General features: G+C 40.4%; 94 protein-coding genes (1 of these 94 cut by a window edge). 47 read left to right on the plus strand and 47 right to left on the minus strand.

Translation table 11 applies throughout. The annotated features are described in order from the left end of the window. From CLV99_RS23200 to CLV99_RS08775, 3 genes are all read left to right on the plus strand, one after another. On the plus strand, window positions 1–2,569 hold a 2,569-nt coding region (locus CLV99_RS23200; RefSeq protein WP_162850072.1), incomplete at its 5' end, for an Ig-like domain-containing protein. A 25-nt stretch (window positions 2,570–2,594) separates the two neighbouring features. Next, window positions 2,595–3,605, plus strand: a complete 1,011-nt coding sequence (locus CLV99_RS08770) for a PorP/SprF family type IX secretion system membrane protein (RefSeq protein ID WP_133584134.1) — start codon at window positions 2,595–2,597, stop codon at window positions 3,603–3,605. A gap of 18 nt (window positions 3,606–3,623) precedes the next feature. Continuing rightward, on the plus strand, window positions 3,624–5,573 hold the full coding sequence (locus tag CLV99_RS08775; protein ID WP_133584135.1) for an OmpA family protein: 1,950 nt from the start codon (window positions 3,624–3,626) through the stop codon (window positions 5,571–5,573). Between the two features lie 93 nt (window positions 5,574–5,666). Here the strand turns inward: CLV99_RS08775 and CLV99_RS08780 are convergent, their stop codons facing one another. Both CLV99_RS08780 and CLV99_RS08785 read right to left on the minus strand, forming a co-directional pair. Next, window positions 5,667–6,320 carry a sigma-70 family RNA polymerase sigma factor gene (locus CLV99_RS08780; protein WP_133584136.1) on the minus strand — a complete coding sequence of 218 codons (654 nt, stop codon included), beginning with the start codon at window positions 6,318–6,320 and terminating at the stop codon, window positions 5,667–5,669. 101 nt (window positions 6,321–6,421) lie between these two features. Beyond that, on the minus strand, window positions 6,422–6,838 hold the full coding sequence (locus CLV99_RS08785; protein WP_133584137.1) for a hypothetical protein: 417 nt from the start codon (window positions 6,836–6,838) through the stop codon (window positions 6,422–6,424). Window positions 6,839–7,106: 268 nt separating this feature from the next. On the opposite strand from CLV99_RS08785, the gene CLV99_RS08790 reads away from it, so the two are divergent. Continuing rightward, complete coding sequence (locus CLV99_RS08790) at window positions 7,107–7,847, plus strand: AAA family ATPase (RefSeq protein ID WP_133584138.1); 741 nt, start codon at window positions 7,107–7,109, stop codon at window positions 7,845–7,847. A gap of 165 nt (window positions 7,848–8,012) precedes the next feature. Here CLV99_RS08790 and CLV99_RS08795 read toward each other — a convergent pair whose 3' ends face one another. From CLV99_RS08795 to CLV99_RS08845, 11 genes are all read right to left on the minus strand, one after another. After that, on the minus strand, window positions 8,013–10,706 hold the full coding sequence (locus CLV99_RS08795; RefSeq protein ID WP_133584139.1) for a M14 family metallopeptidase: 2,694 nt from the start codon (window positions 10,704–10,706) through the stop codon (window positions 8,013–8,015). Then, window positions 10,706–13,138 (minus strand): alpha/beta hydrolase family protein, encoded by a 2,433-nt coding sequence (locus tag CLV99_RS08800; RefSeq protein ID WP_133584140.1) that lies wholly within the window; start codon window positions 13,136–13,138, stop codon window positions 10,706–10,708. Before CLV99_RS08800 ends, CLV99_RS08795 begins: the two co-directional genes overlap by 1 nt. Further along, entirely contained in the window at window positions 13,116–14,672 is a 1,557-nt protein-coding gene (locus tag CLV99_RS08805; protein ID WP_133584141.1) for a S10 family peptidase, read from the minus strand. Before CLV99_RS08805 ends, CLV99_RS08800 begins: the two co-directional genes overlap by 23 nt. A 2-nt stretch (window positions 14,673–14,674) precedes the next feature. Continuing rightward, a complete protein-coding gene (locus CLV99_RS08810; protein ID WP_133584142.1) occupies window positions 14,675–16,165 on the minus strand; it encodes a RagB/SusD family nutrient uptake outer membrane protein in 1,491 nt (496 codons plus the stop codon). Window positions 16,166–16,197: 32 nt separating this feature from the next. Further along, window positions 16,198–19,659 (minus strand): TonB-dependent receptor, encoded by a 3,462-nt coding sequence (locus tag CLV99_RS08815; protein ID WP_162850073.1) that lies wholly within the window; start codon window positions 19,657–19,659, stop codon window positions 16,198–16,200. A gap of 159 nt (window positions 19,660–19,818) precedes the next feature. Beyond that, window positions 19,819–20,958: a FecR family protein gene (locus CLV99_RS08820; protein ID WP_133584144.1), complete on the minus strand. Its 1,140-nt coding sequence runs from the start codon at window positions 20,956–20,958 to the stop codon at window positions 19,819–19,821. Between the two features lie 73 nt (window positions 20,959–21,031). After that, window positions 21,032–21,586, minus strand: coding sequence for an RNA polymerase sigma factor (locus CLV99_RS08825; protein ID WP_133584145.1), 555 nt, complete (start codon window positions 21,584–21,586; stop codon window positions 21,032–21,034). A 270-nt stretch (window positions 21,587–21,856) separates the two neighbouring features. Then, window positions 21,857–22,882, minus strand: coding sequence for an ACR3 family arsenite efflux transporter (gene arsB / locus CLV99_RS08830; protein ID WP_133584146.1), 1,026 nt, complete (start codon window positions 22,880–22,882; stop codon window positions 21,857–21,859). 8 nt (window positions 22,883–22,890) lie between these two features. Continuing rightward, window positions 22,891–23,499 (minus strand): arsenate-mycothiol transferase ArsC, encoded by a 609-nt coding sequence (locus CLV99_RS08835; protein ID WP_133584147.1) that lies wholly within the window; start codon window positions 23,497–23,499, stop codon window positions 22,891–22,893. Between the two features lie 11 nt (window positions 23,500–23,510). Further along, window positions 23,511–23,966 (minus strand): DUF6428 family protein, encoded by a 456-nt coding sequence (locus CLV99_RS08840; RefSeq protein WP_133584148.1) that lies wholly within the window; start codon window positions 23,964–23,966, stop codon window positions 23,511–23,513. Between the two features lie 69 nt (window positions 23,967–24,035). Continuing rightward, the gene (locus tag CLV99_RS08845; protein ID WP_133584149.1) at window positions 24,036–24,362 is read right to left on the minus strand and encodes an ArsR/SmtB family transcription factor; all 327 of its coding nucleotides are present in this window, start codon (window positions 24,360–24,362) and stop codon (window positions 24,036–24,038) included. 416 nt (window positions 24,363–24,778) lie between these two features. Here CLV99_RS08845 and CLV99_RS23205 point away from each other — a divergent pair, with 416 nt between their 5' ends. The 5 genes from CLV99_RS23205 to CLV99_RS08865 all read left to right on the plus strand — a co-directional run bounded on the left by CLV99_RS23205 (window position 24,779) and on the right by CLV99_RS08865 (window position 29,301). Beyond that, window positions 24,779–24,937 (plus strand): hypothetical protein, encoded by a 159-nt coding sequence (locus CLV99_RS23205; protein ID WP_162850074.1) that lies wholly within the window; start codon window positions 24,779–24,781, stop codon window positions 24,935–24,937. 9 nt (window positions 24,938–24,946) lie between these two features. Further along, complete coding sequence (locus CLV99_RS08850) at window positions 24,947–26,905, plus strand: fimbrillin family protein (RefSeq protein WP_133584150.1); 1,959 nt, start codon at window positions 24,947–24,949, stop codon at window positions 26,903–26,905. A 517-nt stretch (window positions 26,906–27,422) separates the two neighbouring features. Next, a complete protein-coding gene (locus CLV99_RS08855; RefSeq protein ID WP_211348475.1) occupies window positions 27,423–28,274 on the plus strand; it encodes a tRNA ligase subunit PheS family protein in 852 nt (283 codons plus the stop codon). Window positions 28,275–28,286: 12 nt separating this feature from the next. Further along, window positions 28,287–28,457, plus strand: coding sequence for a phenylalanine--tRNA ligase subunit beta-related protein (locus CLV99_RS08860; RefSeq protein ID WP_133584152.1), 171 nt, complete (start codon window positions 28,287–28,289; stop codon window positions 28,455–28,457). Window positions 28,458–28,569: 112 nt separating this feature from the next. Further along, window positions 28,570–29,301 (plus strand): GNAT family N-acetyltransferase, encoded by a 732-nt coding sequence (locus tag CLV99_RS08865; protein ID WP_133584153.1) that lies wholly within the window; start codon window positions 28,570–28,572, stop codon window positions 29,299–29,301. A gap of 6 nt (window positions 29,302–29,307) precedes the next feature. Here the strand turns inward: CLV99_RS08865 and CLV99_RS08870 are convergent, their stop codons facing one another. Together CLV99_RS08870 and CLV99_RS08875 are read right to left on the minus strand one after the other, a co-directional pair. Continuing rightward, a complete protein-coding gene (locus tag CLV99_RS08870) occupies window positions 29,308–30,216 on the minus strand; it encodes an arsenic resistance protein (RefSeq protein WP_211348477.1) in 909 nt (302 codons plus the stop codon). 202 nt (window positions 30,217–30,418) lie between these two features. Next, window positions 30,419–31,180, minus strand: a complete 762-nt coding sequence (locus CLV99_RS08875; RefSeq protein WP_133584155.1) for a class I SAM-dependent methyltransferase — start codon at window positions 31,178–31,180, stop codon at window positions 30,419–30,421. A gap of 305 nt (window positions 31,181–31,485) precedes the next feature. On the opposite strand from CLV99_RS08875, the gene CLV99_RS08880 reads away from it, so the two are divergent. Beyond that, window positions 31,486–31,944 (plus strand): hypothetical protein, encoded by a 459-nt coding sequence (locus CLV99_RS08880; protein ID WP_133584156.1) that lies wholly within the window; start codon window positions 31,486–31,488, stop codon window positions 31,942–31,944. An 84-nt stretch (window positions 31,945–32,028) separates the two neighbouring features. Here the strand turns inward: CLV99_RS08880 and CLV99_RS08885 are convergent, their stop codons facing one another. The 3 genes from CLV99_RS08885 to CLV99_RS08895 all read right to left on the minus strand — a co-directional run bounded on the left by CLV99_RS08885 (window position 32,029) and on the right by CLV99_RS08895 (window position 33,598). Next, complete coding sequence (locus tag CLV99_RS08885; protein ID WP_211348480.1) at window positions 32,029–32,406, minus strand: GNAT family N-acetyltransferase; 378 nt, start codon at window positions 32,404–32,406, stop codon at window positions 32,029–32,031. 120 nt (window positions 32,407–32,526) lie between these two features. After that, window positions 32,527–32,976 carry a GNAT family N-acetyltransferase gene (locus tag CLV99_RS08890; RefSeq protein WP_133584158.1) on the minus strand — a complete coding sequence of 150 codons (450 nt, stop codon included), beginning with the start codon at window positions 32,974–32,976 and terminating at the stop codon, window positions 32,527–32,529. A gap of 175 nt (window positions 32,977–33,151) precedes the next feature. Further along, on the minus strand, window positions 33,152–33,598 hold the full coding sequence (locus CLV99_RS08895; RefSeq protein ID WP_133584159.1) for a DUF695 domain-containing protein: 447 nt from the start codon (window positions 33,596–33,598) through the stop codon (window positions 33,152–33,154). A 347-nt stretch (window positions 33,599–33,945) separates the two neighbouring features. Here CLV99_RS08895 and CLV99_RS08900 point away from each other — a divergent pair, with 347 nt between their 5' ends. Beyond that, the gene (locus CLV99_RS08900) at window positions 33,946–34,509 is read left to right on the plus strand and encodes an SMI1/KNR4 family protein (protein WP_133584160.1); all 564 of its coding nucleotides are present in this window, start codon (window positions 33,946–33,948) and stop codon (window positions 34,507–34,509) included. A gap of 231 nt (window positions 34,510–34,740) precedes the next feature. On the opposite strand, the gene CLV99_RS08905 is transcribed toward CLV99_RS08900, so the two are convergent. After that, on the minus strand, window positions 34,741–35,283 hold the full coding sequence (locus CLV99_RS08905; protein ID WP_133584161.1) for a hypothetical protein: 543 nt from the start codon (window positions 35,281–35,283) through the stop codon (window positions 34,741–34,743). Window positions 35,284–35,440: 157 nt separating this feature from the next. Between CLV99_RS08905 and CLV99_RS08910 the strand changes: the two genes are divergently transcribed. The 3 genes from CLV99_RS08910 to CLV99_RS08920 are packed head-to-tail and all read left to right on the plus strand — an operon-like array spanning window position 35,441 to window position 37,011. Further along, window positions 35,441–35,932, plus strand: coding sequence for a GNAT family N-acetyltransferase (locus tag CLV99_RS08910; RefSeq protein ID WP_133584162.1), 492 nt, complete (start codon window positions 35,441–35,443; stop codon window positions 35,930–35,932). A gap of 2 nt (window positions 35,933–35,934) precedes the next feature. Further along, window positions 35,935–36,414 carry a MarR family winged helix-turn-helix transcriptional regulator gene (locus CLV99_RS08915; protein ID WP_133584163.1) on the plus strand — a complete coding sequence of 160 codons (480 nt, stop codon included), beginning with the start codon at window positions 35,935–35,937 and terminating at the stop codon, window positions 36,412–36,414. Window positions 36,415–36,468: 54 nt separating this feature from the next. Beyond that, window positions 36,469–37,011 (plus strand): YfiT family bacillithiol transferase, encoded by a 543-nt coding sequence (locus CLV99_RS08920; RefSeq protein ID WP_133584164.1) that lies wholly within the window; start codon window positions 36,469–36,471, stop codon window positions 37,009–37,011. A 118-nt stretch (window positions 37,012–37,129) separates the two neighbouring features. Here CLV99_RS08920 and CLV99_RS08925 read toward each other — a convergent pair whose 3' ends face one another. Further along, on the minus strand, window positions 37,130–37,717 hold the full coding sequence (locus CLV99_RS08925; protein WP_133584165.1) for a pyridoxine/pyridoxamine 5'-phosphate oxidase: 588 nt from the start codon (window positions 37,715–37,717) through the stop codon (window positions 37,130–37,132). Window positions 37,718–38,121: 404 nt separating this feature from the next. Further along, window positions 38,122–38,472 (minus strand): DUF6799 domain-containing protein, encoded by a 351-nt coding sequence (locus tag CLV99_RS08930; protein WP_133584166.1) that lies wholly within the window; start codon window positions 38,470–38,472, stop codon window positions 38,122–38,124. A gap of 418 nt (window positions 38,473–38,890) precedes the next feature. Between CLV99_RS08930 and CLV99_RS08935 the strand changes: the two genes are divergently transcribed. The 4 genes from CLV99_RS08935 (at window position 38,891) to CLV99_RS08945 (ending at window position 41,661) form a co-directional block, all read left to right on the plus strand. After that, complete coding sequence (locus CLV99_RS08935; protein ID WP_133584167.1) at window positions 38,891–39,466, plus strand: zeta toxin family protein; 576 nt, start codon at window positions 38,891–38,893, stop codon at window positions 39,464–39,466. After that, complete coding sequence (locus CLV99_RS08940) at window positions 39,456–39,638, plus strand: hypothetical protein (protein ID WP_133584168.1); 183 nt, start codon at window positions 39,456–39,458, stop codon at window positions 39,636–39,638. Before CLV99_RS08935 ends, CLV99_RS08940 begins: the two co-directional genes overlap by 11 nt. A gap of 378 nt (window positions 39,639–40,016) precedes the next feature. After that, window positions 40,017–40,193 (plus strand): hypothetical protein, encoded by a 177-nt coding sequence (locus CLV99_RS23210; protein ID WP_162850076.1) that lies wholly within the window; start codon window positions 40,017–40,019, stop codon window positions 40,191–40,193. Between the two features lie 13 nt (window positions 40,194–40,206). Continuing rightward, window positions 40,207–41,661, plus strand: a complete 1,455-nt coding sequence (locus CLV99_RS08945; RefSeq protein ID WP_133584169.1) for a sulfatase — start codon at window positions 40,207–40,209, stop codon at window positions 41,659–41,661. A 68-nt stretch (window positions 41,662–41,729) separates the two neighbouring features. Here the strand turns inward: CLV99_RS08945 and CLV99_RS08950 are convergent, their stop codons facing one another. Then, entirely contained in the window at window positions 41,730–42,227 is a 498-nt protein-coding gene (locus CLV99_RS08950) for an ORF6N domain-containing protein (RefSeq protein WP_133584170.1), read from the minus strand. Between the two features lie 152 nt (window positions 42,228–42,379). Between CLV99_RS08950 and CLV99_RS08955 the strand changes: the two genes are divergently transcribed. The 7 genes from CLV99_RS08955 to CLV99_RS08985 all read left to right on the plus strand — a co-directional run bounded on the left by CLV99_RS08955 (window position 42,380) and on the right by CLV99_RS08985 (window position 52,571). Further along, window positions 42,380–42,988: an RNA polymerase sigma factor gene (locus CLV99_RS08955; protein WP_133584171.1), complete on the plus strand. Its 609-nt coding sequence runs from the start codon at window positions 42,380–42,382 to the stop codon at window positions 42,986–42,988. 88 nt (window positions 42,989–43,076) lie between these two features. Beyond that, the gene (locus CLV99_RS08960; RefSeq protein ID WP_133584172.1) at window positions 43,077–44,219 is read left to right on the plus strand and encodes a FecR family protein; all 1,143 of its coding nucleotides are present in this window, start codon (window positions 43,077–43,079) and stop codon (window positions 44,217–44,219) included. Between the two features lie 234 nt (window positions 44,220–44,453). Beyond that, window positions 44,454–47,825 (plus strand): SusC/RagA family TonB-linked outer membrane protein, encoded by a 3,372-nt coding sequence (locus CLV99_RS08965; protein WP_162850077.1) that lies wholly within the window; start codon window positions 44,454–44,456, stop codon window positions 47,823–47,825. A 12-nt stretch (window positions 47,826–47,837) separates the two neighbouring features. After that, entirely contained in the window at window positions 47,838–49,499 is a 1,662-nt protein-coding gene (locus CLV99_RS08970) for a RagB/SusD family nutrient uptake outer membrane protein (protein WP_133584174.1), read from the plus strand. Window positions 49,500–49,523: 24 nt separating this feature from the next. Then, window positions 49,524–50,444: a peroxiredoxin family protein gene (locus CLV99_RS08975; RefSeq protein ID WP_133584175.1), complete on the plus strand. Its 921-nt coding sequence runs from the start codon at window positions 49,524–49,526 to the stop codon at window positions 50,442–50,444. Between the two features lie 3 nt (window positions 50,445–50,447). Next, on the plus strand, window positions 50,448–51,329 hold the full coding sequence (locus CLV99_RS08980) for a TlpA family protein disulfide reductase (protein ID WP_133584176.1): 882 nt from the start codon (window positions 50,448–50,450) through the stop codon (window positions 51,327–51,329). Between the two features lie 12 nt (window positions 51,330–51,341). Next, on the plus strand, window positions 51,342–52,571 hold the full coding sequence (locus tag CLV99_RS08985) for a thioredoxin family protein (RefSeq protein ID WP_133584177.1): 1,230 nt from the start codon (window positions 51,342–51,344) through the stop codon (window positions 52,569–52,571). A 71-nt stretch (window positions 52,572–52,642) separates the two neighbouring features. Here the strand turns inward: CLV99_RS08985 and CLV99_RS08990 are convergent, their stop codons facing one another. The 7 genes from CLV99_RS08990 to CLV99_RS09020 all read right to left on the minus strand — a co-directional run bounded on the left by CLV99_RS08990 (window position 52,643) and on the right by CLV99_RS09020 (window position 63,806). Next, window positions 52,643–53,866, minus strand: coding sequence for a thioredoxin family protein (locus CLV99_RS08990; protein WP_133584178.1), 1,224 nt, complete (start codon window positions 53,864–53,866; stop codon window positions 52,643–52,645). Between the two features lie 64 nt (window positions 53,867–53,930). Continuing rightward, window positions 53,931–55,247 (minus strand): DUF4302 domain-containing protein, encoded by a 1,317-nt coding sequence (locus CLV99_RS08995; RefSeq protein ID WP_133584179.1) that lies wholly within the window; start codon window positions 55,245–55,247, stop codon window positions 53,931–53,933. Between the two features lie 35 nt (window positions 55,248–55,282). Then, a complete protein-coding gene (locus CLV99_RS09000) occupies window positions 55,283–56,668 on the minus strand; it encodes a substrate import-associated zinc metallohydrolase lipoprotein (RefSeq protein WP_162850078.1) in 1,386 nt (461 codons plus the stop codon). An 89-nt stretch (window positions 56,669–56,757) separates the two neighbouring features. After that, window positions 56,758–58,209, minus strand: a complete 1,452-nt coding sequence (locus CLV99_RS09005; RefSeq protein ID WP_133584181.1) for a RagB/SusD family nutrient uptake outer membrane protein — start codon at window positions 58,207–58,209, stop codon at window positions 56,758–56,760. A gap of 18 nt (window positions 58,210–58,227) precedes the next feature. Continuing rightward, the gene (locus CLV99_RS09010) at window positions 58,228–61,854 is read right to left on the minus strand and encodes a SusC/RagA family TonB-linked outer membrane protein (protein WP_162850079.1); all 3,627 of its coding nucleotides are present in this window, start codon (window positions 61,852–61,854) and stop codon (window positions 58,228–58,230) included. Between the two features lie 197 nt (window positions 61,855–62,051). After that, the gene (locus tag CLV99_RS09015; protein WP_133584183.1) at window positions 62,052–63,224 is read right to left on the minus strand and encodes a FecR family protein; all 1,173 of its coding nucleotides are present in this window, start codon (window positions 63,222–63,224) and stop codon (window positions 62,052–62,054) included. Between the two features lie 48 nt (window positions 63,225–63,272). Next, window positions 63,273–63,806, minus strand: coding sequence for an RNA polymerase sigma-70 factor (locus CLV99_RS09020; RefSeq protein ID WP_133584184.1), 534 nt, complete (start codon window positions 63,804–63,806; stop codon window positions 63,273–63,275). 157 nt (window positions 63,807–63,963) lie between these two features. Between CLV99_RS09020 and CLV99_RS09025 the strand changes: the two genes are divergently transcribed. From CLV99_RS09025 to CLV99_RS09060, 8 genes are all read left to right on the plus strand, one after another. Continuing rightward, window positions 63,964–64,569: an RNA polymerase sigma factor gene (locus tag CLV99_RS09025; RefSeq protein ID WP_133584185.1), complete on the plus strand. Its 606-nt coding sequence runs from the start codon at window positions 63,964–63,966 to the stop codon at window positions 64,567–64,569. Window positions 64,570–64,673: 104 nt separating this feature from the next. Beyond that, window positions 64,674–65,834, plus strand: coding sequence for a FecR family protein (locus CLV99_RS09030; RefSeq protein ID WP_133584186.1), 1,161 nt, complete (start codon window positions 64,674–64,676; stop codon window positions 65,832–65,834). A gap of 124 nt (window positions 65,835–65,958) precedes the next feature. Beyond that, window positions 65,959–69,393, plus strand: coding sequence for a SusC/RagA family TonB-linked outer membrane protein (locus CLV99_RS09035; protein WP_133584187.1), 3,435 nt, complete (start codon window positions 65,959–65,961; stop codon window positions 69,391–69,393). 9 nt (window positions 69,394–69,402) lie between these two features. Beyond that, the gene (locus CLV99_RS09040; RefSeq protein WP_133584188.1) at window positions 69,403–70,809 is read left to right on the plus strand and encodes a RagB/SusD family nutrient uptake outer membrane protein; all 1,407 of its coding nucleotides are present in this window, start codon (window positions 69,403–69,405) and stop codon (window positions 70,807–70,809) included. A gap of 60 nt (window positions 70,810–70,869) precedes the next feature. Beyond that, entirely contained in the window at window positions 70,870–71,796 is a 927-nt protein-coding gene (locus CLV99_RS09045) for an ABC transporter ATP-binding protein (protein ID WP_133584189.1), read from the plus strand. A gap of 4 nt (window positions 71,797–71,800) precedes the next feature. Continuing rightward, window positions 71,801–74,098: a Gldg family protein gene (locus tag CLV99_RS09050; RefSeq protein WP_162850080.1), complete on the plus strand. Its 2,298-nt coding sequence runs from the start codon at window positions 71,801–71,803 to the stop codon at window positions 74,096–74,098. Window positions 74,099–74,105: 7 nt separating this feature from the next. Next, window positions 74,106–75,467: a MutS-related protein gene (locus CLV99_RS09055; RefSeq protein ID WP_133584191.1), complete on the plus strand. Its 1,362-nt coding sequence runs from the start codon at window positions 74,106–74,108 to the stop codon at window positions 75,465–75,467. Beyond that, window positions 75,464–76,807, plus strand: coding sequence for a MutS-related protein (locus CLV99_RS09060; protein ID WP_133584192.1), 1,344 nt, complete (start codon window positions 75,464–75,466; stop codon window positions 76,805–76,807). The genes CLV99_RS09055 and CLV99_RS09060 overlap by 4 nt, the downstream gene beginning before the upstream one ends. A gap of 197 nt (window positions 76,808–77,004) precedes the next feature. Here the strand turns inward: CLV99_RS09060 and CLV99_RS09065 are convergent, their stop codons facing one another. Genes CLV99_RS09065 through CLV99_RS09095 form a run of 7 tightly spaced genes read right to left on the minus strand, consistent with a single transcriptional unit; the run spans window position 77,005 to window position 87,957 of the window. Next, window positions 77,005–77,541: an RNA polymerase sigma-70 factor gene (locus CLV99_RS09065; protein ID WP_133584193.1), complete on the minus strand. Its 537-nt coding sequence runs from the start codon at window positions 77,539–77,541 to the stop codon at window positions 77,005–77,007. A 36-nt stretch (window positions 77,542–77,577) separates the two neighbouring features. Further along, window positions 77,578–79,608, minus strand: coding sequence for a thioredoxin family protein (locus CLV99_RS09070; protein WP_133584194.1), 2,031 nt, complete (start codon window positions 79,606–79,608; stop codon window positions 77,578–77,580). Between the two features lie 10 nt (window positions 79,609–79,618). Continuing rightward, window positions 79,619–81,172 carry a hypothetical protein gene (locus tag CLV99_RS09075; protein WP_133584195.1) on the minus strand — a complete coding sequence of 518 codons (1,554 nt, stop codon included), beginning with the start codon at window positions 81,170–81,172 and terminating at the stop codon, window positions 79,619–79,621. A 23-nt stretch (window positions 81,173–81,195) separates the two neighbouring features. Continuing rightward, complete coding sequence (locus CLV99_RS09080) at window positions 81,196–81,924, minus strand: DUF4843 domain-containing protein (protein WP_133584196.1); 729 nt, start codon at window positions 81,922–81,924, stop codon at window positions 81,196–81,198. A gap of 19 nt (window positions 81,925–81,943) precedes the next feature. Next, entirely contained in the window at window positions 81,944–83,383 is a 1,440-nt protein-coding gene (locus tag CLV99_RS09085; RefSeq protein WP_133584197.1) for a RagB/SusD family nutrient uptake outer membrane protein, read from the minus strand. Window positions 83,384–83,396: 13 nt separating this feature from the next. Then, a complete protein-coding gene (locus CLV99_RS09090) occupies window positions 83,397–86,840 on the minus strand; it encodes a SusC/RagA family TonB-linked outer membrane protein (RefSeq protein WP_133584198.1) in 3,444 nt (1,147 codons plus the stop codon). 22 nt (window positions 86,841–86,862) lie between these two features. After that, the gene (locus tag CLV99_RS09095) at window positions 86,863–87,957 is read right to left on the minus strand and encodes a FecR family protein (RefSeq protein ID WP_133584199.1); all 1,095 of its coding nucleotides are present in this window, start codon (window positions 87,955–87,957) and stop codon (window positions 86,863–86,865) included. A 519-nt stretch (window positions 87,958–88,476) separates the two neighbouring features. On the opposite strand from CLV99_RS09095, the gene CLV99_RS09100 reads away from it, so the two are divergent. The 6 genes from CLV99_RS09100 (at window position 88,477) to CLV99_RS09125 (ending at window position 98,242) form a co-directional block, all read left to right on the plus strand. Next, entirely contained in the window at window positions 88,477–89,025 is a 549-nt protein-coding gene (locus CLV99_RS09100; protein WP_133584200.1) for an RNA polymerase sigma factor, read from the plus strand. Window positions 89,026–89,084: 59 nt separating this feature from the next. Then, window positions 89,085–90,158 carry a FecR family protein gene (locus CLV99_RS09105; protein WP_133584201.1) on the plus strand — a complete coding sequence of 358 codons (1,074 nt, stop codon included), beginning with the start codon at window positions 89,085–89,087 and terminating at the stop codon, window positions 90,156–90,158. 216 nt (window positions 90,159–90,374) lie between these two features. Further along, window positions 90,375–93,647, plus strand: a complete 3,273-nt coding sequence (locus tag CLV99_RS09110; RefSeq protein WP_211348482.1) for a SusC/RagA family TonB-linked outer membrane protein — start codon at window positions 90,375–90,377, stop codon at window positions 93,645–93,647. A gap of 15 nt (window positions 93,648–93,662) precedes the next feature. After that, window positions 93,663–95,309, plus strand: a complete 1,647-nt coding sequence (locus tag CLV99_RS09115) for a RagB/SusD family nutrient uptake outer membrane protein (protein WP_133584202.1) — start codon at window positions 93,663–93,665, stop codon at window positions 95,307–95,309. A 1-nt stretch (window position 95,310) separates the two neighbouring features. Next, window positions 95,311–96,831, plus strand: a complete 1,521-nt coding sequence (locus tag CLV99_RS09120; protein ID WP_133584203.1) for a hypothetical protein — start codon at window positions 95,311–95,313, stop codon at window positions 96,829–96,831. A gap of 259 nt (window positions 96,832–97,090) precedes the next feature. Continuing rightward, the gene (locus CLV99_RS09125) at window positions 97,091–98,242 is read left to right on the plus strand and encodes a TlpA family protein disulfide reductase (RefSeq protein WP_133584204.1); all 1,152 of its coding nucleotides are present in this window, start codon (window positions 97,091–97,093) and stop codon (window positions 98,240–98,242) included. 142 nt (window positions 98,243–98,384) lie between these two features. Here CLV99_RS09125 and CLV99_RS09130 read toward each other — a convergent pair whose 3' ends face one another. From CLV99_RS09130 to CLV99_RS23395, 3 genes are all read right to left on the minus strand, one after another. After that, entirely contained in the window at window positions 98,385–98,618 is a 234-nt protein-coding gene (locus CLV99_RS09130; RefSeq protein WP_133584205.1) for a DUF1456 family protein, read from the minus strand. Between the two features lie 325 nt (window positions 98,619–98,943). After that, complete coding sequence (locus CLV99_RS23390; RefSeq protein ID WP_246032722.1) at window positions 98,944–99,270, minus strand: hypothetical protein; 327 nt, start codon at window positions 99,268–99,270, stop codon at window positions 98,944–98,946. A gap of 27 nt (window positions 99,271–99,297) precedes the next feature. Further along, the gene (locus CLV99_RS23395) at window positions 99,298–99,648 is read right to left on the minus strand and encodes a zinc-dependent metalloprotease (protein WP_246032723.1); all 351 of its coding nucleotides are present in this window, start codon (window positions 99,646–99,648) and stop codon (window positions 99,298–99,300) included. Window positions 99,649–99,829: 181 nt separating this feature from the next. Between CLV99_RS23395 and CLV99_RS09140 the strand changes: the two genes are divergently transcribed. Together CLV99_RS09140 and CLV99_RS09145 are read left to right on the plus strand one after the other, a co-directional pair. Next, complete coding sequence (locus CLV99_RS09140) at window positions 99,830–100,111, plus strand: helix-turn-helix domain-containing protein (protein ID WP_133584206.1); 282 nt, start codon at window positions 99,830–99,832, stop codon at window positions 100,109–100,111. Between the two features lies 1 nt (window position 100,112). Continuing rightward, window positions 100,113–101,369 carry a type II toxin-antitoxin system HipA family toxin gene (locus CLV99_RS09145; RefSeq protein WP_133584207.1) on the plus strand — a complete coding sequence of 419 codons (1,257 nt, stop codon included), beginning with the start codon at window positions 100,113–100,115 and terminating at the stop codon, window positions 101,367–101,369. 515 nt (window positions 101,370–101,884) lie between these two features. Here CLV99_RS09145 and CLV99_RS09150 read toward each other — a convergent pair. Next, window positions 101,885–103,285 carry a TlpA family protein disulfide reductase gene (locus CLV99_RS09150; protein ID WP_133584208.1) on the minus strand — a complete coding sequence of 467 codons (1,401 nt, stop codon included), beginning with the start codon at window positions 103,283–103,285 and terminating at the stop codon, window positions 101,885–101,887. Between the two features lie 171 nt (window positions 103,286–103,456). Beyond that, complete coding sequence (locus CLV99_RS09155; RefSeq protein WP_133584209.1) at window positions 103,457–103,858, minus strand: ORF6N domain-containing protein; 402 nt, start codon at window positions 103,856–103,858, stop codon at window positions 103,457–103,459. A gap of 274 nt (window positions 103,859–104,132) precedes the next feature. On the opposite strand from CLV99_RS09155, the gene CLV99_RS09160 reads away from it, so the two are divergent. After that, on the plus strand, window positions 104,133–105,314 hold the full coding sequence (locus tag CLV99_RS09160; protein WP_133584210.1) for a hypothetical protein: 1,182 nt from the start codon (window positions 104,133–104,135) through the stop codon (window positions 105,312–105,314). A 285-nt stretch (window positions 105,315–105,599) separates the two neighbouring features. After that, a complete protein-coding gene (locus CLV99_RS09165; RefSeq protein WP_133584211.1) occupies window positions 105,600–106,043 on the plus strand; it encodes a hypothetical protein in 444 nt (147 codons plus the stop codon). Between the two features lie 11 nt (window positions 106,044–106,054). On the opposite strand, the gene CLV99_RS23315 is transcribed toward CLV99_RS09165, so the two are convergent. From CLV99_RS23315 to CLV99_RS09195, 6 genes are all read right to left on the minus strand, one after another. Further along, window positions 106,055–106,696 carry a DUF1016 N-terminal domain-containing protein gene (locus CLV99_RS23315; protein WP_211348484.1) on the minus strand — a complete coding sequence of 214 codons (642 nt, stop codon included), beginning with the start codon at window positions 106,694–106,696 and terminating at the stop codon, window positions 106,055–106,057. Between the two features lie 509 nt (window positions 106,697–107,205). After that, window positions 107,206–107,721, minus strand: coding sequence for a GNAT family N-acetyltransferase (locus CLV99_RS09175; RefSeq protein WP_211348486.1), 516 nt, complete (start codon window positions 107,719–107,721; stop codon window positions 107,206–107,208). A gap of 4 nt (window positions 107,722–107,725) precedes the next feature. After that, window positions 107,726–108,493, minus strand: a complete 768-nt coding sequence (locus CLV99_RS09180) for an MBL fold metallo-hydrolase (RefSeq protein WP_133584212.1) — start codon at window positions 108,491–108,493, stop codon at window positions 107,726–107,728. Window positions 108,494–108,815: 322 nt separating this feature from the next. Further along, complete coding sequence (locus CLV99_RS09185; protein ID WP_133584213.1) at window positions 108,816–109,826, minus strand: ABC transporter permease; 1,011 nt, start codon at window positions 109,824–109,826, stop codon at window positions 108,816–108,818. Beyond that, the gene (locus CLV99_RS09190) at window positions 109,777–110,787 is read right to left on the minus strand and encodes an ABC transporter ATP-binding protein (protein WP_133584214.1); all 1,011 of its coding nucleotides are present in this window, start codon (window positions 110,785–110,787) and stop codon (window positions 109,777–109,779) included. Before CLV99_RS09190 ends, CLV99_RS09185 begins: the two co-directional genes overlap by 50 nt. A gap of 209 nt (window positions 110,788–110,996) precedes the next feature. Then, window positions 110,997–111,854, minus strand: coding sequence for a COG1470 family protein (locus CLV99_RS09195; RefSeq protein ID WP_133584215.1), 858 nt, complete (start codon window positions 111,852–111,854; stop codon window positions 110,997–110,999). A 221-nt stretch (window positions 111,855–112,075) separates the two neighbouring features. Here CLV99_RS09195 and CLV99_RS09200 point away from each other — a divergent pair, with 221 nt between their 5' ends. The 4 genes from CLV99_RS09200 to CLV99_RS09215 form a co-directional block, all read left to right on the plus strand. Further along, window positions 112,076–112,540 carry an SRPBCC family protein gene (locus CLV99_RS09200; RefSeq protein WP_133584216.1) on the plus strand — a complete coding sequence of 155 codons (465 nt, stop codon included), beginning with the start codon at window positions 112,076–112,078 and terminating at the stop codon, window positions 112,538–112,540. Between the two features lie 10 nt (window positions 112,541–112,550). After that, on the plus strand, window positions 112,551–113,228 hold the full coding sequence (locus CLV99_RS09205) for a MarR family winged helix-turn-helix transcriptional regulator (protein WP_133584217.1): 678 nt from the start codon (window positions 112,551–112,553) through the stop codon (window positions 113,226–113,228). A 123-nt stretch (window positions 113,229–113,351) separates the two neighbouring features. Then, complete coding sequence (locus tag CLV99_RS09210; protein ID WP_133584218.1) at window positions 113,352–114,842, plus strand: phytoene desaturase family protein; 1,491 nt, start codon at window positions 113,352–113,354, stop codon at window positions 114,840–114,842. A 3-nt stretch (window positions 114,843–114,845) separates the two neighbouring features. Then, on the plus strand, window positions 114,846–115,343 hold the 5' portion of the coding sequence (locus CLV99_RS09215; protein ID WP_133584219.1) for a phytoene/squalene synthase family protein. Its footprint extends 339 nt past the window's final position; only the first 498 of its 837 coding nucleotides appear in the window; its start codon is at window positions 114,846–114,848; its stop codon lies beyond the right edge, outside the window.

Here is a 115,343-nt window from a genome sequence, read left to right on the forward strand (position 1 = left end):
TAGTAATCCGGTTGCTAATGCTTCTGTGGAGTACACCGTTTCAGGTTTGACAGGCGTTCAGACATCTACATTAATTGGTACTTCAGATGCTAATGGGCAGTTTGAACTAACGTTGACCAGTGAGAAGATCGGTACAGCTAGTATCACAGCTACTGCTAGTGGTAGAGCGATCACGGTAGGAAGCCCTGCATTGGTTACGTTTGTTGCCGGTGCTATTGATTTCAGCCTATCTAATATTGAGGTTATTGATAATAACGCAACTGCAGATGGTGTTGAAGAGAATAAAGTACGAGTCAACTTATTGGATGCTTTTAGTAATCCGGTTGCTAATGCTTCTGTGGAGTACACCGTTTCAGGTTTGACAGGCGTTCAGACATCTACATTAATTGGTACTTCAGATGCTAATGGGCAGTTTGAACTAACGTTGACCAGTGAGAAGATCGGTACAGCAAGCATCACGGCTACGGCTAATGGTACTACTATCACATTAGGTAGTCCAGCTGAAGTGACGTTCGTTGCAGGAGCTATTGACTATACAAAATCGAATCTTAAGGTTACAAAAGACAATGCTGTTGCAGACGGTGTAGACTACAATGAGTTCACGGCTACAATCATGGATGCGTTTGAGAATCCTATTGCGAATAAGGATGTAGTATTCAGTATTACTAACCCTGATGGTACTAAGGACACAAGAACAGTCAAAACAGATGCAGCTGGTGTGGCAGTGATCGAGACTAGATCGACAAAACCAGGGACAGTTACGGTAGACGCTCAAGTAGATGCTAAGTCTATCAACGGTAGCCCGGCTACAGCGAAATTTGTTATTGCGAATAATTTATTGATAGCAAAAGTAGCTGATCAAACACGTGTCAAAGCAGGTACAAATACAAGCTTTACAGTTACGATCACCAATAACGGCCCTGCTAAGATTGAGGTGGGTAAAGTTATCACCCTTGGCGAGATACCAAGTACAGGATTAACAATCACTGGATACGCTGTAACTTCAGGTAATGCTATCGCAGCGGGTACTGGAAATACAGCTACCGTAACTACCAATAGTGAGATTACAGTAGGAGGTACAATAATTGTAAAAGTAACAGCAGCGGTAGGAGCGGATGCACCATCGACTATCACCAACGGTATCAAAGTATGGGGACCAGATAAGGATCCTGGTACTGACCCAGAGGATGATAAGGATGATACCCCTGAGGTGCCGGTAGATCGAGAGTCGAATCTGAGTATTGTGAAAAAGGCAGATCAGACACGAGTAAAAGCCGGAGAAAATACTACCTTTACGTTGACTATTACAAATGATGGTCCATCTACTATCGATGTAGGCAAAAAAATCCAGTTGACAGAGCGTCCTGGTGAAGGTGTAACCATCGATAAATATGAAATAGTAGGTGCCAACGCAATTGTTAGTGGAACAGCTAATAATGCAGTGGTTACTACAACAGCGAAGATTGCAAAAGGACAGACTATAGTGGTAAAAGTAACCGCTAAAATAGATGCAGATGCACCTTCGACGATTACCAATGGTATCACGGTATGGGGACCAGATAAGGACCCAGGTACAGATCCTGAGGATGACACGGATGACACACCTCCGATTCCTGTAGATCGTGATTACAAATTGACCATAGAAAAAGTAGCAGATGAGAGCAAGGTAAAAGCCGGAGAGTCTACGACATTCACAGTGACGATAACCAACAACGGACCGTCGGTAATGGAGATAGGCAAAGATATCAAATTGGTAGAACGTCCTGGCGCTGGTGTGAGCATAGAGAAGTATGAGATAGTTGGTAATAACGCGACAATATCAAGTACAGGTAATAATGCCACGGTAAAAACTACAGCTAAATTAACAGTTGGCGGTACAATTATCGTGAAGATCACAGCTAAGGTGGATGATGAGGCTCCTGAGAAAATTACTAACGGTATCTCCGTGTGGGGACCAGGTAAAGAACCGGGAACAGATCCTGAAGATGATAAAGATGATACACCGGAGATCCCAGTGGTTTATCCATTGATCCAAGCGGTAGATGATGTTGCTGAAACAAAAACTGCTGTAGCTGTAGAGATTGATGTATTAGCGAATGATATCGTAACCAAATGGGATATTAATCCGACTTCTCTTGAGGTGGTATCTTCTTCGGTAGGAGCGACTGCAACTGTAGGAATAGATGGTAAAGTTACCTATATCTCTTCTCGTGAAATGATTGGTGAAGATACCTTTACTTATCGTGTGAAAGATATTAAAGGTCGATGGAGTAATACGGCGACAGTGCGTGTAGCTGTTATGAACAATGATCTGGATATTCCAAATATCATCACGCCGAATGGCGATGGTAAGAATGATGAGTTCCGGATCAAAGGCCTAGAGCTTTATGACAGAGTAGTACTGACTATCGTCAACCGTTGGGGGAATGAGGTGTATAAGAGCAATAAGTACAATAATGACTGGTCTGGAGCTGGATTGAGTGAAGGTACATACTTCTATGTACTGGAGCTAGTGAAAGGCGGTAAGTCAGAAGTACAAAAGGGATGGGTGACGATCAAGTCAAATTAATTGAAATAATTAAGAAATACGTGTTATGAAACGATACGGAATAAAAAGTGCATTAGTGTTGACCATGGCTCTTCTAGGAATGAAGAGCTACGGCCAACAGAATATTCAGTTTACACAATATATATTCAATTCGATCAGCGTAAACCCAGCCTATACCGGGTATAAAGAAGAGTGGTTCGGACAGATGGGCCTTCGCAGTCAATGGTCCGGATGGGATGGCGCACCGAAGACAGGAACGATATCTATAGACGGGGTAGTTGATCAGGATAAGCGGCATGGTGTGGGCTTACAGATAACCGGAGACCAACTCGGAGCGCAAGGAGCGATGAGTGCCTATGCTAACTATGCTCTTCGCCTACAATTGGACCGTGCAGACGAGCATCGCCTGGCATTAGGGATTGCAGCGGGAGCAACACAATATAGTTTGGACGGAAATAAATTAAAATTCCACGATCAAGGTGATCAAGCTGTGCCTGAAGGTAAGATTTCGACCTGGCGGCCAGATGTGCGACTAGGAGTGTACTATAGCAACCCCAAGTGGTATGCTGGTGTGGCGGTACACGATTTGTTTACCAATAGCAAGAGTGGAGAGGATTTTCAATTCAACCTAAACTCTTTAGAGAGTCTCTATAGAAGTATACACGGTTATTTCATAGCCGGGATGTTGGTCGAGTTGGATCGGGGATTGATGTTGCGCCCAAGTATCCTTATCAAGGATGATTTTAAGGGGCCGACGTCTATGGATGTCAATGCTATGTTTATCTTTAATGAAAAGTTTTGGATAGGTGCTAGTTATAGAACAAGAGCGAAAATATTCGATAGGGACTATGTTTCAAAATCTGCAGCGAAGCTCAGTGCGTTAAACTCGATGAGTGGTATTGCGCAGTTTTATGTTTCACCGAAATTCAGAATAGGCTATTCTTATGATCACATGCTTAATAGAATGAGTGGTATGCAGAATGGAACACATGAAGTGACATTAGGTGTTACATTTGGAAGAACAGGAAGACAAGTGATGAGCCCTCGATATTTCTAACTATTAATTGTGAGCTATATGGAAAGAAAATATTATAAAGGAATAGGTGCTTTAGCAATGCTTTTAGCACTCAATTTTCAACATATTCAGGCACAGGAGCAACCAGGTAGAAGAGCTAGGGCAGAGCAGGAGTTCTTGAGAATGGAATACGCGAATGCCGCGCAATCCTACGAACAGTTGGTACTGGATAAAAAGAAACCAAAAACGGAAGATTTAGAGCGGTTGGCAGAAAGCTATTATTATATTAAGCGTTACGACCTTGCCGAAAATTGGTTCTCACGTGTGGTAGCACTTCAAGATGCTAGCCAAGAGGCGCATCTAAAGTATGCTGAAGTATTGAAGCAACAAGGGAAATATCCCGAAGCGAAAGAGCAGTACGCAAAATATATAAGTAAGTATGGGGCTAGCCCCGAAGTAGAACGGGCTATCGTCGGAGCAGATTCTGCTGCTTACTGGATGCAACATCCTACCAAGCACCAGATCAATAACGAGCAGGCTATCAATACCGCTTTGGCTGAGTTTGGATTGACACCTACCGCTAATGGAGCACTGTATGCTACAGAGCCGAATAGCCTATTACAGGACAAAAGTGGTATGACCGGACAGTCTTACCTTAGAGTGTATTCGGCGGAACGCCGTATTGACGGTTCGTTGCATTATCCTAATATAATGACCGAGTCATTCAATAACTCCCCTTTTCATGTGGGACCGGTAGCGGTCAATCTGGCAAATGATATGTTATTCCTAACACGTACTTACGCTGGTAAGGACGCACAGAAATACAAAGCACATTCGCAACGCTGGAAGAAGCAAAACCTAGAGCTCAAAATCTATAGAAAGAATGGTGAGTCGTGGACAGAAGAAGATTTTCCGTATAATAATGTAAAGGCGTATTCTTTGGGCCATGCAACATTGAATAAAGACGAAAATATTCTTTACTTTGCATCAGATATGCCTGGTGGACAGGGAGGTGTTGATATTTGGTATTGTGAATTACAGCAGGATGGTTCCTGGGCTGCTCCCAAGAATGCCGGAAGCCAGATCAATACGAGTGGAGACGAAATGTTTCCTTCGGTAGAAGGTGATGATTTTTATTTTTCGAGTACCGGACATATCGGAATGGGAGGTTTGGATATTTTTAAAGCAACAGGCGCGAAGTCTACATTTACCGTTCCCGTCAATATGGGATATCCGGTCAACTCTGCTTCGGACGATTTTGCCTTTGTGACCAGTATGGATGATGCCATGCATACGATGGGATATCTCTCTTCAAATCGTACGGGAGGAGTAGGATCTGACGATATTTATTCCTTTTCTTTGACAAAACCTAGGTTAAATATTGAACTTCTTACTGTCGTGAAGGATAAAAAGACCGGAGAAATTCTAGATCGGGCGGTTGTAATGCTATATGAAGAAAATAAAGTAATAGCCCGAGGAAGTACAGATAACAAAGGTGAAATTAATTTTGATATTGGTAAAGGGTTGTCTTACAGGGTTTACGGAGAGCGTGAAGGGTATATGGCAGATAGTGCCTCCTTCAATGCGGTGTATCCTCGACAAGATACCACCATATATTTAACACTTAATTTGCAACCTGTAAATAAAGTTGGCGAAAAATTTGTGTTAGAAAATATATATTACGATTTTGACCAATCTAAAATCCGTCCAGATGCGGCACTGATTTTAGACAAGTTAGTAGCGACGATGCGGAATAACCCGACACTGAAAATTGAGCTTTCAAGTCATACGGATAGCCGCGGAGCGAAGAAATACAATGAGAAATTGTCCCAAAGACGTGCACAGGCAGCTGTGGATTATATTGTGGCTAAAGGGATCGAACGCGATCGATTAGTAGCTAAAGGCTATGGCGAATCGAGATTGGTCAACAAATGTGCGGATGGCGTAGATTGTACACCGGACGAACACCAAGCAAACAGAAGGACGGAAGTCGAGGTGCTTGCTTATTAAAATGCTCAGTTTTTTTATCATACATTCCGTATGATTTTATAATGGTAGATGCGGAATGCGGTATTCTCTCCCCGATTATACCGCTTCCATTTTTTAATTGGATAAGCTACCAATAGCAACAAATACCTTATCAACCACATTATTGCAATAGATAAGATTAAATTCGAATAAATCAGAAGGGCTATAGCTTTTCTCTATTTCTCTGCGAAGTTTATCCTTTGCCCGATTGAGTCTGACTTTAACATTACTTTCGCTGATATCCAGTATATTGGCCGTCTCGGCAACATCGAGACCGTTGATTTCGCGTAAGGAGAAAACCATGCGATATTCAAGAGGGAGTCGGGATAAGGCATCCTCGATTACACGGCGAAGTTCGCGGCGCTGCAAGATAGCATGCGAGTCTGGATTGGAATGACTGAACATTGGTTGCGTGGCATCATTGATTTCCATGCTTGTCTCGTTTTTGAAGCTCCACTTTTCTCGCCTCCGATAGCAGTTGTTCAGCATGATGCGCATAATCCAGGATTTAAATTGAGCGCGACCTTCAAAAGTGTCAAGCCCTTTAAAAGCGTCGACAAAACTATCTTGCATCAGGTCTTGAGTATCCTCATGATTGTAATTGTAAGATCTTCCAATTTTATAAAGATAGGGGTTGAATCGTCTTACAATCAGTTCGTAGAGTCTGGTGTCGCCCGCTAATATACGGTCGATAAGTTCAACCTCGGGGAGGTCATTGAATTGTTCCATAGTGTATTTTATGTAGATTTTGTGTCCTTCAAACCTACATAAAATTGCAAGAAATACAGAGCTAAATACCTACATATTTAGCCTGAAAACTAATATAAATCCTAAGGCATTCGCCAGGCGAACAGCTCAGGCTGTAGTTGTTTGATAAAACCCAATAGTGTTGGGGATTCAATTACTTTAGATTCCTCGATAATGACCTTATTAAAGGTGATTATATTTAAATCTATTCTGTTCAATCTAGATTCGAGCTGCTTTAGTTTCTTTGACAGCCCGGACTGAGAAAGACCGGTGTGAAGCAGCAAAGCCGCACTCAAGGAGTGGTTCAATGCTTTCAGCTTTAAGGAAGAGGTCTGGATGAAATCCGTATTTCTTGCCGTTTTTCCTAGATGTTGAAAATATGTCAAGATTTCTTTGATACTGACCTCCGAGGAGATACCAGTTCCCAGAGATATCAACACGGTATTGTGCAGTGGTGCGGTAGGTCGCTCCTTTGATAAATCGTTACTGATCTGTAGCATAATTCTGTTCCTCTTCTTTTTAGAATGTCTCTAGTATAATCTATAGTTGTATTCTCAAATACCTATCCCATGCAACAAGAAGTTATTATGGCGGTATCTATTGACATAGAGTAGGTGAAAGGCTAAAAGGTTACAATTTTTTTTCTGGACCAGTAAATTAAATCCGATACTGGAGTAGCAACTGGTTAGAACTATTCTTCAACTTTGCGGATGCTGTACAAACTTCATAAAGTTCGTACCTTTGCAACGGAAAATTAGTTATTGTATAATGAATATCGCGGATTTATTAATTACCAAAAAAGAAGCCATTGCGTTAGATGATATGATTCTTGCTGACGAAAGCCGGGGACAGCTAGATCATCTGTTGAAAGAACATAAGTACTTAGATGTGCTCCAAGGCTATGGCTTGCCAGTAAATAATAAAATTCTTTTATACGGAGCTTCCGGTTGTGGAAAGACTAGCACCGCTAAGGCGTTGGCAAATGCATTGAATAAGCCCATTTATATTCTTAATTTAAGCAATGTGATCAGCGCCAAGATCGGAGAGACCTCCCAACACCTTAAACAGATATTTGACAAAGCAGGTCGGGACCAGGCAGTTCTTTTCCTAGACGAATTTGACCAGATAGGGAAGTCCCGGATGAGTGAAGATAAAGATGTCGGAGAGATACGCCGCCTCGTCAATACATTGATACAACTCATCGATTACTACCCGGAAAAAGCATTACTTATTTGTGCGACCAATCATATTGAAGTTATTGATGCAGCTATCCTTAGACGTTTTCAACTACAGATTGAATACATTCTACCATCTAGCCCAGTACTCGATAGATACTACGATTCTTTATTAGCGAAGCTACCTGCGCAAATCGCCGAAGGCGTCCAGCGTAAATATAATATATCATTTGCTGAGGCCAAGGATTATGCGTTTACACAAGCGAAGTATAATGTCATCACGCAGTTGGAAAGTGGAGAATCTATCCTACAGGATGAGGTTTTGGAGGTCTAGTGAGGTGCAAATCTACAAGAACACAATATTCGCAGAGAGAAAGAAATAGTACCCCAACTGTCTCAATTATTTTCTGAGGCGACAGATCAAACACGATGAAGTGTATACAAAAAAGCCTCAATATCTTTTAAGATATTGAGGCTTTTATTAAAAGTAAATAACCTTTTAGTCGTACAGTTGATTGAACAACAATTTGAAGGTAGCATGACTCTGTGCTCTGTTTGTTATCTCCGGACCAAAGGCGATAAGCTTTCCTTTGCCCATTATTGCGGCAAGCCCGATCTGGGTTCCATCTAAGTACTGTTGGCCATGTGCCCAACCGCTCAGAAGCGGAGTTTTATTACTAAAATGACCTAGAGAATAAAGTGTGGAGCTATTTTCAAATTGAAATACAGGACTATTATTGAAGACAATATTAACGTTCTCGTCCAATCCCGCATTTTCTGCACGGGACACATCCAGACTCGCGCGTAAGATACTTGTCGGGATATAGTATTCTGAACTGGATAGGCGAGCAGGTTTGTTGTCCTTCCCGGCCTTTGTCAAAGGATCCGTTACGGGTAGATTAAAGTGGTAAACCAAGTCTGCCGAGCTCCCTATAGTCAGAATCCGCCCTCCATTCTCAATATATTGTTTCAATTGAGGAATAGATTTTTCGAGACTGACCTGTCCCATCAAATGATTTAACTCCTGAGGAACCAGATTCGCTTCCGGAAGTCTGAACTTGGTACTTTGCTCATTGCGTGCTGGAATACCCTGTCCTACAAAAAGTACAATGTCATATTTTTTTAGATCACCATTATCTATATTCTGCGGATAGAACAATTCATAGTTGAAGCCATATTGTTCCAATATCCAGCGTGCCCATCCCGATGGCATTGATCCACCGTAGTGATCAAACAGACCTATCTTCAAGGCTTTTACGGGAGCCAGATGATTAGGCTTTTTATCTATAGCCTCTACCCGTAGGCCTAGGTCTTGGATGTTCTGCTGTAGTAATTTTTGCTGTTTAGCATCAATATAAAAATCTTTAGAATCCAGATCGCGCTGTGGTTTTAAACCGGCAGCAATTAATTTATTGATCACTAGAAAAGCGTCATTGGCTTTGCCGTTTATCAGATAGCCGCCTTTACTGCTAGGGAGTTGTTCGGTGGTCGCAACCAATGCGGCACCGTGTGGTTTACGTTCGAATGGTCCAGTTATCTCTTCATAAAAGCGATCATATTGCACCCCCATCTGTAGGCCTAGCGTCCAACCCGCAGCATCGTAGGGGCGTATAGGAGGACCACCTTCATACTCCGTGTCATGTGGATGATCCTGTGGTTCAAACATATCGATAACTTGTGGACGGAATGCTTGATTTGTCTTTACAATTATGGAATGTTTGGGGTATTGTTTGCCTTGTACGCTAAACGGGGCTGTGGCCTGATAGACATACACGCCAGATTTGATCAGTGCATTGACAAATTTGACTGCAGTACCAAAATCTGCCTGATCTGCAGATAGGATGTACACCCTCGGATCCCGATGTTCTGGAGTACGGTACAGGCTATCGAAATAAGAAGCCGGAATACGTTTCGAACGGTAGAAGGACGTCGCGTCTTCTACGATCTTACCTGCTTTAAGATCTTTTTCATAGGCCGTTTTCAGTAGATCGATATAACGCGGGTAGGCCGTCCAATGATCGGTATTACCCCGGTCTATAGAGTTTTTTCCCATTTTATAAAAGTTGTAGAGCAACTTGTCTCCATTCCGTGCAGCATAGTCTAATATGGCCATATTCATCGATACCGAATAATCAATAGATTGTTTGAAATGCCATTTCTGCGGAGCTATTGGATTAGGTAGTCCATTCCTTGGGATCTGACGCTCCGCTACCAGTGGTATGGTAGAAGGAGTGGGACTACCAGTTGTTTCTGTCAATATACCAATCATGTTATGAAAGTACGGAGCAGTGCGCAATCCTCCATTCCACCAAGTAGAAAACGTCGATTGATCCATACGTACATACCCAGGTTTATCTTCTTCATTCAATCGATTGATCATCGCAAAGCCCACACCATCAATTCCTGTTACCAACAGCGGATCATATACATGGTTGAAAGGATCGCGGTAAGGAGGGCCAGCCACTACGGTTCCATCGGGCGAAGTCTGGTGGTGGTTGTAGACAATCTGTGGCAACCAGTCTACATACATGACCTTCGCCAGGTTACTGGCTTCCTTCATATTGTACATGAAGAAATCCCGGTTGTTATCATGGCCTACATACTTTTGGTATAAGGTAGGGATTGACATATTCCTATCCTTAGGATTCTCATATTGCATGTACCAATCAGCCAGTAGGTCCTGCCCATCAGGATTGACATGCCACATCAGGATAACAACTTTATCCAGATAGTTCAATATATCAGCCTCATTGCTTGAAGCCAACTGATATAATGTTTCAATCATTTGGTGCGACCCCACAGTTTCATTAGAGTGCATCCCTCCATCGATCCAAACGATAGGCTTGCCTTCTACCGATAGTTGTCTGGCCTGTTGTTCATTTATGCCTTCAGCACGGCCGAGTGACTGGGATATTTTTCGGTATTTCTCAACATTGGCAAGGTTTTCCGGGGAAGAAATAACCAAGAGATACTGTTGACGCCCTTCTTCGGACAACCCAGCTTTCTCGATTAATACCCGGTTGGATTCTGCGGCAACTTTCAGGAAATAGCTTTCCATCATTTTGTAGTTCGCTATTTGATAATCGTCGCCTATGTTAAACCCAAAATGAGATTTTGGAGTACTTATTTGCTGCGCCTGCACAGCTCCTATGCTGAGCGCTAAAAACCAAATTAAAATAGTTCTAACTGCCATTATTTCGTGTCCTTTCTGTTTTTAACATAGTTCTCTAACCATTGATCTTGCTCCCAAAAGGTATGCAACACACCTTCTCTGCTACGGTAGCCATGAAATTCTTTAGGTAGTAGTACCAGGCGTACAATACCGCCATGCCCCTTGATCGCTGCATAAAGACGTTCACTCTGTATCGGGAAAGTACCTGAGTTTTCATCATCCATACCATGTGTCATCAGCAATGGACGTTTTATATTTGGCGCATAGGTAAAAGGAGACATCTTATCATAGACATCTTTGGCCTGCCAGTAGGTACGGGCCTCGCCTTGAAATCCAAAGGGAGTCAGCGTACGGTTGTAGGCACCACTTCGGGCGATACCTGCTGCAAAGAGATCTGTATGAGCCAATAGATTGGCGGTCATAAATGCACCGTACGAATGCCCTCCTACACCTATACGATTTCTATCGGCTACTCCTAGATCCACGACGTAGTCGATCAGTGCTTTTGCATTGTCCTCAATCTGTTGGATAAATGTGTCATTAGGTTCATTGCTTCCCTCACCGACGATGGGCATATCAGCTTGGTCGAGTACAGCGTAACCTCTGGTCACCCAGAATACAGGCGATCGGAATGCCAGTCTTGGGTATCGGTGTGGCGAACCTTTGACCTGTCCCGCAGCAGCTCTAGTTTTAAATTCTCGTGGGTACGCCCATATCAATACGGGTAGGGGGGCATCGCCTTTTTTGAAACCTTCGGGTAGATATAGGGTCGCTGATAGGTTCAAGCCATCTTTACGGGGATATGATAAAAGTCTTTTCTCTACATTTTGAAGACTTGGATAAGGATCTGAGAAATGTGTCAACTGATCCTCCGCTTTTGATTTTAACGTAATAGCGTATACGTTGGGCGAAGCCGTTGATGATTCTCTGAAAACATAGACAATTCCCTTGTCGTCATAATGCAGAGGTTCTTCGTAATAGTTTCGTTTAGATTTGTATAAGGTGTCCTGTTTGCTCGTATGTACATTCCATCGCATTACAAAGGGACGATCTCCTTCTTTTGATGCACCAGTTCCTTGAGTGTAAATATTTCCTTTGTTATCACCACGTAACATTCCTTTGCCATTAAGAAGAAATTTTCCTGGATCACTATACGTATCTTCCGATTTACGATTGGCCAATACACGAAGTACTTTGTTAGTTTTGGAATCCATTACCGTCAATTGCGAAGTACGGTCTTTGCGCCAATTTTCTTCTATGATACCAAAGCCTGTGCTCCATGAAACCTGACGGATCCTATATTTACTGATATAGAGCTTTGTCGCTTGATTGATTTCAAAAGGTGCATTAGTCTGGAGTAGCTCATCGCGGAACTCTCTGTTTTGATTTGGGTCACCAGCGTCCTGCGCTACCGTCCATAACAAGGTAGCATCTTTATCCTTACGCCAGGAGAAATTGCGCGGCCCCGCAATCACTGCATCAAAGCTGATAGGAAGGTTGTCCCCTAAAGGAATGGTGTGTATGGTTTTACTGCTATTGTCGCTTAGGTTTACCACAGCGACTTCAACAGGAAACAGTTGAATGGGTACGAGATAAGAATAAGGCTTCACGATTTTTTCGACCAAGATGTACTTGCTATCTGGCGAATAGCTTGCATCATTTAAGATTCCCGAAATCCCCGTTTCCCTAATCTGTCCATTACGATCGATTTCGACTAATGAGGAACTTAGATAATAGCTCATCAGGTCTTCATCATGCGCATTGCCCAATAGGTTTTGATAGGTACGGGAAGGAGTGATTCCACCTAGGTTTTGTTGGACAATTGGTCCGATTGGAACCGGATTCGCTTCGGGAGCCTTCTGGTCGGCAAAGGCAACCCGTTGTACCAGTAAGGTGTTTTCATCTTTCCATTGAAAAGTTTTACCGAAACTATCGTTGACCTGGTCCATCAGCTTACGGGCTTTTTGCGTAGTCAGATCCGCTATCCAAAGTTCGGTATGCTTTATAGTTTTATTAAGAAACGCAAAAGAGTTATTAGAGGGAGACCAGTTGATATCTGCCAGTTGTAGGTCTTTTGGGAGACCGTCCAGCGAGAATTCTTTTCCTGTTTTAATATCCCGTATCCGTATCGATTTATACTTACCCGAGTTTTCGCCCACAGTAGTGTAGGTTATGGGATTGATACGCAATCCCGCAATCCCTAATACGGGTTGTGATGCCTCTATAATGGTTTCAAAGCCTGGGGCTTCGAGGATGAGCATCCATACGCCATCACTACTTATTTTTATATCCGGTATTTGTGGAGCATCGACCAGATCCACGATGCTTTGTGGAGGTAGTTTATAAGGAATCTGTTCCTGGGCAAGTGCAGTGGTCGCTATTAACCAGGAGCTCGTAATGAGGGTCAGCCGCGTAGCTAACGTCACCCACTTAGTTCTTCTTGTAAAATTCATCAGCATCATTATTTAGTTGTATCATACATTCTTTTGGCATATAGACCATATGGCCTGCCTCATAATAAGTAAAGGAAGTCTTGGCTTGCTGTTCGGGGCGCAGGTTCATATGCTTGACGACATACTCTGCTGCATGATAGGGGGTAGCCAGATCATAATAGCCAGCGATAACCCATACCTTGAGGTCCGGATTTTTGGACATTGCCTGCCTTAACAATTCCGAGCTGTTAAGATACTTATTTTGCACGTTATCATAGTTCCAAGGATGGACTGCACCCGAAAAATCGTAAGGTAGGTTATTCTTAAAACCTAGTTCAGTCCGTATATGGTTATTAATGGTGGCCGAGAATGTGCCCGCTGTATTGCCTGCCGGGTCGAACTCGACCTGTTGTCCGCTATCATCATAGTCTCTCCCTATGGCACGGCTATCCAGCCGCCCTACAGTAAGGCCCTCATCCCTGCGTAACTCTTTACAGAATTTATGGATGTTGATACGGAGATTGGTCGATCGGATATACGGAATCGACAAGCCTGTGTAGTAGGCCAGTTTGTTCGCGATATGTTCATATTCTGTAGTGCTCAGGTCAGAGCCTTTATTCAGCGCGAGTAGGTACTCCGTATTGGCAAATTTTTCTACTTCATCCAATGTCTTTCTCAGGTTCTGCTGGAGTTCTGGAGCAAGCTTTTTATGGTAAAATGCTGTAGCGGTATAAGTCGGTAGAAATAAGGGGTAAGGCACATCATTGCCTATTTCAAAACGTGCTGTCTGCATATTCAATATAGAGCTTAGCATAATGACCCCATCAAAAAACAGGGTGTAGCGCGATTGTAGGTATTGCACCAATCCGGCTGCACGTGGTGTACCATAGCTTTCGCCCATAATGTATTTTTTTGAAGACCAACGCTCGTTTTTAGTAACATACAGTCGGATGAAATCCGCTACCGATTGTACGTCCTCCACGAAGCCGTGAAACTGTTTGGGGTCTTCACCCGTTACAGCCCTACTGTACCCTGTCGATATAGGGTCGATAAATACAAGGTCTGTTTTATCGAGCCATGTTTCCGGATTATCGGTGTAGCTATAAGGGTAGACGGCGTCTCCAGCATCATTTAGTACAGGACGCTTTGGCCCCATAAAACCGAGATTGACCCATACCGAGGCCGATCCTGGTCCTCCATTGAAGGCAAATGTTAGTGGACGGTCCGCCGCTTTTTTGCCTGTGGCGATATAGGCGATAAAAAAGACATTTCCTTTTGCATTACCGTCTTCATCCTTCAGTTGGACATAACCTGCTTGGGCGGTATAATCTAATGTGCCACTTCTCAGTCTAGCACGGTGCTTGGTTTCGACGATATTCGGAATAATAGAAGAATTAGATTCGATCACCGAGGTATCAATAGATAGCGGTGTTGCTTTTGCAGATTTGTGGTATGCTGGTCCTCTAGGAATAGAGGGAGCCAGGCTCCCTGCCTGCGCCCATATACTGATGGGCGCAAGTAGAAAGGCTACTATATAATACAATTGTTTTACCATTATCAGTCATTTTTGATGAGGTTATTCAAAGTCAATTCACTGTTCGGTATCGGAAATATATAGTTAGGCTCCGTAGGTGCGACAGCAGGGATAGACTGTTTTACTTTTGATGGTATAGTCTGCCCTAGACGCATGATGTCACCATTCCGGATGCCCTCTCCCAAGAATTCAATCCTTCTTTCTTCTATAATTCGGTCGAGATAGGTGTCCAGCGTCCCGAAGTCGCTAGAGGCGTATGTTTTCCCTTGGTTAGAACGAGAATAGATCGCATTAAACAAGGCGAGCGAGCGGCTGTCAATAGATTTTTTACTCCTTGCCAATGCTTCCGAAAGATTCAGGACGACCTCAGCATAACGGATTACAGGGATGTAGTCTAAATAAGGTGAGGCCTGATAAAATTTGAAAAGCCAAGGGCGGCCGCTTTGTTTGCCGACCTTCACAAACGAAGTCCGTCTATCATCATCTGCAGCCCAAGTGTTCGAAGCAAAGATTCCTTCAACCACATTCAGGGAGTACTCTCCGGCCCCATTGCTCGTTGGTGTCCCTCCATCCGTAAGCCCTGGCATATAATACCGCGGTAGCGATGATCCCGGTGCATCGTTGGAACTGAAAGGCATGGAGAAAATAGATTCATCTGAGGTATATGGAGCTTTAAATACTTCAGTAACACTGCCCATTAATTTATTGGCTACGCCCGTGGGGGCTACGAATGGTGCTGCAGCAGGGACAATCTTATCCGCCTCTGTGATCACTTTGTCGTACTCGCCCATACTCAGGTATACCCGGGTTTTTAAAGCGATAGCTGTGTTTTTGTGAGCACGTGTCGTGTTCAGTGCAGCAGAGCTATAATTCGATGGCAGGTTCTTCTCGGCAAAATCTAAATCATCTAAGATCTGCTTATACGTCTCCGCTACAGAGCTCCTTTTGAGGTCGTAGTTCCCGGGACCGACATTTCCTTTTAGTCGTAGAGGTAGACCAGGCATACTGCCTTTGCCATCCCAGAAAGGACGGGCATAGAGCTGCAGAAGCAGGTAGTAGCTCGTGGCACGTATCAGTCGGGCTTCCGCATTGTACTGGTTGAACTGCTCTTCGCTCAGTACTGCTTTCCCTTTGCTCTCGAGGCCTTCGAGAAATACATTCACCTTATTTATGGCGAGGTAACCTGCCGCCCAGACATCTTCTACATCCGAGGTCGTGGCCTGTGTTAGCATCGAGAATACAATGGCCCCTGTAGCACCATTCATATTGGAAGAATGAAATTCGCCGGTGCGGACATCACTCAATAGTACTCCCCAGCTACCGTACAGGTTAGTTGCTTTAAGATTTACATATAGACCGTTCACCTGGTTGCCTATCCGTTCTGCGCTACCGAAAGCAGTCTCATCAGTGATTAGAGTCAGTGGATTTGGATTTAGCCATTCGTTTTTCTTGCAGCTCGCTAGGGATAGTACAAGTAGCGAAGAGCATAGTATATATTTTAGATTATTCTTCATGATATAAATTCCTAAATAGTGATCAATAATGATTAAAAACCAACAGATAAGCCAACCGTATACGTACGCGCATTTGGCGCCTGGTTCTTATCGATACCCTGTTGTATGGCTGCATTACCAAAAGTCGTTACCTCTGGGTCGAATCCGGTGTATTTGGTCCACATTGCCAGGTTCTGTCCACTTACATAGGCACGTAGGTTTCCGACTCCTATTCTTTTGGCTATAGTGCTAGAGAAGTTATAGGCTATCATGACATTTTTAAGTCGGATAAAATCCGTCGAACTTACATTCTTGGACAGTGGAAGGGTATTGCCATTAGAAACATTGTCATTATTTACCAGACGGGGAATGTCTGTGTTGTCCCCTGGTTTTTGCCATCTATCCAACATGTCTACCGAATTGTTCCAGAAGCGCATATCACGCATGCTGCCCTGTGTTCCGTTCATCATATGTCCACCGAATTGATAGGTAATCAATGCCGATAGCTCTATGCCTTTATAGTTGAACGAGTTAGACCAACCTCCGAATACCTTAGGTGCTACGTTGCGGTAAGGCTTAGCGTCTTCAGCAGGCGTGATTGCACGTGCACGGCTTCCATCCTCATATTCCCATTGATATTTGACACCATTCCCTCCGTTCAAGCTCTGCTGATAAAGCACTTTATTGCCATTACCATCCAAGAAAATCTGACGGCCCGTAGCTGGGTCGACACCCGCAGTTTCAATTACATAGAGCATACCTGCACTTTGTCCCGGCATTGTGATGGTCAGACCATCGTTAGAGCCCAATATGATACTGGATACTCCATTGGCCAGATTTTTAACTTCATTCTTATTGGTCGTGAAGTTGAAAGAAGTATTCCAGGTGAAATTGTCATTCGTTATTGGCGATGTATTTAATGTTAGTTCTATGCCTTGATTATACATTTCACCTACGTTTTGCAGGATACGGTTGTTAGTCGCATTCGGAATTCCAGCGGAAGGAGGAAGAGGAACAGCGATGATCAAGCCATCGACGGTATTACGGTAGTATCCGATTTCCCCTGTTATTTTGCCGAATAAGCCAAAATCAAGACCGATATCTAATTTTTTACTGGTTTCCCATTTGAGATCCGGGTTACCTGTTATGGAGTAGGTCAATCCCGGCTGGCCACCATATAGATTCGCGCTATAGGTATTGATGGCACCAAAGTCTGTAAGGCCGCCTACATTTCCAACTTTACCGTAACTTCCGCGCAGCTTAAGGTTTGTGAGCGTGCTGGCGATAGAAGCGTCTTTCCAGAAATCTTCTTTTGTAATATCCCATCCTGCAGATACGCCCCAGAATACCCCTTTTTTATTGTTTAATCCCAATGCTGAATATTCATCCTGGCGTAGGTTTGCAGTTATGTAGTACTTCTTCATATAGTCGTACTGTACCCTAGAGAATAAGGAGAATAGGTAGTTGTTGATTTCGGGATTACCAGTAGCATAAGCCACTACATTCTGCCATCCCCCTTGTATCGTCGTGTAGTATGGATCACTTTGTCCAGTGCGTTGCAGACCGAACTGATTTCCTGTAGTGCGTTGCTGTTCTTGGCCCAGTAATACACCTAAGCTGTGCACATCAGCAAATTTTTTATCAATATTTAGTGTATTGGTCCATACCCAGCGCTCCTTGTTGGCTTGGAGATTAAATGTAGAGCCGTTGGTCGATATTGCTTCACCCGAGAGTGGCGACAGGTAATGATCGTATTTTGCAAGGCGGTAGTCTATACCATAAATACTCTTGAAGGAAATCCATGGTAATGGATTAATCTGTATAAAAGCATTAGACTGTATATTATTGACATGATTGTTCGATCGGTTGTGGTCCAAAGAGATCACAGGGTTGTAAAAACCAAAACGGGATTGGTTAAGGTGGCCTTCATTATCCATTAGTCCGATGAAACCACTTGCTGTCGTATTGTAGCTGCCATCATTATTGTAGGGAGCTGCGACTGGAGCCGATATCAGGGCTATCCGGGACATGGCACCCGAAGAAGATGAAGATTGAAAAGCACCCGTAGAACCTGTACCCGTAGACATCGCTGCGAGGTTGTTTTCGTTAGAGAAATTTAGTTTAGCGCCTACCTTCATCCAATTGGTGGTCTTGTTGTCAATGTTGAACATTGCTGACTTACGTTCGAAACCACTGCGTTGAAAAATACCTTCTTGGTTCGCGTAGGATATCGACCCGTAATAGTTAGTCTTATCCGTCGCTCCTGATATATTCAGTGCGTGGCTATGTGACTGCCCCGTGCGGTAGATATAGTCATTCCAATCCGTGTCGATAAAATTTCCGTCTTTATCCTTGTTTAGCGAGAAATAGTTTGTTTTATCGTTGTAAGAGCCGTCGTTTCGTATTCCTTCATTTTTTATTTCCACATACTGGGCTGCATTCAGCATCTTGGGTAATCTGTTTGCTTTATTGATGCCATACCAGCCTTCGTAGTTGACACGTGTCGATCCTCTTTTACCTTTTTTTGTAGTGATGAATACAACACCATTTGCAGCTCTACTACCGTATATACTCGTGGCAGCAGCATCCTTTGCGATATCAATACTCTCGATATCAGCAGGATTGATTGCCGATAGCGGGTTGTTAGAAGCATAGCTCGGTCCAGAGTCATCGTTGGTGTCAAATGCAGGTACACCATCAATGACTACGAGTGGATAGGTGCTGAGCGATAGCGAGTTTGTGCCTCTGATCTTGAATACAGGAGCCTGGTTCGGTACCCCTGCATTGGCACTTACCTGTACTCCTGAAGAACGGCCTCCCAGTGCCGCATCAAAACTCTGCACCGGAAGACTATTGATGTCATCTCCTTTCACGGAGGTCAGGCTTCCCGTACTTTCTTTGCGCGATTGGGTACCGTATCCGATTACGACCACCTCATCCAGCTGTTCTTCTGACGATTGCAAAATAATTTCTATAGGGCTGGCATCTGTAATTAGCTTCTCTTGCGGTAGATAGCCGATGTATTTTATGACAAGTACACTGTTGCGCGGTACATTGAAAGAAAAATGCCCCTTATTATTGGTCGAAGTAGCGAGACTGCTTCCTTTTATGCTCAATGATACACCCGCGATAGGTTGACGGTTGGCATCGAGGACCCGGCCACTTATTGCTAACTCTTGCTGATTATGCCTAGGCTCTGTCGGTGTGCTGACCTCGTTTACGTCCGGTTTTTGGATCAGTACCGTATTGTCGTTGATTTTGTACTGAAGTTTCTGCTTGGACAGTAGCTCTTCTAGCGCGGTAGTCCAACGCATATTTTCACAGCGTAGATTTACATTTTCATATTCATTCACATTCCTTGTGTTGTATATAAAGTCTATGCCCGTTTGATTTCTGATTTCAGCCAGAACAGCTTTAAACGGCTTGTTTCGAGCTTCTATAGTGACATATTGACCATAACTATTTGCACTGACCTGTACGCAAGCGATGGTTAGCAACAAGATGATGAGTTTCATGTGCATCAAAATTTTGACGGTCCTGTTCCCTACAGGTTGCCGCCATGAGTGAGAAGTTTTGTACATTTGAATAGGATAAAATGATTTATAATTTTCGTAGTGAATCGTTATCTCATACGGAGGTGTTGCCGCACCTCCGTATATTGTTTTTCATAGGTGTTATTTTTTCAATACATAGACTCCTCCTTCTTTAACTTTAAATCTAATTGATGAGACTTCCTGTAAGTTCTTTAATAATTCTTCTAGGCTATTGGTGCGTTTGAATGAACCGGAAAAACGGTCATCACTTTCATAGTCATAACTGACAAATTCCAGGTTATACCATTCGTTGATCGAATTCATCAATTCCCGGATAGTTAGGTTGTCAAAGTAAAGGTATCCTTGTTGCCAGGCAGTCACTTTCTTTAGGTCTGCTTTTCGCTTTTGAAGAGCATTGTTCCCAAATGCCTGTTCGCCAGGTTTCAATAATATACTGTTCTCCTTGTTGTAGATCTTTACAGCACCTTCGAGTAGCGTTATTTCCTCTTCTTTACCCACGGTAGCATTTACGTTAAAATTTGTCCCCAGCACCCTGGTTACGTTATGTGGCGTCTTTACATGAAAAGGCCATTCTTTATTCCCCATAACATCAAAGTAAGCGTTGCCGATTAGCGAAAGGCTGCGCACATGCTTATCAAACACCAACGGTACGTTTATTTCCGAGTTACCACTTAATAAAACCTCGCTTCCATCAGGGAGAAAAACCCGGTGCAGCTGTCCTTTTTTGGTGTTTATTTTTAATTCGAGATTATTAGCCAGCATAGAATCCTCCTTTGCATTGGTAAAAGTAGTGCCGCTGGCATGTACAAATATTCCATAGCGCTGTAGTTCATATTCATTTAATAAACGGAAATTTTGCCCCGGTTCGCGAAGGGAGAGCAGGGGGGCTCTATTGTCAAAAGAGAAGTGTTCCAAAGTTGTATACCCGAAACTATTTTCTGTTTTATAGAATGATCTGAACAGGCTGATAGTACCTATCAGTAGTACTATCGCAACACTGGCATATTTTAGGATAGCGCGCCAGCGATAGGCGAGACCGTTATCCTTCTGTTGGCGTAGGATATTTTCCCACACTTGATTCTGCTGGTGGTCCAAAAAGGGGACAGCTTTGCCATATTGTTTATAGTATTCATCAAATTGTGTTAGGATATCTTCAGAAGGGTTATTGGTCAATAACTCAAGAAGCAGCTTTTCTTCGTCAGGGGTTAGTCCCCCTTCAAAATAGCACTTTAATAAATATGGTAATTTATGTTTATTCATGGTTGGTTACTGAGCTGTTTATAGATATAACAATTCTCAGAACCACGAAGTACTATCTGTGAAAAAATAAATATTAAATAGTGAAGTTTTTGTTATCCTTTTGCAGCTCGTCACGTATGAACTTGAGGGCGGTGGCCATCTGGTTTTTTACAGTCTGTACTGAGATATCGAGATCTAGGGCAATCTCTTTGTGTGAAAAACCTTCCAGTCTACTGCGACGGAAAATCAGTTGGCGGCGGTCAGGGAGCTTTTGGATAATTATTTCGAGCTGTTCACGCAGTTCACTTTCTTTACGGTTATTTTCTTCGGCATCGCTGCTCGGATTATTACATTCCTGTAGCGGTGCAAATAGTGCTTGTTCTCTTTTTATCTGTTTCAGTTTATTGAAGCTTTTATTGCGACATATGACATAGAGATAAGCCTCGATATTGGCATCACAGTCAATATTCTGCCTTCCGTTCCATACTTCTAAAAACGTGTCCTGTACGATTTCTTCCGCATATATCACTTCCCGAAGGATATTGAAAGCAAGTTGGTAAATCTGTGCACTGAAATTGCTATAAAGCTCCCTAAAAGCGAGTTGATTGCCTTTTTGCAACTGTTTTAATATGAAAAAAGCGCTTTTCAAGTGTTTATAAGTTCGGTCGTAGAGCCAAGTAGCTCAACGTCTTTGTTAGTTTAAGTAAACATAATGTATTTTTATTAAATTATAATAGTTTATTTTCCAAACTCTTTGAACCTGATCTTCCTTTCTTAGATATGAACTGGAAAATGGAGCATAAATGTGATGTTTCGGGATGAATACATTATGCTTTCCGTACGCGAGAATGCTATAGGCTAGAGACAATGCTTTAATACCAACACTTTTGGATGGTATTAAAGCGTCTAGCTTGGATGGTTAATATTTCTTTTTAAGCCATAGGCTTATTTTTACGAGGGCGATCAGTACGGGTACTTCGATCAATGGTCCGATTACGCCTACAAATGCCTGTGGAGAATGTATTCCAAATACTGCAATAGCTACAGCTATCGCAAGCTCAAAATTGTTTCCTGTGGCTGTAAAGGAAATTGCCGCATTTCTGTCATAGTCCACATGCATTGCTTTGTTGATGAAAAAACTTATAAAGAACATGAGAACGAAATAAATCAACAATGGAATCGCTACTTTTAAGACCTGCATAGGCAGCAGAACGATCTGCTCTCCTTTTAGGCTAAACATCAGTACAATCGTGAATAGCAAGGCGTATAAGGTGAATGGTGATATAAAAGGGATAAATTTACGATTGTACCAATTCTCACCTTTCCATTTCGTAAGCAATCGTTGGCTTAGAAATCCCGCTAGAAATGGAAGTCCGAGGTAGGTTAATACACTTTTAATTACCTCGCTCATTTTTATCGAAACGGCGTATTCCGCAAAACCAAAGTAAGCAGGGAGCACATTGATAAATAACCAGACAAAGAAACTATAGAAGAGCACTTGAAATATACTGTTTAGCGCAATCAAAAGCGCAGCATATTCTCGATTACCTCCTGCAAGATCATTCCAGACAATTACCATGGCAATACATCGCGCCAGTCCTATGAGAATCAGCCCTACCATATAATCCGGTTCATTTCGTAAAAATATTACTGCAAGGATAAACATTAAAATGGGACCGACCAGCCAGTTGAGCACAAGCGAAAGGCTTAAAACTTTCTTATCCTTAAAAGCCAATGGAAGTAGACTATAGTTAACTTTGGCTAGAGGTGGATACATCATGACTATCAACCCAATGGCCAGTGGGATATTTGTCGTGCCGATAGACAGCTGATCCATGCTGTCTGAGATTCCCGGGAATATATTGCCTACAAGTACCCCTAGTCCCATAGCGATAAAAATCCATAACGTCAGATAGCGATCTAAAAATTTCATTCTTACCTGCATGGTATATCTTATTTAATCTGTGAAAAAATGAAAAACATCTCGGTGGCAATGGCTAGGCTTCTTGCTGCATACACCTCGTTCTGTACCGATGTACCGTCCGACGACTTAGGGTCCTCATAGGTAATCGGTATCCTTTTTTCTGCACCGAGGATAAAAGGACAACCTCCGTCAGCCTGGGAACAGGTCATTACAGCGGCAAAATCAGATTGTGGGTTGAATGCGGCATCATACGTCTTTGAAAACCCAATTATTGGGGGAGCGTTTCTGTCGTATTTTAGTGCATAGATCGGATTGCTACCATCAGCTATTTTATCCACTTCAATCCCCGTCGACTGTAAGCTCTCTACTATTTTAGGGAAAAGAGCAGTTACTTCTGTGCCGCCAGAGTAGCAATAGACATTTGGTATCGCATAGTATGCTACTGCTATCTGTGCCCATACCTGACACAGGTGGCTGCGCCGCGAATTGTGGGTACATATAAAATTGATGTTGACATCCATCCGCTGCGCTACACGGTGCTGAATGTATTCAACCAAGGGCCGTAGGATGGGAATACGCTCCGGGTTGACCTCAGATTTCTGAATGAACGAAATAGTATCTTTGAGTTTTGAATACATATCAATCCCTATTAACAACAACCAGAGCCAGGCGTGCAGGCATTGGATTTCGATTCGACTACAGTAAGGCGACTTGGAATACCGCAGGCATCTTCCGCCAGGCAGGCCGTTGTTTTGGCCGTCAGTATAAAATGCTTGCCGTTAAATGCTAGACCATATTTTCCAATGGTACCACTTTGGTATTCCACTTCAATCTCATGATCTCCGATATGAAGAGTTTTTTCCGACAGTTCAATAATATGCAATAACTTCCCAGGCTTTAACCGGTGTTCATAGTCATCCGCATTCCATAATTGGAAGTTAACCGTGTTTTCTGTTCTCGTCACACCACCACAGTCGATAAAATGTTTGTTGATCTGACCGACTTCAGTCACATGGAAGTGTTCAGGAACAAAAGATCCATCTTCCAGTTGGAATTCGACATGGTCTAATGTCGTTAGGATTTGCTTGATTTCTGATAATTTCATAGCGTTTTAAAATTTATATATCGTTATATTACGATGTTTGAGTTTAAAAAAAGGGAGTAGAATTCTGGCTTAGCAGCATTTTTGATCATTCACAGATAGAATAATATTTGCAAAGTATTGTTTTAATACTGCAAATGTACTTTCATCAATACAGTAACAGATAGAAGTACCTTCTATATTACCCTTGATCAGCCCCGCATTTTTCAGTTCTTTGAGATGCTGCGATATAGTAGACTGGGCTAGGGGCAGTTCATCTACAATATCACTGCAGATGCAGGTATTGACCCTTAATAGATATTCTATTATCGCCACTCGGGCAGGGTGTCCCAGTGCTTTTGCTATAGCGGATATTTTATTTTGCTGTTCTGTAAAGTGATCCTTTTTTGTTACTCCCATGTTATTTCTTTTTATATCGCAATATTACGATTAATAGTTTTCCTGACCAAAAAATACATTGTAATATTTTTGATTAAGCGATTTTATTGAGGGTTATACTGGATATCCTGTTTGCAAAAAAAAGTTCGTGTGATGCACTGAGTAATTTTGAGTATACGCTTTTTCCTAACTTATTGTTATTAATTTTTATTATTGCGCATTAGTGATTGAATTATTGAGGAAATATTTCTTTTCTATTACATCTACTGTTGCCATTACGCAACGCTTTTTAGTGCAGGATGGGTCTGATCCGGATAGTCGTAACATAATGTTCACAATCTGGTAAAACGCAGGCCGATCGATCAGATTACATGTGATGCGGTGTATGGAGAAGGACAGGGAAGCGATAAAAATAATACACGAATAAATATATATCTATGAAAAAAGTTTATAAAACGCCTACCATAGAGGTTTTTAAAGTTGAATTGGAAGAGAGTATCGCAGCATCTTCTATCGTTACTGGGGGAACCACCAGTATGCCCCAGATAGAAGAAGAGAATTTATTGGAGAATAAACAACAATGGATTGTTGATTAAGATTAGACTATGAGAACATTATTAATTATACGCAAGAATCTGTTCAGGGGAACATTTTATTTTAATATCCTTTTATTGCTCGTGTCTATCGCTCTGATAACGAGTTGTTCAAAAACTAAAGAAGAGGCTGTAGGTGAGACTATAGATTTGATTGTGAAGGTAGAGGGGGTTGATAGCGATGTCACGATGCCCAATACGAAATCATCTGCTCGCAGCAATTATGTGTTACTGCCTACGGACGAGGAAGCGCAACCGAGTACGGTGACAAAAGATGATGTCACCTTTATTTCTAAATCGGAGGTGGAGCCTGACAAGGAGGGCTTCGCTTTAAAGAAAGATGTTTACGCTACAAAATCAACGCCCATGGATCCTGGTATTAAATATCGACTTTTAGTCTATACCATGTCCAATGTTCTTGTATCTTCCGTAGAAGTGACAGCAGGGCAAGCACAGCGTATATCAGTTACATCAGGTACCACTTACAAATGGCGTGCTTATTCCTACAATACGAGTGATGCAATACCAGCTCCTAATCCGAGTAATCCAGAAGTGATGACCCCCACCGCTACAACATTATTGTACGCCAAAGGAGAGATTACACCTACAGCGCCAAGTAATATATTAGCTATTACTTTTAAGCATCAATTGACACAGCTCAGAGTCGTGGTCAAAGATGGTTCTGGATTTAGATCTGTCTTAAGTGTTGACGGGCAGATTGGTGATCCAAATTTAATAAAAACCTCTGCTTTTGATCTCCTTGCCGGAGAGAAGAAGGCAGGGACAACAGTCCCTGCAAATGTTTCGACTTTAGATTTTGCCCCTGAGACGGTTGAGGGGGTAACTAGGCAAGTAGCACGTTGTTATACATCTGATCAAAATATAGCCTCTTATGGCCTATGGATTAATAGTATGAAGATTCAGTATACCAGTACTGTAGACCGAACTATAACTGACGGTGGAGGCTACTTTACATTTGGGACTGACCCTTGGGTTAAAACTGGTTATATCCTTCAAGGGACTTTGGATATCGTTTTTAGGCTTCCGACGATGCGTATTCTACCTTTTAGTAATAATAATGCAAGCAATGGTTATCGTCTGGCTCCGGCTACAGCTGCTGGTGCATTCTTGAGAGAACCAGCAAATTTTGGTCCTAATAGTAAGTATGTGGGGATTACAAGTCTTACCATCGATGCGCCAACTACAGCTACAGAAGCAACATCTTCTTCTACGGGATGGAATAGATTCAAAGCATTGATGACTAATCCAGCTACTTATCCTGATGTTTTAATAGTAGCAAGTTGGTACAACTATTTAGATGATGCTTGTTGGGATCTTGTTAAACAATATATAGACAGAGGTGGAAATGTACTGTACACACATGATGATGCTAATCTTGAAGGTTCTTATGCCGGGAGAGGTATAGGGAATATCATGGGGTCGCCGGTTTCATTGGAACGGAATGTGGAGTCTTATGGCGTCTACAAGTTTACAGATACACCTGCGGGAGAAGCCGACTTGGACATCCTGAACGGTCCTTTTGGTGACGCTAGACCCTATCATTTAGGGCAGGATAGGATTGGGACATCGTATGTGACTGGATACAATGGGCCTAATGCCATAGTGTATAGCAATCACGCACAGAACAAGACAGCTCCGTCTAAACCAGGAATGGTCTTTTTTAGGCATAAGACCAAAAGTTTCTTTTTTGTGGGAGATGGTGGGTTTTATTTGAATGAGAAGGTAACTGCCGTTACCAGTTTTACAGAAGATCCTTTCAGATTCAATCCAGCAACCAAATTCCCGGCACTTGCACCGTATGGACAATCTGCAGTTAACGGTTCACCAGCTTATGGTACTCCAGGGACAAATGTGAACGGCGGTTTTACAATAGCCAACAGTATTGTATTTGGAAATATGATGGCCTGGATGCTGAATAGAGCACATTATCATGGTATCAATAGAAATTAATATACACACATAGTCTAATATGATAAAAGCCGTTCTGAAGAATAATTCGGAACGGCTTTTTCTAGTTTATATATCAAGTAGGGCAGTCTGTTCTCGTCCAGCACGTCGATGATTCTTTTTAATCATTATAAAACAATATTCCTTTATATATGATATTTAGCTTTTGCGGTATACAATTCTGCTGTTTCATCGTGTTCGATATTACAAAAGGCACATTTATTCCTTTTGACTGCATGTTCTTTTTGATAAGAAATCCCTAATATTGTAATTAGTTAATATTGAAGGGATAGCTTTCCATACGGTTTAGAAGGTCTTTTCAAAGCGATAATAGTACGTTTTAGTAGTGAATTGTAGCATTAGTACATTATTCTTCTTCTTTTTCTTTTTTGGCCCCCCAGGGCCGAGATAAACTACTATGTCCGTTACGTACGGATACCAACATAACATTTTACTTTACGATTTTTTTAATAACATGCCCTACGACAGGATTGCCGTAGAGTGCGATACAATAATAGATATGAATAATATCCCCAAGACTATAAACGAGAAACGTAGTCTCAAATTACACAACAATGAACAACATCCAGTCTGTCAGTTAAAGCATAAAATACAATCTTATTTTCATGACTTCACCACTTTTGATCACCTGTCCGAAGTTGTGAGCACCAAAAAAAACTTTGATGAGTTGCTCTTGCCCGAGGATCATCCTGCCCGATCAGCTAGTGATACCTACTATCTGGACTCTGATCATGTCTTACGTACCCAGACTTCGGCCCACCAGAACGAACTATTGAAGCAGGGGCATAAGCAGTTTATTGTTACGGGGGATGTCTATCGAAAAGATACCATAGACCGTACACATTATCCTGTCTTCCATCAGATGGAAGTAGTTAAGATACTGCCCAAGGGCACAGATGCCTTAGCTGACTTAAAGGAGACCCTATCTGGACTGATCAGGTATCTCTATCCGGGCAAGGCGTACAGATTCTTAGACGATTATTTCCCATTCACGGATCCATCCATACAGATCGAAGTTGATCAGGATCAGGAATGGATGGAGGTTCTCGGAGCAGGAGTAGTTCATCCTACAATCCTAAAAAATTGCAGTATCGATGCTACAGGCTGGGCTTTGGGTCTCGGCTTAGATCGTCTAGTGTTATCCTACTGCGATATTCCAGATATCCGCTACCTGTGGACCACAGACGAGCGTTTTATCAATCAATTCAAAGCAGGTCTGGTTCCATTTCGGGAGTATTCCAAATATCCACCCGTTTATAAGGATATATCATTCTGGGTTAATAATTATAGGGACAACAGAGAGGGAGGATGGTCAATGTACAATGATTTTTGTGAGATTATCAGAGAATAAGGGACAGACCTTATCGAAGCCGTTGTTTTGCAGGACAGATACCAAAAAGAAGGGCGAACATCACTCTCTTATCGGATTGCCTATCGCTCAGCAGAACGTACCTTGTCCAATGAAGAGATCAATAGGATACAGCAAAAAATCAGAGATGTGCTTTCACAGCGATTTGATGTTGAATTAAGATAAGAGGACAATTATTACAGTCAATAAGATTACCTGAAGCGAGGAGCTTCAGGTATTCTTAACTAATCAATAATGTATCTTTAATCACAGATAGTAAGCTAAATACTCTTCAAAAATGACAACAGCTTTAATATTTCATCCCGTTATCAAGGAATACTGGGATGCACAGTTTTCAGGAACTATTATTTATAAAAGAGACAACTTCAGAATTACATTAAGAGAAGACCTAGAACACGATGAGAGGATGATGACATTAGAATTTCAGGATGGGGGGAATCATATTGTTGTCGATAATGATGTCTGGACTGAGATAAATAATGGATGGCTAGACCATATTGATTTTGATGATATCATTCAATTGCTGAATACTCGAGGCATAAAACTGCATGGTGCTGATTGCCTTTTTTATTTTTCTGAGGATAGTGAACTAGCGCTTAAGGAGTGGAAGGTTGTACCAGAAGTACGGGCTCTTCGAGAGGAAGATGCAACTTTATTTACCAAATTTGAATCTGCGGCAACCACGCAAGACCTAGAGGGTGCTTCCGTTTCATTGCAGCATTGGATGGTGTTTGGTGCTTTTGAGGGTGATAAGCTAGTTGCTGTAGCTAGTATGTATCCTTGGGATGACGATTTTAAAATAGCAGATTTAGGAGTGCTAACCTTGACTGAATTTCGGGGAAAAGGATATGCTCACCGTGTTGTGAACGCACTCTGTAAGGCAGCATTGCTAGCCGGATATCATCCTCAATATCGATGTCAGTTAGAGAATTATTCTTCTACAGCATTAGCAAAGAGATTGGGAATGAACTTATTTGCAAAATGGAATATCATATCCCAAGGAGAATAAAACTCATTATCCCTTAATGAGTTTTGGTACGACTCTTATGTATATCAGTTCAAATAGAATCTCAACTATTGTCTGTGTGACAATCACCACCGCGACTAATTGATTGTCGGGAGAGGGAAGCGAGAGTGCTAGAGGCAGTACCACCAGCGAGTTTCGGGTACTAGATGAAAATACAACAGCTCTTGCTTGATACGCTTCTAATCTGAATATTTTGGAAGAAAGAAAGCCAATAAATGGAGCTATTATGGCAAACAATATATAAACAGGTAATACCTTGACGATAGGTTCAGGTTTTGTCCATAAGGTTTCAATTTGCGAGGCGATGACCACAAAAAAAGTTAACGCCATAAATGGAACCGGTAACCAAGCTGAGATATTTATAGCTGTTTTGCCTAGACGCGTCGATTTAGACATCCATTGAGTAATCAATGCAAAAGTAAATGGTAATAGAATCAGATATAAGAAAGTCTTTATAAACGGTGTTACCTCAAATATCGTTATAGATTCATGGCCTACAAAAAGCCACAAGAATACTGGCAGGAGTAGTACTTGAAAGACAAAGAGTAATGGAGTCGCAGCTAATACCGAATTAGAATCCCCTTTGCCGAGATGTGTAAATACGATCACATAATCAATACAGGGCGTCAATAGAACCAATAGCACCCCTATACTCGATAGTGTATCCAAATTGAAAAGTAAGATTATCAGCCCGACCAGTAGCGGGATCAATACAAAGTTGCCCAGTAAAAGAGCCTTAAAGAAAGAAGGACTTGTAAAAGATTTCTTGATTTCTAAAAAGGGAATCTGGCAGAACATACTATATAAAAGCACAGCGATTATGGGTTCTATAGTAACCTGCAGAGACGTACTGCCGTTCCAGTTCAGGCCTACCAAGACCGCTATTAGAAGCGTCATGATATAAATGTTTATTTGCTTTTTCTCTAAGAGTTCTTTAGTAATCATGTTTTAAACCTATTTTAATAGTCGGATGTACGAAGAGAAATCCAGTTTGGACCTCTCCTGTTGATTAGGCGCACTAATATACGGCCTAATCACTAAATAAAATTTTCCTACCTATAAACGATTCGCTGTTTTCGAAGTACATTTTACTATGTATTTACCGACCTACATAGAGCATCGTGTCATATTTAAAGATCACTTTCCCATTCTCTTGATAGCTGTCAAAGAGTTGTTCTAGTGCACTCATTACCAAATCATAGTTTTTGTCCCCTTCTTTTGGAGCGTAAGAAGAGGAGCGGAGCCTTCCCTTTAGTTCTGCTAGATTGAAAATCTGCTGATTGTCCAATTCAATCAATTGCATTACCTTGGGTGCTAAAAAAGAACGAATCTCATCTACGTTTATATTTTTTTGCGTCACCTTAGCATACTCTGGTATTAAGTTTCTCATTAGACGCTCGTATTCCTGCTGAAAAGGATCGTGTATACTTCTTTCATTCCATGCCAACACAATGGTTCCTTCGGGCTTTAAAATTCGGAGAAACTCCTTCTTCGCCTTTTCGAAATCGAACCAATGGTATGCTTGTCCACAGAAGATTAAATCTATGGACTGATCTTCTAAGGTAGTTCCCTCTGCTGTACCATTTATAGGTTTAAAATTCTTATTACCATCAAAAAAAGCTTCGCTAGCCTGTCGCATTTCTAAATTAGGCTCCACCGCGTATACCAGATTCCCGGCCTCTACAAATCGTTGAGAAGACAGTCCGGTTCCGCTCCCGATATCCGCTACGATAAAGTTACTTTCTAGGCCTATTGTCTGAGACAGTTTTTCGATAATCTCTTTAGGATAGTGAGGTCTGTATTTCACGTAGTCAGATACCCGATCTGAAAATCTTGTAGTATTTGATTTATTTGTTTGCATAGCTCTGTAAACGATTAGCGTAGTTTCTAATTTAAGGCTAAATGACGATTAATTCAAGTCAGGACTATCTTAATTACGAAAATATAGGTTTCCTCAAATCAATTTCAGTGTTCCTCGATTTCAACATCTTTCATCCAATACAGTTCGTCCTCTCTTCCGGACTACCCGATTACCACCTAATTGCTACCCGAGTACTACCCATACGAAAAGTCGCCGGGAACCAATTACAAACTATTTTTGCAATTCATTCCCACTTAGTCGTGGAAAGTACACGAAGTCATAAAACATTTAAATCGTAACAACGTATGAAACATTTATTATCTACATTCATTGGGATCTTTTTTCTACTTTCTAGTCAGGCACAGACTACAAACAATCCTTTATTAGGTACATGGCAGACTATACATCTACGTGAGATAGTGTCTGGACATGGTGAGGAAACTGTTAAAGAGGATGACGAATACGACTATTACAGTTATAGGTTTGCATCGAATGGAATATGTTATTATAGAGAAAGTTTCTCCCGTTTAGACCATCCGCACAACTATAGGATCGATCAGAATAAAGTTTACCTTAACGTGGTACCAGCGCATTTAAAGAAGATTGAGGAGCATAATCACAATGATGATTATGATATTGATTCGAATCCCAAGGAATACGAGTTTTATATAGATCCATCCACAAAAAATCTAGTATTCATTTATACTGATGAGGGGAGTGTTATTAAAATTCAGCGCATCTATACCTTAAAAAAGATAAAATAAACAAGAAAGGAACAAAATATCAGCAAGCCGTTTCAGATTTGGGACGGCTTTTTTGTATCGTATATTGCTGGTTAAAGACACCAACTAAAAGCTCATATTAGCAGAGCCGTACTTCATGAAGTAAGAAGACTCATCCTCAGCTACAGTTTTAAAGCCTAGGCTTATATAGAGCTCCTGTGCCCTGTTCACTTTTAGAACACTAAGCGATACCGATCTGTTTGATGCGCTTGCCTCCTGGAGGATGGCTTGTAAGACCGATCCGCCAATACCTTTATTTTGATACTCCGGATCGATCTGAATCTGTATAATTTCTATATTATCGATCTTACGGTCAGCTTTAAGAAGCCCGATAGCCACCTTGTCCAGTTCAATTATATAGGCCTGGTCAAACTTATAATTTATCCGGTGCAGGTGTGCTTCCTGGGATACAGGTAGGGAAGTGGCTGTTAGATGAGGATCCATAGTTTTGGATCTCAGCTCTAATAGAAAGCTTTTATCACTGTCAAGAGCCGGCCTGTAGTTTATATTTAAATTCATCTTTGCATGATAATAATATCAAGATAAAGAGTAAAAGCTAGTCCATTATACCAATACCTGATAGATTCTAGATTCGTCGCCCCATGGGTGATAACCTTGTGCGATGTATTCAAAGCCGAGTTTCTCATAATATCCGATATGCTCAGTACTAAGATATAGATGGGCAAAGCCAAATCGCTTTGTATCTGATTTTATATGCTCAATGAGGATATTACCGTAGTTATTCCCTCTATGTTCTTCATTGATGAACAATGCACAGAGCCATGGGTATAGGTCCATACGGCTTATGAAATCGTTTGTAATTAACCCCGTACAGCCGATTATCTCGCTATCTTTTTCGAGTAGATACCATTGCGGTAGTGATTGTGCAGCATCGATACAGTTTGCGATACAATCCTGATAAATGATGGGAGCCACCTCAGGCCAGCTGCCTTGAAAATATTGGATGGCCACATCTTTATATTCCGGATTTTCTCGTACAGATATTATTTTCATATTGATCTTTTGTTTATGAATGAAATATGATCCAAAAGTTCGCATCGGTAGCGTACAACATAACATGCCAATATTACTAATTAGAATGTTTACAGTGTCAAAGAATAGTTAGCTTTCACAATATGTATCTAAGGATATACCGTAGTCGTCGTGAAGCAATCTGGTCATAAGACATTTAATTTAGAAGTCCTTCTACATTTTCCCAATCCGCATCGTCACGGATTTCGCAATTAAAATTAACCAACCTGTTTGGATCATCTTCGATTTCGTTGAATTTATCAATTGAATTTTCTACATTATCAACATACAATTCCAGGTTTAGTCCGATGTCTGTTGTAATCCGGGCAACAATATGACAAATACCAACTTCTCTAAGTTTTGTGGTGAAATATTCTTCAATATCAGCAAAATCAAGATCCTTCTTTTGCGCATTAAATTCATCTGTCAAATCAATACTAACATAACAGTTGAACATGCATTCCTCTTTAAAGGCGTAGTTTTTATAAGCTTTATCAACCCAATGAGTCGCAGGTTTTCCACTTTCAGTATCCATCATAAAAAGAGTGATGCTACTTGCTGGATATACTTTTTGGCTGTCTGATTTAATCTCTTCCCAGTTCATATGTAAATAACTATTCGTGCATTTAATTGTTTTCTCGATGGAACTCATGAATGCTTCGCATTTATTGTATAATCCGCCAGCTGGTGGATCGGTTTGTTTTTTCTCTAATGGTTTCTGTTACGTGCGCTTTTCCACTGTATCGCGCTACGATTGACTGTTTGGCTAAATTAAGGAAAAAAATATAGACTCTTTACTTGCTTTAAAATAGCGGTTTAAAATATGATCTTGTATACAACCTAGTTGTATCGCAGAAAACAATTCATTTTTTGTAGTTTTATGATAGATGTTTATCATACTACTAGATATAATAGGGCAGCGGCAAGATAGCTCATCGATTAGCATAGCATATGAACGTATTTAATTTAAAAATAGTTGGACAACCTACAGAATTCGGTGATCGTACCTTTCTCGAGACCTATCGGTTTTCCAATGGAGAATCTTTTCCTGAATCCTATAAGACGTTTGTTCGTTCATTGGGATACGGTCTGCTGATGGGGCAGTTTCACATTTACATACCTATGGGCAGCTATGGAGACTCATGGGAAGTTCGCAGCCCTGCCATCAGGTCGACTTATTATCAAGATTTATTGGACAATGATATCTGGTTTGACCTAGGGCCAGACGGTTCCGTAGCGCTATTGAAAAGGTTGGTCCCATTTGCTGCCAGTGATAATGGGTACTATCTGTTCTGGGATATAGAATCGGGCGTGGAGAATGAGTTTGACATATACATCACCGATTTTGGAGGTACTGGTTTTCGAAAAATAGGAGATACACTTTTGGATCTAATCCAAAACTTGACAAGTGATAACATAAGCCAACGCATGCCTTTCGAAAGAGCACCTTTGCCGGATGTATTTGAATGCTACTATAAAAGCGGACAGTTCTATGAAAAATGTAGCGCAGATTAATCCTTAAATTGAATCCCTTTCATTCAATACAGTTTAGGCATAGTGAGCATAGGCATAATCAATACAAAAAATACCTGAAGCGGGGAGCTTCAGGTATTTTAACTAACCAATTATTAACCTAAATTATGAATACTAATCCTATTGCAAAGTGCGTGCCAATCCTATGTTTGCATAGTAAAACAACATAAAGGTTACAATTCTTTTATACAGACAATAAGCTATGCAGGAAATTCATTCCAATCTCCTTACAATTTCCTCTTCGCTCACTTCGGTCATTGTGGATAGGTCGATTCGATCTCCCGTATCATGAATAGAAAAATACATCCCTTTTTGAAGCTCGATGCCTTGGCTCGCTTCTTTCCAGCAATCAAAAAACCAATTTTCAAAGGCTTCGTTCTTTTCGTCAAAATAACTGTCGTATAAGCGGGATTCATCCTGATCAACATTATCATCATACCGCTTCATCGTCTTTTCGCTTTCAAAACTGTAGATAGAATTGCGTGTGATTGTTTTCCAATCTTTCTCCGGAAATTTGCTTGGAATGGAAATATGCTCAGTATATTGACTTAAGTTTTTGTCCAGTCCATAGAAGGTTAAATCGAGTAGTTCAAAATCATATTCGAAGAGATAAACTACAATATCCTCATTTGTTCTTTTGTATTGATACACGATGCTTTTATCCATCAGAATGTCGCGTATATCGCTAATAGTTTGTTCGGATAAACGCTGCAGATCCTGTTTAAACTGCTCTAAGTATTTTTGATATTCATTCATATTTATTTTCCTCCGACATTAAATCCGATTTTTATTCCTCCTCTTTATACATCAACACTAGTCGATAAGAAATGTTTATCAACAAATGTAAATAAAAACTACGTAGTTAAATACGTATATTGTTATACATTTGTACGCTATTTATAATTCATTTTTTATGAAACCACTAAAAATAAAGTCTATTGATAATTCTTATTCAACACAAGCAATCAATCTGATAATAGAGATACAGCAAAATGAGTTCAGGACATCAATAACAATAAATGATCAACCAGATCTTTTCGAAATTGAAGATTACTATATGCAAAAAGGAGGAAATTTCTGGGGTGCATTTATAGAAAATGAACTAGTGGGAACTATTGCCTTAGCAAATTTTGGAAATAGCAATGGAGCTGTCAGAAAGATGTTCGTTAAAGAATCCTTTCGTGGCAAAGAATTAGGGATAGCTCAAGAATTGCTAAACGAACTAATTTCATTTTCTTCGGCTCATAATATTACAGATCTTTATTTAGGTACAATCGATGTTTTCAAGGCGGCACAACGTTTTTACGAACGAAACAATTTCACAATAATCAATAAAGAAGAACTTCCTGTTTCTTTTCCATTAATGAATGCAGATAATCTTTTCTATCATTTAAACATTAAATAAATATGAATGTATTAAATCAAGCCGGGATTTTAGCTCTTTCTTCTAGAATGCACCGTTTAAGTGAACAAATAAGAAAAGATGGAGCTCTGATTTATAAAGAATTTGACATAGATTTTGAGCTTAAATGGTTTCCTGTAATTTATACTATCTATAAAAAAGAAAACGTTAATGTTATGGAAATTGCCAATGAAATTGGATATACTCATCCTTCTACAATTACTTTATTGAAAGAGATTGAGAATTTGAAATTAGTTGCCTGGAAAAAAGACAGCCAAGATGAACGTAAAAAAAACTATCACTTAACAAAAGAAGGGCAGAAGTTAGTCACAAAAATGAAACCGGTGTGGGAAACGATGTCCCTTGTTCTTGGAGAAATATCCGACAATCAAAATAATCTTTTACAGGCCATTAACGAAGCTGAAAACAAATTAGTAGAACAGTCTTTCTACCAAAGGGTATTGCAACTAAAAAATGAACTTTAGTATTTACTAGCAATAAACTGAACTAAATGAGTACATTACGAAAACACATTGTTTATGATGGAAGATGTTGAAAAATTAAAATACCCAATAGGCAGATTTGTAAGACCAGAAGTAATTACGGTAGTTGATCTAAAGGAGTGGATTGCAATATTAGAAGCCTTTCCTGATCTAATACAGAAGGAAGTAAAAAGTCTTTCCTATCAAGCGTTAAATAATAGGTACAGGCCAGGAGGATGGACAATCAGGCAAGTAGTACATCATTGTGCCGATAGTCATATTAATAGTTTTGTGCGATTTAAATTAGCATTAACAGAAGAAAAACCAACTATAAAGCCTTATAACGAAGCCATGTGGGCCGAATTAATAGATGCACAAGATATGCCAATAGATAGTTCATTAGCTATTATTAAAGGAATACATCAGCGTTGGGTAGTTTTGTTAAAGAGTCTATCTATCAAAGACCTACAGAGAACGTTTATACATCCTGAAACGAAAGAAGAAATTAGTTTACAAACTAATATTGGTATTTATGCTTGGCATTGTCAACATCATCTCAATCATATTGTTAATGCAAAGAATTCTGCATACAGCTCATAAAAGAGGAAGAATAGGGACTACGATGCAGCGTATCTAGGCATCTATTGTATGCTTTTTGATAATGCTAGAATTTGGGCCAATTCATTTTAAATGACTGACAGATCTAAAAGATATCAGTTTAAGGTTGTAGAAGAATCTTGGTCCATATATCACTTTCTTTTTGATACAGTATTCTATCGTGAAAACGGGTTTCTTTGAAAATTAAAAATTCAATCCGTATCGGAGCAATTCCAAAAGCTCCCCAATTACCTGGGCGAGGCAGTGATGTTTGAGATTCTAAATATTGCGTATAGGAGTCATATTTTGTATTTAGAATTTCTGGATTACGAAGAAATTTTCCTTGATCACTTACTATAGAAACTATTTGACTTTCGATATTTCTTTGCTTAAAATAGGTATCAGCTATCGAATCTTCAATTCTGTGTGTTTCTCCCTGAATTCTGATTTGCACTTGGGTTTCAGGAAGCCAAAAGGTTAAAGCTGCTTTATTGTTTTGTGCCAGTTCTTCTCCTTTCCTTGCTGATAGTGTGCCCGAAATAATAAACTGTTCGTTGGTAATTTCTTTTAGAGATACAAATCTTGAATTTGGAAAACCATCTATACCGATTGTGGAGAGACAACAAGCATAAGGCAGCTTTTGTTTTCTAGTTTCAATTTCTTGATCTAAGTAAAATTGAAATTGTGATAAGATACTTTGAAGCGTCATAATGGATAAAATTAGCAATAGAAATTCTATATTACAAAGGAGGTGCAGCTATAATAACTGATATAACCAATTAAACTCAGAGGGTACTGCAAATATAATCTATGTGTTGTCAGCTTTTTAAATAATGGTATTCATATTTTACAAAAAAATACCTGAAGCGGGGAGCTTCAGGTATTTTTAACTAACCAATTATTAACCTAAATTATGAATACGAATACTACCGCAAAGGATGTGCCAGTCTTATGTTGGCATAGTAAAATAACATAAAGGTTACGATTCTTTTGTACTGACAATTGCTATGCAAGAGATTCATCTCCCATTATCCTGCTGTTATAACCACTAGGTTTTCTATGGGGACCTAAGTTTTAACCGACACTAGTGTTCAGTCTATTTATAATTTTTCCTTATTTCTTGGAAGGCATCTTTTTGATTTCCTGAGGTTTCATCATCTGATGGATTGTACCGTTATGGTCGAGATACTGGTCTGCCTGCAACTTCACTACTTTCTTGTCTTTCATCACCACCTCGCCGTTGGGGTGTATCCAAACATCGCCAACTTTGGTTTCTTTGGTCATGTGCATCGATTTACCATCTTTCATTTCCACTATTTTTCCATCTTTCCAGCACCAATGTTGCATGTTGTGTTCCTTTTGCACATGGTGTTCCTCTTTTTTGTGTTCCTTTTTTTGTTCTTGAGCCGAAGCACTATATCCAATCCAGGAAATTAGTGCTACTGATAAAATTAACTTTTTCATTTTTAAAACACTCTTAATACCTAAAAATGAATTTCTTAGGGATTGAATAACAAGTTTAGATAGATAAAGTTTTGGCAAGATTAATTTTTTTCGTTCCTCGCTATTTTTTTGTTTTCGATCCCCTGATCTAGAAATGCGAAAGGACTTGCAGGGCTGTATTTAATCCCATCAGGGAGGTTGTCACAGAATGTGATAAGCTCACGCCATTCATTTTTGGTGAGTTGGAACATGAATTCCGTAGGAATTGGTTTATGAGTTATTGTCTTAATTCCGCTTTTTTCTTTTAGATAGGTTTGAAGTACGAGGAGAAGCTACCTCTTCTTTTTGGAAAGGCACGAGCTGAAAGCTCGCACTAGCGGAAGAGTGAATGTGTGTTTTAAGAGTTTATTGATTATCTTGTGTAAAATGAAAACTATGTATGCCTAATATCTACGTTATATCCGGTTGTAATGGTGCTGGCAAAACTACTGCTAGTTATACTGTATTACCCGAAATTCTTAACTGTAAAGAGTTTGTCAATGCAGATAATATCGCGGCAGGGATATCCCCATTTAATCCAGAGAGTGTTGCTTTATCGGCAGGACGTATTATGCTGGAGCGAATCCATGAGTTGATAAAAGAGGGAGCCGATTTTGCATTTGAGACTACCCTGTCAACAAAGAGCTATCGAAATCTTATTCTCGACGCCCAGAAGAAAGGTTATACTGTCACACTGTTATATTTTTGGTTAGATTCTCCTGCTTTGGCGATGCAACGCGTCAAAAAGCGTGTAGAGCGAGGAGGTCACCACATTCCAGATAATGTCGTTGAGCGACGGTACCATAGAGGATTGACAAATCTATTTAATCTCTATCTTCCAATATGTGATTATTGGATGGTTTTAGATAATATGGATTTGGTTCCAGAGATTATAGCCAAACAAAACGAATTTGGAGAATCAATTGTAAATAACGAACTTTGGTCTAGATTAAAAGCAGAATACTATGGTAAATGAAGATTTAAAAAATAGTAAAGCCGATTGGACTGAAAAAATTCGCGAGGGCGTACAAAAGGCACTTCGAAAGTTAGCTGAAGAAAGCGCAGCCAAAGGTGAGAGCTTGGTCGTAAAGATAGATGGTGAGATTAAGGAAGTTCCTGCTAAGGAGCTTTTAGCTACTCTTCCATAAAATAGTAATATACAAGCCTAGATGAATTCGTCTTTACAGTAATATAATTGCGTCGTAATATAAAGTCGAATCTTGTTGCCTCCTCAGCCATTTAGAGTTTAATATAGAGAAAATATAATATTACGAGAGCCGTTTCAGAGTTGGGACGGCTTTTTTGTCTTATTATATCTCCATCAATCTACTATAAAAAAATACCTGAAGCGGGGAGCTTCAGGTATTTTTAACTAACCAATTATTAACCTAAATTATGAATACTAGTCCTATTGCAAAGTGTGTGCCAATCTTATGCCTGCATAGGAAAGCAACATAAAGGTTACGATTCTTTTATACAGACAATAGCTATACAAGAGATTCATCTCCTATTATAACCGATGATTTATGGCGTACTGCAAACACTGTGACGCTAGCCGAGGATATATTCCCGCTCATAGAAAACAGTCTCACGAATTGTATAACTTAGCAGAAGATATTTTCGAGCAGGATAATCTGGTCGAACAATATCCGGAGAAAGTCAAGGAACTAAGTGATCTGCTAGATAAACAGAAGCAGAAATAAATAGCTGATTCAGATGAATATAAAAAGAAGCTTATCGACATTGTGCATTTTGTTAACTGTATTTTCATATACAGTCGTGGCACAGAAAAAGGAAAAAATGAATGTACTGTTTGTTATTTCTGATGATCTCACCGCTGCGGCTGTATCTTCCTATGAGAATTCGCTATCCTACAGTCCCAATATAGCGAGACTATCGGAAGAAGGCGCGCAATATACACGAGCCTATAGCCAATATCCAGTCTGTGGCCCTTCTCGAGCATCTTTGCTATTTGGGTATTATCCTACTGCCACAGGAGTATATGGCTATACCAGCGGTCGTGAAAAGGTCGGCCCAGATAAAAAATCATTACCCCAGTTGTTTAAAGAAAGCGGATATTATACTGCACGCGTCAGTAAAATCTTTCATATGGGCATCCCGGGAGATATTGAATCGGGCTCTGACGGAGCTGACGATTCGTTATCATGGACACAACGATATAATAGTCAGGGACCCGAATGGATGGCTAGAGGCGAGGGCGAGTTAGTTCAAAATAATCCATACGGAAAGTTTCCCGTGAAAGGCGGAAATGTCATGACTATCGTCAAGGGAGAGGGCGGCGACTTAGAACATTCCGACGGGCGTACAGCACAGAAAGCAATAGAGATCATTAGAGCGAAAAGCAAACAGCCATTTTTTCTAGCTGTAGGATTAGTGCGGCCGCATGTACCTTTTGTTGCGCCTCGCGAATATTTTGATAGATTCCCCTATCAGGAGATGGTGTTACCTCCAAAAGTGCAGGGAGACTGGGACGATATGCCTGCTAATGCTATTAATTACGTGACCACCAAGAATGCTGAGATGTCCGAAGACCAGCAGAAGAAAGCAATAGCAGCTTATTACGCCTCCGTGTCTTATATGGATGCACAGGTAGGAAAGATTTTAGCCTGTCTAAAAGAGGAAGGACTAGATAAAAATACCATTGTAGTATTCACGTCCGATCATGGATTTCATTTGGGAGAGCATGACTTTTGGATGAAAGTGAGCCTCCACGAAGAGTCTGTCCGTGTCCCCTTAATCATTAAGGTTCCTGGCAAGAAAAGTGTAGTGTGCCATTCTTTTGTAGAGTTGCTGGATCTGTATCCCACCTTAACCGAATTGGCGGGAATCAAACCACAGTCCAATATCCAGGGAAAGAGCCTAGTGAAAACCTTGGATGATCCGCTTTTTAAGGTGAGAGATTTTGTTTTTTCAATCAGTCAAAATGCTGGTAAGGGAGGGAATGCTTTTTCTATTCGTAACCACAAGTGGGCTTATATACAATATGGCGAAAATGCAGAAAATGGAGCTGAACTGTATGATATGGAGTACGATATCAAACAGTATACAAATTTGGCAAAGCTACCCAGATACGCCACTACTGTTGAACAGATGAAGCAATTGTTACGTCAAAAAATACAAGAAGTAAGAGACAATGATTTGTCGCTTTAATTCTATTTAGGCCTTGGTGTATCACAATGGAAGCCGTTTCAGATTTTGAGGCGGTTTTCTTTTTTGTTTTACTTTCCTCCGACCTTAAATCCGATTTCACCTTTTGAGTTTGGCTTTGTAGGTGGACTTTCTTCCTTCTCCTGCAAGCGGTAGATATATTCGAAGAGCAATTCGATATTCTGATCGTGGCCTTTTTGTTTCTTAGCGATTTGCTCCACGTTGTATTTTATTTGAGGTATTTCAAGTTGCACTTGTGTATTAGTAGCTATGGCTTTACGCAATTGTACAAAGGCTCTGACAAGCCTTATACTCATTTGTGTTGCGATAACACTTTTTAATACGTTAGCGAGCATAAGCACTCCATGTTCATTAAAAGCCTGTGGGTTGACACTTGAATGTTTCAGTATATCGAACCGGTCACAATTTGTGACCAGTTCATTTTTTTCTTCAGTTGTAAGTTGGAAACGAAAGTCCTCAGGAAACTTGTCTATGTTCCTTTTCACAGCTTGGTACAGTGCTTTAGTTTCTACATTATAAACCTCGGCTAGATCTCTGTCTATCACCATGTCCGACCACTGGCGGATTACCTACTGGTCTCTGATGATTGAGATGAGGTCTTCTCTTCTTATTGATATTGTCAAACAGAACAGCTTTGTAAATAATGGCCTTCTCTTTTAACTTTTCAATTTTGTAGATTTGAACACTCAATCATTCTATTATGTCGTCCAATGCTTCTGATCAATTAGAAAGACAATTGCTGGTAGATTTGAAAAGAGGTGATCATGCCGCTTTTCAGGAGCTATACAACATGTATAAGAGGTCCATTGTTACCTCCATGTTACGGTTGTTGAAGTCCCCTGTTTTGGTTGAAGAATTAGTCCAGGAGCTTTTTCTCGCTCTTTGGGACAATCGGGAAAACATAGATACAGATCGCTCTATCAGAGCCTATTTATTTGTCATAGCAAATAATATGGCCAAGAATACTTTGCGTAAAGCCTATTATGATAAGAAAATGAGGTCTATGCTTCAGCCATTCGACGAACAGGTGTACGTACAGATAGATGATCATATCCGCAAAAAGGAAAATCAGGCATTACTGCAGCAGATCCTTTCTTATCTTCCTTCGCGTCGTCGCGAGGTTTATACATTATGTAAGTTAGAGCAGTTGAGCTATAAAGAGGTTGCGCAAAGATTGGGGATAACAGAAAATGCCGTAAACGATCATGTAAAAAAGGCTAATGCGCAGATACGAGATCTCATTGTAGATAAGGAAATCCTATGGCTAGTTCTCTTTTTCTGTATACAAGAAGGAATTTTTGTAAAATAAATAGATTGATAATCAGTTTGATGTGTTTTTTTTGAAGATAGAGCTACTGCTTTTTATTGTACAATTGTATTAATAATAAAAAGCAACTATGGAAGGAACAGACTTAGAATCCGTATTTCAGCGTTATCTCGACAACGAGTACACCGAAGCCGACCTTAGTCTTATTCTTGAAGCTATTGTTAATGGCGATTTAGATAAGACGATGACAGCAGAGGTATTACAGCGATTGTCATTTGATGATAGTGTGGACAATGAGCTGGTTGACCATATTGCTGATAATGTAGAACAACATTTAAGTCGGACGATAAAACCTACAAAAGTCCGTAAGCTATCTTGGATTTCTTATGCTGCGGCTATCCTGTTTTTTCTCGGTATTGGACTTTATTTCTATTCCATTAGATCGGATCGCTCAGATACCAGCCTGCAGATGGCGCAGGACGATGATATTCCTCCTGGTACCGATAAAGCTATTTTAACCTTAGAAGGAGGGAATGCTATTGATCTAGATGGTAAAAAAGGACAGATTATAACTAAAGACGGAATTATTACCTATGCCGACGGGGAGTCTGTGACAGAGACCGAGTCGAGACAGACTCGGTACACCCTGTCAACCCCTCGAGGAGGACAGTACCAAGCCATATTGCCAGATGGTACCAAAGTGTGGCTAAACGCAGAATCATCCCTCTCTTTTCCTCCTAAATTTTCATCTTCCGACCGTGTAGTCAATATGTCCGGAGAAATTTATTTTGAAGTAGCACATGAAAGCAATAGACCGTTTAAGGTCAATATGAATGGACAGGTTATCACGGTGAAAGGTACCAGTTTCAACGTTAATGCCTATCCCGGAGAGGAGGTCAACTACACAACGCTGATTACGGGAAAAGTAGAGGTACTAACCGACAAAGGTAAGCTTTTACAGTTGAAGCCCGGCCAGGTATTGTCCAATGACGGTTTACGGCAGGTTATTCAACAAGCGAATACGGAAGAGACCATAGCCTGGAAAGATGGACATTTTTTGTTTGACAAGAAACCTTTGAAAGAAGTAATGAAACAGATCTCTCGATGGTATGAAGTCGATGTTGAATATGCCTCAGACGATGTTTATTTTGAGGTCTATGGTGGTGGTTTTTCTAGAAAGGCCGACCTGCGTACCGCACTTAATGTTTTGGAGGTTACAGGCGATGTCAAGTTTAAAATTGTAGGGAAGAAGGTCCTGGTATATAAAAAGTAATTATTAACACTAACCAATAGAAAGATATAAAAATGGAAACATAACTACTTCATCGTATTTCTTCCAGAAGAAAAGCGAAGGTGTTTGCGGCACCCTCGCTTCAGTGATCGGAAAGTAAATACTCAACTTGCGTTTAACAATTTTTCTCAACTAACCAAAGTAACTCAAATGTATAAAAAAAATAAGAGTTTTTTTTGTACGGCCTGGCCGTATAGATATAAATTATGGATAATAATGAAGTTATCAGTATTCCTTGTCCTGCTCTCTCTGTTTCAGGTAAATGCAGCGACTTATGCACAGAAAATTACCTACAATAAGAATAAAGTAACGTTAAGCCAGCTTTTCAACGAGATCAGAAAACAGACGGGGTACGATGTTGTGTGGTCCGAGCGTAAAATTGAAGGCATATCAGCCCGGAATTTTTACTTTTTAGAAGCCTCTGTTTCTAAGGTGTTGAACGAAGCATTAGAAGGATTGCCATTGACGTATGAGATCAGGGATAAGATGATTCTGATTAAAGACAAACCTGATGCTCCTGTTTTATCAAGACCGGTTGAAGGAGAGCAAGATTCCTATGATGTTACCGGGACAGTACTCGATATGGACGGTAAGCCTGTTGCTGGGGCTACTATATTGGTAAAAGGAACCCGTCTTGGAGTACTTACAGACAAGGCAGGAAATTTTAAGATACGCGTTCCTAAGGAAAATGAGTTGATAATGATATCTCATATCGGCTACAAGTACAAGGAAGTAAATGTAAAGGGTAAAACCAATATCCAGCTCTATTTAGAGGCGGGAGAGAGTCAGTTGGATGATGTCGTACTTATAGGCTATGGCAAGCAGCAGAAACGTGATGTCGTGACTGCTGTGTCTACCCTGTCCAGTGAAGAGATCATGCAGGAAAATCAAGTAAACTTGGCGAATGCATTGCAAGGGAAAGTAAATGGAGCAGTGATCGTTTCAGGTTCAGGTACTCCCGGCAAGAATAGACCCACAATAATGATACGTGGAAATAATCCAAAGAATCCTCCGTTGATCGTTGTAGATGGCGTACCGCGCTATCAAGATCTAGGAACGTATCCATCTGGAGGTATATCATTGACTGGATTGACCCTAGATGATATTAATCCTGACGAAGTCGAGTCTATATCTGTGCTTAAGGATAATGCCGCTACGGCGATTTACGGAACAAGGGGTGCACATGGGGTAATATTGGTCAATACCAAAAGGGGAAAAATAGGCAAACCGTCGTTCTCTCTCTACAGCAATTTTTCATATGACGAGCCCGGAAGATTCCCGAAAGTTTTCGAAGCATATAAATACGCATTGGTACAAAATGAGTACAACGTCAATAGTGGGATGAAGCCCGCCTATAGTGATGAAGTGCTAGAAAAAATAAAGAACAATTCGGATCCAACGGTATATCCCAACACCAACTTTTATGATGCGCTCGTGCAGCGCAACGCTTTACAGCATACCAATTCATTGAGTGTAAGTGGTGGGACAGAAGGAGTGAGTTATTATGTAAATGGATCAGCTACGACGCAAAAAGGGATTGTCAAGGCGTTTGACCATAACCGCTATACCCTGCAGTCCAATACAGATATACGTATCACCAAAGATATGAAATTGGCGATGAACATGGGATACCGCACAACCAATACCGATGGAGCCTTTATTCAGACCGGAGATGCTATCTTTAGTGCTATTCTTATTACGCCACCACTTACGCCTATTTACAATAAAGATGGGTCACTGTATGCTACCAATGATTATGGTAACAAATGGGCCAATACCCAACCTGATCTATCAGGCTATCAGACCAACCGGTCCAACAATATTTCGGTCCAAGCTAATTTCGAGTATAATATTCCTTTTGTTAAAGGGCTGACTTTTCGTGTCAATAACAGTGTAAACTATAATTCGGCAGATTACAAATCATTCCAGAAGTATTACGATACTTACGTTCCAGACGAAAAGTCCGCTACCGGATATCGCAAAACGGGTGGTTTTACGCCCAATAACCTGCGGCAGAATATCGGAAACGCCAGTTTCTTTAATACCGACATAGGGTTTGATTATAGTAAGAAAATTGGCGTTCATCGTTTAGGTATTATGCTTATGGGGACTAACTATTATGGCAAGTCTATGTCGCTTCAAGCATACCGTGATGGTATAATAGGTGATCTCGAAACCATAAATTCAGGGCGTACGCTCAATCAAAGCAACGGCGGAGTAGAGACGGAGCAAGGAAAAATGGGAGGGATTGCCCGTGTCAATTATGATTATAATGGTAAGTATCTTTTCGAGTATGCTATGCGTGCCGATGCCTCGGACAATTTTCCAAAGAAGAATAGATGGGGATTTTTCTCTGGCGGGGCATTATCTTGGAGATTAAGTGAGGAAGAGTTTATAAAAGATAACCTAACCTTTGTACAGGATCTTAAAATACGAACATCCATTGGTCTCACCGGCGTAGATAATTTATCACCATTTAATTATTATTACACCTATAATATTGCTACATCTGGTCTTAACGCAGGAGGTGGTTATGCTTTCGGTGGAGTTTATCAACCATCATTTGTTCTTAATACCTCCAATATCCCTAATAGAGATGTCACTTGGGGCCGTAGTGTGATGCGGAATGTCGGTTTGGACTTTTCCCTTTGGAAAGGAATGCTATCAGGAACATTTGATATTTATGACAAAAAGCTGAGCAATCTACCTAGAGCAAAAGACCTAGCTATACCAGCTACATTTGGAATAGGTGCACCGATGTTCAATTTCGCAAGAGAGAATTACTCGGGCTATGAGATATCATTGACTAACAATACGCATTTTAATGAGAAGATGTCGTTGACGTCCACATTCAACCTTACGTATAGCAAATCTAGAGTAATCGATTATGGCGAACCTGTTAATACAGCTCCGTATCTTAAGAAGGAAGGCTATAGCATTCAGAGCAGCCGCTTTTACAGGGCTTTGGGAATATTCCAGACACAAGAAGAAATAGATGCCTATGCTGTCGTACAGGATGGTAATAAGAATAGCACATTGCGACCTGGGGATATCAAGTTTGCCGATTTGAATGGCGATGGCATCATCGATGTTAATGACCAGGAGGTATATAACGATACGAATATACCACCCTACGCAGGAGGTTTAAATCTTACATTTCGTTACGGTGGACTATCTTTGAATGCCTTTTTCCAGGGATCTGCAGGAAATAGGATCCATTTTGTACCGGGAACATATACCGATTATGGTTATGAAAACAGCTGGAGACCTGACAATACAGACGCGAGGTACCCAAGGATTTCTAATTCAACCAATAATGCACCTCGTCAACGGCCCAATACTTTATACATGCAAAAGGGAGATTACCTTAGGTTCAAAAACTTAAAACTGGCCTATGCTATACCTAGCCAGTGGTTGCGTGGTACAGGGTTGGCCAATGTGTCCATTTCAGCAGCTGTCCTTAATCTTTGGGCTATTTCCGGAATTAAAGATATTGATCCTGAAGTCGCCCCTACGAGTAATATCAACGACGGAGGGTACTATCCACTCCAACGTAACTATAGTCTTGGTATCAATGTCGGACTTTAAAACTTAATAAATATGAATCTTAAAGTGAATACCCTGAAAAATATTAAGCTGCACCTTTTTGTACTGGTTTTGGCTACGATAGGCTTGTTGCCTTCCTGTCAAAAGGGACTCGGGTTAAATCCGAAGGATAAAATATCGGATGAAAATCTATGGAAAAACCAAGAGTTGGTATTGCTCTACACCAATAACTTTTATTCTCAGATGCGGAGTGGCTTTAACAGTACAATCGGAAGCACCTGGCTTTTATCAAGTATTACAGACGATGCCATGGTGCCTAGTACGTCTAGTCAAGCTCGAACGGTATATGCCAACCCTTCCTATACTGCCGCTAGCTCGCCAATGAATTCTATTTTTAGCTCTAGGTATTCTTACATTCGACGAGCTAATCTCTATCTGGCCAATATCGACCAAGTACCTGGAGATCCTGCTTTGAACAAACGTCTAAAAGCCGAAGTACGTTTCTTACGCGCCTATTATTATTACGACTTAGTTTCTTTTTTTGGAGGAGTGCCTATTATTACCAAGGCACAAGAGTATGACGAAGATCTGTTTCTACCAAGAAATACCCTGGATGAATGTTACGATTTTATTGAAGCAGAACTGGATTTGGCGGCGAATGAATTACCCGCCAAATACCCCGCAAGCGATCTGGGGCGAATTACCAAGCAGGCCGCTTGGGCTTTGAAATGCAGGATACAGATGATGCGTGAGCATTGGGAGCAAGCTGCATTAACAGCTCAAACTATTATAAGCATGGGAGAGCATAACTTATTGTCAGATTATACCGCTGTATTTACCTCACGTAATAACAATGAAGTATTACTAGCCGTACAGCACAATGATCGTTACGACGAGCTGGGGACTCAATTTGATAAGTATACCTTTTCCCCTTATTACGGAGGGCAGGGGAATAATTGTCCTACACAGAACCTTGTGGATGCGTATCAGATGAAAGCTACAGGTAAAGAAATTTCGGATCCTACTTCTGGATACGACCCTACTCAGCCTTACTTAGGTCGAGATCCAAGATTTTATGCGACTATATTATATGATGGAGTAGCTTTCAAAAGCCGAATCATGCAAATGTACACTGGTGGTGAAGATATAACCGTCAATACCATTGCAGGGATAACTGCCGATAAAATCACACCTACGGGATATTATTTAAAGAAATTTACCAATGAGAATTACAATCCCAATGGTGATCCTAATGGGCGTTCAGGGTACAACTGGCCATTGATACGTTATGCAGAAATTCTATTGAATTATGCAGAATCTAAGAATGAGGCGTCTGGCCCTGATGCTACCGTTTATGAAGCTGTCAACAAAGTAAGACAACGTGCAGGAATGCCTAAACTAGACGAAAGTTTTTCTCAGGCCGATATGCGCACAGCCATCCGTCATGAGCGCCGTATTGAGCTTGCTTTTGAAGATTTTCGTTACTGGGATATCAAGCGATGGAAATTAGGGCCTGCTCTTTTGACCAACATCACTAATCCTATCCGCAAAGTGACGATTACCAAAAATGCACAGACAGGACAGAAAAGCTATGCCTACTCCAATGTGACCGGATATCCTCGACTTTTTGAGGACAAGCATTACCTTTTTCCGATTCCACAGGTTGAGCTTGATAAGCCAGGGAGCAAATTAGAACAGAATCCAGGTTGGAAATAATAATAACATATAAATTATATTAACATGAAGAAGATTACAAAAATATTAGTTGGAGCCTGTGTAGCCGTATTGACACATAGCCATGTAGTGGCACAAAATGCAAATTTTGTTAAAATAGATTCTACCTCGACCTCATTTAAAGATCCAAAAGCAATTGCCGAGCGCAAGGCAAAAGCTTTGGAAGGTTTAACAAAACTGGTAGATGCAACACCAGAATTTAAAAAAGCGATGAATGAAGCCGCGGCTGATAGGGATTTTAAAGTAGAGACCGATTTGTATTATACGGCAGAGTTTATCGAGATCCCATTCGAGCAGTACCGTAAGATCGTATTTGATCCTTCTGGCGAGTGGACTACTGATAGTTATGGAAACATAGCGTACACCAAGAAAATAGCAGTACTTCGTCGTTCGACTCCAGAGGAACAACAAGAACGTATACAGTCACTGAAAGGGTATTTTACACCTAAAACAGGTACACCGATGAGTGACAATAATAAAGCTATCGAAAGCAAATTGGTCGGTAAACTCGCTCCTGATTTTACGGTAACGACTTTGGATGGCAAAAAACTGACCATGAGTAGCCTAAAGGGTAAAGTTGTAGTACTGAATTTCTGGTTCACCAGCTGTCGCCCCTGTGTAGAAGAGATGCCCGATTTGAATAAGATCGTAGCAAAATACGCAGATAATAAGGATGTGGTATTCCTAGCTCCAGAAATCATAGCCAATACGACTAAGCAGGATGTCGAAAAGTTTTTGAAGCGTCAACCATTTAATTATCAGATTGGTCTAGGAGGTAAAGAAGCGTCTCTTCTATACGAAGCGAAGACCGCCCCAGCAAATTTTGTAATTGACAAAGAAGGGGTTATACGTATGGGATGGGTTGGTTTAAACCCTTATGAATTGCAGGAAATGGGCAAGATGATTCCAGAACTACTAAAGAAATAAAAGATGTTTATAAAAAAAATAGGCATTCTTTCGGTTGCCACTGTCTTAGCTACGGCCAACTTTCTGCATGCGCAGGAAGTTGGTGGTACTACTGCGACGAAAGAACAGATTGAAACGAGAAAAAATAAGTATCTGCAAGGCCTTCAACGGTTGACAGATACCGAAAGTATTGCCAAAGCTGATTCTATCACTGCAGCGCGTGAGATTCAGAACTCCGCCATTACCTTTCTTTCCCATGATTTGGTGAAGATGCATCCGACGATCTTCTATCAAGAGATTGATATGAGCAAATTCAAGTTGATTGCAGATAAATACGTAGACAAGGATTTTGTGATCAAAGCGCAGGTCATGCGTGAGGCTACTCCGGTAGAGTATGAGCGAAATGTAGCCGAATTTAAGGCTATTATTAACCAGGTCACTCCGCAAAGTATCGAACGGGATCAGATCATTGCGAATCAGATGGGCAAAGCTGCGCCACATTTCTCCGTGACTGATGTCGATGGTGTAAAATATGACCTCGCCGAGTTGAAAGGCAAGATTGTCGTATTGAACTTCTGGTTTATCGGCTGTGGCCCATGCAAACGAGAGATGCCCGAACTAAACGAGCTGGTCGAAAAATATAAAGGTAAGGATGTGGTGTTTCTGGCCTTTGAGGTTAATAACAATGAAGCAAATAAGGTGAAGATGATAGCGCGTGATTTTCACTATACACAAGTGCCAAGTACCCGTAAAGAGGGAGATGTAGCGAACAGATATCAGATCAAAGTATATCCTACCTCTTATGTTATTGATCAGAAAGGAATCATACGTTTTGGTCTGGCAGGCTACAATCCATTTCGTTTACCAGAATTGGATAATACTATCCAAACCCTGTTGAAGCCGTAATAATAGAACTATATGAAGAAGATGAAATCGTTAAGATGGGGCGTATGTTCCTTACTGTTCGTAATGGGAACAATGGCAGTACAGGCACAGGACAGATCTATTAAGTTTGAAGAAGGCACCTGGGCCGAAATAAAGGCTAAAGCGGTAAAAGAGAACAAAGCCATTTTTATGGATTGCTATACAAGCTGGTGCGGGCCATGTAAGCAACTGGCCCGTGATGTATTTACGAACAATGATGTAGCTGATTTTTACAACGCAAACTTTATAAATGCAAAGTTTGATATGGAAAAAGGAGAGGGACCTGGTCTAGCCAAAGAATATGCCGTCAGGGCATACCCTACCTTATTGTTCATAGCTGCAGATGGCAAGCTGATCAGTAATCGTGAAGGCGCACTGGACGTAACAGCCTTCTTGAAGTTAGGTAAAAACTCGGTATCCGGAGAGTCTATCGAATCGCTGTTGAGCACTTACGAAAGTGGACAGCGTGATGCTGCCTTTATGGTCAAGTTTATGAACCGTATGGAAGGACAGAAGCAAAATATCAGCGCCATCATTGAAGATTATTTCAGTAAGGTGCCCCAGGCAGAATGGTCCAGTAAAGATAATTGGTACTTAATAAATCGGTATGTACGTCGTGCTGATTCGCCCGTATTTGCTTATGTCTTGGGGCATCGCGCAGCCTACGAAAAAATGTATAGTGCCGAAGCCGTGTCTGATTATTATGTGATGGTCTACCGTAGCCTCATTGAGAAAGCAGCCAATTCACCCTTTCCGGTAGAAGATCTTGCCGATCAGCGGGACGAGTTTCTGAAGATGGATTTCAGAGGAGCCGGATTACTCGCCTTAGAATGTGATGCAGCCAGTGCAGACCGAAGCAAAGATTTAAAAAGCTATGTCAATGTGATGGAAAAGATTTTCCAGGAGTATCCAAATCCGGATAAGGAAAAACATTACGAGACGGTGCATTATACCTGCTGGAAGATACTTCAGCGTAGTGGAAATAAGGAGGTATTACAGCAGACTGCGCGAATGGCATCGATTGCCATGGAGACGAAGCAGCCAGCGTTTATGGATACTTATGCCTGTGTTTTAGCCGATCTGGGCGAACTCGACAAAGCAATTGCAATAGAAGAAACTATTCTTGCCATGTTGAAGATCAAACCGGATCCAGATCTATCCATTGCTGCATGTCAACAGCGTATAGAAAAATTCCAGCGTCTAAAGGAATTAAATAAAAACTAGATTAATCAAGAGAACTACAAAAACGCCCGGGGCATTAGCTTCGGGCGTTTTTTATGGTTAATCAATGAGAATTAAATAGGATACTTAATTTTCAGATCTTTGATCATTTGGATATTCTTGTCTGCTTCTGCGGTATCGCTATTTGAAGCCACGGCATTGGCTTTCATTTGATCCGCTATCTGTAGGGCTTTATCCCATTGAAAGTTGCGCCAGGTAATATAAAAATAGGTCTTTAGGTATTTTGGGTTATTGTTGCGTTCCAGCAATTCTTCCATCCATTGTATACCGGTCACTGTTTGGTCCCTGCGACCAGTTAGGTTTCCTAATATATGCGTTAATGTAATGGTATAATCATCGTTTTTCTTACCGTATTTTTTAAGGAATGCTGATCCCCGTTTCATGTAGAGTTGTATATCATCTTTCCCGTCTGCTCCTCTGGAATCCAGTACCGTATAGTATTGTTCATACTCTTTGTAGAAGGGATATTTCTTACGCTTGAATAACGCCATTTTGTTATCAAAATCGCTCAAGTCTTTATTGCTAAGCCCCACCGATTGTAAACGTTTAAAATACCAAAGGTATGCATTGGCAATGGTACTGTCTATCTTGGCTTTGCCAATGGTTCTGTAATAATCTTTTTTGTTTTGTTCGAGGTATTCGAATGGATCCGAAAATGGAGTAATATTTAGCACTTGCATCAGCTCAAAGGTGTTCGTTGTAGCTTTCTCCGTTTTTGAAAGTTCACCAAAGTATTTGATAAAATCGGAGCTTGCTTTTTCGCTGCGATAGGAGCGCATCAAGGTTTGAAAATAGTTTTTTGCAAACTGATGGTCCCGGTTCCCCGCTTCCCATTCTTTGACCAATTTAAGCTGATTGCTGTTCGGATCACTGGCTAATTGGGCAAGTTCGATAAGACCTTTGGCAAAGAGACCTCCGGCTGTGGAATGGACAACATTCAGGTCGGCATCTAAAAACATCAACGTGGGGTAGGCAGCGACATTAAATTTTTTTCCGAGTTCTACTCCTTCGCCTTTGTCATCGCATTGGATTTTTACACTGATAAATTTATTGTTGAAATAATCACCCACTTCTTGTTGTGGGAACACATCCGCAGCCATCATTTTACAGGGGGCACACCACGACGTGTAAAAGTCAACAAAGATCATCTTGCTCTCTTTTTGGGCCTGCTGTTGGGCTTCATCTAGACTGTGGACGAAGTGAATACCTTGAGCAGCTACAGTTCCTGCGAATAGTAGGGAGAGTAGGCTGAGTGTAATTGTTTTAAAAGAATTCATAAGAGATATTAAAGATAAAACAGCTCAGGAATTTCCTGAGCTGCTTTCTAATTATTCATTTCGACTATTTATCTGCCAACGGCATTAATGTCATGGTTACTTTGCCATCTTCGGAAACAATTCGTCCATAAGCATTGCCTTGGTCGTAATAGTATTCCAATTTGAATCTGTTATTTAATAAGAATGTATCCATGAGACTCACCTGAGCAAAGCCCGTAGATTGGATCACTTTATTAGATAGCTTAAACATGCGTGTAGTCTCATCAAATGTATAGCTATATCGGTATGTGGTCATAGTCGGTGTAGCCGAATAATACATTAATCCCTGAAGGTAGATGTATTTATTGGTAGCATCCCATACCAATTGCAAGTCAATTTTTGAAGCGCCACCAGCAACAGGGGGATTTGGTATCTGTCTATGCACTTGATAGAGGATATTGTCTCCAGCAGCATTCGTCCCTGGATATTTCACGCGGAACGGAGAGAACAATTTCGTATACATGGTGCCCATCAATTTGTCTAGTGGTAAAAGCGGATTTTGAGAAGCTCTAATTTCTAACTTATCGCCTTTATCGGTAACAATATAAAGTTTATGGTTTTCCAATAAGATTTTAACCACATAATCATCCCCTAAAGGGATAGGTTTGCCGATCTGGATACCATCAGCGGTGAAAGAGAATAAATCGTATGATGTTTTTATATTTCCATTTTCTACATGCATGATACCTAAGGTCCGCGAGTCCGAGTTTATCGTCATTTGGTGCGTTGTACCTTTGTGGTCAAACAAATTGATCTGATTGTTGACAAAAATAGATTTCACCTCATTGATGACATCTTTATATTTACCCGATAGATACACTTGTTGCTCGGCCTCTGTAGCACGTACAAAAATAAGCTCGCTTCTGAATTTACGTCCCACAAAAAATAGCGAGTCTGTTGTCGTTCTTTTCAGTTCGAACTCGATATCCGCTTTTAGACCATTTCCTATTTCACCACCGATAACATTGGGATCAGGGTCCGCTAGTTCGTGAATATAGTTGTACGTCTCGAAAGAGAGCATCGGCGCGTTGATCAATTTAACCCGATAAGCTGAGGTCCGTAGAATTTCACTGGTTATATTATTAATATCGGATATCATACGTACACGGTCTTTTTCGCCATTGGCGTCAAAATCCATGTAGTGCCCATATTTGCCCTTGCTCAGTGTCGTACTCAATACCCGCCAGCCGTATTTTGCCTCGACTAGCTGTTGCTTTACCTCCCGTTGCAATTCACTCATTCGCTCATTCGGCGTTTGATCAAAAATTAAATCCACATCGTTACGGTTACAACCTGCTAGAACCAATAGGACTAAGCATAAAAGTCCATTTAATCTGTTCATATGTATATTTTATTAAAATACTATCGTTATTTCTATTATTGTACTAAACCAAAGTCTAGATAATCATTCCTGTTATTTGCTTTATAAAAACCACCGACGTCATAATAGCCTTCATCGCGAAAGGTTAGCATAGGTTTAGATAAAGACCAATCCATCATGAATGGGCTACTGGTAAAATAAGCCGAAATAGTCGCCAAAAAGTGAGGCATCATCATCGTTTGATTACCGTAGGTACCACCGGTCTCACTAGCTGGCTGAGTTATTTTGGTGAAAGATATTCTTTGTGTGGCTGGATCAACTAGATACGTAAACGTATAGGTATGCACACCGTCGGGACTATTTCCCACTTTAGATGTCACTTTTATATCAAATTTACCAGTATTGGCACTAATAGGCGTAAATATAAAGTTCATATCCTTGTATACATAAGGGCCATAAGTCGCACCTAATATTTTGGATTTAAAACTCTCGAATACCGTAGAAAATTCAGTTCCTAAAGCCATTTTTGTTACATTAAAAGTACGGGTAGATAGTTTTGCGTCAAAAAACCACTCTTTAAAATCCACCTTTTGAATGTGACTGCTTATATAGCCTGTCACTTCCTGTTGTAGCTTACGGAAATCCACATCGTAATTGTCCTTATAAAATTTGACAACCACTGCTTCTTTTTGTTTTAGGATGTCCGATCCAGATTTGGGCATCGAAGCGGCTTTAGCATCGTACCAAGCTTGCCCATATGCAATAAGGAAACCCACTGTCTCCGCAAAGTCTTCCATTACACTAGAGCGCGCGTAGCGCGAGACAAAACCTTGCTCATTATTTTTAGCATCTGGCCAAATACTAGAGTTGCTCCAATCTGCTGAGTAGTTCGCTTCCGAGATGACTTCAAATTCACGCGGTATACGAATTAACTGTGTCAGGGTGTGCGCAAATTCATGGTGTACCGTTTTTAGTTTACGACGCGTTACATCAATATTGTTGACATCTACCGTATTCACTTCATGGATGGTGATGTTACGCCCACCTGAAGAGGTTGCCAAAATACGTTCACCACTTGAATTGATATGGAATGAACCCGACAACATCCATTCTTTTGGAAGAAAGGTTTTTGCAAAAGTGCTACCAGCTGCTTTTTCAAAAGGCTTGATAAAGCCACCATCTATCATTTCCATCTGCTCCTTTACTTTCTCTTCTTTTGGAGGAGTTAGGTTTACATTCAGTTCGCCCATTTTGTAACGGTCAAAACGGTAAATGATTTCCATATTATAAGGATCCGTAAACTGAGTTGTCAACCAGCGGTCTAGTTCTGTCGGTACATAATCCAGTTCAGTATCAAATTTGAAATCGATATTTTCTTGTTTTCTACAGCCGATCATACCTATTAATGCAGCCAGGCATAGTAGTAAATAATTTTTTTTCATAATCATGTTATATATGTCTATTAAGCGATCTGATTCTATATGTCTCATATCTCATATCTCTCGTCTCATATCTAATTTCTAATATCTATTTACCTCGGATTCTTTGGTAAGCCAGATAGAGCTGTACTCGTAGGCAGTTGGAAAACACGACGTAGATCATCTTTTTTCAAAATATCTACCGTCATTTGCATATTACTGTCGTAGTGCTTATGTTCAATTTCTAGACCATGTCGGTTGATATCAAACCAACGGAAACCTTCATGTGCAAATGCCTTTTGTCTAAAGTCCAGCACCGTTTGGATTAATCCTGCTTTAAGGTCATTCGTATTGTAAAAACTCAATACTTTCTGTTCTGTGATCTGGTGACTCGCTACCTTGTAATCTACAATGCGTACCTCAGCAAAGTCGTTCAGATCCTTTAAAGCCAGTTCAAATTGATCGGTTTGTGTATAAGCTTCCGCACGATTGATCAGTACTTCGTCTGCCGAGAAGAGGACTTGCGTACTTGTTCCTTGTGGGCTCAGTATGTATTTGTTTAACTGCGGTTTTTCAGGATCTCCCCCTATAGAGGTCAGGTATTGGTAGAAGCGACCACTTGTCACATTGACGGCTGTGATCATGTCGGTAAGCGCTTTTGCTCCACCGTAGCGATTACTGGCCGAAGAGCCCATAAATTTAGTCCCGACATTGGCCAAGAGTAAGTTGTATGGTGCTGTAGCACTTACAAAAAGTTGGTTCGGATTACCTACAGCTTTCCAGGATCCCGCTACCGGACGGATGTTCTGCTTAAAATTGTTTTCAGGAAAGACTGCCGAACTGTATTGGATTACCTTGTCGTATTCGCCTTTGAATAGGTAAAAACGTGCTGCGAAGGCATTAGCCGCTTTCTCATTGAAGTGAAATTTGGACTGTTTGTACACAATACCTTTAATCAATTTCATACCCTCTACAAGATCTTTTTCGATGTTCTCGTATACCGATGCTACCGTCCCGCGGTCATAATCCTGAAAGGCATTTTTTTCGGGCATCGTAATATAAGGAATACCGTATGAAGAGTTATCGCCATTGATCTGATAAGCTTTCGAGAATAAAGAGACCAACATATGGTGGGCGTAGGCGCGTGTTATAAGGGCTTCCCCCTTATAGTGTTGACCTTTTGCGCCAAATGCTGCACTATTGTCATCGACAGCTTCTATCGCATGGTTGGCCGCAGCAATTATTCGGTACATATCCAGCCAATAGGAGTTTGGCGAATAGCTTTCATCGGTACGTGTTAGTTCGGCCCAGTAATAACTGCCGCGAGCGATATCGTTATTGGCATAACTACCAGGCCCTTTATCCGTAGCATTGTCTGATGCAGTTTCCGAAAACAAGAGGTGATCGGTCATAGGGTATGCTGTAACCAATAGTTGTCCTACTTTATCTGCGGTGTTTAGTTCGGTCCGCATATCCGGGTTGACCTCGAAATATTTGCTGCAACTTGCAACCATCAAAGCGACAAGGGACAATCCGACTATTTTATATATTTTTCCAGTGTTCATTAGAATCTATCTTTTATATTAAAAACCAGCTTTTAAAGAGAATGTGAATTGTCTTGGTACAGGTAGCGCAACACCACCGTTTCCAAAGAATTCAGGGTCAGCTCCATTGAGTTTTTTGTCCGAATACAATAGAGCCAAGTTATTCGCTACCAAGGCCAAATCTATATTGCGCATTTTTAATCTTTCTGCAATTGTTTTAGGGAGGCTATAACCTACAGTAACATTTTTCAAACGGATAAAATCGCCTTTAGCCACGCGTGCATCCGATAGGTTATACGCACTGTATGGATAAGCTGGATTGGAAGACATGAAGTATTTTGCTACCAAAGGATCTATAGTCGCAGGGATGTTGGTATACTGCTCATCACCGGGCACCATCCAACGGTTTAGCCACTCTCGGTTCATACCGATATCATCGCTCATAGCAGAAGAGAAGGTAGGTGCTAAACGCACATAGTTACCGGCACTAAACGTAAATAATGCAGATAGGGAAAAGTTTTTGTAAGCAAATTGGTTGTAGAAACCTCCTGAAAATGTAGGGTCTACTGGACCGTGATATTTTAAGAAGTCAGTTCGCGTACTGTTGAAATCTACGCGTAATGTGTTATGTGCACCATTTTCATCAATAAAAGTTGGGTAACCGTAATTGGGATTTAGACCATCAAATTGCACGGAAAATAAGCCACGCTGTGCATAACCTTCCATCGGCCCACCTTCGGCACGTACCAAGTCGTTAATGATCGGGTTTATCTTTAAATCGGTGATTTTGTTTTTATTTAAACCGAAGTTGAAAGAGGAGCGCCATCTGAAGTCTTCATTCTTGATAGGATATCCCGCAACAGTCGCTTCAAACCCCTGTCCGGACATAGTTGCATAGTTGGCTGTTTTGACCACTTGGCCTCCCATACCCGATGTGGTAATCGGGCCGATCAAATCAAAGATATCACGTTTGTAATAATCTAAGGTAATATCAATCTTCCGGTTGAACATAGCCAAGTCCGCACCGATATTACCTTCGTACAATTTTTCCCATGTCAAATCCGCGTTTTCCAAAGCTGCAATATTTACATACTGCTCTTTGTCGCTTTCGATAGGACGGTAGGTGATACCATTGAAGTAAAGGACCGATTTGTTACGCGCATTACCCAGGTTTGCGACTAGACCATAGGTACCACGGATACGGGCGCCCCCCAATAGCCAGTTATCCTGATTAAAGAATTTTTCTTGATCAATATCCCATGCACCGGAGATATTCCAAGTCGGTAACCAGCCTAGGCTTTTACTTTTTGCCGTTGTTTTACCCAACATGTTTGATCGGTCGATACGTGTCGTAAAGTTTACACTGTATTTATCGTTGAATGCATAAGCCGCGCGCAACATCATTGCCGCAAAACGGTCTTTGCTGTAACCCATACCAAAGTAAGGTTTGTTTTGGTACATAGCATCTTGAAAATACTTGTAATCTGGGTGTACCAATCCGGCATTGCTATATTGATAGCCTACGCCATCAAAGTTATCATATTGGCGATCCGTAGAACGCAATTCCATTGAAGCGAAAACATTTAAACGGTGCTTTTCGTTATAGTGAGCGTCATATTCTAGGTTGTGACGTACATAATAACTCTTTAGGTTGTCACTGTTTACATTGTAAAAGCCTCCGTCAGGTAGCGTAACGAATGGCAAAGCTGCCGTTGGAAGATTAGGATCTCTGAATAAGAATGGGTTATTTTCGAGGATGAATGGATCATTACCATGCGCTCTGTATGCACCCACCATATTTGAATTTTCCATGACATAATGCTTTCTGAATGTAGAAGCATAACGGTATGAACCATCAGCCGAATAGGTCAATTGCGGTAAGATTTTGTATTTAAAACCACCCTGTACTTTCAATTCATTTAATCCCAGTTCGATATAATTGTTTTCCAGTTCGTTCAGGATATTGAATGGGGCAAAGTTTCTTCTAAAGTATTCTAAACTACCATCCTCGTTGTATGGTGTCATCAGACGGCTCGTATTCATGGCATAGGAGTACGGGTTGATGTCAAAACTTCTACCTGCTCCACCAACATCGGTGTTGGCATCACGGGATAGTGTGCCCGGTGTACGTTGATCACGGATAGAACCGTTGAATAATAACTCTCCACTCAATTTGTCATTCAATTTGAAGTTGGTCCGTAGATTAGCGGTAAAACGTTTCACCTTGTCCCCAACAGTTTGTCCCGAGTCGTTCATAAAACTTGTTGAAGCATAGGTCTGTGACTTAGCATTACCCGAAGAGTAGCTCAAGGAATGTTCCTGCATCAGCGAGTTTTTGAATAGTACGTCAAACCAATCCGTATTGGCATTAGCATAACGTGTTAAAAATTGCTGCCGGCTTTTTACATCATTGCGTAGTGCAAAAGAATCTGTCGCTTCATCATATACATACATCTGGTCGTACATCTTGTTGAATACCCCTCCGTCTTTAGAGTTTCTCGATGCGGCATGACTTAAATAGCCCTTGCGTTCCATCTCCAGTAATACATTCATCTGTTCGCCCGAGTTCATCATGTTAAATTGTTCGTACCTAGGCTTGCTGTACGTACTCATCGTCATACTGTAGTTGAGCTGGGGGGCACCATCTGTATTTCTACCTTTTTTGGTCGTCACAATAATTACCCCGTTCATGGCACGCGCACCGTACATCGCTGTTGCAGCTGCATCTTTCAGGATATTAAACGATTCTATATCATCGGGGTTCAGTCCTGCTACCGACGATCCGATAAGTGTATTCGGGTCTCCTGTAGAAAGAGCCTCGTTAGAGATGTTTACGATATCTTCTAGAATGATTCCATCAATCACCCACAGCGGTTTGTTATCACCTGTGATCGAAGTCGCCCCACGGACCCTGATTTTAGGAGCAGCACCGAATGTGCCAGACACGTTCTGTATCGATACCCCAGCTACCTGTCCTTCCAGCATACGCGAGATATCCGGCACTCCGGCACGGGCTATATCTTTAGCATTTACCTTGGTTGATGCCCCTGTAAATAGTTTACGATCGATGTTCTGGTAACCCGTAGATACCACATCTACCGCTTCCAATTCTTGGTCAGCGATCTCAAGGTTGATGCTGAGTTGATTTTTATTACCAACGGCAACTTCCTTCGTTCTATACCCTATGAACTTGACTATTAAAGTCGCATCTGCACCTGAGCTGACGGTAAACTCTCCTTGCGCATTGGTGGTGGTGCCGATATTGGTGCCTTTTACTAAGATAGAGACACCGACCATAGGTTCATCTTTTGTGTTTTTAACAACACCTTTTACCTGGTTTTGTCGTTTTGTCTCGTTGTTTGAGATATTATTTGTCTTATTCCCAACGGTGATGATCCCATCAAGTATTTTGTATTGTAGCCCTTTTTCTCCAAGGACCTCATTCAGTACCTCGCGGACATCTTTGTCTTGGGCATATAGATTGATATTATTGGCCGAACGGGTTAGGTCCGTACTATAAAATACCTTTAGATTAGCTTGTTTTGCTATTTCGGTCAATACCTGTTTTACGTTGGCATTTTTTACATTAAGACTTATCTTTTGCGCCAGACCATTCGCCTGTACAGCAGTGACCAAAAGAAAGAGCATAGAAATGCTTAATTTCATAATTCGCATTGTTTGATAGAAAACCTGGCGTCTCAAATTATGGGACGTTACTTTCCTATTAAAGAAGTAATTCATAAATTTGTTAGTTAAGTTAAGTGTACTTGATATTTGACTTACAGTTTATACAGGGATGTTACCAGCATCCCTGTTTTTGTTGTGTTAGGTTTTTATGTTCATTGTTTGCGGCATTTGCTATTTTAGGGTCTTTTATTTTTTATTATCAATTCTTTATCCCGGATCTCAAAATCAAAATCGGATCCAAATTGAAGTACATTGAGTACTTTGGCAAGACTTAGATCTCGGCTCATACTTCCCGAGTATTGTTTTTTCATGTCGATATCCCCGGCAAATTTGACCTGTACATCGTACCAACGGCTCAGTTCGTAAGCGATTTGTATCATGTCATCATTTTCAAATCGAAACTCTTTATTCTTCCAGGCCAGTTCTTTTGCGAGATTAGCTTTGTTGATATCAAATTTTTCACCATTCCATTCCCCCTGATGACCGGGATTCAGTAATGTTTTCTGTCCCTTTGAAAGGAGTTCCACTTTGCCTTGTTCCAATGTTGTTCTTACCCGATCGGTATAAGCATTTACATTAAATCTAGTGCCTAATACGCGGACCTCCGTTCCGTTTGCTTCAACGATGAAAGGATGTAGAGCATCATGGCTCACGTCAAAATAGGCTTCACCTTCAATCTTGACTTTACGATCAGTGCCAGAGAAAGCATTGGGGAATGTGAGTTTAGAGTTTGCATTGACCCATACTTTGGTCTGATCAGCCAGTACTACCGTGTAGTATGCACCTTTCGGTACCACCATTTGATTCAATGCCGTAGGTGCTGATATTTCATTGGGATCAATTGTAATCTGCAACTCATTACCAGTTGTATTTAGGGTCATTCCTTGATTGTTACTGATATTTTTATGCTGATCCAGGGTTATGCTACGTCCATCCGCTAGGATAAGGGTTGCACCTTGGACAGCAGCCTGTACGTCATTTTTAATGTTTTCTTTGTTCTGTGCTATGGTATCTGTTTCCGTAGGACGCAGGTAATGATTGGCCAGATAGAGAAATAGACCGATGAGCAGAGCAGCTGCATAGGGTAACAAGCGTCTGAAAAGGTTGAACTGATGTACTTTAGGTTTTAGCTTATCTTTCACCTTAATCCAATCGTCTTCCGTATCGACATTTGAAAACATTTTTAGGTGTTTCACTTTTCCTTCCATATTGGTTAGCTCTTCAAATAATTGCTCATTTGCGTCAGATTGCGCTCGCCAATCCGTTAGAAGTTTTGATTCTTCTGCAGACAATGGAGATTCTGTAAAACACTTGCTTAATATCAGTGTAATTTCTTTTCTATTGTTCATTGGAGGGTATATACTCCTAAGTGAGGAAAAAGGGTGACAAGAAAAAAATTATATTTTAATCAGTAGCAGGAATAGGGCGATAATATCAGGGTTCAACTTGGCTTTAAGTGCTTTCATGCCCCGTTGCTTCTGCGTTTTTACGGTATTTATGCTAATATTGAGCTCTTCAGCTACCTCTATATTTGAAAAACCTTCCAGATAGGTTTTCTTAAAAATAAGCTGACAGGAATCCGGGAGTGATTCTATCGCTTTGTATACAATCTCCAAAACCTCCGAACGGATTATGTTTAATTCTATCATCTGCTCAGACTCCTGTTCAAACGACTGTTCTTTAGAAAACCGGTCTCTGACTCTTTTCTTTTTCAGTAGACTAAAGCATGCATTCCGTACGGATAGATAGAGATAATTTTTCAGATAATCTTCATTATCCTTAAAATCTGAGGTAAATTCTACCTGATGGAAAGACACGAATACGTCCTGAACGAGGTCTTTTGAAAGCTCTTCATCATGCAGATATTGCCAAGCGTAATGACACAGCATACGGTAATATTGTTTAAAAAGTCTTTCTGTTAGTGCACTCATTGCTCCAATATCTGTTCGTAGAAAATGGTTGTCTTTCCTTAAAATCTGATTTGAGGTCTATTGGGCAAAAGTATGGAATTGATAATGGATTTGAAAACGAATTGTTTCACCAAGAAATAATTTTTAGCTTAGCAGCAGAAAACTAGCCGTTCGACACATGTATTCTGATTCAGATCCTGTTCATGCCGAAGTTCTTCAGCGCTTAAAAGCTGGAGACCATTCTGCATTTGAGGAGCTGTACCATCATTATTCTAAACCCTTGTACTGGAAGCTAAAGCAGATGGTCAAGAATGCTGAAGAAGCCGACGAACTCCTGCAAAATCTTTTTGTCAAAGTATGGGACAAGCGTGATCAGATTCATATACAACAGTCTTTTGAAGCTTATCTTTATCGTATTGCTCAGCATATGGCTGTAGATTATTTCCGTAAGCTCGAGCGGGAGAGTCGGTTGCAGGAGCAGATTTCGAAGATAAGCCCAACGACAGATGAAGATGCAGAAGCTCAACTGATGGCCAAAGAGACCCAACAGCTATTAGATGAGGCCATAGCGAAGCTACCAGAGCAGCGACGTCGAGCATTTGTCCTGTGTAAGATTGAAGGCAAGACTTATCTAGAGGCAGCAGAGCTCATGCAGATTAGTCCCAATACTGTTCATAACCATCTGGTCAAAGCCGTACAGGCAGTTAAGCAGCATCTCGACCAGTCCGGCAGAGATATCGGAATTCTAGCCCTTCTGCTCGCATTGGCGCAGTCATTGCCCTAGCAATTTAAAAAAGTAAAAAAAATATTTTCTAGGGATAGTCACTTTCCTGTTTTCAACCGTCATACTCTAAATAGGCCGATAAATTAAGCTCGATTAATGATACTATGCAGCGAATAGAAGAACTATATCAGAAATTTCTAGATGATACTATCCCAGATACTGAAAGGCAAGAACTTTTTCAGTTGTTAAGGGATGCTGATAATCCTTCTTTGGAAGTATTGGCCAATACCTACCTCAAAAAAGACGTTCCTTCAGACCTAGCTTATCTCCAAGAAGATACCGATCGGGTTCTAGCTCATATCAAGCCATTGATAGGTACTCCAGAGGCAATAGCAGATAATAAAGGCCCGAGTAGAGGTATTACTCGTTTGATACGTTGGGCCGGAGTTGCCGCTGCTGTATTGTTGTTTGGGATTATCATCCATCAGTTATATCAGTTTAATAGATCCCCGTCGCCGGATGCAGACATGGCCTACGCCGAAGATGTCGCTCCGGGAGGGAATAAAGCTACATTGAAACTATCCGATGGAACCACTTATCAGCTCGCAGAAGATAAAGAGGAACTTCAAGCGAACAAATCATTCTATACCTATGAAGATGGCAAGCAGTTAGGAGCCGCTTCGAGCACGGTCACTTCCGCCACGTTGGTTATACCACGGGGTGGACAGTACCGTATAGTATTACCTGATGGGAGCAGGGTGGTGCTCAATGCTTCCTCTTCTCTTACTTATCCCATCCATTTTGAAGGTAGTACGCGATCCGTACAATTGGAAGGCGAAGCCTATTTTGAAGTTGCCAAGGACAGGACAAAACCTTTTATCGTCAAGAGTCATAGACAAGAGATCACAGTTACAGGGACCGAGTTCAATATCAATAGTTACAACGACGAATCGTCCGCTATGACTACATTGATCGAAGGGCAGGTACGTATAAAAGATTTGAATGGTGGTAATAGTGCTGTACTTTCTCCAGGACAGCAGGCTGTATCAGGCACTAAGGGATTCACCGTACAGACTGTTAATCCGGATAGCTTTATCGCTTGGAAAGACAACTATTTTGTGTTTGATGGTTTGCCTTTGGCTACCATATTTAGACAGTTGGAAAGATGGTATGATATTGAAGTAGACTACAGCCAAATACCAAATGAGACGTTTAGCGCCCGTATCCGACGCGACAAGAATATATCGGTAGTGCTTCATGCCATTGCCAAAACATCAGGGATAGATTTTTACATTAAGGAAAGGAGGATAATGGTGAAACAATAATCCGAAGTACAAAGATGTTTTCCTGAAATAAACAAGCCGCTTCGACTTGGACCTCGAAACGGCAATGTGCCAGGAAAATATAAAGTAGTTGACTATCTATTTTATAACCTAACAATACAAATTTATGAATAAAGAATTCCTTATTCAAGGAAAAACTATCCGCGAATATTGGGCTAGATACCAGCGTGTGTTAAGGCCATTTCGCTATACGCTATTGATCATGAAAATTACAGCCCTACTGACCGTTGTATTTACTTTTCAGGTATCTGCATTGACATTCGGACAGCAGATTAGTTTGTCTTATCAAAAAGCATCATTGAAGACCGTGATCCGTTCACTGAGTAATCAGGGAAAGATTGATTTCGTCTACAAGGACAGATTTTTGGAACAAGCCAACCCGGTTACAGTTGAATTGAAAAACGTGTCAGTCGATAATGCTTTGCAACAGGTTTTTCGTAATCAACCATTTTCCTATCAGATCGAAGATGGCATCGTATATATCATGCCCCGGATAGCGAAGGAACAGGGCAAGGGGCTGTCCAACGAAGTCGACAAGCGCCAGCAAGCTCTCCGTGGGCGTGTTACCAATGATAAAGGAGAAAATCTAGTTGGAGCTTCCGTCAGAGTTAAGAATACTAAAATAGCGACAGGTACCAACGAATTGGGCGCTTTTGAACTAAATAATGTACCCGAAGATGCAATTATTGTGGTGACCCATATGGCCTATGAAAAACAGGAGATCACTGTTTCAAAAAGCTCAGCCACATTACAAATAGTATTAAAACCAGCAACTAATAGCTTGGATGAGACCATCGTACAGGCCTACGGTACCACGTCAAAGCGATATAATATAGGCAGTATATCCCAGATTAGTGCAGCCGATATTGAGAAGCAACCCGTAATGAACCTCTTACAGACCATGCAAGGATTGATTCCGGGCGTAACCATCAATACGACGGGCGGAGCCCCTGGTGCACAGCAACGTATACAGTTGCGCGGGCAAAACACCATTATGAATACCAATTATGGAGCTTTGCCATTTGACCAACCGTTGATTCTGATAGACGGTATACCCTATGCCCCTCAGAATAATAGCTTTATAGCTAGTGCGGCAAAACTAGGCGGTTCATCTGGGATGAGTCCATTAAACAGTATCAATCCAGCCGATATCGAAAGTATTACCGTGCTTAAAGATGCCGATGCTACCTCTATTTACGGGTCACAGGGGCTGAATGGTGTTGTCTTGATTACAACAAAAAAGGGGATAGCTGGCAAGACTACCTTAAAAGTGGATGCCTATACAGCTCCTGAAAGATCTGCCAAGATCGTCAGCATGTTAAATACGGAACAATATCTGGCATTACGTAAAGAAGCGCTGACCAATGATGGTATGACAGACTTTTCTCCAACTCCAGGAAATATTGCCAACTATCCGGAGTTGTTTCTTTTTGACCAAAGCAAATATACCAACTGGTACAAGGAGTTCTATGGAGGTACCGCTACCAATAATACCATCAATGCAAGCCTCACCGGTGGAAAAGAAGGCGTCAATTATATTATTTCCTCAGGTTTTACAAAGGCGACCTATAATTTTCCAGGCGACTTCAAGAACGAGAGAGCCAGCGTGCATACCGGATTTAGTTATAATCCTGCCGAAAGTAAGCTTTCCGTAGACTTTGGAACCGACTTTTCGTACAATCTGGATAAGTCTGCTGCGCTCGAATTGACAAAAGCGTTGTTATTGCCTCCCAATCTACCCGATATGCTGAATCCTGACGGGAGCCTCGTGTGGAATTATAACGGCTTTAACTTTACAAGTTATCAAATGCAGGGGAGTTTGCTCACCCGTTCAAAGTTGATCAACAAATCCATGAATAGTTCGTTGCGCATTGCTTATAGGATACTTCCAGGACTAAAGATCAGTAGTAATATAGGATACAGTTATTTCTATTCAGATCAGCTGAGCCAAGCTCCTCGGAGCTCTTACCCGCCTTCGCAGGGGAGCTTTTCGAACGCCCGGTTTTCGGATGTTATCAATCAGACATTAAATGTAGAGCCTCAGCTCGAATATCAAAAAAACATCAGTAAGGGACGCCTTACCGTGTTGTTCGGAGGGACCTATAAGAATAATAGTAATACACAGGATATTATCAGTTCGTACAACTATGCCAATGATGCATTGTTGGGCTCACCCAATGGAGGAAGTACAAAATACCTGACCAATACCAATTCGCCTTATAAATATATGGCTGCATTTGGTCGGATCAACTATATACATGACGGCAAATACATCGCCAATGTTACCGGAAGACGGGACGGTTCGAGCAATTTTGGTCCCAACCGCCAGTTCGGTAACTTCGGTTCCGCCGGTTTGGGCTGGATAATTTCCGAAGAGGCCTTCTTCGCTAAAGCGGTGCCGTTCATCAATTTTGCAAAACTATCGACCAATTATGGTACTGTAGGATCGGACGGGATAGGAGCTTATATGTTTCAGGACTATTGGTTCGGGTCAGGATCAGGTACATTCCAAGGGTTAACGCCTTACATGCCTAATAAGCTCTTTAATCCAGATTTTAGCTGGGGCGTTAAGAAAATGTGGAATGCAAGTTCCGAAATAAGCCTATTGAATAGCCGGTTAAATCTAAATCTTTCTTGGTATCAAAATCGTACCAGCAATCAATTGACCACTACGCCGCTGCCGACACAGACTGGGTTTTCATCGGTATTGCAGAATCTTGATGCTACCGTAGAGAATAAAGGATGGGAGATCTTTGTCTCTTCAGAAAATGTGAAAAGAGATGATTTCTCTTGGAGTTCATCTTTCAACATTACCATCAATAGAAATAAACTTATAGCCTATAAAGGACTAGAATCGTCTCCTTATCGTGATATGTATAAAATCGGTCAATCTACCAGTACCTTGTATTTATTCGATTACAAAGGTGTCAATAGCGAGACAGGTGTTTTTGAGTTTTATAAGGCCGACGGAGTGACTCCAGTGTACAGCCCCTTAAATCCCGGAGCTTATGGTGCTTCGCACGATCGTACCGCTATGATGGATCTTCAGCCTAGATTTACCGGAGGTCTGACCAATAGCTTTAGCTACAAGGGATTCGATCTGTCATTCCTATTCCAGTTTGCAAAACAGAAGGGATATAATCATTTGTATAATTTGGTTACCGAAGATTACAAATACAACAAACCTTCGGCGATATTTGATCTCCAGCGTTGGCAGCAGCCCGGTGATGAGCATGCCGATCTACAAAGACTTACCGATAGAGCAGGTACGGCCGCAGCCAATGCAGTGTATTATTTCCGCAACTCTACAGGTGCTTTTGGTGATGCATCGTATATCCGGTTGAAGAACCTGTCTTTATCCCACCGCTTTAGTGGAGCTTGGCTTCAGAATGCAAAAATCCAACATTTCCGGTTATTTATGAATATCCAGAATCTGTTTACCATTACAGGATACAAACTTGGTGATCCCGAGATGAATGGTAATTTATATGGGATTCCTCCACAGCGCACCATTGCTTTCGGTACCTCTTTAACTTTCTAAACAAAGATCATGAAAAATACTTTTTTATATAAAAGCTTCAAATTCTATGGCGGGGTCTTTTTGGGATGTTTGACCTGCTTTTCCTGTAGAGAATGGATAGAATTACCTCCTTCGATAGATAAGATTCCTACGGAAATTGTTTTTACCGATAGTACCTCGGCGATTACAGCTTTGGCTGGAGTATACGCCAATTTTGGATACTATGGAGGCGGATCCTCTTCGATAAATGGTGCACTCATTAGTTTGTACCCGGCACTTTCTTCCGATGAGCTTTTAGCGAGTTCCACGGGAATAGATGTCAAACAGTTTGAAGAAAACTCCCTTCGTCCCAATAATTTTCTTGTTTCCACCTTATGGCGTACAGGCTATGAAGGTATCTATCGTATCAATGCCTGTATCAAGGGGATTACAGAAAGTAAGGGACTGAATGAAGGGCTCAAAGAGCGACTGATAGCCGAAGTCAAAGTAGCGCGGGCTCTTTATTATTTTAACTTGGTCAATCTATACGGGGGAGTACCTTTAGTCACCACGACCGATTATTCCATTAGTGCCAAGCAGCCCAGAGCAAACGTAGATGAGATTTATACACAGATTATAGGCGATCTTACCGATGCCCGCAAGATTCTGAAAGAGACTTATCCCTCTGCAGGTCGGGCTAGACCGAACTTATATGTCGCTACAGCCTTGATGGCGAGGGTATACCTGTACCAGAAAAACTGGACAGCAGCCGAGGCAATGGCCAGAGAAGTCATCAATGCCAAAACGTATAGCCTACAGATGGATCTTAGCAAAGTCTTCTTAAGCGCTAGCACAGAGGCTATCTGGCAATTGCCGACAGCAGGCACTAGTTCTGGACAGACTTCAGAAGCTTCAACTTTTGTTCCCTTTAGCAAAGGAGTTATTCCGTCGTATTATTTAACCCCTACTTTGTTGAGTGCATTCGAAGCAGATGATAAAAGGAAGGCGAGTTGGATAAAAGTAGATACCATTAAAGCAAATATCTACCATTATCCTTTTAAGTATAAAAACATTGATGCCAATAACTCTCCGCGCGAGGATTATATCCTTTTTCGATTACCGGAGCAGTATTTGATATTGGCCGAAGCCCTTGTGATGCAGAAAAGACAGGATGAAGCCTTACCTTATATCGAAGCCATACGTTCACGTGCTGGTTTGAGCGCAGTACATCCTACCACTGAAGATGAGTTTTTGAAGGTAATAATGCAAGAGCGACGCGTAGAGTTCTTTTGCGAACAGGGGAGCCGTTGGTTCGATTTGAAACGTACAGGTACTGCCGATGCAGTTCTTGGACCTTTGAAGCCTACACGTTGGACAGCAGACGATGCGTTGTATCCGGTCGCGTTGTCCGAGTTGACCGCTAATGGTGCTCTGGAGCAGAATCCAGGATACGAATAAGGTATCCTTCAATCTGCTAATCCAAAAAGAATAAATAAGAATAAATAAGATATACAATATATGGCGACTATTATTTCCGTAGAAGGACTTTCGCATAAATACAATAATTCCTGGGCGATCCAGGACATAAGTTTTGAAATCAATAAAACAGGTATTCTAGGTTTGCTTGGCTCCAATGGAGCCGGCAAATCCACGACCATGAATATCATGTGTGGGGTGCTCAATCAAACAAAAGGTGACGTCATTATTAACGGTATTGACTTAAAAAGGCAACCAGAGCAGGCGAAAAAAGAAATAGGTTTTTTACCGCAGCAAGCCCCATTGTACAAGGATTTGACCGTAGATGAATACCTCTTTCATTGTGCGTATTTAAGACAGATAGCCAGCTCGCAGGTACGTGCAGCAGTAGAAGAGGCCAAAGAACGTTGTGGTCTTAGCCATTTTAGCAGTCGATTGATCAAGAACCTTTCCGGAGGGTACCAACAGCGTGTAGGTATAGCACAAGCTATTATTCATAAACCACTACTCGTGGTCTTGGACGAACCGACCAATGGTTTGGATCCCAATCAGATTATTGAAGTTAGGTCATTGATTAAAGAAATTGCCGAAGACCGTGCTGTGATTTTTTCGTCCCATATCCTATCCGAGGTACAGCAGCTGTGCAAAGATATTCGTATGATCGATCAGGGGAGACTTGTTTTCGCAGATACCATGGACGCTTTTAATAGCATGGCAGGGCACATTCTGAGGGTCGAGATAGACCGCCCTCCTGCCAAAGAAGAGCTACTGAAAATAGAAGGCGTTATGCAGGTCGACTTTTTGACCGAACGGAGCATCAGGATTCATTTTGACGGTGACCGTGATGTTACCGATCGCATCATCAAGTCTAGCGTAAAGCATGATTGGTGTCTGAGAGAGATCTATATGGACAAGAGTTCATTAGACGAAGTGTTTGCACAACTATCCAATTATAAAAAAGCCAAATAATATTTTGAAAACGATCCTTAGAATAGCTCGCGTCGAGCTTAGTGCCTTATTTTATTCGCCGATTGCGTGGTTTTTACTGATACTGTTCTACATTCAGGTCAGTATGTCCTATCTAGATCAGCTCACATCCTTATCGACCCATCAGGAACTCGGTAATAGCCTCAGTAATCTCACCTTTGAGTTTTTTGCCAGCCCACGTGGCGGACTTTTTATAACAGGTGTCTTACGGTATCTGTACCTTTATATCCCATTGATTACGATGGGTTTGATCAGTAGAGAGACCCATTCCGGTACTATCAAATTACTCTATTCTTCTCCTGTCAAACTGTCCTCTATTGTTCTGGGAAAGTATGTATCGATGTTGTTTTTCAATCTATGTTTGATACTTGTACTCTTCATTACGATAATCTTTGCCTCTTCTCATATAGAGGCTATGGACTATGGGTTGGTCTTCAGTGGGCTGCTCGGGATTTATCTGTTATTGAGTGCTTATGCAGCTATCGGGCTTTTTATGTCTTCCTTGAGCCAGTATCAAGTCGTGGCTGCGATTGCTACTTTTGCGGTTTTTGCGTTATTGAAGTTTGTAGGTACCGTATGGCAGGAGTATGATCTGCTGCGAGAGGTGACGGGCTATCTGTCTATTTCAGGACGTACAGAATCGATGATCATGGGTTTGGTTACGACCAAAGAGGTCATTTACTATATCTTGATTACTGCTATGTTCCTAGCTTTTACTTTTTTGAAACTAAGAGGTGGCCGTGATTCTTCTACCTGGGCCAAATCTGCTGTTCGGTACAGCTTAGTCGTCGTATGTACCGTAGTGATCGGCTATATCAGTTCGATGCCTGGTTTTGTCGGGTATTGGGATACTACCCGTACGCAGTCAAGCACAATAAGTTCATTGGCCCAGAAAGAGCTAAAGGGGTTGGTCGATGGTCCTTTAACGGTGACCACCTATGCCAATTTGCTGGATCAGACTTTTTGGTTTGCAAGGCCCGAGTACCGAAAGAATGATATTGGCCGATGGGAGCCTTATGTTCGGTTCAAATCAGATATTAAGCTTAATTTTGTAAACTATTACGATAGCGTCCAGAATGACGCGCTATATAAGGAGAATGCAGGCAAGACACTCGATGAGATAGCAAAAAAACAGGCTAAAGCTTTTCAGTTGGATCTGTCATGGTTCAAGAAGCCCGAAGAGATTAGGCAAATGATTAATCTGAGGCCGGAGAAGAACAGACTGGTTATGGAGCTCGAGTACAAGGGAAAGAAAACCTTTCTACGTGTTTTTGATGATTTGAATGTTTGGCCTTCCGAGGTCGAAGTGGTAGCCGCAGTAAAGCGTCTAACCGAGCCTGTGCCACAGATTGCTTTTTTGCAGGGAGAGGACGAACGTAGTATCGATAAACCTGGCGATAAGCATTATAAATTTGCAACCAGCGAAGTTAATACCCGAGCAGCACTGGTCAATCAAGGCTTTGATGTGCTTACCCTATCGTTGAGCGATCAAGATATTCCAGAAGGGCTGACCGCACTAGTCATTGCCGATCCCAGAACCGAGTTTAGTCCTGTTGTGTTAGCAAAGATAGAACGGTATATCAAAGAAGGGGGCAATTTACTCCTGGCAGGCGAACCCGGCAAGCAGTCTGTCCTAAATCCTATTTTGAAACACTTGGGTGTACAGCTAATGGATGGGACTATTGTACAGGGAGATACCAATTTTTCGCCTGATGCGGTGAGTTCCTACGTTTCGTATTCGGGCGACGCGTTTGGTACCAAGATTGCGGGCCTACACCGTACTAAATCACCTATCAATACACCTGGTGTAGCAGGGTTGACATACCAAACAGATGGTAACTTTAAGGTTCAGACCTTATTGCAGACGGATGAAAACGTAACTTGGAATAAGACTGGTAAAGTTGTTTTAGATTCAGCAGATATTGTATATAATCCTGAAGGAGGAGATGTTAAAAGATCTTTGCCTACAGCAATCTATCTGACGAGACAGGTTGGTACGAGAGAGCAGCGTATTCTGGTCACTGGCGATGCCGATTTCTTAAGTAATGTGGAGCTGGCAAGAAAATTCCCTCAAACTGGGAATAGCAAATTCTTTCAGGGATTTTTGGGCTGGTTCAGTTATGGACAATTTCCAATTCAACCCACTTTCTCCAGTCCGACAGACAATATATTGCACATGAATAGCGATGATATCAAGTCGACGAAGCGCTTGATGTTATTCTTGGTGCCTTCTATATTGCTCTTGGCTGGGACTATACTACTCGTGAGACGTAAACGTAAATAAATTGGCTATGTACTTTACGACCGATCAGCAGACCCTTAATGACTTGTCGATATTCGGCAAGTCAGGCTCAAATTCTATCTTTAGTCTATTTAATCAGACTGAAACTCGAGGAGGGGCAGATAGACTCTCCGATATGTTCCGGTATCCCTTGGCCGATCATGAGGCCATTAATGAACGTAGTATTATTATAGCATACTGTGCAGACCATAGAATAACCCTACCTTTTAAGAAAGGACTATTTGATATCATTGATCAGTATCTAGAAAATACAGATGAGCGTTCGAGGTTATCCGAGAGAGAATCTACGGTTTCTGGAAAATTAAAAGAACTGATTGCCACCGATCCACATGTCAAACGTGTAGAAGATGGTATCATGGCAGTCCGTCAGTTCTTTGCAGATCTGGAGCATTTTGTTACAGACCTTTTTTCTGTAGCGGCAGCCGAGGAACAGGGGCGTACCTTCCTTATGGCAAGATCAGAATCCTTCCGGAGCCTACTTCAGGATGAAGATTTTGCAAACTTTCGAAGAGAAAAGTCCGGTAAGAGCTTGCCTTATCGTTCTATTGCCCTTTACGATTCCTTATTGCGTTTTAAAAAGCGGGACTTGATCCGCACTTGTTTAGCAGTGATATATGAGTTTGATGCCTATATCTCGGTGGCAAAAGTTGCACGGCAGCACAATTTTTGCCATCCCTATGCTATGCCCGTGGCTCAGGGTGAGGTCATATTGGAGGATGTCTATCATCCCTATGTAAAAGACGCTATTCGCAATTCTTTACGGATCGACCCACAGAGCAATATTATCTTCCTCACCGGAGCCAATATGGCCGGCAAATCTACATTAATGAAATCTTTGGGGATAGCCATGTACTTAGCGCATATGGGATTTCCGGTGCCGGCCAAAAATATGAGCTTCTCCGTTAGAGAAGGAATCTATACCAGTATCAATCTTCCTGATAATCTTGGGCAGGGCATGAGCCATTTTTACGCAGAGGTATTAAGGATCAAGAAAGTATCCCGAGAGCTTGGGCAGAATAAAAACCTGTTCATTATCATTGACGAACTCTTTCGCGGTACCAATGTCAAGGACGCTTACGAGGCGACCGTCGCCTTGACATCTGCCTTTGCAAGCAAGCCCAATTGTATGTTCATGATGTCTACCCACATTATGGAGGCCGGAGATACACTTCGAGGTATTTGCAGCAATATTAATTTTGTGTACCTACCTACAAAAATGGATGGTAATCAACCTGTATATACCTATCGGTTAGAACAAGGGATCACAGCCGATCGTCATGGTATGATCATCGTCCGCAACGAAGGTATATTAGATATATTGAACAAGAAAAACGTAAAAGACAAAGTATGAGTTTTATAGCCGATAAGCAGAGTCTTGATGATTTAAATCTAACGGGGAAATACAGACCCAATTCAATCTACAACCTGTTCAGTCAGGTCAAGACCACAGGAGGAGAGAAGCTCCTGGATGCGATGTTCAATAATCCGTTGACAGATCCTGACGCTATTAATAGACGTAGTGCTATTTTTGTTTTTTTTCAGCAGCATCCATTGGACTTCCCGTTCTGCAAAGATAAGATCGAAAGCGCTGAAAAATACCTTAATGATCGATCCGAAAGTAATAAAATACTATCGACGGTCAATCTTTTAAAACTGAACATAGTCCATATTGCGGTTCGTTCTGAGGAATATTTAGACATCATCAAAGGAGTACAGGCGACTTTAGTGCTACTTCAGGAGATGTCCTTATATTTAAAGAAATTAGGAGATTTTGCACAGCATCCCTATGCAGCCGACTTTAGTAGATTAAAACAGACCCTTAGTCGACCAGCTATAGTGCAGTTGCTATCAGCATCAGATTCTCCGAAAGAGGATGTACATATACCGTTTCTAAAATTGAATCATCTCCATTTCTTTTTTAGAGGTACACTGCGAGAAGAGTTGAACTATTTTTTCAAAGTACTGTATGAACTGGACGTATTTATTGCGGTATCCGATGTAGCCCGATCAAAAGGGATGTCCTATGCGACAGCATGGCCCGCTTCGGCTACTCGTTTTGATGCCGTGGATCTGCATCACCCCGCACTGGACAAAGCAGTTTCCAATTCCATTTCATTGACAAGAGATCAAAACGTGTTATTTCTTACCGGTGCGAATATGGCGGGCAAGTCTACTTGGATGAAGACCATAGGTACGAGTATGTACCTCGCTCATTTAGGTTTCCCAATCGCGGCCGATCGATGCGATTTCTCCGTTTTGGACGGGATCTATTCATCGATAAATGTTCCGGACAATCTTAATATGGGCTATAGCCATTTTTATGCAGAGGTGCTCCGTGTCAAAGAGGTCGCTTTACAGGTCAGTGCTGGCAAAAATCTATTGGTACTTTTTGATGAGTTATTTAAAGGGACCAATGTCAAAGATGCTTATGATGCTACACTTGCTGTATCTGAGGGATTTGCACAATACACCAATTGTCTATATGTGATCTCTACCCACATTATCGAAGTCGGTGATGATCTGCAGAAGACCTGTGGTAATATACAGTTTAAATACCTACCTACCATTATGGAAGGAGCTGTACCGAGATATACCTACCGCCTACAGGAGGGCATTACCAATGATAAGCAGGGCATGATGATCATAAAAAATGAACGAATATTGGAGATTATCGAAGGAGCGATAGTTTAACCAAAAAAATCCCTGAAGCGGGGAGCTTCAGGGATTTTTAACTAACCAATTATTAACCTAAATTATGAATATTAGTATAACGGCAATATCTATGCCGATAGTATTGCTAATCTCCATGTTAACGAGAATTTAATAAAGGCACGAACAGAGAGCTCGATCTAGTGGAGATTTGTAATTGACGTATCTCTTCTACTGAACTAAAACCAAAACAAACAAGAAAGACTATTCCTTAATTTTTTTAAGGTAAGGCTGATCTTTTTTTCAACAGTTTTGACGGATATACTTTTTTGTTGCGCAATGTCAGTATAACGCAATCCCTCATCTCTATTCAGTAAAAAAATCTCCTGATAGTCAAGGGGTAAGCTTTTTAGGGTCGAATCAATCCTAGATTGTAGCTCTTTAAGTTCTATTTGTTCAATGGTACTATTTTCTAAAGCTAAAAGTTCGATTTTTGCTAAGACAGCATTTTGATATTTAATACTGTTTGCCTGCTGTCTTAAGTAGCTTATACAGGCATTTTTTGTCACGGTAAACACTAGGTTTTTAGTTTCGCTACTATCATTGATTTCCGAAATACGACTCCAGATTTTTACAAATACATCTTGCACGATGTCCTCTGCAAGATCGCTGTCTTTGAGATAGCTACGGGCAAAAGAAACGAGAGCTGTTCGATACTCGTCGAACAGCCTATTGAATAGCAATAGCTCTTTGTTAACTACAGCACTACTTTTCATCGTATCTTTTCCCTCGTCGTCCTACTTCTATAGCACTTATTTTTTCAGATCATTCATTAGTACTTTCATGGACTCGGCCCAAACGATTGCTTGGTCACTTCCCGATTTCTTAATCAGATCATAATTTAATTCCAGTGCCTGAAGGTATTTTGTCTTTAAGTTTTTATCGGGACATTCGCTTTGCAAGCGTGCTCCCCAATTCCAAGTTAGCATAGGGCTGGCATTGCCTTTCTCTTTCTGCATGTAATCTATTGCAAAATTTACATAGCTATTCCAGTCAGCAGTAAGATACAAATTTTCCATCATAGATGTGGTCTTTACGTACTCAATTTGCGCTATACCACTTTCGGATAAGCGCTTTAAGAACTGGTCATAACCATCTTTATCTAGTTTTTTAACACCAGCATCTTCCTTTACGTAAGACAAACCCTTTATCAACCATACTTTGCCAACATATTGGTCAAAAGCAGATTGGCCGGCGTTTTTTTCAAAAAGCTGCTTATTGGCAAATATCTTTTTTGTTAGATCGGAATCCAGATCCCGTACAAATTCATTAATCAAGAAGAATGTTTTTCGGTCCGCAAGCTCATTTAAGGATAACGTAGCTAAATATTCTGATGCCAGGCCAGAAGCTCTTTCTCCTTCATTGGCATTAGCCAACATAGTAATGTATTCGTTCATAAATGCAGGCGAGCGCTCACCATTTTTATATCTGGTATGGAATGAACCTAAGCCTGTCGTAGCTAACACACCTTTATTAAGTTCTTCTAAAAAACTAGATACTTTCATGTACCCCACGAACTTATGGATGAGCTCCCCATTTTTGTCAATCAATAAGTGCGTTGGGAATGCGGTAGTAATATATTTGTCCCGGTAAGCGTTGGATAGTGCACTATCAATATCACATTCAAAATATATGCTGATGAAGTGCTTATTTAAATACTCTACTACGGCAGGATCAGGGAATACATCCTTCTTCATCATCTTGCAGGGTTGACACCAGGTGGCACTCATATCCACATAAATGGATTTGTTCATAGCTTTAGCTTTCTGGACCGCATCCGAGAGGCTTAGCTTTTCAAATTGTACAGCGCTACCGTCGCTACTTCCCGATGTGGCCGCAGCACTGCTTGAAGAAGATCCCAAGCTGGCAGTACTTGCTGTCGCCGGAACGCTCGACGTACTGCCACTCATAGCTACTGTGGCGGTAGAACCTGCGGTGCTGCTACTACTGGTGCCCGTTACCATATTGCTTGGTGTTTCCGACAGCCCAGCTGTTGCTGCTTCCCCTTTACTGTCCAACGCTTTCTGCCCCAGACTGATGAACTGATCTGCGTCTCTGTAGCCTTGGTGAAGCGTATTCAAACTCCCATCAGAGTTGATGTAAAGTAAACCAGGGAAGCCAAATACTTTAAATTTTTCAATCAACTTGTACGGGTCATTTGCACGGTCTAGTTTCAGACAGATAAAGTTATTATTGTAGAAATCTGCAACTCTATCCAATGTAAATACATCTTCTTCCATACGTTTGCAGGGGCCACAACCTATGAAGTAGGAGTCTATGAAAATCGGTTTTCCTGTTTGTTTTGAGAGCTTTAAGGCTTCATTATAGTCCATGTTCATGAATTTGATAGATCTCGTGTTGGTCTTCTTGACCAAGTTTTCCTGGATCGCCTTGTCCAATACCTGGCTAAACTGTTGTCTACCTACAGCCATCTCATCCCAATACCCGTTGCCGAGTATGCTACCATTAGCATTTAGAAATACCATTACGGGATAAGACAGATTCGTAATGTATTCTGCGTAATCGATCTGGTTGTCCACATTAAGCATGTCGATTCGGATCGGAATAAAGTTTTGTAACAGCTTATCTGATAGCGCTTTTTCAGACAATACTTTACTGATGTTAGCATCATCTATTCGTCCTGAAGTAACATCGATCAAAACACCCTTATTTTCTTTTTTGGCTTTGATCAGTGCATCCTTGATACGGATAGTTTCGAATTTTAGCTGTCCGAAAATATAAAATGGCAATATCAGTAGAAGAAGTGATAGTATTCTTTTCATTTTGAGTAGGTTATTTTTTAAATATTAAATCTATTATCTTGTTGAATCCCGTAAACGTTTTCTTGGATGCCCCCTTTAATTGACCACTTAGTGGGTTAAATTCATATTGCTGTAAAGTTCCGGCCTGCCCCTGGTTGTAGATTACATAGAGTATTGCATTGTCATATGCCGGGTTACTGGAGTCCTTTAAGATTTTTAATGCTGAAATTTGCGCATCGCCAGGGATATCGTTTACTATTGGCGTAATTGTTTGCTGCTCGTAGTTTAACAAATATACCTTGTTTCCGGTTGCGAAAAACGCAAATGAACCACGTTCTGATATGGCCCATAGACTATTATCCTGCGCGGTATTACTCATCGCAGACAGGTCAATATGGTGCGAGCAAATGGATGCCATAGGGTCGGTGATGTCAAAACGGATAAAATGTATTTTTCCATCATTGTCCTTCATAACCGAACCGATAGAGAAATCCTTGCCCTTTTCCATATAAAGCAATTGCATCATCGTATTGGAGATATCGATATCGTCACCTCCCAACGGGCCTTGGGTAGGGAAGAAGGACATTAGATAATTAAAGTTATCATATTCGAATCGTTGTAACGTCTGGTTGAAAACGATATTACTATACATCCGGAATGTTTGCATATCGGTAGGGATAGTCATCATATAAGGGCTGTAGAACATTCCATTTTCACTCAACTGTATAAATTTGGGCGTCGATGGCCCCGTCATATAGTCTATGTTATATACTTCACCATTTTGGATCAAATATTCGAGTTTGTTGCTCCCCATCATGTGCCCCAACGGGTTAAAATTACCCTCCAATGGAAAGGCAAATACGGACTCCTTGTTAGCGTGTTCCCATATGTGCGTCCTGTAGTTAATCTGGTTCCAGTCCTGTTGCGAAATAGCGAAAATCTGGTCATCGTAATTTGCATCCCCGGTCTGCCGTATCCATAAATGAGAGGGATTTTTGATCGGGTGGCTTGCATTTATACTGGAATATATTGCATGACGCACACCCATACGATCTTCGGGAAGCCCTAAGTTCATTTCGCTGGTCCGAAGCATGCTGTAATCTCCCGTTCCGTTGCCGTCTACCTGATATACCAATAGACCGTTGATGGATTCGACGATAATATTGAACTCAGTAAAATAAGCGTCATTATTGTTGCTGTTTATCAGTTTGCGAAATAGCTTATATTTTCCAGGTCCTTTGCCGAATTTTTGATCTAGATTTTTTGTCGTACCGATTTGTTGTGCCGCTTCCGGTGTGCTTCCAGGTTTCAATACAGGATCTACCTCATAGATCATCCACTGATATGTCGGTGTGATTCCATTGATCTGATCTTCCTCAAATTCAATTTTGAGGTTATCATTGGTATTCAGTAGAAGGTTAGCAGACTGTTCGGCTGTTAGCTTTTTATCGTTAACATAGATACTGTAGCTTTTTATGGCTAGATCAGGTACAGCGATCTCGCTGTAGTTGCCACGGTCTTTAACACAGCCGAACAGTACGAGACAGGTTAAAGTATATATGATATGTGTTTGTATTAGTTTCATATTTATATCATTATTTCTGCTGATTAGTCAAATGGGTCAAACCGAAAATCCAATGGTGGCTCTCCATACTTTCTATCATATTTGTCGGGGTTAATATTGTAGTCTTCAATTTTCCTGTTGAGGTATTTGGCGGTATTGTTCAAATCGCTGTATGCTACATCGTTTAGGTCGTAATAGCCCATTATATCATAGAAAAACTGGTATTTTAAGGGCCGACAACTACCTAATACATATTGAGCCAGGGAGTTGTTTACCCATTCGGTGGGTATCCCGTCTGTGATATTGATGCGAGCACCAGGGCCGACTGGCACGTCAAAGGTATCGTCTGTGACTAGGTGCAGTGTGATGTGTTTTTGTGCGTCCATTAAATCTGGCGTACGTAATATCTTACAAGGTAAGAGCACATAATGTGCACCAGCAGGTAATACAATGTTGGAGTCAAAGATGTAGTTCTTACCCAATGTAGCATCACCGCCCAGTTTTATTTTGATCGGCCTGTCGTTGTTTGTGGGTAATCCCTGTAAACGGATCATAAAGTTTGTCGTGATCTCCTGTAGCTCAGAAAAGCCGAAGGCGATGTTTTTAACAGAATCCAAGTCCTCTTCTATAACGCTGTTATTTTCCATTTTCACGCCAACAAACAGGGCAGGTTTGCCATTGAACAGCTTGATTTCGTCCTCTTTACAAGACAATAGTGACAATAGTGACAATAGCACTATAAACACTATATAAAAAAATCGATGCGTAATCATAATAGGTCAGTTTATAAGGTTAATTCTTCGGTCTAGGTCTGCCGCCAAAATTGATTTCATCTTCGGGCATTGGTATTATATAGCTAAAGGGCATAGTCCAGCCACCTGCATTGACGGCATTATGCCGCTTATAATAGAAAAACAGCTGTCCTTCACCGAAAAACTCTTTCTTGTACTCTTTGTACAGTTCCTCTTCCAGTCTGCTTTCGTCCAGTCCCGATAAGAGGACAGGGATGTTTCGGGCAGCCCTGAGCGTATTAAGGTATATCGTAGCTTCTGAGATATTAGTGGTCGACTCCGCCGCGATGTAGTACATTTCTGAAATACGCAACATCGGCATTCTGTACGAAAACTTTTTAGTCGGGTCTACTTGCCAGAATTTGGAAGGAACAAACTGTACTGTACCATCCGTTTCAAAATATTCTTGACGATAGTCTGGGTAGCCTTCATAGATATCCATTAAAGTCTCTCGTGGGAGTAATGCCAATCCATTTTGCACAGCACTGACATAGCCTGTTGTGAACGATTGCAATGCGCGGATATTGAGGCTAAAAAGATGTTCTGTAGAGAATGTTCTATCGCGCTTGGTGCGATCGGTATTGGTTGCATCCAGCATGCTGACAAATGGAAATAACCCCTTGTTGTTTTGTGCATCGATAACCTCTTTGGCACATCTGTACGCGTCGGCTTTCTTGTTGTCGCCCCAATACAAATAGGCGCGAGCCATCAGGCCTTTTACTGCATAATAGTTGAGGTGATAATGGCGGTTTTTGAAATAGATGTCTGTAGTAGGTTTCCCGGTTAGAATAGGGTCTTCTTTAAGCAGATCAGAAGCCATATTCAGGTCATCGATTACTCTTTTCATAAATTCTTCTGTCGTTAGCGATGCTGAGGTGTTCTTGCTAAACTGATCTACATAAGGTATCCATGCCTTTTGCTCATTGTTTTCTAGCTGATGGGGCGCATAGAGGCGGAGCAGGTCAAAATGTAGAAATGCGCGCAGTGCTAAGGACTCGCCCTTTATGAGATCGTGACTCATGTCTGATGCAAAGAGTTTGTTGTTTTGGTCGATAAAGGCAAGAATGTCATTTACGTTAGCGATTGCATTATACTGTTTCCGCCATATGGCATCGCTTAGCTGAAGGCTATTTGTAGATTTGAAATCAAAATATTGGGTAAAGAAATAGGGACTCGACTCATGTAGCGAACCATATTGCTGAGCGATGACATCGGCAAAGCCATAGGTGAGTTCACGACCGTACAATTCGGCCTCCGACATGAGGGTATACACACCTGTTAATGCTTCCTGAAAACCCCTTTCACTAGAAAATAGCTGAGTAGCCTCAGTTTCATTTTCCGGTAATACATTCAACCACTTTTCGCAGGCATTGATAAAAGGAAATACGACTAGGATTAAAAGTTGTACTCCTATAAACCTGATAGTTTTTATTCTTTTCATAATGGTGTGTTTTTTAGAAAGTAGCTTGAATGGAACCTATTATTGACTTGGCATAAGGATAGCTGATACCACGCTCGGCCCTTACCGTGGAGAATCTAAACAGATCGTTCATCGCTAACGATACGCGCAGTCTTTCTACGTATTTTCCATGCTTTATAAATCCTATATTTCTGAAATCGTACCCTACATTGAGCGTCGATATTTTTAACTCATTGTTGTCCTGTACAAATCGGGATGTAGGCATAGTCGGGCTTGCACTGCGTGACAAACGCTTGTATTTAGCAGGCATGCCAGGTGTCTCAGGGTTCCAGCGTTCAGAAAGTACGCGTTGGTCTACGTTGTACTGCAGGTCTGCATTTTCCACCTGATTGATCAGCGTTTGGTTATAATATTGCCCACCTATCCGGTAGCTAAGATTTGTTGATAGCGAGAAGCCTTTGTAATCAAAATTAATGCCCACGGTACCTTGTGCCTTTGCCAGATCGTCTCCCAGGACGACTTTATCTTCGGTGTCCCATTCATAGGTCCTGCTACCATCTTTTTTGACAAATACTTCCATACCATTATATGGATCGATTCCGAGTGAGCGTACACCCCATATAGCGCTTAAGGATTCGCCCTCGGCATACTCGACACGTGGGCGGCTTTTCCATCGGTTTTCAGGGTTGGGATCAATGTCCGATTGCGCTTTGTCGGTAGCATCATTTATGGCCGATAAAGCATCTCCGATTTCCAATAGCTTGTTTTTGTTGTGCGCCAGGTTTCCGAATACGGACAGTCGCAGATCTTTCTCAGGATTGGAAAGCAACATCAGGTTCGCACGCAGTTCGATACCTTTGTTTTCTGATTTCCCAAGGTTCTCCGTATAGCTGTCAAATCCGGCAGAAGGCACGACTTTTATAGGAGTCAACAGATCGGTGGTGGTCTTATTATACAGGTCTATAGATAGATCCAGTCTTTTGAATAAGGATAAATCCATACCTATATTTTTGTCCAAGGTCTGTTGCCATTTGAGCTGCGGATTGCTCAATGCGAGCAGATATGCGCCTATTACATCATCGTATACGCGATCGTTGAAATACGAATAGGTGGCCATAGCTAGATAGGACTCAAAGTTTTGCGAGCCCGTAAAGCCATACGATCCACGGATCTTGAGGAGGTTGATGGCCTGATTGTTTTTTAGAAAAGCTTCCTGGTGTACATTCCAGCCAGCGCCTACAGACCAAAAATGTCCCCAACGGTTATCTTTTCCAAATAGGGAAGAGGCACTAGCCCTGTAATTGGCATCTATTAAATACCTCGAGTCAAAGGAATAATTCGCAGAACCGACAACGCCCATTTCGCGGGCTTTCGAATCCTTGCCAAATGGCTTATCGTTTTCCATGTATTGCCTTGCTTGTGCTATGGAAGTCGCATTGTCTGCAAATCCCTGTCCCTTGTAGCTTTCGGTTTTATTGATATTCTCGGAGATGGAATATTGACTGTTTAGAAACAGTAGGTGCTTACCCATGGTTTTGGAATAGCTAAGTCCGATATCCGAAGCCAGATTAAAACGATCGTCATGTGATCGGGTATATTCGCCACGTTTGTAATACGCGTCATTTGCCGCATCAGGGCCTACCGCCCGGAAGTTGAGTCTTGAATTGGGGTCTAGTGTGCTGTAATTCGACGGATAGAATAAGTCGCCATTACTCTGTCTTTTGGTAATACCCAACCGACCTGTAAAGCGAAACCCTTTAGGTAGTGTCCATTCCACATAAAAGTTGTTCGTAACATCGAGATAACGTTGCTCATTGCGGTAGTTTGTCTGCGCATTGAGCATAGGATTATAGATACCAAAATCTATGTCTGGTAGCCCGTCGCCATTGATATCTGTTGCGTGGTATCTGTTATAAACACCTAAGATAGGGACAAGATTCCCTCGTTCATCCCTGACTTTCCAGTAAGGGTTCATTTTAGCATAATCTTCAAAAGAGCCGTAGGGAGACTCTTTTCCAATATTAGATAGAATGGAGAGTTGGTCCCTGAAGATGATGTTTTTGAGCCGATATTGAAAACTAAAGCCGCCTTCAATACTGCGGCGGTTAGAGCCCTTCATGACACCTTCCACATTGTTGTATCCTGCGTTTATGCTGTATAAGATGTTATCATCACCACCTTCCAAGGAAATGGAGTGTTTGTTTCCAACACCTACACGGGTGGGTTGAGCGAGCCAGTCCGTGTTTACGCCTTTTAGAATATCTTGATGTATCGCGTGATATTTTTGGTCGAGCAACAGTTGTTGATCGGGGTAGGGTGAGCTATACATACCGGCACGTCGTTCTACCTCTAGCTTTTCGCTGGCATTGGTAAGGCGGTAATCACTCAGTACAGGTGCCTGTATATTTAAGTCCGCTTTATAGCTGACACGTAGTTTTCCCGATACCGGCTTCTTTGTCTCGATAACCACCACGCCATTTGCACCTTTTGAACCGTATATTGCTTTTGCCGTAGCGTCTTTCAACAAGGTCATAGTCGCTATTCGATTCATATCCATATCGAAAACACGCTCTATAGACTGTTCGAATCCGTCTATGATAAATAACGGTTGATTGGGACTGGCCGTATAGCGGGACTTCATGTCCGAAAAGGAGGATGCACCTCGCAGCTGGATATCCGGGAGTGCATTAGGGTTAGACCCCAGATTATCATTAACCAACAGTTGAAAAGAGGGATCTAACCGCGATATCGCTTCCATAATATTAAGCGTACCCGTCCGTTGTATGTCTTCTGCCTTTATGGTGTTTACAGCTCCCGTATAGGTACTCTGTTTACGGGTAAACATCCCGGTTACTACGGCATCTTCTATGTTGGTGGACAATGGGGTCATAGGTACAGATAGGGAAGATTGACTGGCAACAGGGACATGTACCGTTGTATATCCCACGTAAGAAATCGATACCGTACTCGTTGTCATCTCCACAGGTATCTCAAAGTTACCGTCCCGACCAGTGATTACTTTGACATTGCTGGATGGTATAGAGATCGTGGCACCGATTAACGGCTGCTGGCTGGTGGCATCAATGACCTGTCCAGTCACACGACGTGTACCAGGGGTGGAGCTCGTTGGCTCCGCAACGCCTGTTTTTTTAGGATCGACAAAGATAGAGAGAATACCTTTATCGATATTGTACGCGAGTCCCAGCGGTTTTATGGTCTCATCCAGGACTTGCCGTATGGTCTTATTATCCGCACGATAGGTTATTTTTTGCTTTTGATTGAGATCGGAACTGGTAAATACCAGCTCATAATTGCTGAGTTTGCCGACCTCTTTAATAAATTCCTTGACCGATAAGTTTTTGACATTGATGCTTATCTGCTCCTGTTGAAATGACCATCCACTGTATGGCCATACCAGTAAGGTTAGGAGTAATAAATAAGCCCAAATTGGATTTGTATAATTGATTGGTTTTTTCATAATTCGTTGGACAATAGATTATCTATTTCATTGCTGCACTGACTTTAATGGTGTTGTTGGTAGTATTGAATTTGATGCGGTTAGTTTGTGCCAAAGCATCGAGAATATCGTTGATATTCCGGTTTCTTTTCATTTTTATATAAATAGGAATGGACTTAAGTTCCGCCGATTCGTAGTGAAAAGAGACGTGATACCATTTTTCCAGTTCTTCAAGGACAGATTGTAGAGGTCTGTCGTCAAAGAGGAATAGGTTACTCTTCCAGGCCAGGACCTCTTCTGCATTGAATGAAGAAACTTTCATGTTTTCATCGCTATGGATGGTAGTCTGTTGGCCCGGTGAAAGTGTTAGATTGTCAGCACCCCGAGATACATTCACTTTACCCTCGATTAGGGATATAAGATCCCTCGTAGCGATGGGGTAACTCTGGATATTGAATTGTGTGCCAAGTACAGTAACCGTACCCCGCTGAGTTTCCACAACAAAAGGTTGGGTCGGGTTTTTCGTGACGTCAAAATAACCTTCACCTATGAGTTTTACTTCTCGTTTATCTTTCGCAAAATGGGAAGGGAAAATAAATTTACTCTCCGCGTTTAAGGTTACCTGAGTACCATCCGCCAATTCAAATTGGTAGTTCATACCCTTTGGAACCATGAGTGTGTAGGTCTCTGGTTGGTCCATAGCTGTATTTGTAGACTTATCGAAGAGCGCTGCTATTTCGGAATGGCCATTTTCATTCGAAAGGCTAAGGGTATCAGTTTGACTGGTTTTTTTATTTTCGGACACCAGCAAGATTTTATCCTCAGTCTTTGGTGTGCTTGCCAATTGATCGGTTTGGTTAGCGTTTTTCCATAGGCTGATACCCATAAAGGCCAGTAGGATCATAGCAGCGGCTACGCTACTGATCCTAATTATCAAGTGTCTATTAGGTTTACGATGCATGCTCGCATCTGCAAGACCAACTATATCCTGTAGTGTGGCCAGATCTCTTAGTTTGACGTATAGCTTCCGGTTCACTTCAGATTCTTGAATCCAATTATAGAGCCGGGTAGCTTCATCTTCATTAAGTTTGCCACCTATGGATTTTTGAATCAAATCCTTTAGTTCAGTATTTTCCAAAACGGTTTATTTTAAAATTAGTCAGTAACAGTATGTGCTGTTCATAGGTAATACGCATAAGCGAGGCAATACCCTACGGAAAATTGTAATAAATATTTTTTAATATTTAAGAATGCCTGTTATAGATCTATATAATGCTGGAGTTTAATGTGATGACAGTACTCTCGAAATCAATTTGGAAGTTCTTTTTTTTGCTTGTTTTTAAGGAAGGTACGAACAAAAAACTCGCACTAGGGGATGATCTGGTCAGGATGTTCTAATCTTAGAAAAGGATTTTATCGACATATTTTACGCTTTGCTTAGCAACTAAATCTTTGAATGATTCGCGGTTGATAACTGATAAAATATGACTAAAAACTTTTACATTTACTACAAAAGTATTTTAAGATTCAGCAATACTAAATATAACGGTTTTTATTATATCAAAAAAAACATCATTTTTAAGAAATAATTTTTATTGATTAATACATTAACAAATTATTAAATTGCGGATAAAGATTGTACCAAGGACCAAGACCTATGCTTTTTAAACCGTTATTAGAAAAAGATAAATTCAAAATAGCATATGAACGCGATGAGCGTGTTTTTGAGGCCTACTTCATAGCTAATTATGAAGTTCTGGAGGCTTATGCTGTTTTTTTTCTAAAAGATACGCGGCAATCAGAAGATGTAGCCTCCGAGGTAATGTGGCGGTTATGGCAGCTGGAGCACAAGTTGTGCGATATTATCTCTGTAGAACAGTATCTGCTCCGAGCTGTGAAAAATAGATGCTTGAACATTTTGAGAACGCGTAAAATGGTTTATGTAGATTATCAAGAGTTCGATGAAGAGTTGATTGAGCCCCTAGATCCAGAGCAATTGGCAATCACCAAAGAGCGTCTTTATGACCTCGAATTTGCTATTTCTAATCTTCCCGAAAAAACAAGAGAGGCATTTAGCCTCGTCAAACAAGAAGATTACAGCTATAAAGAAGCGGCAGAGATTATGAAAGTGTCCATAAAAACCATTGATAATCACATTCAAAATGCCATTAAAAGGCTGTATGCAAGCCTGAAAGAAAAAAAATAAATTTTATATAGGGAGTTTTTCTCTTAGATGTGTCTATTAGATTGTAGCACAATTATAAAATGACGAATCCAATTGATCAACAGTATTTAGATTTACTCAATAAATATTTTCAGGGCAATATTTCTCCGGAAGAGAACGATACTCTCGAAAAACTTATTAGAGAAGACAATGATCGTGAGTTGTTGTTTCATTATTTGAAGAACACTCCTTTGGAACGTTATAAATCGCCTCAGGAAATAAAGCAAATCTATGATCGTTCGAAGACGATTTTTCAGGACTACGCTATCGACGACACTTCCAAACCACTAGGCATCATAAAAATCAAAAAGCATCTTTATATGGTTGCTGCCGTTGCCGTATTTTTCCTTATAGGTGCTTGGTTGTTTTCGAGCTATTTAAATGGAAGGTCAGAACAATGGGATTTAATACAGACCACAAAAGGAGAACGCCGCTTTTTTAAACTGGGAGATGGTAGTGAGGGATGGTTGAATAGTGAAAGCTGTCTAAAAGTAAAAAAAGGCTATGGCGTAGCCCATAGACAAATGGAGTTAACGGGTGAAGCATATTTCATCGTGACTAAGAATCAACAACTCCCTTTCATCGTAAAGACTAATAATACAGAGGTAAAAGTTTTAGGTACGGTTTTCAATTTAAAGTCATATCCTGAGGATCAGTCTACTGTTGCTACATTAGTAGAAGGTAAGATTATGTTGCGATCTGAAGGTCAAGGAACGTCGAAGGATTATATACTCGCGCCAGGTGATATAGTTAAGGTTTCTGAAACCAGCACCGAGTTGTTGCAACACCATAAAACGCTGAAAGATAAGAACTCGAAACCGATATTAGAGGCCAATAGCGGAGCGATTCAGCCACAGCTCCACAATGATGATGGCCTAGAACTTCTGTGGATAAAGAATAAATTAGTGTTTAATGGAGACCGACTCACGGAAATGACAAAAAAAATGGAACGTTGGTACAATAAGACAATTATAATCCAGACCAAATCGTTGGGAGATCGTTCATTTACCGGCGTATTCGAAGAAGATCGCTGTGAGCAGGTACTGGATTTATTGAAAGCAACGGGAGTACCAATAGATTATGAGGTTAAAAACGATACTTTGTATATCAAATAGATTATTTTTTACTAAATAAAAAACATTATGACATAATAAATTATACAAAAAAAGGTACACCTTAAAGTTTAAGATGTACCACACAAATTAACAATGAGCACGGTACCCTAGGAAAGTTAAGTGCTCCAATAATTAACTTTGAATGCTAAAATTATGAAAAAAAATCCACATGCTGGAAGACATGTGCTATTTCCATGCTTTTTTAAGTGGCTAATAATGGTCAAACTAATTGCTACCCTAATTATTGCTTTTGCTGCGACAACAATGGCGTCCGAATCTATCGCACAAGGCACTGTGACATTTCGGTTCCGAGATGTTAAGCTCAAAAACCTATTGAACTCCATAGAGGAACAGACCGGAATATCATTCATATACAACGATGACCAGCTAGAAGGAGTTCGAGTTAGTTCTATCGATGTATCAAATAAAGAGTGGACAAAGGTATTGATACCGATATTGAAAACAGAATTGTTCCAGGCCGACTTTATCGGAAAGAACAGAGTCTTGATTAGGAAAATACCCTTAGATCAAGAAAAAATAGCCTTTGGAACGATTACAGATAAAGATGGAAAGGCACTTGCGGGTGTATCAATACGTCAGAAAAATTCCAAAAATAGCACGCAATCCAATAGCGACGGACAGTTTTCTTTAGTGGTAGATGATGAATCCGCCATTATTCAGTTCACCTTCGTGGGGTTTCTGCCAGAGGAGGTCGGATACCAAAAAGCATCTATGAATATTGTTCTTGTCGAAGACTTGGCCCAACTCGAAGAGGTTATGGTTGTAGGGTATGGCACACAGAAAAAGGCCACGTTAACAGGTTCGGTCAGTCAAATTTCAGGTACAGATTTAAAAAAATCTGTTGCTCCCAACCTTTCAAATTCATTGGTGGGGCGCCTACCAGGTGTCATTGCCAACAATCGATCTGGAGAACCTGGTAATGATTATTCCGAAATATTTATCCGGGGCAAAGGCTCGCTAGGCAATAATAGCCCTTTATATGTTATAGACGGTGTCGCTAATCGAGGAGGCATAGAGCGGTTGAACCCGAGCGATATAGAAAGCGTTACAGTATTGAAAGACGCATCTGCAGCAATATATGGGGCACAGGCCGCGAATGGTGTAATTTTGATCACTACCAAGCGAGGTGGCAGTAGCAAGCCTGTCATCACTTACGAGGGCAATTATGGTCTCTCCGAGCATACAAGAACTCCCAATTTAATGGATGGGTATCAATTTATGGTATACGATGATGAGATCAATGCGCATTTCGGTCGGACCCAAAAATACAAAGACATCAAGAACGGTTATCTCGATGGAACTATAGACCCATTATTGTATGCAGATACTGATTGGATGAAATCCATTTTTAGAAGATCTCCTCAGACCCAGCATTCCTTATCATTGCGAGGTGGAGATGAAAAGGTGAAGTACTATTTATCTGGCGGACTTCTGTATCAGGAGCCAGGATTCAGAAATACCAATTTAAACTTTAAAACTGCGCAGTTTAGAGCAAATATCGATGCCAAGATAAACAATAACTTATCTGTACTGGCAGAGGTCGCCAATCGGCAAGAAAACAGACATAACTCCAATTATACGATGGGCACCTTCTTTTGGGAAGCCTTCCATGCGTACCCTTTTTTGCACGATTATTATCCTAATGGTTTACCCGGTCCAGGCATTTCATGGGGAAATAACCTTGTGATTCTGGCAGGTGGAAAGACGGGTTATCAGAAGATCAAGGATAATTTTCTGAATACTAAAGTTGGGTTTGACTTAAAGGCCCCTTGGATTGTAGATGGCCTGTTTTTTTCAGGTTACGCCGCTTTCGATACACAGGCCCGCAATGAAAAAAAACTGAATGATATGTGGGACGCTTATCGGTATAACCCATCGACAAAAGAGTACGATAATATCAGAGAAACTACCGGTGAGGCCAATATCAATTTAAGTCAACGTAATGATGATATACAAACAAGTACATATCACTTTAAGTTGGGGTATGAAAAGGAAATAGGGAACCACCATATTAATGCATTTGTAGCCTATGAGCAGAGTAAGACTGAGGGGGATTGGTTTTCGGCATACCGGCGAGACTTCCTGAGCAACGCTGTAGCTTATATGTTTGCAGGTAGTGATAATCAAAAAAACAACGACGGAAAAGCGACGATCTCTGCTCGTCAGAATTATTTTGGAAGATTTGGCTACGGTTATAAGGAAAAATACCTTGTAGATTTTACCTTGCGTAGAGATGGATCCCAAAACTTCGTACGTGATGCACGTTGGGGATGGTTTCCGGGGGTATCTGCAGCATGGCGTATTTCACAGGAAGAGTTTTTCAAGAATAGCGTTCCCGTTATTAATGAATTTAAAGTAAAAGCATCTTGGGGAAAACTGGGCAATGATCGTGTAGACCCATTTCAATACGTCAGCACATTCAATCTCAATGAAGGAGCATTATTTGGAATCGACCCAAAGCGTGAAAAAGGATTTACTGTTGGTCGTTTGGCCAATCCTAATATCACTTGGGAAAAAGTCGATACCAAAAACATTGGATTCGAATCCGTATTGTTAAATCATTCTTTAAGTTTCGATTTTCAATATTTTTATTCAATGCGAACCGATATTTTAACGCAAAAGCAAGCATCGGTGCCAAGATATACAGGTTTGACACTGCCCGATCAAAACATAGGCGAGATTTCTAATAGAGGTATCGAGTCTAGTCTATTATATAGAGGTAAGAGCAGCAGTTTTAATTATTTTGTAGGTGGTAACTTTACCTTTGTCCGGAATAAAATTCACTTTTTTGATGAGGCCGAAAATACCCCTGAATGGCAGCGACGTACAGGTCATAGCATTGATTCGTGGTTAGTTTATAAGGCCGATGGCATTTATCAGAATCAGGCCGAAATTGATGCGGGACCACATTTTCTAAACACATCGCCTGGCGACATCCGTTATGTTGATATCGATGGTAGTGGCAGCATAACCAGCAATGATATGATTCGCATACACTCTAGCCCTATTCCAGAGATTATATATGGTATAAATATGGGCGGGACATGGAAAAATGTTGAACTTAATGTATTGTGGCAGGGACAGGGTAGGGCGCAGCAGATGATTCGTCCAGGTAGCTATAACAGACATACAACCTATTTCGACAACCGCTGGATCTCGGCCGAAGAAACACCAGATGCCAAATATCCGAGAGCATTTGACAGGGACGATACTTTTAATTCCCAGAATTCCACATTCTGGTTAAAGGACGCATCGTTTATCCGTTTGAAAAATGTAGAATTAGCATACAACTTCTCACCACAGTTTTTAGAGCGTCTGAAAATGCAGAATTTCCGCATATTTTTAAGTGGTTTTAACTTGTTTTCCATTGATCATATTAAGATACAAGATCCCGAAGGGACCAGTGCCGGAGGAATGTATTATCCACAGCAGCGTATTTATAGCGCAGGGATCAATGTTAGTTTTTAATTTAAAAGTTTAGCCATGAACAAAAACATAGTAAAATATATAGGCGTATTGTTATTAAGTAGTATGATGTCTTGTGCAGATTTTTTAGATGTCAAACCACTAGATTCATTTACCGGAGACGCTGTTTTTTCAGATTTAAAGTTGACTCAAACCTATGTTAACAAGAGGTATACCGAGTTGAGAGACGGATTTGGGAATTTTGGATTACGATACATATCAGACGAGGCATATCATAATTTCAATTCAGGCAATCCCTACCTGTATAATCGGGGCGAGGTTACCCCAGATCAGATGGGGGACCACAGTACTTGGAATGCCTATTATGAAGCCATAAAGAACTGTAACATATTTTTTGATAATATAGACCTGCTGAAGGCAGACCAACAAAAAAAAGATCAGTTAATTGGCGAAGTCACATTTTTGAGAGCCTTCTTTTATGCAGATCTTATCGCACGATTCGGTGGAGTTCCTCTAGTTGTCAAAACTTTTAACCTAGATGACGATATGAAGATACCGCGCAACACCTACCAGCAATGTGTAGAGTTTGTTGTTTCAGAGCTTGATAAAGCGGCATCTTTATTACCTGTTGTATACAGCAGTGCGGAGCATGGTAGAGCTACCAAAGGCGCTGCATTAGCGTTAAAATCGAGGGTGTTATTGTATGCTGCCAGCCCCTATTGGAATACGTCCAATGATCAGTCTAAATGGAAAGCTGCCGCTGATGCAGCGAAGGCTGTTATCGATCTTCAACACAATGGAGCTACAGTTTATAGGTTACATTCCGATTATAAAGAATTGTTTTTGGGTAATACTAGTCCCGAGATTATCTTTATGAAGCAATTTAATACAGAGTTTGGACATTCTTTTGACTGGACCGATTCGCCAAATGGTTTTACCGGCTGGTCCAGAACCTGTGTACTTCAGGACATGGTGGATGCCTATGAGATGGCAGACGGAAGCATGCCAAAGTCTCAAGATTATGTAGATGGTGTTCCTTGGTTGAATCGTGAACCAAGATTTTATGCATCTGTAGTATGTGACGGTCAGCAGTTCAGAGGACGTGAGATTGAATTCTATATTTCCTCCAGTGGCAATAGAGCGCTTAGTGGTATGGATAGCGAGTTTGGAATAGACGATTGGAATTTTTCAAAGACCCATTATACCATCCGCAAATTTATGAATGAAAGCCGACGCAATCCGTGGAATGATAAAGGTGATCAGCCTTGGATTTACTTCAGGTTGGGCGAGATATATTTAAACTATGCAGAGGCTATGTATCAATTGGGAGATGAAACGACTGCACGAAGTTATATCAACAAAATCCGAGAGCGGGCTAGAGGTGGAAATAATGCTGTTTTGCCAGATATTACCGTAAGCGGAAATACATTGCATGAAAAAATACAGCATGAGCGTCGTATCGAGCTAGCGTTCGAAGACCATAGGTTCTTTGATGTTCGCCGGTGGAAAATTGCCGAAATCACCGAAAATAAGCCTGCACGCAAAGTAAGCATAATACGAGATGACAATACGAATAAAAAGACGTACAAGATAGAAGTGCTTCAAGAACGTAAATTCTTTAAGCAACACTATCTTTTACCGATTCCTCGTTCAGAAATCCAACGAAACATTTTGTTGGAACAAAATCCAGATTATCAAAAATAATATGAAGCGCGTATTACTTTTTTTCGTAAGCATTTTGGTAAGTGTCCACGTAGTTTATTCACAGCAGGACCTTCGTGTTAGATCCGATTGTAAAGAGTTGGAGGGAGCCTTTGCCTGGGCTAAAGAAAAAGCACTTTCTTTTGTCGTGACGGGGCAGCGCGGACCAGTAGATATTTACAAAGAAGACCAGATTTCAGATACCGTAGACTATATCCCGTCCTATTGGGCGGGATATCCACTGCGGACAGCTTTTTATTCTCGTGATTTTTGTCATCAGGTAATTGGTGCACATCTATTAGGTTTAGAGGTCGAGAACTTTACGATGATGAGAGCTTTTGCACAATCCGCCGATGCCTCTAAAAGGTGGTTCCCGTTATGGGCTATAAATTTTGACGGTTCCACCTATAAGTTAGATTATCGCAGTAGTAACAATTTTGTTCGGGAGATCCCGGCAGTATTTGAGCTAGTGGAAAAGAACCTCGAACTCTATCGATGGACCTCCGATCATCGTTATTTGAATGACCCCCATATATGGGAGTTCTGCTCGAAAGCAGTTTCCGAATTCATAACACTTCACGACGGAGATTTTAAAAACGGTGTTGCAGAAAGTACAGGTACTGGAGATATCTTTGTTGGTACTGCTACATATAACGAGTATCGGGATCAAACATTAATTGAAGCAGGAGATGGTATTAGTTCACAGTACAAAGCGTTGGAATCGTTTGGTATACTGGCTCAGCAGCGTGGTGATCTTGAGCTGTCCCGGACTTATTCAAAGAGAGCGTCAGCACTAAAGACGTATTTTAATACAGATTGGGGTGTTCGTGGCAATAAAGAACTTTATAATCGGGGATATGATTTGGCCAAGAATCCCGTTGCAGGATGGGGAAATGAAAATTCGTGGTTTTTACCTATGAAAGAGATAACCGATGTAGAGTCCGTTAGACATCTCAATTATTTGGATTATATTGATGAGCAGTTGTCTTCAGCCACGGGACTTCCAAAAAATATCGAAGCGATTACCTATATACCCGAAATATTCTTCAAATATAGTCAGAACGAAAGAGGTTGGAAATGGTTGAAGCACATCATGGCGAATATTGATCAGAGACATATTACAGGAGCGCTTACCGGTACGAACGGAAATTATCCGGAAGTTTCTTTCGTTTTGATACGTAATATAGTGCATGATATGGCAGGAATCTCACCTGGCGATCATCCCAGCGTGATTCAGACCTGTTCGCATTTACCGTCAGAAATCTCCAATATTGAAATTGACGACGTAAAAGTTGGCGATGCGATATTCTCCATACGGCATGAGGGAACAGAGAACTCTACATTTCAAATGAACTCTGACGGGCCAGCGAAAATATGGAGAGCTACATTTTTAGGGAATCATAGTTATTTGACTGTAAATGGAAAGAAATTCAAGAGCAAAAAGAAAATTCTAAGAGGATATGCTATATCCTACATTGATATTAAAGTAGAAGATGATAAACCTGTTGCGGTGTCTTGTATTTGATCGATTATAAAATGTTAATAATCTAAATAAGGCTGAATATCTGTGCTCGTGATTATAATGCTTCGAGTTTACAATCAGTCAATGGGTATTCCATAGCAACGAAAGCCGTCCCGAATTTACTGCGGGACGGCTTTTTTGTTTTTGTCACCATCAAGATACAAATTTCATTTCTTTCTTAGACAATTACGAAGGTGTTCTGTCTTATACTAAAAGAGGCAGTTAATGTGCTTCTAAAGAAATCGAGAATAAAAATAAACTTATGAAAAAAACAGTTTTATTTATAGCATTTATTTTATGTGCTATAAGCCTGCAGGCACAAGTCAAAGAATATACTATCACTTCTTCCATCAAGGGGATTGAGGGTGAAGAATATGATTTAACAATTTGGGATGGTGCAAATAATGGACGTTGGGCCAAAGGCAAGGTGAGCAATGGGCAGATCTATTATAGAGATACAACTTCCGTACCTTTGATGATTCGCATTTTTTTAAAGAACAAAGGGCTTTACAAAAGTGTAGGTCGTGGAAGTATTCCTGTCAAGAGTCAAGGTATTTGGCTGGTCGTTATGCCCGGTGAAAAAGTGCAGTTAAAAGGTCATCTTTCTGATTTTGCCGAAGTGTATCCACAGGGAGGTAAAGAAAACAAAGTGTTAAGCGAACTGACCAAGGCTTATCATCCCTTGTTGAATAAAGCGGTTAACATAGAGCTTCACTTAGCCCTGAATGAGGGTAAGGTAACAGCTGCTGAAGAAGCAAAATTAAGGCAGGGGCAAGAAAACTTAAATAGTGCAGCCCAGAAAGTGATGGATACCTTCTTAGAAAAGTACGCTTCCTCGATAGCAGGATTGTATTATATTGAGGATATGTTGTTGCGCGAGAATATCTCGGTTGAATTTGCCGAAAAATTATTACCAAGCGTTACTGCAAAATATAGAAATACCAGTTTCTATAAAAAAGTAGCTAATCGCGTAGAAGGTAACAAGTATACTGTAGGTAAAACCATTTTTACTATTTCCAGCAATAATACGTACGATGGCAAAGCTTTTACGGCCGATAGTTGGAAAGGGAAGTTTTACCTGATTGATTTTTGGGGATCTTGGTGTGGCCCTTGTATGGCCGATGTTCCAGATTTAAAGAAACTACGTGACGCCTATCCAGACAAGTTACAGGTACTGGGCATTGCATCCGACAAAGATACACCATGGCGCAAAGCTGTCGTAGAGCATGATTTGAACTGGACGCAGATTCTGAACGGTGCTGGTGAGCAGGATTTTGTATCCCGTCTCAATGTAGCTGGTTTCCCGACCAAGATATTGGTTGATCCCAATGGCGAGATTGTCTACCGTAGTACAGGTGGGGGAGAGACCTCTTTTCAAAAAATGGCTGAAATAATTGAAAACTGGAAGAAATAATCTGTTTTTCATTAAAGAGCCGTCCCGAAATCAATTCGGGACGGCTCTTTTTATCGTAAGATGTTTTATTTGTAGGCACTCCAAAGATTGAAGCGCCATCAGAGGGTAAGGCTTTCTTTTATTAAGTTAAAAGTCCATCAGCCTATGACTTCGAATTATTTCTAGGACCACGTTTATATATGATTAGTCCGTTAAGGAAATTTCGGAGCAATTGATCGCCACAGGGTTTAAAATTGGGATGGTCATCTTTACGGAATATTGCCCCCAGCTCCGTTTTTGTTACTCTAAAGTCTACTAAGGATAATACCTCAATAATATCGTCATCTGTAAATTTTAAAGCTACACGCAGCTTTTTCATAATATCATTATTACTCATACTGTAAAAGTATGAAATATCCATGTATACTGACTGCACAAACACGAATTGCCGCTAGGCAGCACGTATACCATTTACAACAAAATGTGTATAATATAGTTTGGGTATTCCATCTCGAAATAAGTTGGTGGTCTTTAATAGATCATTTAAAGTCCTATTCGATTATCAAAAAAAATACCTGAAGCGGGGAGCTTCAGGTATTTTTAACTAACCAATTATTAACCTAAATTATGAATACTCATATAACGGCAATATCTATACCGATAGTATTTCATATCTCGATATTAACAAAAAAATAACAAAATATTTTTTTAAAGAATAGCATCTATTTATTAGTTGTTTTAAATTGTGAAATCCGGGATAGCAACTCCTGATAGTGTCTCTTTTCAAATCCCGATTTACGATTTGCATACTTAGCAATGACTTTTTCTAGTTTATCTAGCTCTTCTATAATCAAGATACGCATATCCGATAGGTTTGGATTGTATGGTGTAAGACCTGTAGATGCGTAGGAGGTCTCTTGTACAGGTTTGTCCAGCTTCAGCAATACGCCGAGTCTATCTACATATGCACGTTGAAGGCCGCGATTGAAAATAGTATTGGCTGGAGCATTGAATATCTGTTTACGAACATCCTGCAATAGATTTTGCATGGTGTAAGCCGAGTCTCCATTTTTGTATTAATTGTCCAGCATGCGTACAAAACTATAGGTATCTAGCAATGATGTGAGTACCTGGTTTTGTGCTTCAATAACTTTATTAACCATAATACCATAGTCTATACGAGATAAAATATTGCTATCCAAGAGCCAGTACGGCGTTTCAAAGACTTGACGGTTAATGAAATGAACTGCCCGTTTTTGTTTCTCTTTAGCTACGTATTTAAAAACCAGTCCCTCCTCACTCATAGTTTTGATATCTTCAGTCATTCCTCCGATGATGTTGTTATCCTTTATCTTTCCATTTATAGATTGTTTAAAGCTTTCTCTATGGCACTCCAAACATTGAAGCACCAGCAGAGGTGTTTCCATAGATTAAGAAGAGCAATTTCTTTGCCATAATCCTCTCTTTTTTGTGGCTGCGTTAGCCCCCTTTTTATTTATCGGTTATAGTTTTCAAGACGTTATTTTAAGGTGTTAGTAAAGTTGTGTTTAATATTTTGTTTGTTATTTCAAACAAAATTATTATTTTTGTTTGAAATAACAAACATTTATGAGAAAGCAGCCTGTGTTACCCAAGTTTCAAGCTATATTGGAACAGATGGGCGAGAATATCAAACTTGCACGGAAACGCCGTAAGTTGACTGCTGTGCAAGTAGCAGAGCGAGCAGGTGTTGCACGTTCTACCTTGTATCTTATCGAAAAAGGTGATACTAGTGTCGCTATGGGGGCATATTTCAATGTATTACGTGTATTAGGTCTGCAAGATGATTTCTTAAAATTAGCAGCAGACGATGTTTTCGGACGTAAACTTCAGGATTTAGATTTGTTGTAAGATGGCGGTAAATAAAACAGATATATACGTTTATACGGATTGGACAGGTCTATCGCAACCAACATTTGTCGGTATTTTGTCAGCCCATCAAGCTAAAGGTCGTAAAGCCTTTAGTTTTGAGTATGATAAAGAATGGTTAAAGAGAAAGGAACAACGCTTAATTGATCCTGACATTCAATTTTACTCGGGACAACAATTCCCAAATAATAAAGAAAATTTTGGTGTTTTTCTAGATAGTATGCCTGATACATGGGGGCGTACATTGATGAAGCGTAGAGAAGCTCAACTTGCTAAGATAAATGGAACGAAAGCCAGAACTTTATATGATATCGATTTTCTTTTAGGTGTTTATGACGAAACCAGAATGGGAGCTTTTCGTTTCAAGCTTGATCCTAATGGTGATTTTTTAGATAATGATACAGAAAAATCAACACCACCATGGTCAACGGTTCGTGAATTGCAACAAGCCGTCGTTCATTATGAAAATGATGAAGAAAATGAAGCTATTAATAAATGGTTAAAATTGCTTATTGCTCCTGGTTCATCTTTAGGGGGTGCTAGGCCAAAAGCTAATATTCTGGATGAAAATAATGAATTATGGATAGCGAAGTTCCCTTCAAAAAATGATACCATAGATAAAGCTGCGTGGGAATTTTTAACCTATAAGCTAGCTATCAATGCTGGCGTGGAAATGGCAGAATGCCGCATGGAAAAAGTTAATGGTCAATATCATACTTTCTTCACTAAACGATTTGATAGGGTCGGAACAGATCGAATTCATTTTTCATCGGCTATGACCATGACAGGAAATAACGAAGATACAATTAGAGATAATCCAGCAAGTTATTTGGATATCGTTGAATTTATCCAAGATAATGGCTATCGTGTTGATGAAAATTTGGCTCAATTATGGCGTAGAATTTCGTTCAATATAGCTGTATCTAATACAGATGACCATCTTCGTAATCATGGATTTATTTTGAATGATGAAGGTTGGCAGTTGTCACCAGCTTACGACCTGAATCCCTCTATTGACAAGGATGGATTAGCATTGAATATCGATATGCACAATAATGCATTGGATTTTGAGCTAGCAAAAAGTGTGGGTGAATATTTTCGGTTGAATGATTGTCAAATGGAAAGTATTATAGGTGAAGTTTTGACAGCTGTAAAAGATTGGGAATCCATTGCTAAAGAAATAGGTATTTCAAGGGCTGAACAGGAATTAATGAGGTCTGCATTTCGAACAGAGCATTGATACTTTGGCCAGCTTTCCATTCCTTTTCAGGACTCGCTTTTTGTCTGGCTTTGTTAACTGTTTTTGTTTTTCTCTTCTTTTTGTTTTATCTGTTTTGGTTTTCTTCTGGAGTTGGCCCGTTAATGAAAGCTCTATTTTTCTTTCTTTTTTCCGCAAGAGGTACCAAGCCTATAATAGAGCGCTCGCTATCTCGATAGTATTAACTGTTGCCAATTCATAGCTACTCTAAGATACAAAGTATTATGCTGATTTAGTTGGCTATTGGGGCACTACAAGCATTGTGACGCCAGCCTGAGGTGGCGGAGAGACCTCTTTTCAGGCAATGGCAACGATAATCGAAAACTGGAAGAAATAGTCCGTTTTATTTAAAAAAGCCGTCCCGAAGTCAATTCGGGACGGCTTTTTGTTGTAAGATGTTTTATTTGTAGGGACTCCAAAGATTGAAGCGCCATCAGAGGGTAACTTTGGTAATGTTAAGCGATTGATATCAAGTAGTAAACATTCAAATTGGGGCATTATTTTTCCGCTAATAGCAACAATTGTTCATAAGCATCTTTCGGCCTATTTGCATTTTTATTAACTATAGTTCCATCCTTGTCTATAATGACGTAATGAGGTATCCCCGAAATTTCAAATAATTCAGTTACTTCTTTTTCCAACGCTTTATCTACTAAAAAATGTTCCCCCTCAATTTTTAATTGATTTCTTGCCTGCATCCAGGTTTGCTCATTGTCGTTATAGCCAAAATAGATAAATGCAACGTCTTTTCCTTTTAGCGAATCTTTTAAACGCTTTGCATTTGGCATTTCAGCTCGACAAGGACCGCACCAGCTTGCCCAAAAGTCAATGTATAGTACTTTACCTCTATATTTACCGAGCGTTTTATTAAGTAACGGGTAATCTGCAATATTTTGTGAGACATCAATCTTCTGCAAGAAATCTTGCCGACAGCTGTCTACTAACATTTTTAATTTTTTGGAGGTGACCAGTTTTGAATACTGCTCATAATAACTTTTATAAGCCTCTTCCTCAAGTTTATTTAAATATGTACACATTACTCGAGTCAGATAAGCTTCCCTAGTCAATCCACATAACTCTTTTTTGCCAAGCTCTATTAAACTATCGATTGGAAAATCTCGACCGGGTTGATCACTTGCTGCAAGGTAAAATATGTATATATCAACATATTTCATGTAGGTTGGATTCGAAACCGCTACATCGCTATTTATAACATCAGTGGTAAGAATATCAAGAGTTGCACTATCTTGAAGTTTAATGCCGTTACTGGATAAAAGGTCTTCCTGAATAGTTCTTTCGTAAGAATCATATGTATAGGTCGTTTTCCAATAGTCATAGTACGCATCCGTAAGAGGGGATTGCCTATGATAATGATTTAACCTAGCGATTACATGCGCGTTTTTTTCCTTTCTTGCTTTTAAAATTTCCTGAATATCAGAGGTACTGTTAATCGTATTGCGCATATCCTGATGGAATTGATCCATGCCATCATTTAAATAATAGATCAAATTGAAGTTTGAGGCATTGTTGCCAAATGCGACAATACCTTTCCTAAATTGATCTTCGTTTTTAAGGCTCATATCCATGTCTATGGTTAGATTTAGATCTTCCCCAGGAACCAGAAAAGCAAACCAAAAAAATGAACCAGAGGTAATTTTCCATGATCCGATTATTTCAACAGGCAAGGAGATTTCAAAAGAATTATCGGTTATTTTGGTTTCAAAAGACCTGTTAATCTTTAAGCCAGTTAAAGGATGAGTCTCTGACTGAGAGAAGGTAATTATACTATCTTTCGGATGTATTACCTTACCACTTATGTTTATGTTTTGCGCAAAACAAGTTAAAAACAGACAGTTATAAGCGATAAGGATTAAAATAATAGGATTAAATCGGTACATGTGTATTATTGGTTATTAATATCTTGAGTTATTTCTTCCACGTATATACGTAATATTATCTAAAAAGGAAAATTATAAATTCAAGCTAATAATTGGTTTATTGCAATTCCTTGCTTCCTTTCTGAATTCAACACATAGAGATCATTTAATATGTAGGTTTTCTTTTTTGCTTTATTTTCCTCCGACCTTAAATCCGATTTCACCTTTTGAGTTCGGCTTTGTAGGGGGGCTTTCTTCCTTCTCCTGCAAGCGGTCGATGTATTCGAAGAGCAATTCGATATTCTGATCGTGGCCTTTCTGTTTCTTAGTGATTTGTTCTACAGCATATTTGATTTTGGCAATTTCTAGTTTGGTCTCGGCGTTCTCTACGATTAGTTGCCTCATAGGTGTGAATATCCGAATGGTTTGAATATTTATTACTACGGCTCTGTCACTGTTTAGTACACTTGACAACATAGCCACGCCCTGCTCCGAAAACGCGAAAGGAGTTGCAGGGCTGTATTTAGCCCCATTAGGTAGGTTATCACAGATTTTGATAAGCTCACGCCATTCATCTTTGGTGAGTTGGAACATAAATTCCACAATTCAGAATATCATTGCAGTTGCAACCGATTGTGTGAAGTTTTTAGAGTTGTTTCGCTATCCACAAAAAATACTTTACTAAGTATAGAATTTATAGATAACTAGTTATATTAGTAGTAAATTTAAAGAAATACACATATAGGTTTGGCTTTACGAAACTACAGCGTGTTTTGTTTCGTAAAAAACAATGTTAGCTGCAACCCAATTTGATGAAATAGAACATTCATAACAATTCCAATTTTGTTACTTTATCTATGAGAAAACAATGAAAAAATATATTACTTTTTGCTTATTAATATTAGCTCTTTCGTCATTTTCTCAGCAGAAAAATGACATTATTAAACAATCTACATATTATTTTTCGTTTGATTCAACAGCAAATTTCAACGGAATTGGAGCCGATTTTCTAAAAAATAAAATTCGTGAATCGCAATTTTTCCTAATTGGAGAACAACACGATATACATTCAATCGAAACATTAATTAGCTCATTAATTCCTTTGTTTAAAGAATATGGTTATAATCACTATGTCACAGAAATAGGATCGATAGCAGCTAAAAAGCTTATTGAACTAAACGAAAATTCAACTCCCCTAAAATCGTACTATTCGAAATATTCATCTCAAATAAATCTGCCACCTTTTGGCTTTTTCAGCACCAAAGAAGAAGAAAAAACAATTCAACAGTTGAATAAATACGGAATTAATCTCTATGGAATTGATTTTGAAAACTATGCATCTTACCTGTCTTTAATTGATGAACTTTATCAAAATTCCGACAAGGGAAAGATCCCTAAAAATCTCTATAACAAAGTTTATTCTTTTGTAGAATCTGAATACAGGAAAGGAAAAAACAACTTCAACCCCGATTTAATGAATAAACTCTTAAATTCAAATGAGTTGAAAGAATTTCTATTTCTTGCAAAAAATCAAATCAACAATCCCATTATTTCGCAATTTGAGTTATCCTTAAAAATAAATCATCAATTAACATTAGGTTTTTGGCAGCGTAGAGTTGACAATATGAAAAGCAACTTTATTAAATATTACAATATTCAAAGTGCTAAGGAAGATTCCGTAAAAGCATTTGTTAAACTTGGAGCTGTTCATACTGCTAAAGGCACGAGTTTTAGTGGAAATTTAGAGGTTGGAAATCTGATATATGAATTGGCTAATGTAAATCAATCAAAATCATATTCTATTATAATTTTCCCTAGATACATTTTAAATGAGGAAACAGGAGAAATGAAGGATTTAGTAGAAGAAGATGAAAAAGATCTTTTAAAATATGCCTTTACTGACCAATGGACTATTATCGATTTGGATAAACTAAAGGAATTAAGCATTCAGCATAGTATTCAGTTGAGTAAAAATATTGTTAGTTATATTCAAAAATACGATGCTATCGTTATACCTCCTGTAACAAAATATTCCGAAAAAATATATTAAAACGGGCAGCAGCTAACAAGGTATTGCCAAAATCGGGACTGAAATCTAAAATTTAACATTTGTGCTATCAAAAAAAATACCTGAAGCGGGGAGCTTCAGGTATTTTTAACTAACCAATTATTAACCTAAATTATGAATACTGATATAACGGCAATCTCTATGCCGATAGTATGTTCTATCTATTTGTTAACAAAATTTTAACGAAGCGCCTTTTCAATGAACATTTTTTTAAGTTAAATTCTTATATTAGAAAATAGCTGGTTTAAAAACTTAAAACACAAATCTATGCGTATTTCGTTAATCTCCTCTCTGTTTTTTACGCTCGTATTTCTTTCCTTTAAAGGCATCGCACAATCAAAGATTCCCTATCTGAACGTTTCCGATATGAGTGTGGAGCAAGTGTATGATCATCTTAAGTCATTTTTGCTTGATAATGATTACTTTGTAAATAGTATGGATAGCAATCAGGCATTTGTCCAAGTTAAAATAAATCCTACGGGCAAAAGTATTTTTAAAAGAGCAGTCAGGAATACCATAAATTTTTTTGTAGTACCAAATGGTGATACAGGAAGTAAAATCCGTTTACAGATTAATTCCGAAATATTAGACTGGAATGGCAATGTCGGCAATTCTTCTCATTACTATAAGGATAGTGGCATACTGAAGGCAGAAAGTTCCGAATATGATGATATTATTTCGCGACTTAAGGATTTTTATGATCAATTATGATTTTTTTTCAACTAACGGGCATCCGCCATGATCAGTTTTTTAATCAAAGAAATCTGACCTAGGTGATAGTAGCTATGTTCAATAACTCCTTCAATATTTTGCAAATAGGTTCCGTACTTTTCATCAATAAAGATTTGGTCAAAAATATCATCTTTCATATGTAGTACGAGGTGACTGAACGATAATTTTGAAAGGATGTCGGTGGGTAATATCAAATGTTGATTCTCTTGATCAACTTGGGTTTTCTGTACTAGATTGAATTCGTCAGACAGCGTCTGACGAATTGTATCCATCTTATTATTAGTGGTTTGAAGTTTATTAGTCAATGGCTGACGAATTTCAAGAACGTCTATATGACTAATTTTGATTACAGATTTTATACCCGAATCCAAGTGAGGATAAGCTGTGTAAAATAGTCTACAAAGTTTCAGATTAGTTTCCGAAAGTCCTTTTATTTTAAGAGATTTTGCTAGTTCAGGCATCAATCGGTCACCATACCTCGCCCGGTCTTCACCATTCTGCTCGAATTCGACAATGTATAAACCAATCAACCAGTTACGCAGGGGAAGCGATTGGTTTACTGCTTTTATAGCAGAGAGCTGTAGCTCCTCGTGTGTACTCTGTATACTATTGACTAGTTTTTCGAATTCCATCAGAATAAGGTTTTCAAAAGGTTAATAACCAAGTTCAAATATTTAACTTACACTAAGTTAATAAATAAAATGATGGACTAAAAATGTTAGTATCTGCATTGCTCATAAAGGTAAGTTATTGGATAGGAACAGCTCTTTTCTCAATCAATTTCCAAATCTAGCATATGGGACTGAATGAAGTCCTAGGCGAAAGAGCTATACAACAATAGTTGAATAATCCTAGAAAGCGATTCGATATCCTAACACTAAGCTTCGTGGTAGAACCTTTTACAACTCGTCATGTACATGGGCAAAAAAAATACCTGAAGCGGAGAGCTTCAGGTATTTTTAACTAACATTATGAGAGTAACTCCTAATAGAACCAATCAGAAAATGATGCTCAATTATTTTAGGTTAGCGGATTAATAATGCTCAAAATAATACTTCGGTAGTATTCTCCCTTAAGAGATATCTACCGAAGTATAAAGGTCTTTTAGGTATTGCATATTACGTTCGGCAATATACATCGGTTACTTTTTTAAGTTAATTTCAAAGAGACTCACTGTAGCTTTATCGTAATGTGCCGGAAGTCCTTCCGTATTTTTCAGTTTCAGAGGACCTAAATAGTCAAAGCCACATTTGCCATAGTACGCAATCAGTTTTGTGTTTTCTCCTACAGTATCCATTCGTATATATTGCTTTTTGTTTTCCGACGCATAACCTTTCGCCCAATTCACAATCTGTAACACTAGGTTCTGACCTCTAAAATCAGGATTTGTCGCTATCCTATGGATATACATGGCAGCATCTCCATTTCGCTCTTCCCAGATTTGAGGATCGTCAAATGTCGTTGCGAAGATACAGGCTGTCTTACCTTCTATCTCTATTTTCCATTGTCGTTTTTCTTTGATTTCGTTTTCCACCAGATTTCGGTCAAACTCTGGCCAATGCACGGTGAATCTTGTTTTTTGAAAATCGGTTGCAATCTTATAAAGCCTGAAAATTGCTTCGATATCTTCTTTGGTACTGTTTTTTATCTGCATCATATCATCAATTGTTTTTCGCAAATGATGTAAACTCATCGATATCATGATATCCAAAACATCTAATCTCAGGATGTGATGAAAGCACGTTACGGATTCGGTTTACGCTTTCTAACCGCATTACATTGTCATCAGCTCTAGCTTCAGCTAATTTATTGATAGGGTGTTCGAGGTTAGTTAGTTCGTCACGCAAGTAATAGGCGTCAGCTATATAGAATAACCAGTGATCATTGCATTTAACTGCTATTCCACAGTGTCCCAAAGTGTGGCCAAACAGCGGTATTAAGAATATCTCTGTAGCAAGGGAAGTACATACCTTTCTCGCTTCAAAACCGAACCATTCATTAGTTGATTTAGGGTATGTTTTGACTACAGGATTGTGAAGTAGAGGTGTTTTTAGGTAACGCGGATTTCCTGAGAGATAATTTTCATATTCTTCGTAACCCACATGTACAGTGGCTTCGGGAAAGTCCGCCAGGCCCCCGATGTGGTCATTATCCAAATGGGAAATGATGCAGTCGCAAACGTTACTGGGATTCAATCCTAGATTCTTGATTTGTTGAATAGCAGTAAGCTTCTTATCAAAGCGATATCCTACCAATTCAACCAACTCACGGCCTATTCGTTCCACCGGATGGCACGTATCTAATAAGCCGATTCCGGTATCTATAAGTGCCATGTGGTCATTCTCTTTTAATAGCATACAATGTCCGCCTACATTATCTCCGTAGGGGGAGACGATTCTGACGCAATTTAAATGATGTATTTCTACCATAACAGTTCATTTTGCGATATATCGAGACTGCTTAAAATAGATTCGCCGAGAGGCGAAAATGCCAGTTTTTTACACAGTTTCGTAGATCAATACTGTAAAAATAAAGATTTTAATCCATACTTTAGAACGAATGTTCTAAAGTAGCTGTTCTTTTCGCTTCGATATAAGGCTCATCGGAAAGCTATTGCTCAAGCCCCACAGGAGATAGTAATACAGAATTTCATTCGGCAGGATGGAGTACTGCGCATTCTTGACGACTATATAAATGGTAGTAACTAGGTGCTGTCTGGACACTAGCAGCACCTAGTCCTTCCAGATTATATCATGATCTAATTTCTCGACGCATAAAAAGATAATATGACATGGCAAATATAAGCAGTGTAAACGCTATCAATCCGCTGAGCTGTGGCCATACCAACATCAGGCTATTTCTTACGGATATAGTATTCGGTATCGCAGCAACCATTTGTTCCATAGATACAGGTCCCAAACTTCTGACCGTTGGCATTAGTAATGTTGTCGAAGCATCGACGTATAGCTGGCTCGGAGATATACGTAGAATATTTAGAATTATTTCGTTATAGTAAGCTATCTTGTCGGTAGAAAGATAGTTGGGATTAGGAATGAAGGCTTTGATTGCAATATTAACCACAACCTGAAAGAATACAGTGAAGAATAGCCAGATACCAATCGCTGTCAGAGCCGAGGTGGCAGGTTGCTTAAAGCGTATTGACAATAAAATCGCAATACTTAGCCAGAACCCTATATATAGTAAAGTCATCCCGTTAAAGGCAATGATGCGAACAATCTCCTGCCACTCGATAGGGATACCACTGATGCACATAGCGTATCCGACGATTAGAAAAGTCAGTGTCAAGAATAGAACCGCGACAATTACTAGAGGCGCTAGAAATTTGGCTACAATAATATTATCTCTATATAGAGGCTGTGCCATCAGACGTATTAGCGATCCATTATTGTTTTCTGAGTTAATGGCATCAAATCCGAGACTAATACCGAGGATTGGCGCCAGAAAACTAAGGAATATATGGAATGGTGGTATCGTATCATCTGTCAATGTCAGTAACTTTAAGTAGAAAAAAGACTCACTGCTATTTTCCGAAGACGTGAATGCAGACTTAATATTACTCAGCGACGAATACATAGATGCTGTAAATGTCAATATGATCAACGTCAGCAATATCACGAACCGCCAGCTTCTGATATGTTCCGCAATTTCCTTACGCAACAGTACGCCCATTGGCGATTTGATTTCGTCAAGCTTATTTTCTTTTGAAAAACGTCTTTTTAGAGACTCTTTTAGATTTTTCATTACTTACATCTTGATTTTTTTCGTTCTTGAAATATTCGAGATAGATTTCATCCAGTCCGTAGGTCTTCTGTTCGACCCCGACCAGTCCGTATCCTTTTCCAACCACATGCTTCACCATTTCCGCAGTCTGCTCTTGGACAGATATTACTTCTAGTTCATTCCCGGTCATTATTACTTCTTGTACACCAGGCAATGATTCGATATCATATTTTAATTGCGTGGTAGCTTCTGCGCTGTTCTGGAGACGCAGCAAGGTGACATAGCCGTTTTTGTTAAATAGTTGTTTCGAAAGACTAGGGATATCACCACTGGCCAACAATTTGCCTGCGACAAATATGCCTACACGGTCACAGATCTGTTGTACATGGTGCAGGTGGTGTGAAGAAAGAAGTACCGTCAGTTGCTGTTCCTCATTCAGTTTTTTTATAAGAGCCAGAAAGTCCTTAACACCACTAGGGTCTATTCCAAGTGTAGGTTCATCCAGAATAATCACTTCAGGCTCTTTGATCAGCACATCAGCAAGACCAAGGCGTTGTTTCATCCCTCTGGAGAATGTCGTTGTTTTTTGATTCGCATTGTTTTTTAACCCTACGATCTCTAATAATTCGATTGCTTTGGCCTCGGCCTCACGCTCCGAGAAACCATTCAGCCGACCGACAAAAGAAAGGTTTTCCAGTGCGGTCATGTTACCATAAAAACCTAGGTTATCAGGTAGGTATCCAACCTTTTTTTTAACGGCAATGGGATTCCGGGTTGCATCATGTCCACATACATGAGCTTGACCAGATGTAGGTTCGCTAAGTCCAAGCAACATAAGGATAGTCGTCGTTTTACCAGCCCCATTGGGGCCTAAAAGACCGAATATTTCTCCTTTATTGATCTCAAGGGACAGGTTGTCGACAGCAATCTTATTTTTATAATGCTTGGATAACCCTCTTAGCTTTATAATAGGATTATTCATATGTATATAATTTGTCCTTTAACGGCCATATGGAATGTCCAAAGTATTTTTATCCGTATTTGTGTAGCCATTGCTACATGGATATTTCATATGTAAATAATTATTCGTGTACTTAATTGTTTTCTCGATGGAACTCATGAATGCTTCGCATTTATTTCATGATCTGACCGTGGAGAGGCCGGTTTTCCTTGAAAATGTTTTAAGTCAACTTAACGCCTCCCATACTTGCGTACCAATAGATAGATAAAACCAACTGCCAATACAATCAGTAACATCCCTATCCATCCAGTCAATAAGGAAGTTTTGACCTCCATACGGTAAGCCAGAGAAGAGTCCAAATTATTATTTTTTGCCGACACATTGACCATGTAGTCCCCGGCTATTGTTTTATCGGGCACCTTTATGTTGACCTTAATATCCTTTGTTTTGCCGGGTTCCAGTTTATCTATCTTGTCCACATCAAAACTGGATTCCCATTTAGAAGGCAATTGTGTCGAGAGTTCAATATTCTCAAGAGCTATGGTACCCGTGTTTTTTACCGTGACGAATATTTCCTTCTTACTGCCCGTAGTTGTGCTACCGCTCAGAACCTGGTTCTGGGTATATATTTCCATCTTATATGTCCCCTTTATAACCGATTCCAAATTCACGACTGTGGTATCGCCTTGGCTTATAACTTTTACCGGGACAATGTGTTTTTTAGCATCCGCTGTGTACGAAGGTGTTATTTCTATGCTCACCTCTTTGCTGGCATGTGGCTCTAGATTAATTGAAGTAACCTGCATACCCTCAGTTTTATAGGCCACAGACCATCCTGGAGGCAGCCCAGCTTGTAGCTCATAGACTTTTTCAAGTCCGCTTGGGTTGGTTATTGTACCGTTGTATCGGAATACTTCTGTAGAAGGGGCTTCCAGATTAATCAGCCGGACTTTAAAATTAGAGCTTGAGGAGCTGTTTGTTTCCTGAGCTTTTACAGGATGAAATACGGATGAGATACATGCGAGAATTAAAGCTTTTGATACAATTCCCGGCTTCAGATGTTTGGTAAAAAAGAATCCTTTAAACATGATGTAATAACTAACAATTTTATATTAATAGCTTTTAGAAAATGTCTTGAAAAAAATTATACCCTCTAGGTTTAGAGTCCAAATTTAAGTTTTGTAAAGACTTGCGTCAAGTAGAATTTTAAAATTTTGTTCTTTTCTAGGATTGATTAAAGCAGGTTTCATATTAGCTCAATATAGTATATATTTGTACTTGTTTTAGATTATTTAGTTCTTTTTTACACATGGATTATCTATTATTTAGGCAACAGCAATTATCTTGCGACATTGATACGGCTTGGGATTTCTTTTCCAATCCGCATAATCTAGCAAATATCACTCCTGATAAAATGAAGTTTGAGGTTTTGTCCGGAGGTCTTGAAGAGTCTATCTATGTAGGGATGAAGATTGATTACAGGATTGTTCCTATATTCGGGGTGCCTATGAGGTGGAGAACTAGTATAACACATGTTGACACGAAAAAGAGCTTTATAGATTTTCAAGAAAAGGGGCCGTACAAAATATGGGAGCACACCCATCAATTTACCCCGAACGAGAATGGTGTGCTTATGCAAGATAGTGTACGCTATGTATTGCCTATGGGGATTTTAGGTCGATTAGCGCATATGTTATTTGTAAGAAATAAATTAAATGAAATATTTGATTACCGACACAAGGTTTTAGAAGCAAAGTTCAACGGCCGACAATAAGTATATCATTATGAAGTACAATTTAATGAAAGATGTCATCGGGCTTTTAGAGGAGTTCGAAAAGGGATCCTCAGAAAGCGGATACCCCCAAAATATTCAAGGTTTCCAACGTTGGGTCTCGGACAAGTCCCCTAGCAATGATTTAGAAATAGAACCTTCCTGGGTAGGTAAAGAGAAAGGAAGAAGTGCCGATAGCGCCATCAGCACTATGTTGGTACATATGAACCGTTACGCAAAGAGCTATTCTAAATCAGCCATTTCAGGCTCTCCATTTTCTACGCAGGAAGAGTTTATTTACTTGATAAATTTACAGGCCTTTGGTGCGATGACTAAAATGGAGCTTATAAAACGGAATATACATGAAAAGCCTGTAGGTATGCAGACCATAAATCGTTTGATCCATCAGGGCTGGGTGAGCCAGATTGATTCCAGTATTGACAAGCGCAGTAAGGTGGTTATGATTACAGAAGAAGGCATTAAGATATTAAATGATCATATGGGCCGTATCAGACAAGCCACAAGTATTGTGACAGGTAATTTAACCAATAAGGAGAAAATGGATTTGATTAAGCTCCTAAGCAAGCTCAATGATTTTCATCATGCATTATATATGCAAAGCATTGATAATGATTTATTACTAGACGTCGCCTACCAAACGTATAAAGAAGCGCAATCTACACCGGCTTAGTTTAGGTTGCATAACTTCTTATAAAAGTTCATAAATAAACTATTTAAGTTTATTTATGAACTTTTTTTATCTTAATACGATTAATAAGGTATATTTGTGTGCTAATTTAATCGTATTAATACTATGCTTCCTATATTTCGATTTCCTAAAGTAGCCATTATCGGATCAGGTTTTTCCGGGCTCTCCGCGGCCTGTTACCTTTCTTCGTTTGGATATCCGGTAGATGTATTTGAGAAAAACAATTCCCTGGGAGGCCGGGCCCGCCAGTTTAATACGGTCTGTGGCTTCCGTTTCGATATGGGGCCGAGTTGGTATTGGATGCCCGATGTTATGGAATCTTTTTTCGCTGATTTTGGATTTTCCACATCCGACTTTTATGATTTAGAGGCGTTAAATCCTCAGTTTGAAGTCGTCTTTGATGGAGATAGCATCGAGGTTCCAGCAGATATGCAGCAGCTTCGGGATCTTTTTGAATCGATTGAAATTGGGGCAGGTAAGCAGTTTGATCGATTTATGGCGGATGCACAAGAGAAATATGAGATCGCTATGTCCGATTTCATTTACACACCTTCACTTTCTTGGATAGAGTTTCTTACACCACGGATGCTGGCAGCGTCTACCCGTTTAAATCTATTGACTTCGTTTCGTACCTATGTCCGTAAATATTTCAAAGATCCGCGCCTGCTCTCATTGATGGAGTTCCCTGTTATATTTTTGGGAGCTTCTCCCAAGGATATACCGGCTATGTACAGTTTGATGAGTTATGGCGGATACGGTTTAGGCACTTGGTATCCACAGGGAGGTTTTAAGTCTGTTGTGGATGCAATGGCTTATATAGCGGAACAAAAAGGTGTCAAATTTCATCTGGACACGGCAGTAGAAGGTATACAGGTTGACGGCGATCGCGCTATATCTTTAAACACATCACAGGGCGGTATTGAAACTTTCGAATACTTAGTTGGTAGTTCCGACTATAAACATACCGAAAGTCTACTTCCACAAGATTACCGTAATTATAATGAGGGTTACTGGTCGAAAAAGACACTTGCTCCTTCATGTCTGATTTATTATCTAGGTTTTGATATCAAGATACAGAATCTTAAACATCATACTTTGTTTTTTGAGTATGATATGGACGCGCATCTCAGTACCGTATACGATACGAAGGAATGGCCTGAAAATCCCCTGTTTTATGTCTGTTGTCCATCAAAGACAGATTCAGAAGTTGCTCCTGTAGGCTGTGAAAACGTGTTTTTACTGTTGCCTTTGGCAGTTGGTCTGGATGACCCAGAGGATATCCGGGAACAGTATCTGGAAATGATGTTATCCCGACTGGAAAAACACACCGGAGCTATTGGTTTAAAACAACACCTCGTATATAAACGGAGTTATTGTGTCAGCGATTTCCAAAAAGACTATAACGCATTCAACGGGAATGCTTATGGACTTGCAAATACACTAAAACAGACCGCTGTTTTAAAACCAAGTATTCGTAATAAGAAAGTAAAAAATATTTTTTATACAGGTCAGTTGACCGTACCTGGACCTGGAGTACCACCGTCCGTTATTTCGGGAAAAATTGTAGCCTGCGAAATCAACAAGCAAAAATTATAGATTATGAAGAAAATTTTTGACGATTTATCTTCTCAGGTGAGCAAGATAACTACTGAAAAATACAGTACAAGCTTTTCATTGGGCATATTAGCTTTGGATGCTTCGATACGCCCAGCGATTTATGCGATTTACGGCTATGTACGTTTAGCAGATGAAATTGTAGATAGTTTTCATGGGTATGACAAAAAAACACTCTTACAACGACTGAAAATAGATACAGACTGCGCCCTCAAGGAAAAGATCTCACTCAATCCCATTTTAAATGCATTTCAGGCCTCAGTACATCAGTATCGTATCGATAGGGCTCTTATAGATCGATTTTTGGCCAGTATGGCCATGGATCTGGAGCCCCTGTCATACAATGATCAGCGTTATAAAGATTATATTGTGGGGTCTGCCGAGGTGGTAGGATTGATGTGTCTCCAGGTTTTTGTAAAGGGAGATCAGCAACATTATGAAGCGCTGATGCCGTACGCTATGCGCCTTGGCTCTGCATTTCAA

The sequence above is a fragment of the Sphingobacterium yanglingense genome, assembly GCF_004363245.1.
GTDB lineage: Bacteria > Bacteroidota > Bacteroidia > Sphingobacteriales > Sphingobacteriaceae > Sphingobacterium > Sphingobacterium yanglingense.

What these genes read in the sequence shown, in the direction of transcription:
- CLV99_RS08955 (WP_133584171.1), top strand. Translation starts at nt 42,380, where the DNA reads ATGTCGTCCAATGCTTCTGATCAATTAGAAAGACAATTGCTGGTAGAT.
- CLV99_RS08995 (WP_133584179.1), bottom strand. Translation starts at nt 55,247, where the DNA reads ATGAACAGATTAAATGGACTTTTATGCTTAGTCCTATTGGTTCTAGCA.
- CLV99_RS08905 (WP_133584161.1), bottom strand. Translation starts at nt 35,283, where the DNA reads ATGAATGAATATCAAAAATACTTAGAGCAGTTTAAACAGGATCTGCAG.
- CLV99_RS09070 (WP_133584194.1), bottom strand. Translation starts at nt 79,608, where the DNA reads ATGAAAAGAATACTATCACTTCTTCTACTGATATTGCCATTTTATATT.
- CLV99_RS09060 (WP_133584192.1), top strand. Translation starts at nt 75,464, where the DNA reads ATGAGTTTTATAGCCGATAAGCAGAGTCTTGATGATTTAAATCTAACG.
- CLV99_RS23210 (WP_162850076.1), top strand. Translation starts at nt 40,017, where the DNA reads ATGGCGTACTGCAAACACTGTGACGCTAGCCGAGGATATATTCCCGCT.
- CLV99_RS08960 (WP_133584172.1), top strand. Translation starts at nt 43,077, where the DNA reads ATGGAAGGAACAGACTTAGAATCCGTATTTCAGCGTTATCTCGACAAC.
- CLV99_RS09075 (WP_133584195.1), bottom strand. Translation starts at nt 81,172, where the DNA reads ATGAAACTAATACAAACACATATCATATATACTTTAACCTGTCTCGTA.
- CLV99_RS23395 (WP_246032723.1), bottom strand. Translation starts at nt 99,648, where the DNA reads ATGGAAACACCTCTGCTGGTGCTTCAATGTTTGGAGTGCCATAGAGAA.
- CLV99_RS09010 (WP_162850079.1), bottom strand. Translation starts at nt 61,854, where the DNA reads ATGAAATTAAGCATTTCTATGCTCTTTCTTTTGGTCACTGCTGTACAG.
- CLV99_RS09080 (WP_133584196.1), bottom strand. Translation starts at nt 81,924, where the DNA reads ATGATTACGCATCGATTTTTTTATATAGTGTTTATAGTGCTATTGTCA.
- CLV99_RS09175 (WP_211348486.1), bottom strand. Translation starts at nt 107,721, where the DNA reads ATGATGCAGATAAAAAACAGTACCAAAGAAGATATCGAAGCAATTTTC.
- CLV99_RS08975 (WP_133584175.1), top strand. Translation starts at nt 49,524, where the DNA reads ATGAAGAAGATTACAAAAATATTAGTTGGAGCCTGTGTAGCCGTATTG.
- CLV99_RS08925 (WP_133584165.1), bottom strand. Translation starts at nt 37,717, where the DNA reads ATGACGCTTCAAAGTATCTTATCACAATTTCAATTTTACTTAGATCAA.
- CLV99_RS08780 (WP_133584136.1), bottom strand. Translation starts at nt 6,320, where the DNA reads ATGGAACAATTCAATGACCTCCCCGAGGTTGAACTTATCGACCGTATA.
- CLV99_RS09120 (WP_133584203.1), top strand. Translation starts at nt 95,311, where the DNA reads ATGAAGCGCGTATTACTTTTTTTCGTAAGCATTTTGGTAAGTGTCCAC.
- CLV99_RS09180 (WP_133584212.1), bottom strand. Translation starts at nt 108,493, where the DNA reads ATGGTAGAAATACATCATTTAAATTGCGTCAGAATCGTCTCCCCCTAC.
- CLV99_RS08820 (WP_133584144.1), bottom strand. Translation starts at nt 20,958, where the DNA reads ATGAATAAACATAAATTACCATATTTATTAAAGTGCTATTTTGAAGGG.
- CLV99_RS08865 (WP_133584153.1), top strand. Translation starts at nt 28,570, where the DNA reads ATGACAACAGCTTTAATATTTCATCCCGTTATCAAGGAATACTGGGAT.
- CLV99_RS08940 (WP_133584168.1), top strand. Translation starts at nt 39,456, where the DNA reads ATGGTAAATGAAGATTTAAAAAATAGTAAAGCCGATTGGACTGAAAAA.
- CLV99_RS08890 (WP_133584158.1), bottom strand. Translation starts at nt 32,976, where the DNA reads ATGAAAATAATATCTGTACGAGAAAATCCGGAATATAAAGATGTGGCC.
- CLV99_RS08840 (WP_133584148.1), bottom strand. Translation starts at nt 23,966, where the DNA reads ATGAAATTATCAGAAATCAAGCAAATCCTAACGACATTAGACCATGTC.
- CLV99_RS08855 (WP_211348475.1), top strand. Translation starts at nt 27,423, where the DNA reads ATGAATAATATCCCCAAGACTATAAACGAGAAACGTAGTCTCAAATTA.
- CLV99_RS09125 (WP_133584204.1), top strand. Translation starts at nt 97,091, where the DNA reads ATGAAAAAAACAGTTTTATTTATAGCATTTATTTTATGTGCTATAAGC.
- CLV99_RS09005 (WP_133584181.1), bottom strand. Translation starts at nt 58,209, where the DNA reads ATGAACACTGGAAAAATATATAAAATAGTCGGATTGTCCCTTGTCGCT.
- CLV99_RS09085 (WP_133584197.1), bottom strand. Translation starts at nt 83,383, where the DNA reads ATGAAAAGAATAAAAACTATCAGGTTTATAGGAGTACAACTTTTAATC.
- CLV99_RS09210 (WP_133584218.1), top strand. Translation starts at nt 113,352, where the DNA reads ATGCTTCCTATATTTCGATTTCCTAAAGTAGCCATTATCGGATCAGGT.
- CLV99_RS08845 (WP_133584149.1), bottom strand. Translation starts at nt 24,362, where the DNA reads ATGGGAGTAACAAAAAAGGATCACTTTACAGAACAGCAAAATAAAATA.
- arsB (WP_133584146.1), bottom strand. Translation starts at nt 22,882, where the DNA reads ATGCAGGTAAGAATGAAATTTTTAGATCGCTATCTGACGTTATGGATT.
- CLV99_RS09035 (WP_133584187.1), top strand. Translation starts at nt 65,959, where the DNA reads ATGAATAAAGAATTCCTTATTCAAGGAAAAACTATCCGCGAATATTGG.
- CLV99_RS09150 (WP_133584208.1), bottom strand. Translation starts at nt 103,285, where the DNA reads ATGTACCGATTTAATCCTATTATTTTAATCCTTATCGCTTATAACTGT.
- CLV99_RS08920 (WP_133584164.1), top strand. Translation starts at nt 36,469, where the DNA reads ATGATGGAAGATGTTGAAAAATTAAAATACCCAATAGGCAGATTTGTA.
- CLV99_RS08800 (WP_133584140.1), bottom strand. Translation starts at nt 13,138, where the DNA reads ATGAATTTTACAAGAAGAACTAAGTGGGTGACGTTAGCTACGCGGCTG.
- CLV99_RS08895 (WP_133584159.1), bottom strand. Translation starts at nt 33,598, where the DNA reads ATGAACTGGGAAGAGATTAAATCAGACAGCCAAAAAGTATATCCAGCA.
- CLV99_RS23315 (WP_211348484.1), bottom strand. Translation starts at nt 106,696, where the DNA reads ATGGAATTCGAAAAACTAGTCAATAGTATACAGAGTACACACGAGGAG.
- CLV99_RS08790 (WP_133584138.1), top strand. Translation starts at nt 7,107, where the DNA reads ATGAATATCGCGGATTTATTAATTACCAAAAAAGAAGCCATTGCGTTA.
- CLV99_RS08990 (WP_133584178.1), bottom strand. Translation starts at nt 53,866, where the DNA reads ATGAATTCTTTTAAAACAATTACACTCAGCCTACTCTCCCTACTATTC.
- CLV99_RS08965 (WP_162850077.1), top strand. Translation starts at nt 44,454, where the DNA reads ATGAAGTTATCAGTATTCCTTGTCCTGCTCTCTCTGTTTCAGGTAAAT.
- CLV99_RS09025 (WP_133584185.1), top strand. Translation starts at nt 63,964, where the DNA reads ATGTATTCTGATTCAGATCCTGTTCATGCCGAAGTTCTTCAGCGCTTA.
- CLV99_RS08770 (WP_133584134.1), top strand. Translation starts at nt 2,595, where the DNA reads ATGAAACGATACGGAATAAAAAGTGCATTAGTGTTGACCATGGCTCTT.
- CLV99_RS08795 (WP_133584139.1), bottom strand. Translation starts at nt 10,706, where the DNA reads ATGGCAGTTAGAACTATTTTAATTTGGTTTTTAGCGCTCAGCATAGGA.
- CLV99_RS08785 (WP_133584137.1), bottom strand. Translation starts at nt 6,838, where the DNA reads ATGCTACAGATCAGTAACGATTTATCAAAGGAGCGACCTACCGCACCA.
- CLV99_RS08885 (WP_211348480.1), bottom strand. Translation starts at nt 32,406, where the DNA reads ATGGATCCTCATCTAACAGCCACTTCCCTACCTGTATCCCAGGAAGCA.
- CLV99_RS08875 (WP_133584155.1), bottom strand. Translation starts at nt 31,180, where the DNA reads ATGCAAACAAATAAATCAAATACTACAAGATTTTCAGATCGGGTATCT.
- CLV99_RS09045 (WP_133584189.1), top strand. Translation starts at nt 70,870, where the DNA reads ATGGCGACTATTATTTCCGTAGAAGGACTTTCGCATAAATACAATAAT.
- CLV99_RS09165 (WP_133584211.1), top strand. Translation starts at nt 105,600, where the DNA reads ATGCGTATTTCGTTAATCTCCTCTCTGTTTTTTACGCTCGTATTTCTT.
- CLV99_RS09030 (WP_133584186.1), top strand. Translation starts at nt 64,674, where the DNA reads ATGCAGCGAATAGAAGAACTATATCAGAAATTTCTAGATGATACTATC.
- CLV99_RS09000 (WP_162850078.1), bottom strand. Translation starts at nt 56,668, where the DNA reads ATGAAAAAAAATTATTTACTACTATGCCTGGCTGCATTAATAGGTATG.
- CLV99_RS08945 (WP_133584169.1), top strand. Translation starts at nt 40,207, where the DNA reads ATGAATATAAAAAGAAGCTTATCGACATTGTGCATTTTGTTAACTGTA.
- CLV99_RS09205 (WP_133584217.1), top strand. Translation starts at nt 112,551, where the DNA reads ATGAAGTACAATTTAATGAAAGATGTCATCGGGCTTTTAGAGGAGTTC.
- CLV99_RS09055 (WP_133584191.1), top strand. Translation starts at nt 74,106, where the DNA reads ATGTACTTTACGACCGATCAGCAGACCCTTAATGACTTGTCGATATTC.
- CLV99_RS08985 (WP_133584177.1), top strand. Translation starts at nt 51,342, where the DNA reads ATGAAGAAGATGAAATCGTTAAGATGGGGCGTATGTTCCTTACTGTTC.
- CLV99_RS09040 (WP_133584188.1), top strand. Translation starts at nt 69,403, where the DNA reads ATGAAAAATACTTTTTTATATAAAAGCTTCAAATTCTATGGCGGGGTC.
- CLV99_RS09190 (WP_133584214.1), bottom strand. Translation starts at nt 110,787, where the DNA reads ATGAATAATCCTATTATAAAGCTAAGAGGGTTATCCAAGCATTATAAA.
- CLV99_RS08815 (WP_162850073.1), bottom strand. Translation starts at nt 19,659, where the DNA reads ATGAAACTCATCATCTTGTTGCTAACCATCGCTTGCGTACAGGTCAGT.
- CLV99_RS09145 (WP_133584207.1), top strand. Translation starts at nt 100,113, where the DNA reads ATGGCGGTAAATAAAACAGATATATACGTTTATACGGATTGGACAGGT.
- CLV99_RS08970 (WP_133584174.1), top strand. Translation starts at nt 47,838, where the DNA reads ATGAATCTTAAAGTGAATACCCTGAAAAATATTAAGCTGCACCTTTTT.
- CLV99_RS08915 (WP_133584163.1), top strand. Translation starts at nt 35,935, where the DNA reads ATGAATGTATTAAATCAAGCCGGGATTTTAGCTCTTTCTTCTAGAATG.
- CLV99_RS09110 (WP_211348482.1), top strand. Translation starts at nt 90,375, where the DNA reads ATGGTCAAACTAATTGCTACCCTAATTATTGCTTTTGCTGCGACAACA.
- CLV99_RS09160 (WP_133584210.1), top strand. Translation starts at nt 104,133, where the DNA reads ATGAAAAAATATATTACTTTTTGCTTATTAATATTAGCTCTTTCGTCA.
- CLV99_RS08870 (WP_211348477.1), bottom strand. Translation starts at nt 30,216, where the DNA reads ATGACGCTTCTAATAGCGGTCTTGGTAGGCCTGAACTGGAACGGCAGT.
- CLV99_RS08880 (WP_133584156.1), top strand. Translation starts at nt 31,486, where the DNA reads ATGAAACATTTATTATCTACATTCATTGGGATCTTTTTTCTACTTTCT.
- CLV99_RS08810 (WP_133584142.1), bottom strand. Translation starts at nt 16,165, where the DNA reads ATGAAGAATAATCTAAAATATATACTATGCTCTTCGCTACTTGTACTA.
- CLV99_RS09195 (WP_133584215.1), bottom strand. Translation starts at nt 111,854, where the DNA reads ATGTTTAAAGGATTCTTTTTTACCAAACATCTGAAGCCGGGAATTGTA.
- CLV99_RS09130 (WP_133584205.1), bottom strand. Translation starts at nt 98,618, where the DNA reads ATGAGTAATAATGATATTATGAAAAAGCTGCGTGTAGCTTTAAAATTT.
- CLV99_RS23205 (WP_162850074.1), top strand. Translation starts at nt 24,779, where the DNA reads ATGAAAAAAGTTTATAAAACGCCTACCATAGAGGTTTTTAAAGTTGAA.
- CLV99_RS08835 (WP_133584147.1), bottom strand. Translation starts at nt 23,499, where the DNA reads ATGTATTCAAAACTCAAAGATACTATTTCGTTCATTCAGAAATCTGAG.
- CLV99_RS08930 (WP_133584166.1), bottom strand. Translation starts at nt 38,472, where the DNA reads ATGAAAAAGTTAATTTTATCAGTAGCACTAATTTCCTGGATTGGATAT.
- CLV99_RS09090 (WP_133584198.1), bottom strand. Translation starts at nt 86,840, where the DNA reads ATGAAAAAACCAATCAATTATACAAATCCAATTTGGGCTTATTTATTA.
- CLV99_RS08935 (WP_133584167.1), top strand. Translation starts at nt 38,891, where the DNA reads ATGCCTAATATCTACGTTATATCCGGTTGTAATGGTGCTGGCAAAACT.
- CLV99_RS08900 (WP_133584160.1), top strand. Translation starts at nt 33,946, where the DNA reads ATGAACGTATTTAATTTAAAAATAGTTGGACAACCTACAGAATTCGGT.
- CLV99_RS09065 (WP_133584193.1), bottom strand. Translation starts at nt 77,541, where the DNA reads ATGAAAAGTAGTGCTGTAGTTAACAAAGAGCTATTGCTATTCAATAGG.
- CLV99_RS08805 (WP_133584141.1), bottom strand. Translation starts at nt 14,672, where the DNA reads ATGGTAAAACAATTGTATTATATAGTAGCCTTTCTACTTGCGCCCATC.
- CLV99_RS09155 (WP_133584209.1), bottom strand. Translation starts at nt 103,858, where the DNA reads ATGTTCCAACTCACCAAAGATGAATGGCGTGAGCTTATCAAAATCTGT.
- CLV99_RS09105 (WP_133584201.1), top strand. Translation starts at nt 89,085, where the DNA reads ATGACGAATCCAATTGATCAACAGTATTTAGATTTACTCAATAAATAT.
- CLV99_RS23390 (WP_246032722.1), bottom strand. Translation starts at nt 99,270, where the DNA reads ATGCAAAATCTATTGCAGGATGTTCGTAAACAGATATTCAATGCTCCA.
- CLV99_RS08775 (WP_133584135.1), top strand. Translation starts at nt 3,624, where the DNA reads ATGGAAAGAAAATATTATAAAGGAATAGGTGCTTTAGCAATGCTTTTA.
- CLV99_RS08910 (WP_133584162.1), top strand. Translation starts at nt 35,441, where the DNA reads ATGAAACCACTAAAAATAAAGTCTATTGATAATTCTTATTCAACACAA.
- CLV99_RS09100 (WP_133584200.1), top strand. Translation starts at nt 88,477, where the DNA reads ATGCTTTTTAAACCGTTATTAGAAAAAGATAAATTCAAAATAGCATAT.
- CLV99_RS09115 (WP_133584202.1), top strand. Translation starts at nt 93,663, where the DNA reads ATGAACAAAAACATAGTAAAATATATAGGCGTATTGTTATTAAGTAGT.
- CLV99_RS09015 (WP_133584183.1), bottom strand. Translation starts at nt 63,224, where the DNA reads ATGAACAATAGAAAAGAAATTACACTGATATTAAGCAAGTGTTTTACA.
- CLV99_RS08950 (WP_133584170.1), bottom strand. Translation starts at nt 42,227, where the DNA reads ATGGTGATAGACAGAGATCTAGCCGAGGTTTATAATGTAGAAACTAAA.
- CLV99_RS09020 (WP_133584184.1), bottom strand. Translation starts at nt 63,806, where the DNA reads ATGAGTGCACTAACAGAAAGACTTTTTAAACAATATTACCGTATGCTG.
- CLV99_RS08980 (WP_133584176.1), top strand. Translation starts at nt 50,448, where the DNA reads ATGTTTATAAAAAAAATAGGCATTCTTTCGGTTGCCACTGTCTTAGCT.
- CLV99_RS09185 (WP_133584213.1), bottom strand. Translation starts at nt 109,826, where the DNA reads ATGAAAAATCTAAAAGAGTCTCTAAAAAGACGTTTTTCAAAAGAAAAT.
- CLV99_RS09200 (WP_133584216.1), top strand. Translation starts at nt 112,076, where the DNA reads ATGGATTATCTATTATTTAGGCAACAGCAATTATCTTGCGACATTGAT.
- CLV99_RS08850 (WP_133584150.1), top strand. Translation starts at nt 24,947, where the DNA reads ATGAGAACATTATTAATTATACGCAAGAATCTGTTCAGGGGAACATTT.
- CLV99_RS09140 (WP_133584206.1), top strand. Translation starts at nt 99,830, where the DNA reads ATGAGAAAGCAGCCTGTGTTACCCAAGTTTCAAGCTATATTGGAACAG.